Origin of the sequence: Cryobacterium sp. Hh7 (genome assembly GCF_004403155.1) — a bacterium.
GTDB classification, from domain to species: domain Bacteria; phylum Actinomycetota; class Actinomycetes; order Actinomycetales; family Microbacteriaceae; genus Cryobacterium; species Cryobacterium levicorallinum.
The window spans coordinates 57,672-173,014 of record NZ_SOHG01000016.1 but is presented as its reverse complement, the minus strand read 5'-3'; the positions used below and the strand labels follow the sequence as shown (position 1 = coordinate 173,014).

Genomic DNA, 115,343 nt, shown 5'->3' with positions numbered 1-115,343 from the left:
AGTGCATCGTCAGTCGTATTGAACATGATCACCTTTGGTCGGGGGAGCCCACGCGGGAAGACACTTGTAGGCTGGGGGAGTGTTGGACTCCGAAAAGCCTACCCTGATGATCATCGACGGCCATTCCCTGGCATTCCGGGCGTTCTTCGCCCTGCCAGTGGACAGCTTCCAGACCCACGCCGGGCAGCATACGAACGCCATCCACGGCTTTCTGTCGATGCTGCTCAGCCTGCTGCGCAATGAGAAGCCGACCCACCTCGCGGTCGCCTTCGATATCTCCCGTGCTTCCTTTCGCACCCGGGAATACCCCGAATACAAGGGCACCCGCAATGCGACGCCGCCGGAATTCCTCGGCCAGATTCCACTGCTGCAGGAAGCCCTCGCCGCGATGAACATCACCACCATCACCAAGGAAGACTTCGAGGCCGACGATATCCTCGCGACCCTTTCGGTCGAAGGCAGTGCAGCCGGCTACAACGTGCTCGTCGTTTCCGGCGACCGCGATGCCATCCAGCTGGTCAACGAGACCGTCACCCTGCTCTACCCGGCCAGCCAGGGCGTGTCGGCCCTCACCCGCTACGACCCGGCTCGGGTGCGCGAACGCTACGGCATCGAACCGGCGCAGTACCCCGACGTGGCCGCGCTCGTCGGCGAAACCAGCGACAACCTGATCGGCATCAGCAAGGTCGGCGAGAAGACCGCCGTGAAGTGGCTCGGTCTGTACGGCAGCCTCGATGGCATCCTGGAACACGCCGACGAGATCAAGGGGGTCGTTGGCAACAACCTGCGCGAGCAGAAGGAGAACGCGATTCGCAACCGCCGGCTCAACCGCCTGGTCACCAACCTGGAGCTGCCGATGGCCGTCGCCGCGCTCGAACGCGGCGCCATGGACACCGACGCGGTGCGGGACATCTTTACCCGCCTCGAATTCAAAACCCTGCTCGACCGGGTGCTCAAGCTCGCCGGCGAGGACCCGGCGGTTGAAGCATCCGTTACCGTCATTGTGGAGGTCCCCGCCGTGCAGGCGCCCGTCGCGCAGGATCTGCTCGACGAAGAGCTGCAATCCTGGCTTGACCGGGCCACCGTGACTCACCCGGCGGGCCTTGGCCTCACGGTGGAGGTGCAGGACGGCAAGGCAATCGGTTTCGGGCTGGCCAGCCCGACCGAAACCATCAACCTGCCCTGGCAGCCCGGCCGTAAGGACTACGCCCCGCTCGAAGCGTGGCTCGCGAGCGCAGCTCCGAAGATCATGAACGACGCCAAACACCAGGTGAAGGCGCTGCGTCGCAGCGGGCTGCCCTTCGCCGGCCTCGCCTTCGACACCCTGGTCGGCGCCTGGCTCTTCCGCCCCGGAGGCCCCGACAAAACCCTGGCCGACCTCGTGTCGCGCTACCTCGACGAGACCGTGCCCATCGCCGACCCCAACCAGCTCGTTCCCGACGAGACCCAGCAGGCCGGCGCTCCCGCCCAGGCCTGGTTCACCCTGCGCCTGTTTGCCGCCGTCGAGAAAGTCCTCGACCCCGGCTCGCTCAAGTTGCTGCTCGAGATCGAACTGCCGACCCTGCTGGCCCTGGCCGACATGGAACTGGCCGGCGTCAGCGTCTCGCACGAGCAGCTCGCCGAACTGTCCGCCGAGCTCGGTGCGAGTACGGCCAGCCTCGCCGCCGCCGCCTACGCGGAGATCGGCCGTGAGGTGAACCTCGGTTCACCCAAGCAACTGCAAGACGTGCTGTTCACCCAGCTCGAGATGCCCAAGACCCGCGCCAACAAGACCGGTTTTTCAACGGATGCCGGCGCTCTCGCCGACCTGCAGGCCAGCAACCCGCATCCGTTCCTCGACCTGCTGCTCAAACACCGCGACGCGACCAAGCTGCGCCAGATCGTGGAAACCCTCGACAAGGCCATCGACACGACCGGCCGCATCCACACCACCTACGTGCAGATCGGCACCACCACCGGCCGCATCTCCTCGAACGACCCGAACCTGCAGAACATCCCGGTGCGCACCGAGGAAGGACGGCGCATCCGCGCGGCCTTCCAGGCCGGCGCCGACAGCGAGAGCCTGCTCACCGCCGACTACTCCCAGATCGAAATGCGCATCATGGCGCACCTCTCCGAAGACGCCGGCCTGATCGAAGCGTTCAACGCCGGCGAAGACCTGCACCGGTTCGTCGGTTCCCGCATTTTCGGTGTCGATCCCGCCGACGTGTCCGGCGAAATGCGCAGCAAGGTCAAGGCCATGAGCTACGGGCTCGCCTACGGCCTCAGCGCCTTCGGACTGTCCAAACAGCTTCGCATCGACACCAAAGAGGCCAAGCAGCTCATGACCGACTATTTCGAGCGGTTCGGTGCGGTGCGCGACTACCTGCGCAACGTCGTCGAGCAGGCCAAGGTCGACGGTTACACCGAGACCATCTTCGGGCGGCGTCGGCCGTTCCCCGACCTGGCCAGCCCGAAACGGGTGCTGCGCGACAACGCCGAACGAGCGGCACTGAACGCGCCGATCCAGGGCTCGGCGGCCGACATTATGAAGATCGCCATGAACGGTATCGCCGCCGATCTGACGGATGCCTCGATGGAGTCCCGCATGCTGCTGCAGGTGCACGACGAATTGATTTTCGATGTGGCCCCGGGGGAGTGGGACGCCCTTCGCCAGGTCGTCACCCACAACATGGAGTCCGCTGCCGACCTGCTCGTTCCGCTGACCGTGCAGGTCGGTCGCGGCGCCAACTGGGACGCTGCCGCTCACTAGTCCAACTGAGCGCGGATGACAGGCTGAGGGGGCCCACAGCGTCCTTCCCCGCCCGGTTTCCGAGCGACTCACTCTGTCGCGTTGACCGGCCAATTTCCCCAATTGGGGGGTTCGCAACGAACCGCCGTGTTCTAGGCTCGATGCATGACAAACGACATCCAGCGCACTCCCACGGCCATCGACCAGATCGCCGAAGAGTGGGTGGACACCCTCGTCGACCTCGACCCCACCGTGGGTACCTACATCGGCCGTACCGCGGGAGACGGTCGCTACGGCGACTACTCCCCGGCCGGTCATGAACGGTTCCTCGGCGCGGCGAAGACGACGATCACGCAGTTGGATGCCGCCCGCCCGGTGGACAGCGTCGACGAAGTCACGCAGACCGACCTGCGCAGCGAACTGTCGCTCACCGTTGAAAGCTCCGACGCGCAGCTGCAGCTCCGCGACCTCAACGTCATCGCTTCGCCCGCGCAGGAGATCCGCGAAATCTTCGACCTCATGCCCACGAAAACCGTCGAGGACTGGGCCAACATCTCCAGCCGTCTCGGCAACCTGCCGGCAGCCATCGACGGCTACATCGAGACCCTGCGCTGCGGCATCGAACGCGGTGTGACACCGGCGCGCCGGCAGGTGCGGGAGGTATTCGCCCAGGCCCAGCGCCACGCTTCCAACGACGGGTTCTTCGCCGAATTCACCGCGAATGCCTCGCTCGACACCGGAACCCTACCCGCCTCCCTGGCCAAGGATCTCGGCCTCGGTGCTCGCCAATCGGCGACCGCGTACGACAAGCTCGCCACCTTCTTCCGCGACGAGCTCGAGGGTAAGGCCACCGAAAACGACGCTATCGGCCGTGACCTGTACTCCCTCGCCTCCCGCCGTTTTCTTGGCGCCACCATCGACCTGGATGAGACCTACGAGTGGGGCATCGAAGAACTCGCCCGCATGGTTGAAGAGCAAGAGAAAGTCGCCGACCAGATCAAGCCCGGCGCCAGCGTGCTCGAAGCCATCGCCTACCTCGACACCGACCCGAGCCGTAAACTGCACGGCACCCAGGCGCTGCAGGAGTGGATGCAGAAAACCAGCGACAAAGCCGTCGCCGACCTGGCTGAGACCCAGTTCGACATTCCCGACGAGATCAAAACCATCGAGTGCATGATCGCCCCCACCCAGGAGGGCGGCATCTACTACACCGGCCCGACCGACGACTTCTCCCGGCCCGGCCGCATGTGGTGGTCCGTTCCGGTCGGCGTCACCGAATTCGACACCTGGCGTGAACTGACGACCGTGTACCACGAGGGCGTGCCCGGCCATCACCTGCAGATCGGGCAGGCCGTTTATAACCGTGCCAAGCTCAACACCTGGCGCCGCCAGCTGGCCGGCACCTCGGGCCACGCCGAGGGCTGGGCGCTCTACGCCGAACGCCTGATGGAACAACTCGGCTACCTCGACGACCCGGCCGACCGTCTCGGCATGCTCGACGGGCAGCGGATGCGCGCAGCTCGCGTGGTGCTCGATATCGGGGTGCACCTCGGCAAACAACTGCCCGACGGCTCCGGCCCCTGGACCGCCGACTACGCCTTCGAATTTCTCGGCCAGAACGTCAACATGAACGAGAGCTTCGTCAAATTCGAGGTCAACCGCTACTTGGGCTGGCCGGGCCAGGCCCCCTCCTACAAGGTCGGCCAGCGCATCTGGGAGCAGCTGCGCGACGCTGCACAGCAGCGCCAGGGCGCCGCCTTCTCGATCAAGGAGTTTCACCGCGCCGCCCTCGACCTCGGCGGCGTCGGGCTGGACACGCTGCGTTCTACGCTGTTGAAGTAGGACATCCGTTTGTGTCGGCGACCGGCGGGGTGGTCGAGTTGCCCGCGGGGGAGTCAGGTAGCTAGTATGGAGTGTCACATTTGTGACGCCTATCCGCTGCCATGCGCGGAGCGTTCCACGGTCTTTCTGTACCGCGGAGCATCCAAAAACACCTGAACTATTTTTCGCGTCTGGCCCGACTATGTCCATCCTGGAGCAACTACTACATGACAATCGCAACGACCGAACGGGCACCCAAGCAGGTCGCCATCAACGACATTGGATCTGCTGAAGACTTTCTTGCCGCGGTCGAAAAGACTCTGAAATTCTTCAACGACGGAGACCTCATCGAGGGAACCGTAGTGAAGATCGACCGCGACGAGGTTCTCCTCGACGTTGGGTACAAGACTGAGGGTGTCATCCCCTCTCGCGAACTTTCCATCAAGCACGACGTTGACCCCTCTGAGGTTGTCAAGGTCGGCGACCTGGTCGAGGCCCTCGTTCTTCAGAAAGAAGACAAAGAAGGCCGCCTCATCCTCTCCAAGAAGCGCGCTCAGTACGAGCGTGCATGGGGCGACGTTGAGAAGATCAAGGAGTCCGACGGTGTTGTCACCGGTTCGGTCATCGAGGTCGTCAAGGGTGGACTCATCGTCGACATCGGCCTGCGCGGCTTCCTGCCGGCATCGCTCATCGAACTTCGTCGCGTTCGCGACCTGACCCCGTACCTGGGCCAGGAAATCGAAGCGAAGATCCTCGAACTCGACAAGAACCGCAACAACGTTGTGCTGTCGCGTCGCGCCCTGCTCGAGCAGACGCAGAGCGAAAGCCGCACCACGTTCCTCAACAACCTCCAGAAGGGACAGGTCCGCAAGGGCGTCGTCTCCTCGATCGTCAACTTCGGCGCGTTCGTCGACCTCGGCGGCGTCGATGGTCTGGTTCACGTTTCCGAGCTCAGCTGGAAGCACATTGAGCACGCCAGCGAGGTCGTTGAAGTTGGCCAGGAAGTCACCGTCGAGATCCTCGAAGTTGACCTCGAGCGCGAGCGCGTCTCGCTGTCGCTCAAGGCAACGCAGGAAGACCCGTGGCAGGTCTTCGCCCGCACCCACGCCATCGGCCAGGTTGCACCGGGTAAGGTCACCAAGCTCGTTCCGTTCGGCGCGTTCGTTCGCGTCGCAGAGGGCATCGAGGGCCTCGTGCACATCAGCGAGCTCTCCGGCAAGCACGTCGAGCTCGCCGAGCAGGTTGTCTCGGTCGGCGACGAGGTCTTCGTCAAGGTCATCGACATTGACCTCGAGCGTCGCCGCATCTCGTTGAGCCTCAAGCAGGCCAACGATGGCGTCGACCCCGACGGCACCGAGTTCGACCCGGCGCTCTACGGAATGCTCACCGAGTACGACGACAAGGGTCAGTACAAGTACCCCGAGGGCTTCGACTCCGAGACCAACGAGTGGCGCGAAGGCTTTGACGAGCAGCGCGAAAAGTGGGAGCAGGACTACGCTGCAGCCCAGGCTCGCTGGGAAGCCCACAAGAAGCAGGTTTCGACCGCGAACGACGAGATCGCTGCCCCCAGCGACGTCGCACCGGCCGGCTCTGCCTTCTCGAGCGAGTCGGCTGGCGCCGGCACGCTCGCCGACGACGAAGCACTCGCGGCTCTCCGCGAGAAGCTCTCCGGCGGCAACTAGCACCACAGCTCAACCACAGCGCTGTTTCACAGCTACGCAGTGTGACTGCGCACGTCGGGCCGCATCTTTCGGGATGCGGCCCGACGTGTTTAACCGGGGCGAGGAAAGCGGATGCCGACGGACCGCGCGCACAGTGGCATCCGCCGTCACTACGCAGCCGTTATTAGACACGTCGTGGTTCGTGGTATACCTAGTAGTGAGGAAATTTCCTCTATTTGGTTGCGTCCCGGTATTCACAAAATTGCCGAGCGGATGCGGCTATCCCCCATGTGCAATCAGCTTCTGGCTGGAATGGCACAGTGCGCAACGGTTTCACAGCCCCATCGGAGAGTTTCATGAATAGTTTTCGTCCCGTTACTTACACCGACAACCGGGTCGAGAACAATTCTGAATGGCGGAGCTCGACTGACGACGCAGGCACACCGTTCGACGGAGCTGTGTCATCGTCAGCCAACGGAAGGCCGCGCCGTGCTGGCCGAACGACCACCGACGGCGATCCGCTTGCCGATACGGCGTCAGCGCCCAATCCCAGCGCCGTGGTCAGAGCATCTTCCGGCTCCGGACCGCAGCAATCTTTGATACCCGGGGACGAGAACGATACTGCACTCGGGGAAGGCTCCCTGCCCGAAGTGATCGCCACGGCTGACCACGACTCCAAATTCTTTTTCCCGGGTCTCCGTGACGGCGTTACCGAAGTGGCTGAGTCAGGGGCAACGTCCACTGCCCTGGTGGTCGAGGACGACCACAAGTCGGCGAAGCTCGTGCGTCTTTTCCTCGAAGCCGAAGGTTTCGTGGTGGTTGTAGCATCCACCGGCGAGGAGGCGCTCGTTCTCGCCCGCAAAATTCCGCTCAACCTCATCACCCTCGACGTGAAATTGCCGGGCATAGACGGGTGGAATTTTTTGCTGCAGCTGCATGATTCGCCAAAATTTGCATCAATTCCGGTCGTGGTCATCGCCGGCGATGCGGACATGAGTGTGGCGCTGAGTCGTGGCGCAGCGGCCGTGCTGGAAAAACCGCTCCAGCGAGCGGAACTGCAGAATTCTCTTGCCCTGCTGGGGTTGCGGCCCAATCGTTCCTATCCCCGCCGCATTCTTGTCGTTGACGAAGACCGGGAAACCATCGAGCAGGTGACTTCGGATGTGGAGAAACCCACCTACTGCGTCAAATCTGCTGAGACCGGCGATGCGGCGATCACCGACGAGGAACAAGACACCGTCGACAGCGATCCAGGACAACCCGTCGTCGCCATGAACAAACCAGACCTCAACCGTGAGGCGTTCCTCGCTGAAATCGAGCGCGCCCTCGAATAAGCGGATACGGTGACGCGCATGGGGGAGGAATTGGCAGGCGAAGTGCGTGGGGGATTCCTGGGGGCCTGCAATGACCACGACCTCGACGCCATCCTGGGCTATTTCGCAAACGACTGCGTCGTCTCCAAGCCGCGGGGAACTCCGCCCCGTGGCGACCAGTACGTGGGCAAGGACGAGGTTCGGGCCAGCCTGGCAAAACGATTCGAGGGCATCCCGAACGTGCACTACGGGGACGACCAACACTGGGTCTGCGGTGATGATTTCGGGTATCCGAGTGGACCCAGACCGAAACTTCGACGCGGGGCCCCGCGAGGAGTCGGCGCATTCGCTTGGCGCTTGCGCGCGGTGCAAGCCGAGCCAGCAGATAGTCTGGCGGGATGTATCTGATTGGGCTGACCGGCGGTATCGCCTCGGGCAAGAGCACAGTGGCGAAACGGTTGGCGGAGCTCGGAGCTGTGGGCATTGACGCCGACCAGTTGGCCCGCGAGGTCGTCGCACCCGGCACTGTCGGCCTCGCCGCGATCCAAGCGGAGTTCGGCGATAGTGTGGTGCTGCCGGATGGCAGTCTCAATCGGCCGGCACTCGGTGCCATCATCTTCGCTGATCCGGAGCGACGCGAACGATTGAACGCGATCACCCACCCGGCGGTGCGCCAGCTCACCCGCGACCGGATTGCAGCCGCGGACGCCGCCGATCCGCATGCCATCGTGGTTTACGATGTTCCGCTTTTGGCCGAGGCTGTCGCCGGCGGCCTGGTGACCTTCGATCTCGTCGTGGTCGTGCACGCCGATGCCGCAACCCGAATTCAGCGCATGATCGACCTCCGCGGGTTGACCGAGGCGGAAGCTACTCAGCGGATTGGAGCCCAGGCCACTGACGAGGAGCGCCTCGCCATCGCTGACGTTGTGATCAACAACACCGGGTCCATCGCCGCGACACTAGCGCCGGTCGACGCGCTCTGGGAGCGGGTTCTCGCGGCTGAAGCCGGCAAGATCGCTGGGACCGACGTCATCCGCTCGCCGTCTTCTGCTGCGCAAGACTGACTGTCAGACCGCCTTTGTAGAATGAAGGTATGGAACCAACGCGCTCTGTGAACCCGTTTGAAGTGGTCAGTGAGTACACGCCGAGTGGCGATCAGCCGTCCGCGATCGCCGACCTGACGGCCCGCATCAACGCCGGCGAAACCGACATCGTACTGCTCGGTGCCACGGGAACCGGCAAGTCGGCGACGACCGCCTGGCTGATCGAGCAGGTGCAACGTCCAACGCTCGTTCTGGCCCACAATAAGACGCTGGCCGCCCAGCTGGTGAACGAATTCCGCGACCTCATGCCCAACAATGCGGTTGAATACTTTGTCTCCTACTACGACTACTACCAGCCGGAAGCCTACGTACCCCAGACCGACACCTTCATCGAGAAGGATTCCTCAATCAACGAAGAGGTCGAACGGCTGCGGCACTCCACCACGAACTCGCTGCTGAGCCGCCGCGACGTCATCGTGGTGTCGACGGTGTCGTGCATCTACGGTCTGGGCACGCCGGAAGGCTACATGCAGGCCATGATCGCCCTGCAGGTGGGGCAGAAGGTCAGTCGCGACTGGTTGGTGCGCAAATTCGTCGCCATGCAGTATAAGCGCAACGATGTCGACTTCTCTCGCGGCAACTTTCGGGTTCGCGGCGACACCATCGAGATCATCCCCATGTACGAAGAGCTCGCGATTCGCATCGAGATGTTCGGCGACGAGATCGAGGCGCTGCACAGCCTGCATCCGCTGACCGGTGACATCGTCAAGACACTCGACGCGGTCTCGGTCTTTCCCGGCTCGCACTATGTCGCGAGCGACGACGTCATGCGCCGGGCGATCGGCACCATTGAAATCGAACTGGCCGACCGCCTCGAGGTGCTCGAGCGCGAGGGCAAACTGCTCGAAGCCCAGCGGCTGCGCATGCGCACCACCTTCGACCTTGAGATGATGGAGCAGATCGGCTTCTGCTCGGGTATTGAGAACTACTCCCGGCACATCGACGCGCGCGAACCGGGGGAGGCCCCGCACTGCCTGCTCGACTATTTTCCCGACGATTTTCTCATGGTCATCGACGAGTCGCACGTGACCGTGCCGCAGATCGGCGCCATGTATGAGGGCGATTCCTCGCGCAAGCGCACCCTCGTCGACCACGGCTTTCGGCTGCCGAGCGCGCTCGACAACCGACCGCTCAAGTTCAACGAGTTCAAGAACCGAGTCGGCCAGACGGTGTATCTGTCGGCCACGCCGGGTAAATACGAGATGGGCATAGCGGATGGCATCGTCGAGCAGATCATCCGCCCGACCGGCCTGATCGACCCGCAAATCATCGTCAAGCCGAGCAAAGGCCAGATCGACGACCTGCTCGAAGAGATCAAGAAGCGTTCTGAACGCAACGAACGCGTGCTGGTCACGACGCTCACCAAGAAGATGGCCGAGAACCTAACCGACTTTCTCACCGAGGCGGGGGTACGGGTGCGCTACCTGCACTCGGACGTCGACACCCTGCGCCGGGTGGAGCTGCTCACCGAACTGCGCGCCGGAATCTACGACGTGCTCGTCGGCATCAACCTGCTGCGTGAGGGCCTCGACCTGCCCGAGGTATCCCTCGTCGCCATCCTCGACGCCGACAAGGAGGGCTTCCTGCGCTCGGCCACGTCGCTCATCCAGACCATCGGGCGCGCCGCCCGCAACGTGTCCGGCGAGGTACACATGTACGCCGACCGGCTCACCGCCTCGATGGAGAAAGCGATCGACGAGACCGACCGCCGCCGCGAGAAGCAGGTCGCCTACAACACGCTGCACGGCATCGATCCGACCCCGCTGCGCAAACGCATCGGCGATATCACCGAGGCCCTCGCCCGCGAAGAGGCCGACACCGCCGAACTTCTCGCCGGTCGCGATGCCCGCCGTAAGTCGTCGACGCCCAACCGCCGGATCGGCCTGGCAGCGAACGGTGCCAACGACCTCGAGTCGATCATCGCCGACCTCAATTCGCAGATGCTCGAGGCTGCTGGCGAGCTGAAGTTCGAGCTCGCCGCCCGCCTGCGTGACGAGCTCTCCGAGCTCAAGCGCGAGTTGCGCCAGATGGAGAAGGCCGGCCACCTGCAGTAACCGCGACCGCGCCAACGACCGGGCCGTCACAGCTCCCGTTTCGGATCAAGGCACGTGTTTGAGAAGCTGGCACTTGTTCAAACCAGGGCCAACTTCTCAAACCAGTGCCAGGAGAGCGGATGCCCCGTCCGACTCAGTCGAACGCGGCCCGATTGCTGAACCGGGTGCGGTTGCCGCCGGCCGTGAGTGCACCACCGACCGCGACGACCGCCGGCAGCGCCACCACGATCAGGGCGAGCTGCAGCCACGGGGGCGTGAACGGCAGCAGAGACTGCCCAGCGGTATCGCGGGTCAGCGACAGCGCGAGCGACGGCACCAGGCCGAGCAGCACCCCAATAATGCTGCCGAGGCCGACGATCACCACCGCCTGCCAGAACCCGAACGCCCGGCGCACCCGTGGAGATGCCCCGAGCGAGGTGAGCACCGCGTTGTCCCGGTGCCCGTCAGCGCGGGCGAGTCCGATGGTGATCGACGCCGTGACCAGGGCGATGATCGCGGTGAGGGCAACGAGAACCCAGCTCCACGATGCGCCGAAGGCCTGTGGCCCTGGCTCGACCTGCACGAACAGACCTGGTTCGACGGCGGTGACGGCCCCCTGCACCTGGTCTTGCTGTGCCTGAGTCGGAGCCGCATTGAGGCTGCTGACGACCATGGTTGGTCGATGGTCCAGCTCCAGGGAATCGGCCGTCTCCGTGAGCATGAAGATCGCATACGGCAGCGGATGCTCCGGCGACTGCACGCTCCCGGCCAGCGCCACGCTGCGGGCCGGTGCCACGGTTGCGTCGAGGGTGGCCATCCAGTCGAGGTGGATCGTGTCATCGACCACGTACTGCTGGTAGGTGCTTACCGCACCGCCGGCGGCGAGCGTGGCCCGGGACTGGTCTGACACCGGCACGCCGAGAATGGCAGCGAAATCTGCTAAGTCGCCCACCCAGATGTGTTCGCTGATGCTCGACATCATCGGATCGAGGTAGTACGGCGTCGGGCAGCGAATGTCGGTGCGATCTTCCTGATGACCGGCCTCCGACCGAGTCGCGTCGCTCGGGCACGCCGTGCCCGGATCGAGGCGCGGGTACGCGAAAACGGGGGCTGTGCTGCCGGTTGCGGTCTCGCCGTCGGCCGGGGTCTCGACCCATGAGGGCGGGTTCGCGACGCTGTTGAGCAGGCGCGCCCGGGAGTCGGGAAAGGCCCCGTCCAAGGCGTTACGAACCTCTGGTCCGCTCTCCAGCAGCATCGTCCCGTACGGCGGTTCGTCGACGTAGGCGTTCAGGCTCACCCAGGCCGTGTCCTCGGGAACAGAATAGTAGTAGTCCTTGATCGAGTTCACCTGGAAGGTCGAGATGAGGCTCATCGCGAAGGCGGCGACGAAAACGCAGCTCATGATGGCAGCGAGGGCCGGCACGCTGCGCCCGGGATTCCGGGCCACGTCCCGGGTCGCCAGTCTGGCGCCAGGGCCGAACCGTGAGGCGAGCCCGGCGGCCCAGCGCAGAATCAGCGGAGCGAGGAACACCGCTCCGAGCTGCATGATCACCGGCCCGGCGATGATCAGGCCGATTCCGAAATTGGCCAGCCACACCTGATAGACGGGGAGGTATGCGGCGAGCTCGACCAGTCCGCCGGTCACAGCGACGATCGCACCGAGGGCCAGCAGGATGATCCCGGCCACTGGGCGTCGCCGCGTCGGGCGCGGCGGACGTAGGGCGCCGCGGAGCGCTCCCAGAACGTCGATCCGGCCGGCTGCCCGGGCCGGCACCGCGGCAGCGCACCAGCCGGCGAGAACGGCGAAGGCCGCGATGATCAGCAGCGACAGCAGATCGAGGTGAAACCCCGGATACCGCGCCGCGCTGCCGTTCGCCGAAATCTGCATGAAGATCCATGCGCCGGCCAGGCCGAGCACCGTTCCCAGGCCCGCTCCGACGGCGCCGAGGATGACGCCGCCGAAGGACATAACGCGAAACAGCATCCGTTTGTCGCCGCCGACGCTGGCCAGGGTTGCCAGGGTGAGCTGCTGGGTTCGGGCGCCGACGGTGAACGCGGCGCCGGCGAGCAGGGCCACCTCGAACAGGGCGAAGCCGCCGAGCAGAATGAGGAATGAATCAAAAAAGCTCAAGGAGACGGTGCCGTCCAGAGGATAGCTGCCCACCGGCGGCGGGTCGAGCAGCACGGAGCGGGAGAGCACGGTGGCGCCGCGCGGGTTGAGGTCGCCGATCTGGCTCCAGGTCAGCGGTGTGTCGGGCAGATACCACTCGGTCAGCAGGTCGGAATCATCGGGCAGGACCCCGTCGAAGGCGCCGGGGAGACCGTAGAACGAGACCGCCGCGTCGTCGAGCGAGGCGCTTCGGATCGTGCCGACGATGGTGAACTCGCCGGGCTCGGGGGCGGTGATCACAGCCGTCGACCCGACCGTTGCCCCCAAGCGGTCGAGCGTGGCGGCGGTTACCATGATCTCGCCATCATTCGCGGGTGCGGAACCGTTGGTGACATCCCATTTTCCGGCGAAGGACGCATCCCACGGCTGTCCCTGCACCGCAGTGAAGGAGCCGAGTCCGTTCTTCGTCTCGGCGACGATGTTGGCCTGCCTTATGGACAACAAACGGGTTCCGGCTGGGAACAGCGCGGCGGCGGTGACGGGCTCCGGCTCGATGGACTGCGCGGCTTCGCCGTTGAATGCCTCGTCGCTCGGCCCCCAACTGCGGTCGTTGAGCGGGTCCTGGGTGAACTTCGGGTCGGGCGACGCGACGATCATCACCCGCGCCTCTGTCGAGCCGAGTTCGAGCATGACCCGTTCGGCCGGGGAGGCGGTGTTGCTCGCTTCCACCGTGGTGATTCCGACCAGTCCGGCCACGGGAATGGCCACGAGCAGCGCGATCAGCGCGCTGCGGCCGCGGGATTGCAGGGCCATTCGCCGGGCGATCCGAAACGCGATCCGGGTACTACCCGAACGCTTCCCGCCAAGCGAACTCGGCTCAACGCTCATGTCGGCAGCCCGCTCAGCAGGCTCGACACAGCGGATGCCCGCGACTCGTCCACAATGCGCCCGTCGCGCAGAAAGACGATCCGGTCGGCCCAGGCCGCGTGGCGGGCATCATGGGTGACCAGAATGCCGCCGGCGCCGGCGTCGACTCGCGAGCGGAGCATCCGCAACACAAGCTCGCCGGTCGTGCTATCGAGCGCGCCGGTGGGTTCATCGGCGAGAATCAACGACCGGCCGCCGACGACGGCGCGGGCGATCGCCACCCGCTGCTGCTGGCCGCCCGACAAATCTGAGGGGAAATGCTGGGCCCGGTCACCGAGCTCGACGATATTGAGCGCATCGAGGGCTGGACGGTGCGCTTTCTTTGACGTCCACCCGTCGAGTTCGAGTGGCAGGCTCACGTTTTCGAGCGCGGTCAGTGAGGGAATTAGGTTGAAATCCTGAAACACGAAGCCGAGGCTGCGCCGGCGCAGGGTCGCGAGTTCGCGGGCCGAGAGCTGGCTCAGCCAGTGCCCTTCGACGACGACCTCCCCGGCCGTCGGTGGGGTGAGTCCGCCGGCCACCGTTAGAAGGGTCGATTTTCCCGAACCGGATGCCCCCATCACGGCCACGAGTTCGCCGCGGCGCACCGACAGGTCGACTCCCGCAAGCGCGGTGATCGCGGTCTCGCCGCGGCCATACTGCATCGAGATTCCGTCGAGCTGCAAGAGAATGTCGGAGCCGGTCATGCGTTGGCCGCTGCAGTCTTGGCCGGGCGACCGCGCTTGGGCACCTCGGTGTTGAGCGGCAGCGGAGCGGCCAGGCCGGCCGCGCGGGCTCTGGCCAGCCGGTGCTCCGAGTGGTCGAGCCAGCGTGCTTCCGCCTCGGCGGCGAAGATGAGCGAGTCGATCACGAGCAGCCAGGCCAGCTGCTCGGATGATTCCGGGTCGGCGGTCGCGTTCTTGGTGCGGGTCAGTTCCTGCAGGGTGCGCATGGTGGCGGTGCGCTGTACCTGAATCACCTGGGCGATGTCGACGCCGGGCAGCGTTACAGCGATCGCGAGCTTGATGGCGAGCTCGTCACGGGTGGCCATTGTACGCACCACGGGGGAGCCGAGCCAGTCGGCGACCTCCGCCCGTCCGGCATCCGTTATCTCGACGTAATTCTGACCGTCGGCGTCGATATCGGCCTTCTGCACCAGACCGTCGCGCTCCAGCCGATCGAGGGTGTTGTAGATCTGGCCAACGTTGAGCGGCCAGGTCGACCCGGTGCGCCGGTCGAATTCGGCCCGCAACTGGTAGCCGTAGCACGGCCCCTGGTTCAGGATGGCGAGCAGACTCTGGCGAACAGACATACGACCTCCGGCAATTCAAACGGCTATTAGTCACCGAGTATATACATACTCTGAAACAATATCGGGATGTGCCGGTGTTCGCTCTCGGCGATGCTTGCTGTCAGGCACTGTCAGCGGCGTTGCATAGACTCAATGAGTGTCGATTACCAAGGTAGAAACAGGTCCCAAACTCAGTGTGCGCGGAGCCCGCGTACACAACCTTCACAACGTAGATCTGGAGATTCCGCGCGATGCGCTCGTGGTCTTCACGGGTCTCTCCGGTTCGGGAAAGTCGTCGCTCGCCTTCGACACCATCTTCGCCGAGGGCCAGCGCCGCTACGTGGAGTCACTCTCGGCCTACGCTCGGCAGTTCCTCGGGCAGGTTGACCGCCCCGACGTGGACTTCATCGAGGGTTTGAGCCCCGCGGTCTCGATCGACCAGAAGTCCACCAACCGCAACCCGCGGTCCACGGTCGGCACGATCACCGAGATCTACGACTACATGCGCCTGCTCTGGGCCCGTATCGGCGTGCCGCACTGCGCGATCTGTGGCGAGATCATCCAGTCGCAGACCGTGCAGCAGATCGCCGACCAGCTGATGGAACTGAAGGCGGGCATCCGCTACCAGGTGGTCAGCCCGGTCATTTCGCAGAAGAAGGGCGAATTTGTCGACCTCTTCCAAGAGCTCGCCGGTGGCGGTTACTCCCGTGCGATCGTCGACGGCACCCAGATTCAGCTGAGCGAACCGCCCACTCTCAAGAAGCAGCAGAAGCACGACATTTCCGTTGTTGTCGACCGTCTGGTCGCCGGCCCCGAACTGCTCAGTCGCCTCACCGACTCGCTCGAAACGGCGCTCAAGCTCACCGACGGCCTCGTGCAGATCAACTTTCTCGACGAGGAAGGCGACAAGGCCTGGCAAAACTACTCCGAGAAGCTCTCCTGCCCGAACAACCACCCGGTGCAGCTGACCGAAATCGAACCGCGCACCTTCTCGTTCAATGCCCCGTTCGGCGCCTGCCCGGAGTGCTCCGGCCTGGGCACCCGCATGTCGGTCGACGAAGACCTGCTGCTCGGCGACCCGGACCTGAGTATCGCCGAGGGTGTCGTGCTGCCCTGGACCACCCAGGGCAAGGGCCTGTTCCAGTACTACGAGAAGCTCCTCGACGGTCTCGCCCGCGACCTCGATTTCTCGCTCGACACCCCCTGGGGTGACCTGACCAGCGAGGTGCAGAACGCCGTCATGCGCGGCGATAACTTCGAGGTGCGGGTCAAATGGAAGAACCGCTACGGGCGTGAAATGAGCTACACCTCCGGCTTCGAGGGTGTCGTGCCCTACATCGAACGCCAGTACCTGCAGGCCGAGAGCGACACCCAGCGGCAGCGCTGGTCGGAATACCTGCGCGAGGTCGACTGCCACGTCTGCAAGGGCACGAGGCTCAAGCCCGAGGTGCTCGCCGTGCTCGTGCACGACGCGAGCATTGCGGATGTCTGCGCGCTCAGTTTGAGCGACGCCCGCGAGTTCATGGACCAGCTCACGCTCACCGACCGCGAGGCCGCCATCGCCGCCCAGGTTCTGCGCGAGATTCGCGCGCGCCTCGACTTTCTCATTCGAGTCGGGCTCAACTACCTCAACCTCGCCCGGGCTGCGGCGACCCTCTCCGGCGGTGAGGCACAACGCATCCGCTTGGCCACTCAAATTGGTTCCGGGCTCACCGGGGTGCTCTACGTGCTCGACGAACCCAGCATCGGCCTGCACCAGCGTGACAACCGTCGCCTGATCGAGACGCTGGTCACCCTGCGCGACCTCGGCAACACGCTCATCGTGGTCGAACACGACGAAGACACCATCAAAACCGCTGACTGGATCGTCGACATCGGCCCCGGTGCCGGGGTCAACGGAGGACACGTCGTGCACTCCGGCTCCTACGAGGGGCTGCTCGCCAACACCAAGTCGCTCACCGGCGACTACCTGGCCGGGCGCAAGTCCATCGCCACCCCGACGACCCGCCGCCCGATCGATCCGGAGCGTCTCATCGGCGTCACCGGTGCCGAGGCCAACAACCTGCAAAAGGTCTCGGTGACGTTCCCGCTCGGCACCTTCACCGCCGTAACCGGGGTCAGCGGATCCGGCAAGTCATCGCTGGTCAACGACATCCTCTACCGCGTGCTCGCCAATCGGCTGAACGGCGCCCGCAAGCTGCCCGGCAAGCACACCAGGGTCACCGGTCTCGAGCAGCTCGACAAGGTCATCCACGTTGACCAGGCACCCATTGGCCGAACCCCGCGCTCCAACCCGGCCACCTACACCGGCGTGTTCGACAAGATCCGCACCCTGTTCTCCGAGACCATCGAATCGAAGACCCGCGGATACCTGCCCGGTCGCTTCAGCTTCAACGTCAAGGGCGGCCGCTGTGAAGCCTGCTCGGGTGACGGCACCATCAAGATCGAGATGAACTTTCTGCCCGACGTGTACGTGGCCTGCGAGGTGTGCGGGGGAGACCGGTACAACCGCGACACCCTCACCGTGCACTACAAGGGCAAGAACATCGCCGAGGTACTCGACATGCCGATCAGCGAGGCGGCCGATTTCTTCGAGCCGATCTCGTCGATCCACCGTTTTCTCAAGACGCTGGTCGAGGTCGGACTGGGCTATGTGCGCCTCGGCCAGAGCGCCACGACCCTCTCCGGCGGCGAGGCCCAGCGGGTGAAACTCGCCACCGAGCTGCAGCGCCGTTCCAACGGTCGCAGCGTATACGTGCTCGACGAGCCGACCACGGGCCTGCACTTCGAAGACGTGCGCAAACTGCTGCTCGTGCTCAACAGCCTCGTCGACAAGGGCAACACCGTCATCGTGATCGAGCACAACCTCGACGTCATCAAGAGCGCCGACTGGGTGATCGACCTCGGCCCAGAGGGTGGTTCCGGCGGTGGCAAGGTACTCGCGACCGGCACCCCTGAGCACCTCGCCACGGTCAAGAAGAGCTTCACCGGTTCCTTCCTGAAGGAGGTCCTGGCTGCCGGCTAGGCGGCCGCGAGGCCATGTCTGATGCCCTGAGCTATCGCCCGAAAACGGGCGAGATTCCCACGACCCCCGGGGTCTACCGGTTTCGCGATGCGACCGGGCGCATCCTCTATGTCGGCAAGGCCAAGAACCTGCGGGCCCGGCTGAGCAACTACTTCGCGCCGCTGTACAGCCTGCACGAACGTACCCGCCGCATGGTCACCACCGCGACCGGGGTCGAGTGGACGGTCGTCGGCACCGAGGTTGAAGCCCTGCAGCTCGAGTGGATGTGGATCAACGAGTTCGATCCGCCGTTCAACGTGCAGTTCAAGGACGACAAGTCCTACCCCTACCTCGCCGTCACCCTGGGCGATGAGGCGCCGCGCGCTCTCGTCACCCGCACCGAGAATATCAAGGGCGCCCGCTACTTCGGGCCGTACCCCAAGGTGTGGGCCGTGCACGAAACCATCGAGCTCATGCTCAAGGCCTTCCCCATCCGTACCTGCAACAACGCCAACTACAAACGGGCCATGCAGAGCGGCAAGCCGTGTTTCGCCGGCCAGATCGGGCGCTGCTTCGGCCCCTGCTCCGGCCTGGTCTCGATGGAGGATCACCGCAAGATCGTCAATGATTTCGTCAGCTTCATGAGGAGTCACGACAAGAAACTCATCAACGAGCTCACCCAGGAGATGAAAGACGCAGCAGCGGCGCAGCAGTACGAAATCGCCGGCAAACGGCGCGACCAGGTGCGGGCGCTCAACGCCGTACTCGAGAAGAGCGCCGTCGTGCTGCGGGACAACGTCGACATCGACCTGTTCGCCATCGAGCAGGACGAGCTGGCCGCCGCCGTGCAGCTGTTCATCGTGCGGGGCGGTCGCATCCGCGGTGTGCGCGGTTGGATGGTCGACAAGGAGCTCGACGTGACCAGGAGCGAGCTCATCGACTCCATGATGCAGACGGCCTACAACAACGAGTCGAAGCCGCCGCGCGAAATCGTACTTCCCGAACTGCCCGACGACGCGGAAGCCCTCGAGACCTGGCTGGCCGACCTGGCCGGGCGCAAGGTGCGGCTGGTGGCCGCGCAGCGCGGCGAGAAGGCCGCCCTCCTCGTCACGGCCACCAACAACGCCAAACAGGCCCTCATGCTCTACAAAACCCGGCGTAGCTCCGACTTCGTGGCACGGTCGAAGGCGCTCGAAGACATTCAGGAAGCCCTGGAGATGCCGGCCGCGCCGCTGCGGATGGAATGCTACGACGTGTCCCACCTCAGCGGCACCAACATCGTCGCATCGATGGTTGTCTTCGAAGACGGGTTACCCCGCAAAGACGAATACCGCCGCTTCAACATTCCAGTGTCCACCGACGACACCGACTCGATCTACCAGATTCTCACGCGCCGGCTGGCCTACCTGAAACCCGAATCCGGGGCAGCGGATGCCGCAGATCCCGCTCCGACCGCAGTCGCCGGTCAGAGCGACATCGCCCAGGTCGAGCAGAAGCGAGCCAAATTCAAGTACCAGCCCAACCTGCTCATCGTCGACGGCGGCCAGCCGCAGGTCGCCGCAGCCAAACGGGCACTCGCTGAATCGGGCGTGACCGGAATTCAACTGTGTGGCATCGCCAAGCGGCTCGAAGAAATTTGGCTGCCCGACTCCGACTACCCGGTGATTCTGCCGCGCAACAGCGACGCGCTGTTCCTGATTCAGCGCATCCGCGACGAAGCTCACCGGTTTGCCATCACCCATCAGCGCATCCGACGTAAGAAGGACGTAGCCTCGATCTTGGGGGAGATTGCCGGGCTCGGCCCCGCCCGGGTCAAGGTGCTGCTGCAGCATTTCGGTTCGGTGGCCCGGCTCAAGGTCGCATCCGTGCAGGAAATAGCAGATGTTCGCGGCATCGGCCCGGTGCTGGCCGAGGCGATCCATGCCCATTTGCGCGCGTGAACCGCCCACCGCTGGGTAGGCTGGATAGTCCCACAACTTTTCATTAAGGCGCTTTGAACGTATGACTACGGATCCCGACAAGCAGGAAGTGCTGATCGTCACGGGAATGTCCGGGGCGGGTCGTTCGACCGTCGGCAATGCGCTGGAAGATCTCGACTGGTACGTCGTCGATAATCTGCCCCCGCAAATGCTGCGGCCCCTGGTCGATCTGGTCGAACGTGCCGGTACCAACCTGCCCAAGATCGCCGCCGTGGTCGACATTCGCGGCCGCGATCTGTTCGGTGACTTTCTCGAAACCGTGCAGCAATTGAGAAGTAACACGCAGGTTCAGGTGATCTTCCTCGAAGCGCGGGATGACGCGCTCGTGCGCCGCTTCGAATCGGTACGTCGGCCGCACCCTCTGCAGGGTGATGGCACCCTGCTCGATGGCATCGCGGCGGAGCGGTCTCGCCTGCTGACCGTGCGGGAGTCCAGCGACCTGGTCATCGACACCTCAGACCTCAATGTGCACCAGCTGGCGACGGCCATCACTGAGCGATTCGCCGCAGCCGGATCGGCCGGCGTGCAGCTCACCATTATGAGCTTTGGCTTCAAGTACGGCCTGCCGACGGATGTCGATCTGGTGGCCGATGCTCGCTTCCTGCCGAACCCGTTTTGGATCCCAGAGCTGCGGGCGCACACCGGTGTCGATCCGGAAGTGAGAGACTTTGTACTTGCCCAAAATGGTGCCCTCGAATTTATCGACCACTATGCGGCCGCCCTGGCACCGGTTTTGGCCGGGTACCAGCGGGAAAACAAACGCCATGCCACGATCGGTATCGGCTGCACCGGAGGCAAACATCGCTCCGTCGCCATGGCCCGGGAACTGGCGTCTCGACTCGAAAAACTTCCCGGAGTCGTGGTTAATATCAAGCACCGCGACCTCGGACGCGAATAAGCGAGGCCGGGCGCAGCATCCGCTGCTCCACCGCACTCTCATCCCTCAGACCTAACGCAACTGATCAACAGAATGGAAAAGCGATTGGCACTCACCGCCGACGTTAAAGACGAACTTTCGCGCGTGGAGGTCTCCAAGACCACCGTGCGCGCGGCCGAATTGGCCACTATTCTTCGGTTCTCCGGAGGTTTGCACATGATCAGCAGCCGCATCGCGATCGAATCCGAACTGGACACGGCCATTCTGGCTCGCCGGGTGCGGAAGGACCTCGCCGAGCTCTACGGAGTGCGCAGCGCCCTGCAGGTCATTGCCGCCGCCGGCCTGCGCCAGTCCAGCCACTACCTCGTGCAGGTCATCGAGGGTGGGGAGACACTGGCACGACAGACGGGCCTGTTGGATGCCCGTCGGCGCCCGATTCGAGGTCTGCCCAACCGTCTCACCACCGGCTCGAAGGAAGAAATCGCCGCCGTCTGGCGCGGAGCCTTCCTCGCCCACGGCACTCTGACGGATCCGGGCCGTTCGGCGGCCCTCGAGGTCATCTGCCCCGGCAATGAAGCCGCCATGGCATTGGTCGGCGCTGCCGGACGCCTCGGCGTCGCGGCCAAGGCGCGCGAAGTTCGCGGGGTGCACCGGGTAGTCATCCGTGACGGCGATGCCATCGGGGCGATGCTCGTGCACATGGGCGCCACCAACACCGTGCTCAACTGGGAGACACTGCGGCAGCGTCGCGAAGTGCGTGCCACCGCCAACCGGCTGGTCAACTTTGATGACGCGAACCTGCGCCGTTCGGCCGAAGCCGCGGTCGCCGCCTGTGCCCGCGTTCAGCGCGCCATGGACATCCTGGGCGAAGATATCCCCAAACACCTGCGCTATGCCGGCGATCTCCGCCTCAATTTTCGTGACTCCAGCCTTGATGAACTGGGCCACCACGCCGATCCGCCGATGACCAAGGACGCCGTCGCCGGCCGGATCCGCCGCCTGCTCGCCATGGCAGACAAGAAAGCGGTCGAGCTTGGCATCGAGGGAACCGACGTTCCCTACCCGGTTCACCCGGAAGACGCCTGACGTCATCAATTCTGTGCCGGGGAACCGCGCAGGTACACTTGAATGTGCTTACAAGGTCGCCGCATCCGATGTGGCGCCACCACTGAAGAGGAGATAAGTAATGGCTGAATATATCCTGCCCACCCTTGACTATGACTACTCGGCTCTCGAGCCCAGCATCAGCGGTGCCATCATGGAACTCCACCATGGCAAGCACCACCAGGCGTATGTCACCGGCGCGAACACCGCGCTGGCCCAGCTCGCCGAGGCCCGCGACAGCGGCAGCCTCGCCAACGTGAACAAGCTGCAGAAGGACCTCGCCTTCAACCTCGGCGGCCACGTCAACCACTCCATCTTCTGGACCAATCTCTCCCCGAACGGTGGAGACAAGCCGGTCGGCGAACTCGCCGCCGCGATCGATGACAACTTCGGTTCCTTCGATAAGTTCCAGGCGCACTTCACCGCCGCTGCCCTGGGCGTGCAGGGTTCCGGCTGGGCAGTTCTAGCCTGGGACTCCATTGGCCAGCGCCTGATCATCCAGCAGTTCTTCGACCAGCAGTCCAACTTCGCTGCTGGTACCGTTCCGGTTCTCATGCTCGATGTCTGGGAGCACGCCTACTACCTCGACTACCGCAACGTGCGCGCTGACTACGTCAAGGCGTTCTGGAACATCGCCAACTGGGCGAACGTTCAGGAGCGTTTCACCGTCGCACGCGAGAAGACCAACGGCCTGCTGCTACTCTCGTAGCCTGCCGGTGCCCCACCCCAGCATTTCGGTGCGCGGGCGGGGCACCGCTGTTTTCCTCCAGTACCCAGTAGTGCATCACTTTTCATCGCGCCAGTCGGCGCCCTTTTCTAACAGGAGTTATTTGTGTCCGTAAAGATCGGCATCAACGGATTCGGCCGTATTGGCCGTAACTACTTCCGCGCAGCCCTCGCGAAGGGCAGCGACATCGAAATCGTCGCCGTCAACGACCTCAGCGACCCCGCGTCGCTCGCACACCTGCTCAAGTACGACTCCGTCGCCGGTCGTTTGAACGCCTCGGTCGAGGTCGACGGTGACAATATCGTTGTTAACGGCAAGCCCATCAAGGTGCTCGCCGAGCGCGACCCGGCCAACCTCCCCTGGGCAGCCCTGGGCGTCGAGATCGTCATCGAGTCCACCGGTCGCTTCACCAAGGCCGTCGACGCGCAGAAGCACATCGAGGCCGGCGCCAAGAAGGTCATCGTCTCTGCCCCGGCAACCGGTGCTGACGTTGCCACGCTTGTGCTCGGTGTGAACGAAGACACCTACGACGCGGCGATTCACAACATCATCTCGAACGCGTCCTGCACCACGAACTGCCTCGCGCCGCTCGTCAAGGTGTTCCTGGACAACTTCGGCATCGAGCGTGGCCTCATGACCACGATCCACGCCTACACCGCAGACCAGAACCTGCAGGACGGCCCGCACAGCGACCTTCGTCGTGCCCGTGCCGCCGCGCTGAACATCATCCCGACCTCTACTGGTGCCGCTAAGGCACTCGGCCTGGTCATCCCGGAGAGCGTCGGCAAGCTCGACGGTTACGCGCTGCGCGTTCCGGTTCCGACCGGCTCGATCACCGACCTCACCCTGACGGCCTCGCGCCCGGTCACGGTCGAAGAAGTGAACGCCGCCTACAAGGCTGCAGCCGAGGGCCCCCTCAAGGGCATCCTCAGCTACACCGAGGACCCGATCGTCTCCAGCGACATCGTTGGCGACCCGCACTCCTCGATCTTCGACGCCGGCCTCACCAAGGTGATCGGCGACCAGGTCAAGGTTGCTTCCTGGTACGACAACGAGTGGGGTTACTCCAACCGCCTCGTTGACCTCACCGAGTTCGTCGCCGAGCGACTCTAACGGCCCCCGGTGACGTTACGCACGATTGACTCGCTTGGTTCCCTCACCGGCAAGCGGGTTATTGTCCGCTTCGACCTGAATGTTCCGTTGAAAAACGGGCAGATCACCGACGATGGACGAGTGCGGGCGTCACTGCCCACCCTCAACGCCCTCGTCGCTCAGGGCGCCCGCGTGGTGATTGTTTCTCACCTCGGGCGTCCCGACGGGGCTGTTGATCCCCAGTACAGCCTGAAGCCGGTCGCTGCTCGCCTGAGCGAACTGGTGGCCCTTCCGGTCGCCTTCGCCACCGACACCGTTGGCGCCTCGGCCACCGAGGCCGTGGCAGCGCTGCAGAACGGTGAAATCGTCGTCCTGGAAAACCTGCGCTTCAACGCCGGAGAAACCAGCAAAACGGATGCCGATCGCGTCGCGTTCGCCCAGCAGCTTGCGCTGCTCGGCGACGCGCTCGTTTCGGATGGCTTCGGCGTTGTCCACCGCAAGCAGGCCAGCGTGTTCGATCTCGCCTCGCTCCTTCCGAGCGCTGCCGGACTGCTCATCGCGGCCGAACTCGACGTGCTTGATCGCCTCACCGAAAAGCCAGAGGCGCCGTACACGGTCATCCTCGGCGGGTCCAAGGTGAGCGACAAGCTCGGCGTCATCGGTCACCTGTTGCCGCGCGTGAATTCGCTGCTGATTGGCGGCGGAATGCTATTCACGTTCCTGGCCGCGCAGGGGCACCAGGTCGGCGCGAGCCTGCTCGAAAGCGATCAGATCGACACGGTTCGCGGTTACCTGGCCGAGGCGGATCGCCTCGGGGTCAAAATCGTGCTCCCCACCGATGTCGTTGTCGCCTCGAAATTCGGTGCAGATGCCGAACACATCATCACACCGGCCGACGGTATCGAGAACACCCCGTTCGGCGCAGCCGGACTCGGCCTCGACATCGGACCAGACACCGCTCTGGCGTTTGCCGAAATAATTCGGGCATCGAACACGGTGTTCTGGAATGGCCCGATGGGCGTTTTTGAACTCGCACCGTTCGCGGAGGGCACCCGTACCGTGGCCGCCGCACTCACCGAGGTCACCGGCCTCAGCGTGGTCGGCGGTGGCGATTCCGCCGCGGCCGTGCGTATTCTCGGTTTCAACGACGACCAATTTGGTCATATTTCTACCGGCGGCGGTGCCAGCCTCGAGTTCCTCGAAGGTAAGCGCCTGCCAGGACTGGAGGTCCTCGGATGGCAGTGAACATTAACCCTCGGCGCACACCGCTGATTGCGGGCAACTGGAAGATGAACCTGGACCACCTCCAGGCCATCGCCTTCGTGCAGAAGCTCGCCTGGAATCTCAAGGACGCCAATCATGATTTCGCCGCCGTGGAGGTGGCAGTTTTTCCGCCGTTCACCGACCTGCGCAGCGTGCAGACCCTGGTTTCGGCCGACAAGCTGCCGCTCGCCTTTGGTGCGCAGGATGTCTCGGCGCAGGAATCCGGAGCCTACACCGGCGAGATCTCCGGGGCGTTCCTGGCTCAGCTGGAGTGCCAGTACGTCATCATCGGGCACTCCGAACGCCGCACCCTGCACAATGAGTCCGATGAGCAGGTCGCCGCGAAGGTGACCGCAGCCTTGAAGCACAATCTCGTGCCGCTGATCTGCGTGGGCGAAAGTGCTGAAGACCTCGCCGTTCACGGTCCAAGCGCCGTTCCCGTGGCTCAGCTGCGTGCCGCCCTCGCCGGCGTCACCAACGCCGCCGATATCGTCGTCGCGTACGAACCGGTTTGGGCCATTGGGTCCGGACAGGCGGCAACGCCTGAACAGGCCGAACAGGTCGCCGCAGCCCTACGCGGCGTTCTCACCGAACTGCTTGGGCAGGACGTCGCCGACAAGACCCGCATCCTCTATGGCGGTTCGGTCAAAAGCGGCAACATCGCCGCGTTCATGCGCGAACCCAATGTTGACGGTGCCCTGGTCGGCGGTGCGAGCCTGGATATTCCAGAGTTCTCCAGCATCATCCGCTATCAAAAGCACGTCGGTCTCTAAACCGACGCGCACCCTCCCGGTCGTGAGCGAGGGGGTTGCCCGTGTGGCAACCCCCTCGCTTGTGCACTGAAGGGTATAATTACGATGGTCTGGGCGCCAGAGTTGCGTCCACCGTGTTTTGAAAGGTTTCGTGTGGAGATTCTCCAGGTCGTCATGCAGGTGCTCGTCGGTATTACGAGCCTCCTGCTCACCATGCTCATTTTGTTGCACAAGGGGCGGGGTGGTGGGCTCTCCGACATGTTCGGCGGCGGTGTGACTTCCAACCTGGGAGCGTCGGGGGTGGCCGAGCGAAACCTCAATCGGATCACGATCATTCTGGGCCTGCTCTGGATCTCCTGCATCGTCGTTCTCGGATTGATCACGAAGTTTGACACAGGGGCTTAACTTTTCGACCAGTGCGGAGTTACCCTGAGGTTTCCGGTGCACTTTGTCGTGCACAGGCTTTCACGGCACATTGTCTACAGCAGTAGCACCAATCACAGCTCGAACCTGCAGCGCACGACTGCACGAGTCAACGGAGGAACAAGATGGCATCAGGCGGAAGCGCAATTCGTGGCTCGCGTGTAGGCGCGGGGCCCATGGGCGAGCAGGACCGCGGTTTTCACGCGGACCGCATCAAGGTCTCATACTGGGATGCTTTGGGCAATGAGACGGTACGGTACTTTGCTGCGAGCCTGCCCGATGAAGAGATTCCGGTGAACATTGATTGCCCGTCGTCGGGGCTTCCCGCTGGCCGGGACAAGGAGAATCCTCCATCGGTCGTGAAACTCGAGCCCTACAAGACCCACTTGGCGTATGTCAAGGAGCGTCGTACCGAAGAAGAGGCCGAGTCGCTCCTTGAAGAAGCACTCAACCAGTTGCGCGTTCGTCGGGGCAAGCTGTCGCCTACGAACTGATCAAACCTACGAACTGATCTGCACCACCCAAAAGGCCGGCTCTCGAGAAATCGAGAGCCGGCCTTTTGTTGTTTTCCAAGCCTGATCAGGGGATCCCATTCAGCGGATGCCCTCGGAAAGCCTAGTAGGCAGCCGCGATCAGGCTTTCCGGCACTTGGGCTGCTGCGTCGTTGTCCACGAAGAACACGGTGTGGTAGCGGCCCTTGATCCCGGCAGCAGGTACCTCGTCGCGGCTGGCTCCAGCGAGTGCCAGCCCGAGCGCCGATGCCTTGTCAGATCCGGCCAGGACCAGCCAGACGCGATCCGACGAGTTGATCACGGGCCGAGTCAGGGACAGCCGGTCGGCCGGGGGCTTGGGGGAGTCACGCACAGCGATGACGCTGGCTTCACGCTCGCGGATACCCGATCGGTGCGGGAAGAGCGACGCGATATGGCCATCGGGTCCGACTCCGAGAAACGTGACGTCAAAACGAGGGTACTGGGATCCCTCGGGGGCTCGAGCCAACAACTCCGCCGCATAGTGGGCGGACGCAGCGTCGAGGGCATCCGTCCCCGCTTCGACGTCGTCGTCGGACGCTCCGAAAGCGTGAATATTTTCCGCAGGCACCGAGATGTGGTCCAAAAGTGCTTCGCGCGCCTGCAACTCGTTACGTTCCGGATCGGCGCGGGGAAGCCAACGATCATCGCCCCACCAAAAATTCACCCGGGACCAGTCGATGGTGTCGCGGGCGGCCGACTCGTTGATGGCGGCCAGAACGGCGATGCCCACGGAACCGCCGGTGAGCACGACGTTGGCCTCGTCCTGTTCGTGTAGAACGTCAACCATGTTGGTCAGAAAGCGTGCAGCGACCGACCCGGCCAGCGCTTGCTTGTTCTGGTGCAGCAGCACGCGTCGTTCATTGGTCACGGTCACGCTCCGGTTCTTTGTGCCACCACGTCATCGAGTTGCGGCAGGCCGCGCGTGATCACCTCACCATACAGCTCATCGGGATCGAGTCGGCGCAGCTCATCGGCCAGGCAATCGCGCAGGCTGCGGCGCTTGAGCGTCAGGTCCTGCATCGGCTGGCCTGGCTGGGTGAGGGTGGCAATATCGGGAATCTCGCGTTCGAGGGAAATGGTCCCGGACGCGCGCGTCAGATGCACACCGTGCACACCATTGGCCAGGGGGCCCGTCGTCAGGACGCAGTCCACGGGCACCTGCAGCTGCATCTGCAACCAGGCAGCGAGCAGCGTGGTCGAGGGCGAGGCTGCGGCACCGGTCACCTGAATGCCGATGATCGGCTCATAGGGTGGCTGGTCCAGAACGGCCGCCAACTGGGCCCGCCAGAGCGTCAGTCGGGTCCAGGCGAAGTCGGTGTCGCCGGGACGATAAGTGCCGCACAGCTGGTGCAGTGCCGCTTGCGGGTCCGGCTGGGCAGAGGAATCCGTGATCCGGCGATAGGCGATGCGGCCGAGCGGCGAGTCGCCGGGAACGGCCGGCGCGGTGCCCGGCCACCAGGCGACGACGGGAGCATCCGACAAGAGCAGGCCGGTGACCAGGCTCTCCGGATCGTTCGCGGCATCACCGTAGACGCGCAGAACGATGACCTCGCTCGCACCGGCATCCCCGCCGACGCGAATTTCCGCATCGACGCGAGCAGTCGCATCCGTCTCATCGTTGTCCTGGGTCGACACAACGATGACTCGCATGGGGTGTTCCCGCGAGGCATCGTTGGCGGCTTCAATGGCTTCCTCTTCGTGACCGAGGGTGGAGGCGATGATCAGCGTCAGTACCCGCCCGAGGGCGACCGCGCCACCCTCCTCGCGGATGCGCACGAGCGCCTTGGAGATCTTCGCGGTGGTCGTGTTGGGCAGATCGACGATCATGGTCGCCTCCAGGTGCGGCCGTCGCGGGCCAATAGGTCGTCAGCGGATGTGGGGCCCCAGGTACCGGGGCGGTATTGTTCCGGCTGGCCCTGGGTGGCCCAGTATTCTTCCACCGGGTCCAGAATCTTCCAGGACAGCTCGACCTCTTCATGGCGGGGGAACAACGGCGGGTCGCCCAGGAGGACGTCAAGGATGAGTCGCTCGTAGGCCTCAGGGCTGGCCTCGGTGAAGGCGTGCCCGTAGCCGAAGTCCATGGTCACGTCGCGAACCTGCATGACCACTCCCGGAACCTTCGAGCCGAACCGGATGGTGACCCCTTCGTCCGGCTGCACCCGAATCACGAGGGCATTGTGTCCGAGTTCGGCCGTCTGGCCGGGCGCGAACAGGTATTGGGGGGCCCGCTTGAAGACCACGGCAATTTCGGTGACGCGACGTCCGAGGCGCTTGCCTGCACGCAGATAGAACGGAACGCCAGCCCAACGTCGGGTGTCGATCGTCAAACGCATGGCAGCATAGGTTTCGGTGACCGAGTCCGGGTTCATCCCGTCTTCTTCGAGAAAACCGACGACCTTTTCGCCGCCCTGCCAGCCGCCGGCGTACTGCCCGCGGGCGGTACCGAGGCCGAGGTCGGCGGGGAGCCGCACCGAGGCGAGAACCTTTTCTTTCTCCGCGCGCAGGTCGGCGGCGTCGAAGGAGATCGGCTCTTCCATGGCGGTGAGCGCGAGCAGCTGCAGTAGGTGGTTCTGAATCACGTCGCGAGCCGCGCCGATACCGTCGTAGTATCCGGCACGACCCCCGACACCGATGTCTTCGGCCATGGTGATCTGCACGTGCTCGACGTGGTTGGCGTTCCACAGCGGTTCGAACATCTCGTTGGCGAATCGCAGCGCCAGAATATTCTGCACCGTCTCCTTGCCGAGGTAGTGGTCGATGCGAAAGACGGAGTCGGGTGGAAAGACCGACTCGACGACATCATTGAGCTCACGGGCCGTTTTCAGGTCGCTCCCGAACGGTTTCTCGATGACGACACGTCGCCACTGGCCGTTCTTCTGCTCGGCCAGGCCGGAACGGCGCAACTGCTCGGTGACGAGGGGGAACGCCTTTGGCGGAATGGCGAGGTAGAACGCATGGTTGCCCATCGTTCCGCGTTCTCGGTCCAGCTCGTCAATGGTTTGCGTCAATCGAGCGAACGCCTCGTCATCGTCAAAGGTGCCCGAAACGAAACGGATGCCTTCGGCCAGCTGCGCCCAGACATCTTCGTGAAAGTCGGTGCGAGCGTGTTCTTTGACGGCGTCATGCACAACCTGCATGAAGTCCTCGTTGTCCCAGTCGCGGCGGGCGAAGCCCACCAGGGCAAAGCCGGGCGGCAGCAGCCCCCGGTTGGCGAGGTCATAGACCGCGGGCATGAGTTTCTTGCGCGCGAGGTCACCGGTGACGCCGAAGATCACGAGGCTGGACGGCCCGGCGATTCGATTCAGACGATAGTCGGACGGCGACCTGAGCGGATTAAACTCCGGGGTAATTTCCACCGGGGACATGCAGCTCCTTTAACGGGACAGTGCAGAAAATTGAGGACACGAAAAAAAGATCGGGTGATGCGGAAGCGGGTGGGGTTCCTCGCGGCTGCTGGCCGAGACGAACCCCGATTGGTTAGCTTAAGGCGTCGAAAAGCGTGCTGATGTTCTGCTTGGGGTCGGTCAGCGTTAGTGTCAACACGGGCCGACCGTGCTCAGCGAGTACGCTCGCGTCGCCGCTGGCCTGTGCCTGAATGAGCTCGCCAAAGGTGAACGGACGCTCTGGAATGTCGAGGTCCTCCGCCGGTGTGGTCAGAATCTGCAGGAAGACGGCGGTTGCCGTTCCACCCTTGTGGAACTGACCGGTGGAGTGCAGAAAACGCGGTCCCCAGCCGAAGGTCACCGGGCGCTTGGAGAGAGCGGCGAGCTTATTGCGAACCTCGGCCAGCTCGGGCAGTGCCAGCCGGTCGACGTAGGCCTGCACGGCCACATAGCCGTCGGGGCCGAGCTCCTCGAGCAGTGCATCAACGGCCGAGGCGAGGTCGCTCGCGGCACCGATGACGTGTGGCGTGCCGCGCACTTCGATACCGTCAGCGATGAACGCGGCGGGTTCCGGTGCGGGGCGGGCGTCCAGCAGACCGCGGGTCGCGATCTTCGCGGATTCAACGTCTGGCTGGTCGAACGGGTTGATACCGAGCAGGCGCCCGGCGACAACTGTCGCGTATTCCCAGACCAGAAACTGTGCACCGAGGGTTCCGCTAACGCGGATCTCGTCGCCGGTTTCGCTGAACAACTCGGTACCGGCGTCAGCGACGACCCGCACGAGTTGCACATCGGGAAGCGTTTCGGTCAGTTCCGGGGCATCGAGTTCGAGCACGACCGGCAGGATGCCGGTGCCGAGCTTGCCGGTCGATTCGGCGATGAGCTGTTCGACCCAGTCGGCGAAGCCCACAATGTGGGTGCCGTCCGAGACGATGGCGAGCTTGTCGCGGCGCGGGCTGGTCGCGGCGATCGCCGCTCCGAGCACGAGCCCCGGGTTCTCTGGGGAGTCAACGGCCAAAGCCAGGGAGATGGACTCTGCTTCGTCGAGAAGCGCACCGATGTCAACGCCCGCCAGGCCCGAGGGTACGAGGCCGAACGCGGTCAGTGCGGAGTAGCGACCGCCCACGTTGGGATCGGCGTTGAAGACGCGATAACCGTCCGCGAGAGCGGATGCCTCGAGTGGCGATCCTGGATCGGTCACCACGACGATACGTTCGGCTGGATCGATTCCAATGGCACGAAACGCACGCTCAAACACGCGGCGTTGGCTGTCGGTTTCGACGGTCGAGCCGCTCTTCGACGACACCACGAGAGCGGTGCCCACGAGGTTGTCGTTCAGGGCGGCGAGCACCTGCCCGGGGTCGGTCGCGTCGAGAACGGTGAGGTTCACGCCAGCCGTGCGAGTGATGACCTCGGGGGCAAGCGACGATCCGCCCATGCCGGCGAGGGCGATCTGGGTGACGCCGCGCGCCTGCAGGGTGGCCCGCAACTCCAGAATCTCGGCCACGAGCGGCCTGGACACCACGACGGATTCGGTCCAGCCGAGGCGCAGTGCGGCCTCGGCTTCCGCCTCCGGCCCCCACAGTGCCGGGTTGAGGCCGGTGACGCCGGAGGCAACGAGATCCGTCACCAGCGTCGGTACGGTGGCGCGTACAGCATCGGCAGCCAAGCCACTCACCGAGATGCGAAAGCTCATTAGACTGCCGCGGTTGTCGACGCTGCGGTGAGGGCCGTCTGCACGGTGTCGAGCAGTTCGTTCCAGGACACCTCGAACTTCGAGAGGCCTTCTTCTTCGAGCAGTCGGGTGACGTCATCGTACGAGACGCCCTGCGCTCCCAGTGCGTCGAGCACAGCATTGGCAGCGGCATAGGAGCCGGTGACCGAGTCGGCCGGGATGACGCCGTGGTCCGCTGCAGCCATCATGGTCTTCTCGGGCATCGTGTTGACGACCTCCGGGGCAACCAGTTCGGTCACATACAGGGTGTCGGGCAGGCTGGCATCCTTGACGCCGGTCGAGGCCCAGAGCGGGCGCTGCTTGGTGGCGCCGGCCTTGATCAGGCCGAGGGCACGCTCACTGCTGAAGGCCTGCTCGTAGACCTGGTAAGCAAGCTGCGCGTTGGCGACGCCGGCCTTGCTCTTCAGCGCCAGAGCCTCGGGGGTTCCGATGGCTTCGAGGCGGGTGTTGATCTCGGAGTCGACGCGCGACACGAAGAACGACGCAACCGAGTGAATGGTTGAGAGGTCGATGCCGGCAGCCTTGGCCTGCTCGAGCCCAGCCAGGTAGGCGTTGATGACCTGGCGGTGACGCTCGAGGCTGAAGATCAGAGTGACGTTGACGCTGATACCCAGGGCGATGGTCGCCGTGATGGCTTCGAGCCCTTCGACCGTCGCGGGAATCTTGATCATCGCGTTGGGGCGGTTGACCTTCTTCCAGAGCTGCTGGGCCTCGGCGACCGTGCCGGCTGCGTCGCGGGCGAGGCTCGGCTCGACCTCGATCGAGACGCGGCCGTCCTGCCCCTGGGTCGCGTCGTAGACCGGGCGGAAGATGTCGCAGGCGGCGGCAACGTCGTCCGTGGTGATGGCGAAGACGGCGTCGGTGACGTTCGTGCCGGCGGCGGCCAGGGTCGCTACCTGGTCGGTGTAGGCCTCGCCCTTGGCGAGGGCTCCGGCGAAGATGGTCGGGTTGGTGGTGACGCCAACGACGTTGCTGTTTTTGATCAGGTCCTGCAGACCGCCGGAGTTGATGCGTTCACGGGACAGGTCGTCGAGCCAGATGCTGACGCCGGCTGCGGACAGCTGGGCGAGGGGGGAGGGGGTAGTCATTTCTAAAATCTCCTATAAATGCTGCCGTCAGGCAGCGATACTGTAGCGGTTCAGTGGAGAGGCATGGTGCAACTGATGTTGGCCCGCAGTACTGATCGATACATACGGGACAACGTCACGCTGCGTTAATTGATTCCTTGGCCGCGGCGACGACTGCTTCAGTGGTGATTCCGAATTCGCGGAACAGCGTCTGGTAATCAGCGGATGCCCCGAAGTGCTCGATTGAGATGCTGCGGCCGGCATCGCCGACGTAACCACGCCAGGTCAGCGCGAGGCCGGCCTCGACGGACACGCGTGCGGTGACGGCTGCGGGCAACACCGATTCGCGGTAGTCGCTGCTCTGCTCTTCGAACCATTCGAGGCAGGGGGCGCTGACCACGCGGGCGTTGATGCCCTCGGCGGCGAGCTGGGCGCGGGCGTCCACGGCGAGCTGCACCTCGGAGCCGGTGCCGATCAGAATGACATCCGGGGTTCCGCCGGCCGCTTCGGCCAGCACGTAGGCGCCACGGGCGACGTTCTTGGCCGAGGCGAAGACCTCGTCAGATGCTGCGCCCTCACCGCGCTCGTAGACCGGAATGTTCTGGCGGGTCAGCGCGATGCCGGCCGGACCATTACGACGTTCCAGAATGGTCTTCCAGGCCCAGGCGGTTTCGTTGGCGTCGCCGGGGCGAACCACGTCGAGTCCGGGAATGGCGCGCAGGGTTGCGAGTTGTTCGATCGGCTGGTGGGTCGGGCCGTCTTCGCCGAGGGCGACGGAGTCGTGGGTCCAGACGAAGATCGACGGAGCCTTCATGAGAGCGGCCAGACGCACCGCGGGGCGCATGTAGTCGCTGAAGATGAGGAAGGTGCCGCCGAACGGGCGGGTGTTACCGTGCAGCACGATGCCGTTGAGAATGGCGGCCATGGCGTGCTCGCGAATGCCGAAGTGCAGCACCCGTCCGTACTCGTTGCCCGACCATTCACCGGTGGAGTGCTCGCTCGGAATAAACGAGGCAGCACCGCCGATAGTGGTGTTGTTGGATTCGGCAAGGTCGGCTGAGCCGCCCCACAGTTCGGGGATGACGCCGCCGAGGGCGGTGAGCACCTTGCCGGACGCCGCGCGGGTCGATACCGCGGTGCCGCCGGGGAAGACCGGGAGGGCCTCGTCGACGCCGTCAGGCAGATCGCCGGAGAGGACCCGGTCGAGCAGAATCTTGCGCTCCGGGTTGGCCGTCGCCCAGGCATCGAACTGCACGGTCCACTCGGCGTGCGCGGTGACGCCGCGATCGAGGGCCAGGCGGGTGTGGGCGATGACCTCGGGGGCGACGTCGAAGGTCTTCTCCGGGTCGAAGCCGAGAACGGTCTTGACTCCGGCGAGCTCTTCGGCGCCGAGCGCGGAGCCGTGGATCTTGCCGGTGTTTTGCTTCTTCGGGCTCGGCCAGCCGATGATCGTCTTGAGAATGATCAGGCTGGGCTTGCCGGTTTCGTTCTGGGCAGCCTCGATGGCCGCATTCAGCTCGGCGACGTCTTCGACGTAGGAGCCCGTCTTCTTCCAGTCCACGGTCTGCACGTGCCAGTCGTAGGCGGCGTAGCGCGCAGCGACGTCTTCGGTGAAGGCGATGTTGGTGTCGTCTTCGATCGAGATCTGGTTGCTGTCATAGATCGCGATCAGGTTGCCGAGCTGCTGGTGGCCGGCGAGAGAGGATGCCTCGCTCGTGATGCCTTCCTGCAGGTCGCCGTCCCCGGCGATGACGTAGACGAAGTGGTCGAACGGGCTGGCGCCGGCGGCGGCATCCGGATCAAACAGGCCACGCTCGAAGCGTGAGGCGTAGGCGAAGCCGACGGCGGAGGCCAGTCCCTGACCGAGCGGGCCGGTGGTGATCTCGACGCCGGCGGTGTGCCCATACTCCGGGTGGCCGGGGGTCTTGGATCCCCAGGTGCGCAGGGCCTTGAGGTCTTCAAGCTCGAGGCCGTAGCCGCCGAGGTACAACTGCACGTACTGGGTCAGCGAGCTGTGGCCGACCGAGAGAATGAAACGGTCGCGACCGAGCCAGTCGTTGTCGGCCGGGTCCCGGCGCATGATCTTCTGAAACAAAAGATACGCGGCGGGAGCAAGGCTCATCGCTGTACCCGGGTGCCCGTTCCCAACCTTTTCAACGGCGTCAGCCGCGAGAATGCGTGCGGTGTTAACCGCCTGATCGTCAATGGAATCCCATTGGAAAGCTGCCACGTCACGTAACCCTTCATTGAAGCGAAGGCGGGTTGAGCTCAACCCATCCTTTGATAGATGTGCAAGTGTCGGCAACCGTCTCACACTGCGGGGCCGCGCCATCCCGACGCGAGAATGCAAGTGAAATGTCACCCCCAGCGAGTTGGCCTGCTGTTGCCGCCATCTCCCACCCGGGGGCTCGCCGAACTACTGATTCACTGTGGGGAGCACTATAAGTATAGGGAATTTTGCGGCGGGACGCTCTATATGACGTGACATGTCCATTGTCGGGAAGGGGCAGTGGGTGACCTACACTAAAAAGACTTGCCTAGCGTTAGAGGAACAATGAACGTCGCCCTGAAGACCCCGGTCCTAAGCGGACCGCGCACAGTGAAGCGCACCCTCAAGGCTTATATCTCCCTGACTAAACCGCGCGTCGTCGAATTGCTCCTGGTAGTAACCGCACCCACGATGCTGCTCGCCGAACGGGGCATCCCCAGCCTCTGGCTGATCCTGGCGACCCTCGTGGGCGGGGCCCTCAGCGCTGGTTCCGCTGGAGCGTTCAACTGCTACCTCGATCGCGATATCGACCGCCTGATGAAGCGCACGAAGAACCGTCCGCTCGTCACCGGTGAACTGAGTGACCGGGAAGCCTTGATCTTTGCGTGGGCGTTAGGCGCGGCATCCATTCTCTGGCTGGGACTGCTGACCAACTGGCTCGCCGCCGCACTGTCGTTCGGTGCCATTTTGCTCTACGTCGTCTTTTACACGATCATTCTCAAGCGTCGCACCCCGCAGAACATCGTCTGGGGCGGTGTGGCCGGGTGCATGCCCGTGCTGATCGGTTGGGCCGCCGTGACTGGCGACCTGTCGTGGCCGCCGGTCATTCTGTTCATGATCATCTTTCTCTGGACGCCGCCGCACTACTGGCCTCTGTCGATGAAGTATCGCGCCGACTACCAGGCCGCCGGCGTGCCGATGCTCGCCGTAGTGCGCGGCCGTGCCCAGGTGGGACTGCAGGTCATCCTCTACGCCTGGGCCACCGTCGCCTGCTCGCTGCTGCTGGTCCCGATCGCTGACATGGGGCTGCTGTACACCTTCGTCGCGCTCGTCACCGGCGGCTGGTTCATCTACGAGACGCACCGCCTGTACAGCCTGGCCATCCGGCACGAGCATGTATCGCCGATGCGCGTCTTCCATGGCTCGATCGCTTACCTGACCCTGCTGTTCGTGGCCGTCGGAATCGACCCGCTGCTGCCGTTCTAATCGGGACCAGCCACAGCCCGCGCTAGACCCGGCGGGTGAGGCGGGCGTCGATCTTGCCGACATCGGCCGAGTGAATCACGACGGTCACCACGCGTCCGGCCACGGCCATCGCGGTACCTGTGAAATCGGACGCCGTCACGGTGATGGCCGGCAGGGCCGTGTCGTCGACGATCAGGTTCGATCGGTGCGCCAGCGCTAGCTCGATCTCCGCCTGCTGCTGTGTGTGCCGTCCGGCCCAGAGTTCAGACCCGAACTCGTAGGGATTCTTGGCATAGTTCATCACGATATATTGCAAGTGTTGGTTGAGTGCATCACGAATGGGGTCTCCGCCCCGATTTGTTGAACCCGGCACGTCGGTGAATACGAATCCGCGCAATTCGGCGATGCCGATCGGGCCGGCCGGCGAATCCTCGAACCAGAAATTGCCCGTGGGATCGGCGAGCCAGTAATGGGCCTGCGCTTCGAGTGTGCGACCGTGATTGCCGTACCAACTCCAGCCGCGTTCCTGAATGCGCCGTTGCGGCACGAAGCCGAACACCGGCGGTCCGAACAGGGCAAGGCGCGCCGCGTCGTCTGGCGGCTTCGACTTGGCTCCCGGCGCGAGGTGCATGTCTGGAGAATACACCGGAGGCCACCGCCGGGGGAGTGCCGCGCGGCAATTTCCGATCGGGGTACTTGCGCTGCGCCCTGAGGTGCCATCATCGGCTCCTTCATGCGCGTGAGATGACGTATTCGGCCCATTCAAAGCAGCTCACGGGGCCGGATGTGTCGTCTCTCCCGTACCAGGCGTGTCCGTGGGGCGAAGGTGTCGTCTCGCGACTCTCGATCGTGTTCAGTTAGCTGCGAGCGCGCTCGTGCGTCGTTTCGGGTACCCGGTCCGTGAGGGTGGTCGGAGCCTTGAGGTTCAGCACGACGGCGGTCATCGCCGCGGCGAGCACGCAGGCGAGCACCATGTGCAGCCCGACGAGCACCGGCGGCAGGCCCAGGTTTGCCTGCAGCAGGCCGACCACAATCTGGACAAGCTCGACCACGAGTAACGTGACGACGAATTTACGCACGGGCAGCTTGCCTCGAACGGATGCCGCGAGCAGCACGATCGTCAGGACCAGCGTCGCGTAGCCCGGCCAGGCATGCAGGTGCTCGAGCAATTCAGCGTTGAACCCGGTACGACCAGCCTCGGCGTCACCCGAATGCGGTCCGGAGGCGGTGGTCACGACTCCCATCACCACGGTCAGTGCCACCACGAAACTCGTGGCGTGGGCAAGCCCGGCGAAGCCGACCGGTACGACGAGGGCGCGCGGTCCCGACGGGAGGTAAACCCGGTGCACCAGCACGGTGGCGATGCACACCATGATCAGCGAGGCCATGAAATGAAATCCGACGATGAACGGGTTGAGACCGGTCAGCACGGTGACGCCGCCGACGAGGGCCTGCGCGAGAACGCCAACGCCAAGAATGACGGCGAGCGTGAACAGATCCTTGCGCTCGGTGCGCAGTCGCCACAGCAGCACGACGGCCGCTATCGCAATAATGCCGATCAGTCCGGTCATCAGGCGATTGCCGAACTCAATAACGCCGTGCAGGCCCATCTCCGGCGTCGGCACGAGCGATCCGGCAACACAGGTCGGCCAGGTCGGGCAGCCCAGTCCGGAACCGGTGAGGCGTACGGCGCCTCCGGTGCCGACGATCAGGATCTCCGTCACGAGTGACAGCCAGGCGACGACCCGGATTCGTCGGTCGACAGCGCTCGGTAACCAGTCGTGAATTTTCTGGCTGACGACCCGGTATCCTGCGCCGATCGCACTGGACAAGCCCTGATTTTTCCGATTCACCGGTTCTGCTCTCTCTGTCGTGCTTATCATCCGTGCGTTCTAATCGTGCCGTGTCCAAATGTGAATCGACCGGCAAGCACGCGAATCCCGCTGATCAACCTGTAGAATTGCAACATCCATGGAGATCCTTCCCGCGGTCATCCGATCGAGGGATTCAATCCGAGCCGCAGGGCTCGGATTCATCGCGATGCTCCATGAATATTCTAGGTACGCAACGTAGCTGTCCAGACAACCCGTTCCCCCGTCTCCGTTGGAGGCACCGTGGGAATGACCGGACTAATATCCGGGTTGTGATGGGTAGAGAAGAGGTTAATATGTCGGATGTCCTGCTAGACCGTCCCGACCTTGAGGGGATCGGCACCTACGAATTCGGGTGGTCCGACTCAGACAAGGCCGGAGCATCCGCTCGTCGTGGTATTTCTCCCGAGGTTGTCACTGACATCTCGAACCTGAAATCCGAGCCGGAGTGGATGCTGCAGCGACGACTGAAGGCACTTCAGCTGTTCGAACGCAAGCCCATGCCCACCTGGGGCGCCGACCTCTCCGAGATCGACTTCGACAACATCAAGTACTTCGTGCGGTCCACGGAGAAGCAGGCCCAGACCTGGGAAGACCTGCCCGACGACATTAAGAACACCTACGAGAAGCTCGGTATCCCCGAGGCCGAGCGTCAGCGCCTCGTCTCCGGTGTCGCCGCCCAGTACGAGTCCGAAGTCGTTTACCACCAGATCAACGAAGAGCTCGAAGCTCAGGGCGTCATCTTCATGGACACCGACACGGCGCTCAAGGAACACCCAGAGTTCTTCGAGGAGTACTTCGGCACCATCATTCCCTCCGGCGACAACAAGTTCGCCGCGCTCAACACGGCCGTCTGGTCCGGCGGATCCTTCGTCTACGTCCCCCCGGGCGTGCACGTTGAAATTCCCCTCCAAGCGTACTTCCGCATCAATACCGAGAACATGGGCCAGTTCGAGCGCACGCTGATCATCGCCGACGAGGGCAGCTACGTTCACTACATCGAGGGCTGCACGGCCCCGATCTACAAGTCCGATTCGTTGCACTCCGCCGTGGTCGAGATCGTCGTGAAGAAGAACGCCCGCGTTCGGTACACGACCATCCAGAACTGGTCGAACAACGTCTACAACCTCGTCACCAAGCGGGCCACAGCCGGCGAAGGCGCGACGATGGAGTGGATCGACGGCAACATCGGTTCCAAGGTCACCATGAAGTACCCGTCCATCTACCTGATGGGCGAGCACGCCAAGGGCGAGACGCTTTCGGTGGCCTTCGCTGGCCCCGGCCAGCACCAGGATGCCGGCGCCAAGATGATCCACATGGCTCCGTACACGCAGTCGTCGATCGTCTCCAAGTCCATCGCTCGCGGTGGTGGGCGCAGCGGATACCGCGGTGAGGTTCGAATGGATGCCTCCGCGCACCACTCCGCCAACACCGTGCGCTGCGATGCACTCCTCGTCGATACCTCGTCGCGCTCCGACACCTACCCATCCATCGACATTCGCGTCGACGACGTGCAGCTCGGTCACGAGGCCACCGTTTCCCGGGTCAGCGCCGAGCAGCTCTTCTACCTGATGAGCCGCGGCATGCCCGAAGACGAAGCCATGGCCATGATCGTTCGTGGATTCATCGAACCGATCGCCCGGGAGCTCCCGATGGAGTACGCCCTCGAACTCAACAAGCTCATTGAAATGGGCATGGAAGGATCCGTCGGCTAAATGTCCGCCGCTTCAGCGCTTTCGAAGAGCGCGTCAACAACTGTGCCCGAATCATCCACACCCGCGCCCGAGTCGGTTCTGCCGGCCGGTCAGCACGGAATCAAGAAACACTCCGACGGACGTTTCGGCTACGTGCCGGTACAAACCCGATCGGATCGTTTCAAGAGTGTCAACGTCGCCGACTTCGAGACCGTCACCGGCCGCGAAGCCGTCTGGAAGCTCTCGCCCGTCGCGAAGTTCACCGATCTCACCGCCGGTACCCTCGACGGCTCGCGCTACGAGATAACGTCCACCCCGTCGGAGGACGTCTCCGTCGAGTGGGTCCCCAGAACGGATGCCCGCATCGGCACCGCCGGTCTGCCGGAAGAACGCGCCGCCGCGAACGCCTGGGGCGTTTTCGAGGACGCCCTCGCCATAACGGTGAGCGGCGAAGAGGCCAAGGAGATCACGGTCACGCGATCGGCCCTCGGGAACTCCGCCCGCGGAGCGCACACCATCATCGAGGCCAAGCCGTTCAGCCAAGCCACGGTCATCCTGGCGAACACCGGCGACGCCCGGCTGAGCGAGAACGTCGAGATTATCCTCGGCGAGTCCGCCAACCTCACGGTCGTATCGCTGCAGGAATGGGACGACTCGGCGGTGCACCTGGCCAACCATTTTGCATCCATTGGTCGCGATGCGCGCCTCAAGCACGTCGTCGTTTCGCTCGGTGGCAGCATCGTGCGGGTGAACCCGTCTGTGCGTCTGGCCGGACCCGGCTCCGACACGCTGCTACTCGGTCTCTACTTCGCCGATGCCGGTCAGCACCTGGAACAGCAGGTGTACGTCTTCCACGACGCTCCGAAGAGCCGCAGCCGCGTCAACTACAAGGGCGCACTGCAGGGCCAGGACGCCCGCACGGTCTGGATCGGCGACGTGCTGATCGGCAACAAGGCCGCTGGTACCGACAGCTATGAGCAGAACCGCAACCTCGTGCTCAGCGAGGGCACTCGCGCCGATTCCATCCCGAACCTGGAGATCGAAACCGGCGACATCGTGGGAGCCGGTCACGCCAGTGCCACCGGTCGTTTCGACGATGAGCAGCTGTTCTACCTGCAGTCTCGCGGCATCACCGAGGACGAAGCGCGTCGGCTCGTCGTACGCGGATTCCTCACCGAGGTCGTACAGCAGATCGGTTCCCCGGAACTCGAAGCTCGGTTGCAGCTCGCAATCGAAGCCGAACTTATTGGAACGGACTAAGCATGGCCGCGACGAAGATTTGCGCTCTCGATGAGCTCGAAGTAAACCAGGCCGTCAAGGTTGAAATCGACGGGGTCGCCATCGCCCTTGTGCGTGACGCCGCCGGCGATGTGTTCGCCATCGGTGATACCTGCACGCACGGCGATATCTCCCTGTCGGAGGGATTCGTGGAAGGCCAGACTCTCGAGTGCTGGGCTCACGGTTCGATGTTCTCCCTCACGACCGGCAAGCCGCTCTCGCTGCCGGCCTACGACCCGGTCCCGGTCTACAACGTTGAACTCATCGACGGCTTTGTCTTCGTCGATCCTTCCGTCACCGTCGCGGTCTAGTCACTCCTTAAAGCAACCGCCTCACCAGCCATTTTTAGAAAGGGATAAGACATTCATGTCTGTTCTTGAAATTATCGACCTGCACGTCAGCGTCGAGACCGACCAGGGCACCAAGCAGATTCTGCGCGGCGTCAACCTCGCCATCAACGAGGGCGAAATCCACGCCATCATGGGCCCGAACGGCTCCGGCAAGTCCACCCTCGCCTACACGATCGCCGGCCACCCCAAGTATCACGTCGAGAGCGGTTCCATCCTCCTCGACGGCGCTGACGTGCTCAAGATGACAGTGGATGCCCGTGCCCGCGCCGGCTTGTTCCTCGCTATGCAGTACCCGGTCGAGATTCCCGGAGTCACCGTCACGAACTTCCTGCGCACGGCCAAAACGGCCATCGAGGGCGAAGCCCCGCCGATCCGCACCTGGATCAAGGATGTGCGCGAGTCGATGGCCAACCTGCGCATGGACAAGGCTTTCGCCGAGCGCAACGTCAACGAGGGCTTCTCCGGTGGCGAGAAGAAGCGCAACGAGATCCTGCAGCTTGAACTTCTCAAGCCCAAGTTCGCCGTACTCGACGAGACCGACTCCGGCCTCGACGTTGACGCGCTCAAGATCGTCTCCGAGGGAGTCAACCGTGCCAAGGCCAACACCGGCCTTGGACTGCTGCTCATCACGCACTACACGCGCATCCTGCGCTACATCCACCCCGATTTCGTGCACGTCTTCGTCAACGGACGCATCGCCGAACAGGGCGGCCCCGAGCTCGCCGACCGCCTCGAGGACGAAGGTTACGATCGCTTTCTTGTCCCGTCGAACGTAGGCTAGTCGTATGGTCTCAACACTCAGTCCGGCCCGCTTCGACGAAATCGAAGAAGCTCTCAAGGACGTCATGGACCCGGAGCTCGGCATCAATGTCGTCGACCTTGGACTCATCTATGACCTCGGCTGGGACGACGAGAATGACGCGCTCATCGTGCACATGACGCTCACCTCGGCCGGCTGCCCGCTGACCGACGTGATCGAGGAGCAGACGGCGGAGGCGCTCGATGGCGTCGTCGACCAGTTCCGCATCAACTGGGTCTGGATGCCGCCGTGGGGTCCGGAGAAGATCACCGACGATGGTCGCGACATGATGCGAGCCCTCGGCTTCGCTATGTAGCTATAGTTCTATCTTGAAGGCCCCGCCTGCACCGCAGGCGGGGCCTTCGGTCTGACTGGTTCGGGTCGCGCCGAAACCTCAATGTCCGAGCAATAGCAGGTGACCCGTCCCGGCGCGTCACACCACGACATCTGCTTTAGAAAAGGTTTCTACTCAGTAGATCGGTATGCTAGTTGTATGGATATAGGGGAAAACGGGGCCATGAGGCGGCGTACGGCGCAGGCGGCGAGTACGCGGGCGGAGATTGTCATGGCTGCGGGGCGCCTCATGCTCGAGCGCGGATACGTGGGCACCTCGGTTGCGGCGATCGCGGCGGAGGCTGGCGTGGTGGTGCAGACCATCTACAACTCCGTGGGGTCGAAGGCGGAATTACTCGCGGCGGTTCTTGATCGAGTGGCCGCGGAACCGGGGGCACCGGCGTTGCTATCGGGGGCCACACGCGAACGCATTGCTGAGGCGCGAACGGCGACCGAGGTCATCCGCATTCTGGCCCGGTCAAGTGCGCTCGTGAATGAGCGCACCTCGGGCATTCTGCGCATTGTCAGCGAAGCGGCCGTTGTCGATCCGGACGTGGGGGAGTTCGAGCAGAAACGGGACGCTGCCCGGCTGCACGGTTTCGGCGAAGTGGCGGCTGCGCTTCGGGAAAAGCGCGGACTGCGCGGTGGCATCAGCGACCACGAGGCGGCCGCGACGATGTGGGCGCTGGCCCACCCGCACACGTTTCGTACCCTCGTGCTGTCCCTCGGCTGGTCGACGGAGGCGTACCTGAATTGGCTGGAAAAGTCGCTTCTGGCGTCCCTACTGTAGGCGCCGTGTGCCGAGCACAGCCTGAGGGCAAATATACTAGTGAGTTGGACCGCTCTGGCCCACCCACACTTCACACCCGTACAAACACTTCGAATGGACTATTGCTGTGCTCAACGTGCAAGATCTCGAAATCCGCGTTGGAGCCCGCGTGCTCATGGAGGGCGTCAACTTCCGCGTCGCGAGCGGCGACAAGATCGGCCTCGTCGGCCGTAACGGTGCCGGCAAGACGACGCTGACGAAGACCCTCGCCGGGGAGACAAACCCAACCAAGGGTTCGATCAGCCACTCCGGCGAGATCGGCTACCTGCCGCAGGACCCGCGTGCGGGCGACCCGAGCATGCTTGCGCGTACGCGCATTCTGGACGCCCGCGGCCTCGGCACTATTGCCCTGGGCATGCAGGAGTCCAGCATGGCCATGGCCGATTCCGATCCCAAGATCGCCGCCGCCGCCATGAAGAAGTACGGGCGTCTGACCGATGAGTTCAACGGCCTTGGCGGCTACGCTGCCGAAGCCGAAGCCGCATCCATTGCCAGCAACCTGAAACTGCCGGACCACATTCTCGACCAGGCTTTGAGCACCCTCTCCGGTGGCCAGCGTCGTCGCATCGAACTCGCTCGCATCCTGTTCTCGGCCGCCGAGATGATGATCCTCGACGAGCCCACCAACCACCTCGACGCCGACTCGGTGGCGTGGCTGCGCGAGTTCGTCAAGAACTACAAGGGCGGCTGCATCATCATCAGCCACGACATCGAACTCGTCGGCGAAACGGTCAACCGGGTCTTCTACCTCGATGCGAACCGCATGATGATCGACATCTACAACATGAACTGGAAGAACTACCTCCTCCAGCGCACAGCGGATGCCGACCGTCGCAAGAAGGAACGCTCAAACGCCGAGAAGAAGGCCTCGACCCTGCAGCTGCAGGCCGCGAAGTTCGGGGCCAAGGCCAGCAAGGCCGCTGCAGCCCACCAAATGGTTGCCCGGGCCGAGAAGCTGCTCTCCGGCCTCGACGCCGTGCGTGCCGTTGAACGCGTTGCCAAACTGCGCTTCCCCGAGCCAGCACCGTGTGGTCGCACACCGCTCATGGCCAAGGACCTCTCGAAGAGCTATGGTTCCCTCGAAATCTTCACCGCGGTCGACCTCGCGATCGACCGCGGATCCAAGGTCGTCATCCTTGGCCTCAACGGTGCCGGAAAGACAACCCTGCTGCGCATGCTCGCCGGCGTCGATGAATCGGACACCGGTTCGATCGAACCCGGTCACGGTTTGCGCATCGGTTATTACGCCCAGGAACACGAAACCATCGACGTGAAGCGTTCGGTGCTCGAGAACATGGTCTCCTCCTCGCCGAGCATCACCGAGATGGAAGCACGTCGCGTGCTCGGTTCGTTCCTGTTCACCGGCGATGACTCGAACAAGCCGGCCGGCGTACTCTCCGGTGGAGAGAAGACCCGTCTGGCCCTGGCCATGATCGTGGTCTCCGGTGCCAACGTGCTGCTGCTCGATGAACCCACTAACAACCTCGACCCGGCCAGCCGCGAAGAGATCCTCGACGCCCTCGCCCACTACGCCGGCGCCGTCGTTCTGGTCAGCCACGATGAGGGCGCCGTGCAGGCCCTCAATCCCGAGCGCGTCCTAATCATGCCCGAGGGCACAGAGGACCACTGGAACAAGGACTACCTCGACCTGATCGAGCTGTCTTAACCAATTCCGTGATCCGGTCACCTGTCGGTGACCCAGGCAAAAGGACTAGAGCGTGATATCGATGAGATCGCCACTGCGCATCGCGCTGGTCTGCCTGCACACCTCACCGGGCACGGACCCTGGCTCCGGCGATGCCGGCGGTATGAACGTCGTCGTGCGGCATCAGGCCGAGCAGCTGGCCGCCCTTGGACACCGTGTGACGATTCTGACTCGGCGGTCAGCGGCGGATCAGCCCGAATCGCAACAGCTGGCCGAGGGCCTCACGCTGCGGTTTCTAGCCGCCGGGCCCGCCCGAGCGCTGTCCAAGGGCACGCACGAGAACTATATCGATGAGTTCTCCGACCGGCTCAACGCTCTCGAGCCGGTCGACATCATCCACTCGCATCACTGGTTTTCCGGCATGGCAGCGCTTCCCGTCGCCCGCAACTGGGGCGTCCCGCACGTTCAGAGTTTCCACAGCATTGCAGCGGATGATGCGTCTCCGCTTTCGGCCGGAGAACGCGCCGAATCACCGGGACGGATGCGCGGAGAAGCTCGGCTGGCGCGGGAGTCCGACGCGCTGGTGGCGATCAGTGCGGCGGAGGCCGCCACGATTTCCGGGCGGCTCGGCGGCTCGGCGAGCCGAACCAGCATCGTGCTCCCGGGGGTGGACAGCAACCTGTTCTCACCCAAACGCCAGCCCGCCGGCAGCGCGGCCGACCGCGGTTACGCCGTCGTCGCCGCGCGTCTGCAGCCGCTGAAGGGCCTTGATCTGGCGATTCAGGCCATCGCTGCACTGCCGGCGGGCCTGCGTCCCGACCTAGTTGTTGCCGGTGATGCCTCAGTCGACTACTCCGGATACGTTGAGGAGCTCCGACAGCTCGCCGAACGGGCCGGTCTGTCCGGCATCCGCTTTGTTGGGCCGCAGTCCCATGCGCACCTGGCTGAACTGTTTCGCGGTGCCCGCCTGGTGCTCGTGCCTTCCCACTCGGAAACGTACGGTCTGGTGGCACTGGAAGCGGCCGCGAGCGGTGTGCCCGTCGTCGCTTCGGCGGCCGGTGGCCTGCGTGAAGCAGTTGTCGATGGGATCACCGGACTGGTCCTGGAATCCCGCGAACCGCGGGTCTGGGCCGACGCGATGTCTCAGATCCTTTCCGATCCGACCCTGGCACGCGAACTGTCGCTGGCTGCTCGCAAGCATGCCCTCGGTCTGGATTGGAACCGTTCGGCAGCGTCGCTGGTTCGGGTGTACCGCGGTCTCCTCGACGAGGCGACCGAGGCTCGGCAGCACCACCGCGCCGTCGCCTGAGGAGGCGTCTCGTCGGGCTCGACCAGCGAAGTGGGCCAGCTCGAGCGTTGAGGTGGCTAGCCCCGTTGCCGGTCCAGCAGCTCGTCTTCAATCTCGGCATCATTGCGTGGCTTCGCCGCGCGCTTGCGGGCGCGTTCCTCGGCGCGTTCGCGCTCCTCGGGGTCCTCAGCATTGACGCTGCGGTATTCTTCGCGCAGGGCCCAGCCGAGTCCGATGAAGGCGAGTAGCCCGAATACGAACCACTGGAACGCATAAGACAGGTGTGGGCCCTCATCGCGGATCGGTTTCAGCACGGCGGCCGGGCGCTTCTCGGTCGCCGCGGGGCTCTCGGTGTCCATCAGGCCGTACGCGCCGGTATAGGTCGGGGTATTGAGTCGTTCGGCGATGGTAGTGAGGTTGATGGTCGCGACCTGATTGCCGCTGGCCGTGCGGCCGGGCAGATCAGGTTCGCTGGCCTTGAGCCGGGCGACTACGGTGACCGTTCCGGAGGGCGCCGCCGGAACGGTGTCAGGAGCATCCTGTTCCTGCCCGGTGGGCAGCCAGCCGCGGTTGACGATAAAGATCGTGCCGTCGGTAAGCAGCAACGGGGTCAGTACTTCGAAGCCCGGGTTCACGTTGAGCGGGCGGTTGCGCGCGAGCATCTCGTCAGCGGTGAGGTAGGTTCCGGTCAGTTCCACCGGCATCCACTTTTGCGATTCGTCGAAGGCGGCCAGGTCTTCAAGAGCCTCGGCGACGGGCACCGGGTTCGAGTCGAAGTTGGAATCGATCTTGAACAGCTCGGTCAGTGCCTCATCGCGGCGGGCCAGCTGCCAGAACCCCAGCCCGGCGCAGACCGCGGCGAACAGCATGGTCAGCACGAGATATCCGGCCCAGCGGCGGCTGAAGGCGAACTTCCAGCCCGTCATTGCTGGTCTCCGGAAAAGTCGGGCGTGCACGTCTCGAGTGCGCTCACCGTCAGCGGAAAGTCCCGTGCGGCCAGGAACTCGCGCAGGTAGTCCACGTGTTCGTCGCAGGCCAGCCAGGTTTTCACCCGATCAGCAGAGTGGATGCGCGGGTTGCGCCAGTCCAGCCGCCACCTTCCTGCAGCGCGGCAGTCCGCCCGCGAACAAGTCGTAGATTCCAGAGGTCGACCCAGGCCTATCATCGGACTGCCGCCAGCAACCGCGTCAGCACTCACTTGACCTCGTCGTTGCCGCGGTAGAGCTCGACGCCGCCGGGCCGGAGCACTTCTGCTGCCGGAGGAGAAATTTTCACGGTCGCGACCACGACGGCAAAGTACGGCAGCAGAATAGCGCCGAGCGCGCAGACCACGAGCCACCAACCTTGTACGAAGAGCATGAGCACAATGCAGATGACACGCACTCCCATAGCAATCGAGTATTTGATCATTCGGTTGCGGCGTTCAACCTCGGGGGAGGCGGGGAGGGAGGTGATCGACTGCTGCTTCATAGGTCCATCGGGTTCGTCTACGGTGGAAACTCCACCTCTTCAAGACTACGTCTGCCCGGCGACTTTGTGGCACGCCTTAAACTTGAATTTGCCGGGTGTTTCCTTGAACCCGATCTACGATACCCAGCGCACCAGGACAGGAACATCATGACAACGACTCGAACAGTGCTCGTCACCGGCGGCAACCGGGGAATCGGCTTCGCCATCGCTGAGGAGTTTCTGGCCCAGGGACATCGGGTTGCCGTGACGTCCCGCTCCGGTCATGGACCGTCCGGCAGCCTCACAGTGCGGGCCGACGTGACAGACGCCGCATCCATTGACGCCGCCTTCACCGAGATCGAAGCGACCTACGGCCCGGTCGAGGTTGTCGTGGCCAATGCCGGAATCACCCGCGATACCCTGCTCATGCGCATGTCAGAGGATGATTTCACCGCCGTCATCGACACCAACCTCAGTGGTGCCTTTCGCGTGGTCAAGCGCGCGAGCAAGGGTATGCTCAAGGCCCGATTCGGGCGCATCGTGCTGATCTCCAGCGTCGTCGGCCTGTACGGCTCGGCCGGGCAGGTGAATTACTCGGCGTCGAAGAGCGGCCTGATCGGCCTGGCCCGCTCGGTCACCCGCGAACTCGGAGCCCGCGGAATCACCGCGAACGTGGTCGCTCCCGGCTTCATCGAAACCGATATGACCGCTGCCCTGCCCGAAGCGCAGCAGGCCGACTACAAACGCAATATTCCGGCCGGCCGGTTCGCCACGCCGAGCGAGGTTGCGCGCGTCGTCAGCTGGCTGGCCGGCGATGATGCCGGCTACATTTCCGGTGCGGTCATTCCCGTCGACGGCGGCCTCGGCATGGGGCACTGACCGTCCTTTTGCAGCTGTCCGTTCAGCCGCGCAGGCCGAGAAGCGGCAGCACCTGGCTGAGGTTGCACAGGTCGATCACCAGGTCGGCCTCACGTTTCACCCGCGGTTTCGCGTTGAACGCGACGGCGAGTCCGGCCGCGTCCATCATGCGCAAGTCGTTGGCACCGTCCCCGACCGCAATAGTCTGCGCGAGCGCGATCTGCTCCTGTGCGGCCCATTCGCGCAGGGCGACAGCCTTGGCCTCGGCGTCGATGATCGGTCCGATAACGCGACCGGTCAAGTGGCCGGCCTGTACCTCAAGCCGATTAGCCCGCCAATGATCAAGCCCCAGCTCGGCGGCCAGCGGGTCGAGCAGCTCATGAAAGCCGCCGGACACCACCCCGACCACGCCACCGCCGGCATGAATGCCCGCGATCAGCTCGTGCACGCCGTCGGTCGGGCGGATGCGTCGCCCCACGTCGGCAAAAACGCTCTCGGGCAGCCCCGCCAGGGTCAACACCCGCTCACGCAGGCTCTCGGCAAAGTCGAGCTCACCGCGCATGGCACGGTCGGTCACCTCGGCGACGCGCTCGCGCACGCCTGCGGCATCCGCGAGCAGCTCAATCACCTCGTCTTGAATGAGGGTGGAGTCGGCGTCGAGAACGACGAGAAAACGTGCTGCGCAGCTAAGGATCACGGAGTAACGAGCACGCCCTTGCCGACGACGGTGATGCCGGATTCGGTCACGCTGAAGCCCCGCGCCAGGTCACGATCCCGGTCGACACCGACGGTGGCGCCAGCTTCGACGATGACTTCCTTGTCGAGGACGGCGCGCCGCACGATGGCGCCGGGTCGAATCTGCACCCGGTCGAAGATGATGGAGTCCACGACCTCGCAGGCGGAGCCGATCGACGTCCAGGGGCCGAGCACGCTGCGCTCGATGTGCGCGCCGGAGATGACACAGCCCAGCGACACGATCGAGTCGATCATGGTGCCGAGGGCGCCTTGGCCGTCGCGCACGAACTTGGCCGGCGGCGAATTCAACTGCATGCTGAAAATCGGCCATTCCTGGTTGTACAGGTTGAACACCGGCAGGGCCGAAATGAGGTCCTGGTGCGCCTCAAAGAACGAGTCGATCGTTCCCACGTCGCGCCAGTAGTAGCGGTCGCGATCGGTCGACCCGGGTACTTCGTTTCGCTTCAGGTCATAGACGCCGGCGTCGCCACGCGAGACGAAATCGGGAATGATGTCGCCGCCCATGTCGTGGCTGGAGTCGGTGCGCTCACCGTCACGCAGCACGGCCTCGATCAGGGCATCGGTGTTGAAGACGTAGTTGCCCATCGAGGCGAATACCTCGTGCGGGGCATCGGCGAGTCCGACGGAATCCTTGGGCTTTTCTCGAAAGTCGCTGATTCGATCCGGGGTGGCGGCATCCACTTCGATGACGCCGAACTGGTCGGCGAGACCGATCGGCTGGCGAATGGCCGCGACGGTGGCGGACAGCCCCGACGCGATGTGGGCGTCGATCATCTGACTGAAGTCCATGCGGTAGACGTGGTCGGCACCGACCACGACAACAATGTCGGGCTTTTCATCGTGAATAAGGTTGAGGCTCTGCAGAATGGCATCGGCGGAGCCGCTGAACCAGCGCTTGCCGAGGCGCTGCTGCGCCGGCACCGAGGCGATGTACGAGTTGAATAACCCACCGGAGACATGCCAGGTCTGCGACACGTGGCGGTCCAAGCTGTGTGACTTGTACTGCGTCAGCACGACGATCTGGGTCACGCCCGAGTTGATCAGATTGGAGAGGGCAAAATCCACCAGGCGGTAATGCCCGCCAAAGGGGACGGCAGGCTTCGCCCGGTCTTCGGTCAACGGCATCAGCCGTTTTCCCTCACCACCCGCGAGCACGATTCCAAAGATCTTCTTGGCCTTCATGTGTACAGAGTAGGGCCTCCCCGGCAAGCCGACTAGCAACATGGCTGTGCGCCGTGTCGCCCTGCGCTACCTTTGCTCCATGCGAGTGGATCTGATGACCAAGGAATACCCCCCGGAAATCTATGGGGGAGCCGGTGTGCACGTGACCGAACTGGTGCGAGCGCTCCGACAGGACATCGAGGTGTCCGTTCGGTGCTTCGGCGCGCCGCGTGACGACCTCGACACGTTCGCCTACGACATTCCTGTGCAATTGGCCGACGCCAATGCGACCCTGGGCACCCTCGGGGTCGACCTGCAGATGGCGCAGGACGCCGCTGGCGCCGATCTGGTGCACTCTCACACCTGGTACGCGAATGCGGCCGGGCACCTCGCCCAAATGCTGCACGGCATCCCACACGTGGTCACGGCGCACAGCCTGGAGCCATTGCGACCGTGGAAGGCCGAGCAGCTCGGCGGCGGCTATCGGGTGTCGAGCTGGATCGAGAAAACTGCCTTTGAAGCAGCGGATGCTGTGATCGCCGTCAGCGACGGCATGCGTCGCGATATCCTGCGCAGCTACCCCGCACTCGACGCCAGCCGGGTGCACACGGTCTACAACGGCATCGATCTTGAGCGGTGGAAACCGACCAGGGATGACGATTTTGTGCGCGGCCTGGGTATAGACCCCGACCGCCCCTCCGTCGTCTTCGTGGGGCGCATCACCCGACAGAAGGGCCTGCCCTACCTGTTGCGTGCGGCGCAGTTGCTGCCGCCGGAGGTGCAATTGGTGCTGTGCGCGGGCGCACCGGACACGCCCGGAATTCTCGCCGAGGTTACGGCCGGTGTCGAATCCCTGCAGCAGGAACGCTCCGGCGTGGTCTGGATCAACCGGTTGCTGGCCCAGCACGAGCTCGCCGCGGTTCTGACGCAGGGAACGGTGTTCGTCTGCCCGTCTATTTACGAGCCCCTCGGAATCGTCAATCTTGAGGCCATGGCCTGCGGCCTCGCCGTGGTCGGTACCGCAACCGGTGGAATCCCCGAGGTCGTCGCTGACGGCGAAACCGGACGTCTCGTGCCGATCGAGCAGCTCACCGACGGCACCGGAACGCCCCTGCACCCCGAACAGTTCGTCGCCGACCTGGCCCGCACCCTCACCGAGGTCGTGAGCGATCCGGCTCGCGCGGGCGAGATGGGGCGCGCCGGTCGGGTCCGTGCCGCGCAAGTATTCGGCTGGGCTCAGATCGCCACCCGCACACGGGAGATCTACGCCGCCCTGCTCTGAGCTGGCCGTATCTGATGCCTCGGCGCGTCCCACTGCGACGCGCCGAGGCATGTTCGCACGGTCTGTCGGCAAGCGCGGCGCCCGATAACATGGCTGTATGGTCAACGTTTTGCATTTCACCGACGTCTCCGTCGTCCGGGGTGGCACCGCCATCCTCGACTCAGTGAATTGGAGCGTCGACGACGACCAACGCTGGGTGATTCTCGGCCCCAACGGTGCCGGCAAGACCACCCTGTTGCAGATCGCCGCCGCCTTCATGCACCCGTCGACCGGGCAGGCTGAGGTGCTCGATGAGACCCTCGGTGGAACGGATGTCTTCGAGCTGCGGCCCCGTATCGGCTTCGCTTCGACCGCCATGGCGCGCAAGGTTCCCGGCAACGAAAAGGTCATCGACGTTGTCATGACGGCCGCGTACTCGGTGACCGGCCGCTGGAATGAAGAATATGAAACCATCGATGAACGCCGTGCCCAGCGCGTTCTGCAGGAATGGAACCTCGATCACCTCGCCGATCGCAAGTTCGGCACCCTCAGTGACGGCGAGCAGAAGCGGGTGCAAATCGCCCGCTCGGTCATGACCGATCCGGAGATGCTGCTGCTTGATGAGCCCGCCGCGAGCCTGGACCTCGGTGCCCGGGAATCCCTGCTGCAACTGCTGAGTGGTTTTGCCCGCGAGACGAACTCTCCGGCCATCATCATGGTGACCCATCACGTCGAAGAAATTCCCCTCGGATTCACGCACGTACTGCTGTTGTCGCAGGGCAAGATCGTCGCCGCCGGCCCGATCGCTGAGGCGCTCACCGCCACGGCGCTCAGCGAGACCTTCGGTCTCAAGATTGAGCTCACCGAGACAGATGGACGCTACGCGGCACGAGCGATCTAGGGCGGTCGCTTTCGCCGCGCGCCCAGCGCTCCAAAGCCACGGTGTTCTGCTAAAGTTAGTGGCTGGCCATTTGGCCAACCAGCTTGTCGCCTCCTGGGGCTGCGGGCCCAACATTCGAACAGCACTGTGACCAGTTACAAGTCTGTTCACCAGAAGTGCAAAAGGAAATTCTCATGAAGTCTGACATCCACCCCGAGTACGCTCCCGTGGTCTTTCGCGACCTCGCCTCCGGTGCGACCTTCCTGACTCGTTCGACGGTCTCCAGCAAGAAGACCATCGAGTGGGAAGACGGAACCACGTACCCGGTCATCGACGTGGAAATCTCCTCCGAGTCGCACCCGTTCTACACGGGCAAGCAGCGCATCATGGACTCCGCCGGACGCGTGGAGAAGTTCAACTCGCGCTACAAGGGTTTCGGCAAATAGCACCTGTTTTTTAGTTCCAACGAAAAAGCGACCAGCCTTGGCTGGTCGCTTTTTCGTATCTGGAGTTGGTTGCTTAGCGCTGGTCCTAGTTAGCGATGGTCCTAGTTAGCGCTGGGGCCAGACAGTATCGGCCAAAAATTCGGGATCGCGGCCGCGGCGCATGTATTCCTGAAAGCTTTCGGCCTGCTGGCGATACCAAGTGACCTGCAGGGCGTGCATCTCATCGAGGGTGGTCGGCAGGGCCACGCGGTGCGCGCGGTGAATCGCCTGGGCGACCCGGCCGGCGGCGATCGCATCCGCTCCGGCATCGTGCGCTTCATCGAGGCTGACACCGTAGAACGCGCTCGTCACCTCGAGGGTGCGCTTCCCCTTGCGGTACTTGTCGACGGCCTTGTCAATGACGAGGGGGTCGACCACCGGGCTGGGGGAGACGAGCGGGGCGATGCCATAGCGCACGGCTTCACGATTGAGCAGGGTGAGGTCGTACGGGGCGTTGTAGGCGACGATGGGCAGTCCGTCGGCCAGGTGTGCGCGAAGTGCCGCAACAATCTCGGCGACGGCTTCGGTGGCGACGCGACCGTGTTGCACGGCGTGCTGGGTCGTGATGCCGTGCACGTTGGTGGCACCGGCGGGAATCTCAACGCCCGGATCGACGAGCCAGTCGATGCGCTCAACGGCGGTGCCGCTCGCGTCGAGGACTGCGACGGTGGCCGACACGATGCGGCAGGATTCTACGTCGATGCCGGTGGTCTCAAGGTCGAATACGGCGAGGTGATCGCTCCAGGTGCTCATACTTCAACCCTAGGGCCGACCACCGACACACTTCCGCGGCGCCACTCTCCGGCGAGAGAACTGGCCGCGAGCGCTGAGATCGACCTAGGAGTTGCGGGTGGGTCACGTCCGGCGTAGGCGGTCGGCACGCGAGGCACAATGCTGGACTTCGGCGCCGCAGTGTCTGTTGCCAGCAACCAACGCGGTTGCGTCCCGGAGTGGGGTCGGCTATCGGCAGGGAATTCGTTAGAGCCTAATGCGACGGTTGATGACATTCTCGGCGCTCTCGCGCATGGTGTGGTTGCGGGCGCGGGCATCCGCTCGCAATCTCTTGAAGGCTTCGTCCATGTCGACGGTGCTGAGCTGGGCGATGACCCCCTTGGCCTGTTCAATCACGATGCGGCTGTTGAGGGCACGTTGCAGCTGTTCGTTGACCACGGCGTCTTCGCGCACGGTGCGTTCCTGCAGAATGCTGATCGTTGCAACGTCAGCCATGGCCTGGCCGATAGCAGCGTCTTCGGGTGTGACATCGCCGGTCTCGGTACGGAACAGATTGAGAGCGCCGATCGCCCGGTTACGTACCCGCATGGGAATGGCGTGCACCGAGCGGAAACCCTGGGACAGCGCGGCCGCCTTGAAAACGGGGTAGGTATCGCCGGAAGCGGCGATATCGCCCATGGTGACGACCTTGCCGGTGAGGTAACAGTCAACGCACGGCCCGGCCCCGGCCTGCTGTTGCAAAACTTCGACGAGATAACTTTCCTCGCTGGTTGAGGCGACGACCTGCAGCTCGCCGCTCGGATCGGCCAGCAGGAGGCCGGCAGCTGAGGCGTCGAGCAACTCAACGCATTCCTCGACGAGGGTGTGCAGCACGTCGAGAACGTCATATTCGCCCACCAGAGTGTCCGTCAACTTCACGAAGGCGGCGCTCACCATCGAGGCGCGAGTCTGAGTGACCATGGGTTAATTCTATGACCTTTCCTGTTTTTTTACTCGGTTTCCGGCGTGAACTGCAATCGCCGCGCAACCACGTCACCGGCGATCGTGCGCACGGTCTTGCCGTGCGCAAACGCGTGCCCGCGCAGGAGCAGCAGCGCATCCGTCGGCGTGACATTCATCTGCACAAGCACCATGCCGGTGGCCTGATGAATTTCCCGCCTCGACAGGGGAGAAGCCTCCGTAATCGTCGCTGACGCGGTGGATTCCTTGACCCGAAGCAGCCGATCCAACAGGTTCCAGGCGGTTTGGTTGGCCAGGACCAGTGCTTTCGCCCGGTCGGTGCGATCCAGCGCTCCGGAGGTGGTGCTGTAGAGCTCGACGATGCCCACATCGAGCGCGCCGAGGGTGAGTGGAAAAACGTAGAGCGCCTCCACCTCGGTGTCCAAAAGTGCCGAGAAAAAGACCGGCCAGAGCGGATGCTCACCCTCGCGCACGCGAGGTTCGAGCACGGGAATACGCGTGCGCGCCGCCTCCCACCGGGGGCCTTCGCCCAAATCGAACTGAAGCTCATCAAGGCGAGCGGCAAGCCCATCGGTGGCGCAGACGACCGTTTCGGGAACGGCCCCGACAAACACCGAAACCGCAGCACCGGTGACCGGCAACGCGTCGAGAAATTTGGCGCACAGCGCCACGTCTTCGACGCCACAATTTGAGCTGGACCATTCAGGCACGATCGACCGGCCTCCAGACCTAGGACGACAGCTTGCTGGTCTTAAGGATACGTGCCATCGGTTGCGGCAACAAGGACAGCGGAAGAGCTTTTGCCGAGCTCGCAGCATCGGTTTATCTGCCGCAGCATTCGTTTAATTGCGTGTCAACCGCAGTGCAGCCAGTAGAAGCTCTGCGCACCCAGTGTGAGCGTGAGCGATCCCTCGTCGTTGAAGCTCGGAAAGACTGCTCCACCGAACAGGTCGTACAACCGCGTTCCGGCCATGTCGACGTCGTCGATCGTGAACGCGACCGGGTTGTGCGAGAAACTGAACACGCACAGCACGGTTTCGGGCTGGTCGCCGAACATCGAGCCGGAGCCGGCGTAGCTGCGGGTGAACACCAACACGGATTCGTGGTTGGTATTGAGCACGCGGATCGTGCCGAGTCCGAAGGTCTGGTGTGCCTTGCGCACGTGGATCACATTGCGAATCCAGTGCAGGAGCGACCCGGACTGGGCCAGCTGCGACTCCACGTTGGTCTGGGTGAAGTTGTAGACGAGGGACTGCACAACGGGCAGAAACAGCTTGCCGGGATCGGCATCCGAAAAACCGGCATTGCGGTCGGGGGTCCACTGCATCGGCGTACGCGAACTGTCCCGGTCGGGCAGCCAGATGTTGTCGCCCATGCCGATCTCATCGCCGTAGTACAGAAACGGGCTGCCAGGCAGGGCGAACAGCAGGGCGTGGGCCAGTTCCAGCTCGGCCCGCGAATTGTCGAGCAGCGGAGCGAGCCGTCTGCGGATGCCGATATTGGCGCGCATCCGCGGGTCGTAGGCGTACCAGCCATACATGGCCTGCCGATATTCCTCGCTGACCATCTCGAGAGTGAGTTCGTCGTGGTTGCGTAGGAATACGCCCCAGCCGGCGCCCTCGGGGATGTCGGTCGTTTCGGAGAGCACCCGCACCAGCTCGTTGGCCTGCTGGGAACGTAGCGAGTAGAAGATGCGCGGCATCACCGGAAAGTCGAAGGCCATATGGCACTCCGGTTCGTCCTCGCTGCCGAAGAAGGCGGCGACCTCGCGGGGCCATTGGTTGGCCTCGGCGATCATGACCCGGCCCGGATAGTCGCGGTCGACCATGGCCCGCAGACGCTTGACGAACTCGTGAGTCGGCGGCTCGCCCTCACCGTTGCCCTCTTCGGACTCGAACAGGTAGGGGATCGCGTCGAGTCGAAAGCCATCGACGCCGAGGTCGAGCCAGAAGCGGATGACGTCGAAGATCGCCTCCTGAACGGCCGGGAGCTCGAAGTTCAGGTCGGGCTGGTGCGAGAAGAACCGGTGAAAGAAGAACTGGCGGCGTACCGGGTCGAAGGCCCAGTTCGATTCCTCGGTGTCGGTGAAGATGATGCGAATGTTGGGGTACCGCTCGTCGGTGTCACTCCAGACATAGAAGTCGCCGTAGGGCCCGTCCGGGTCTTCACGGGACTGCTGAAACCATTCGTGCTGGTCCGAGGTGTGGTTGAGCGGAAAATCGATCACGATGCGCATGTTACGTTCGTGCGCCTTGGTGACGAGATCCTTGAATTCCTCGAGGGTACCGAACTCCGGCAAAATCGTGCGGTAGTCGGCCACGTCGTAACCGCCGTCTTTCAGCGGAGAGTTGAAGAACGGCGGAATCCACAGGGCGTCGATTCCGAGCCACTGCAGGTAGTCGAGCTTCGATACCAGCCCGGAGAGATCGCCGGATCCATCGGCGTTGCTGTCCACGAAGGAACGAACCATCACCTCGTAGAAGACGGCGCGGCGATACCACAGCGGGTCGAGGGCCAATCCGGGTAACTGAATGGGGGCGGTGAAACTCACGGCTGTCCTTCCGTCCCCGCAAAGGGCTCTCTCTCGTTGCGCGTCGTGGCTTGAGTCTAGATCGAGCGATCCGGTTCAGGTCCAGCTTTGCGGAAGTCTCCCGCCTAAACTAGGGCCGGTGATCGTTTCTTCTCCCTACGACAAAGTCCTGGCTGGCCTGACGGTGCGCGAACTCACGGCATCCGTTCTCGGTGCCAACGGGCGAAGCAGCGCCACCCAATACTGGGAATACGGCGACCCCGCCGCCACGACCACTCTGGTTCTCGTGCACGGGTTTCGCGGCGATCACCACGGACTGCAACTGGTCGTGGCCGAGATGCTCGGTGCCGGTGAATTGTCCAGGGCCGTCGAAACGGATGCCGCAGCTCCCGCCCTGCGCATCATCGCACCGGACCTGCCCGGATTTGGCCGGTCGGAGCCGCTCCCCGACGGGGACCATTCCCTGGCCGGATACGCCCGCTGGCTGCGCGAATTTCTCAAGGTACTGGCCCCCACGGGGCGTCTGGTCGTGCTCGGGCATTCCTTCGGATCAATCGTGGTCGCCGCGGCCGTCGCCGAGGGGCTGGCCGCCGACGACGTCGTTCTGGTCAACCCGATCGCCGCCCCGGCGTTGTCCGGACCGCGCGGAATTCTGACCCGACTGGCCGTCTTCTACTACTGGGCCGCAGCATCCCTTCCGGAGCGGTGGGGCTACGCCCTGCTGCAGAATCGAGCTATCGTGCGCGTCATGAGCGTGAGCATGGCGAAAACGCGGGACCCGGCGTTGCGGCGCTGGATCCACAACCAGCACGATCGATACTTCAGTGCCTTCGCAAACCGTCAGGTGGTCATGGCGGCGTTCACCGCTTCGGTCAGCCACGACGTGAGCGAATTTGCGGCACGCATTCGGCAACCGACGCTGTTGATCGCGGCCGACCGCGACGACATCACACCGCTCGACGCGCAATATCGGTTGCAGAGCTTGTTCCCGAACGCGACCTTGCGCGTCGTCGACAACGTGGGTCACCTCATCCACTATGAAACGCCGAAACCGGCGGCCACCTACATTCGTGAATTTCTTGCCGAGGAGCGACCGGAGTGAGAATCGTGGTCGACTGCCGGTACGTCCGCTTGGATCAGCACGACGGCATCAGCCGGTACACCGCTGGTTTGGTGACCGAACTCGGCCGGCTGCATCCGCTCACCATGCTGATCAGCGACCATCGGCAACTGGCGATGTTGCCGGCCTTGCCGTGGCAGCTTGTGCGGGCACCGACCAGTCTGCTCGAACCGCTGATCGCGCTGTCGGTCAACCGGTTGAAGCCCGACGTGGTGTTCAGTCCGATGCAGACCATGGGCTCGTGGGGCCGCAAGTATCGGCTGTTTCTCACCGTGCACGACCTCATTTATTACCGCAACCGCACACCACCGCGTGACCTGCCCGCGTTTATCCGTCTGCTCTGGCGGGCCTACCACCTCTCCTGGTGGCCACAGCGGATGCTGCTCAACGGCGCCGACGGCGTCGTGACCGTGTCCGAGACCACCCGGACGCTGATCACAGAGCACCGGCTCACCCGGCGACCGGTCACGGTGGTGGCTAACGCAGCCGATCCCGTTCTGGGGGCGGTGCGTCATCGCAGCATTCCGGAGACCACCCGGCTCGTCTACATGGGCTCGTTCATGCCGTACAAGAACCTCGACACCCTGGTTCTGGCCATCGCCGACCTGCCGGAATACGAGCTGCATCTGCTCAGCCGGGTGTCCGCAGCCGAACGTTCCCGGCTGAGCCGCCGCGCCCCGCAGGCGCGCCTGGTCTTTCACGATGGGGTCAGCGATGCCGATTATCACCGGCTGTTGCGCTCGGCCACCGCACTGGTGACCGCCTCGTTCGATGAGGGCTTTGGAATTCCGCTGGTCGAGGCGATGAGCCTCGGCATCCCCGTTGTGGTCAGCGACATTCCCATTTTTCGGGAGATCGGCGGGGTCGCCGCCCTGTATTTCGACCCTCGCAGCGCGAATTCCATTGCTACGGCTGTTCGGCGCCTCGCCGAGCCGGGGGAGTGGGCGGCCAGATCGGCCCAGTCAGTCGATCAGGCGGCGCGGTTCACCTGGGCCGCTTCGGCCCGAACCCTGCTCGAGGTATTGGAAGGTACCGAGCCCCCGGCATAGCCGTTCGCGGTCCGTGACCTAATGCCGTGAATCGACCGAGAGTTGCCTGAGAATTCGCTATTCATCAAACGATGACACGATTCGGCCGGCGCCGCCCCAGCACGGAAAGCGGGTCGGGTCGCTCCCTGCTGTGGCCCCGCGGCATCCACCCGGCCTGGATCATCGCCGCCGTGGCCTTTCTTGCGCTCGTCGGTGCGGCCGGATTCCGTGCGGCCCCCGGAGTGCTCATGGTGCCGATCGAGGAGGAATTCTCCTGGTCGCGGGGGAACTCGCGGCGGCCGTTGGAGTGAACCTGCTGTTGTTCGGTCTGACCGCGCCGTTCGCCGCTGCCCTGATGCAGCGATTCGGCATTCGCGGAGTGACGACGGGTGCGCTCTTCATCGTCGCAGCGGGAAGTGCGCTCAGTACCTTCGCCACGTCACCGTGGCACCTCATGCTCACCTGGGGGGTGCTGATCGGCACCGGAACGCCGCCGCCGGCTTCTGCATCATCTCCGCGGTGGTCAGCGTGAGTATTCGCCGCGGATCCCCGGCCGGCGATGCCGTTCCAGCGGCCAGGGTCAACGCCGACAAATTTGAGTAGCGGCGCAGGTCACGCGTGCAGGGCGTGTGGCCACGCGTGAGGTGCCAACTTTGGCCTCATGGTGCTCGCCGCTGGCGAAAACGAAGGGGCGAAAAGTGGCACCTCGCTCCGCTGAGGCTTTCCGCTGAACACGAGGTGCCAATTCCAGCGCCCTAAAGGCGCCCGCAGATCAGCTGGAGGCGTCACAGCACCGGCGAGGAGCCGCGGTCGCCCGGCTCGCGCATCGCCGCATCGAAGTGGGTCAGCAGCAGCTGATCGTCCGCCCAGGCGAAATCGTGCACGGACCCATTGGCGATGTACTCGCCGTGCCGAGGGCGGTCGCCGTCCGTGAGGTGACGCAGCAGCGTTCCGATGATGCCGCCGTGACTCAACACGAGAATGGATTGGCCAGTATGCCCGGCGGCAAGTGCTGATAGCGCAGGGAGCACCCGGTCAATGACGTCGCGGCGGGTCTCGAGTCCGGGAACGGCCACACCGTCAGGAAAACGGTGCTGACGCTCGGCGAAGGTGAGGCCCTCGATGGCGCCGTGGTGACGTTCGGTCAGGGCGGGAACCACCTCGGGTTCCTCCAACCCGAGCTCCGCGGCAATAATTCTGGCCGATTCCGCAGCGCGCATCAGAGGGCTGGTCACGATGGCATCCCACTGCCTGCTCTGCAGACGCTCAGCGGCGGCGACGGCTTCGGCGCGCCCGGTGGCGTTGAGGGGAATGTCGGTGCGGCCCTGGATCCGCTGGTTCAAATTCCAGTCGGTCTGGCCATGACGCACAATGGCGAACCTGGTCACGAGTGATTGCCCCGATTCACCGTTGACTCCCAGGGCCGCGCACAAGCGCGGTCAGCCCAGCAGCCGGTCGGCCAGTGCGGCGAGGGTTTCACTGGTTCCGGCCTCGAGCTTGTGCAGGGCTCGCCCGTCGCCCTTGGTCGCCCCACGGTTGATCACGATGATCGGCAGTTTGCGGCGCCTGGCCTGTTCGACCAGACGGATGCCCGAATTCACCGCGAGCGACGACCCGGCAACGATCAGGGCATCCGCAGCCTGAATCAAAGCGGCTGCCTCCAGAAACGTTTCCGTCGGCACGAGTTCACCGAAAAAGACCACCCGGGGCTTGAGCATGCCGCCACAGACCGTGCAGGCCGGCACCACGAAGTCGTCGATGTTGCCGACGTCGGCATCGCCGTCCGGAGCGATTCGGATGCTGTCCGAATCACGCAGAACCGGGTTGTCGGCCTCCAGCCGGGCAGCGATGCTATCCCGGCCGAATGCCTGCCCGCAGTCCAGGCAGATGACCCGGTCGAGGGACCCGTGCAGTTCGACGACATGGCGCGATCCGGCCCGGGTATGCAGTCCGTCGACGTTTTGGGTGATGACCCCGGCAATGGCGCCGGCGCTTTCCAGCTGCACGAGAGAACGGTGTCCGAGGTTGGGTTCGGCCCGTCGAAACACGCTCCAGCCCAGGTGGCTGCCGGCCCAATAGCGTTTGCGGGATCGTTCGTCGGCGACAAAGGTCTGAAAGGTCATCGGCGTGCGCTTCGGCGCGCCTTCCCCGCGATAATCGGGAATTCCCGAATCGGTGCTGAGGCCGGCGCCGGTGAGCACGGCGGCGCGCTTGCCGCGCAGGAGCGTGGCGACGGCATCCACTGCCCGCTCGGAATCGAGGGCAACCGCCGAGGCGAGTGCGGCGTCGGCGTCGGGGGCGTCGGTGGGCTCGAGCGCGTCCACCAGGACCGTGTCGCGGGGCACAACCGAGTCGGCAGTCATCGGCGTTCCTTTCGGGCAGAGACGGGCAGCAAAAGAGGCTGGTCCCTTGATTCTAAACTCGTCTGTTTTCCCGTTTGACTACCCACCTGTCAGGCTTGAGCTCAATACCTCTTCTGAAAGGCACTTTTCCGTGCAGATCACCCGCATTACCGACCTGTCCAGCCCGGGTCTAGCCGACTATTCGCGTTTGACCGACGTCGCGCTGCGACGAGTGCTGGAGCCGGCCGGCGGCCTCTATATCGCCGAGTCACCCAAGGTCATTGCTCGTGCTCTTCGGGCCGGTCATCGTCCGCGCTCGCTACTCATTCAGGAACAGTGGATGCCCGACGCCCAGCGTTTGCTCGCCGACTGGCCCGACGTTCCGGTTTATGTCGGCGAGGCGAGCGTGTTGGAACAGCTGACCGGCTACAACCTGCATCGCGGTGCCCTCGCCGCGATGCACCGGCCGGTGCTCGAGCCGGTCGAGGCGCTTCTCATCCAGGCCCGCCGCATCGTGATCCTCGAAGACATCGTCGACCACACCAACGTCGGGGCCATCTTTCGCTCCGTGGCCGGGCTCGGCGCCGATGCCGTGCTGATCACCCCGCGCTGCGCCGACCCGCTCTACCGGCGCAGCGTGCGCGTGAGCATGGGCACGGTGTTGCAGGTGCCGTGGACCCGCCTCCCGGAATGGAGCGTGGCCACCCCGCTGCTGCACGCCGCCGGTTTTCACCTCGCCGCGCTGGCGCTGGCCGACAATGCGGTTTCCCTCGACGTGTTTGCCGAGGCGCCGCCCGAGCGGCTCGCGATCATCCTCGGTGCCGAAGGCGACGGGCTCAGCCAGCACGCGCTCGAAGCCGCCGACACTGTCGTGACCATTCCGATGCTGCACGGCGTCGACTCGCTCAACGTCGCCTCCGCGAGCGCGGTCGCGCTGTACGCGCTGCGCACGCGGGCGTGAGCGCGCCGACCCGCTGAGCGCGACGAAGAAGTTAGGCTGAGCGGATGTCTCCCTCCCGGCGTGTCACCCTCCGACGGCGTCGACTCGCCGTCGCCAGCGTTCTGCTCGTGGTGCTGGGCGGCGTCGGCTATGTCGGCGCCACCACCCTGGCTCCCGTTCCGGAGAGCGCTGCCACGATCGTGCAGCCGGCGGCGCTGACCCAACCAGCCGCCGCTTTGGTCTGGCCGACTTTCGGTGAAAGCGCGATCGGCGCGGTCGGTTTTCCCGGCGTGCTGGCCTCGAGCGGCGAACAGGGCACGGTGCCGATTGCGAGCATCACCAAGATGGTCACCGCCCTCGTCATCCTCGATGCCAAACCGCTGGGCGCGGGGGAGGACGGCCCCGCGATCACTTTCACCGACGCCGACGTCGATATCTACTACGAGGTGATCGCCGAAAATGGGTCGGTTGCGCCCGTGGTCGCCGGAATGGAACTGACCCAGCGGCAGGCTTTCGAAGCGATGCTGCTGCCCTCGGCCAACAACTATGCGGCGTCTCTCGCGGTGTGGGCGTTCGGCTCGACCGACGGCTACCTGGCGGCGGCGAAAACCTGGCTGGCCGACAACTCACTCAGCCAGACCAGCGTCGCCGACACGAGCGGCATCTCGTCGTTGAGCGTGAGCACTCCGGCCGACCTCGTTGAGATCGGCAAGCTCGTCGTCGGTCACCCGGCGCTGGCCGAAATCGTCGCCCTGCCCTCGGCGGTGCTGCCGGTCATCGGCACGGTCACCAACACCAACAAGCTGCTCGGTCGCGACGGCGTCGACGGTATCAAGACCGGTACAACGGATGTCGCCGGTGCCTGCCTGCTCTTTTCCACCGATTTCACCGTCGGCGACAACACAGTCACTCTCGTAGGCGTGATGCTGGGTGGCGACACCCACTCCGAACTCAATTCGGCGATCGCGGCGCTGATCCAGAGTGTGCAGCCCGGGTTCCACGACGTCGTCCTGGCCGAGGCCGGCACCGTGTACGGCAGCTATAGGACCCAGTGGGGTGACGTGAGCGATATCGTCGCCGCGCGGGCGGCATCCGCTTTGGTCTGGTCAGACTCACCTATTTCGGGTTCCGCGACGGCGACCGATTTGCAGCTGGGCCGGGCCGGCGACGACGTCGGCGAGTTGTCGTTCACGACCGGCACGGGATCTCCGGTGATGGTGCCGCTTGAACTGCAGGACAGCGTCACCGATCCCGGCCCGGCCTGGCGTATGGGCCACCCGGGCGAACTCGCCGCCGGCTGACCCGCCCGGCCACGACCTGCCCCGTCTAGTGGACCGAAATGCGGGTTAGACGCGGGGGAGCGTGGAGGGGCCGGCTTTGGGACGTTTAGGCAGTATGTGATCGCCGGAGGACTGGTGGCGCACCCGGCGCAGCACCCACGGCACGAGGTACTCCCGCGCCCAGACAAAATCTTCGGTGCGGGCCTGCCGCCAGGTGGTTCCGGGCATGGGCTCCGGCTCGCTCGGCTCGAGTGAGTTCTTCACATTGAGGGTGTGCAACACCATGCGCGCCACGGTGTGGTGCCCGAGGGCGTTGAGGTGCAGCCGGTCGGGCGCCCACATGCGCGGATCCTGAATTTCGGTGAGCTGCCACATGTCGGCCACGATGCAGTCGTACTTCGTGGCAATGGCCCGGATATTCTCGTTGTAGATCGCGACCTTGCCGCGAATGCTGCGAAACACGGGAGAGAATCCCACGTCGGCTCCGGTGAACAGCACGACCGTCGCGCCGTCCCGGGAGAGCCCGGAAATCACCTCATCGCAGCGGGCCGCGATGAAATCCGGGTCAGTTCCGGGACGAATGACGTCGTTGCCGCCGGCTGAAATCGTGATCAGGTCCGGGCGCAGGGCCAGCGCTGGCTCGATCTGTTCGTCGGCGATCTGCCGGATGAGTTTGCCGCGCACGGCCAGGTTGGCATAGGCGAAATCATCGGTCCCTTCGCTCAGTACCTCGGCGACCCGGTCTGCCCAGCCCCGGTGCCCACCAGGGCTCTGCTCTTCCGGGTCACCGATGCCCTCGGTGAACGAATCGCCGAGCGCGACGTAGCGCGACCATGGATGCTGTTGCTTCGTCATCAAACCATTGTGTCTGAACCCTGAGCCATTGGTGCAAACGGTGCCGTCGGCGACGAACGTCGGTGGTCTTTGGTAGATTTGTGAGAAGTGAATACTCCATCGGTTTTCGGTCCCGCGCAGGGAACGAGTGCAGCCGAACACCTGTCGCCGTCCTTCCCCGAACGCGCGGCCTGGGGTACCGCCGGCAAGCTGCGCGCCTGGCAGGCCGAGGCGCTCGAGGCCTACTTCGTGCACGAGCCACGCGACTTTCTCGCCGCGGCAACGCCGGGAGCGGGAAAGACCACGTTTGCCCTGCGCCTGGCCGCTGAACTCCGCTCCCGGCGCACAATCGACCGCATCACCGTTGTCGCGCCGACCGAGCATCTCAAAAACCAGTGGGCGGATGCTGCGGCACGCGCCGGCATCCGTCTCGATCCAATGTTCAAGAACGCCGACCGCAGTTACGGCAGCCACTATCACGGCGTCGTCGTCACCTATGCCCAGGTGGCTGCCCGCGCCGCCCTGCACAAGCAGCTCACCGAGTCCAGCCGCACCCTGGTCATCCTCGACGAGATTCACCACGGGGGAGATGCCCTCAGCTGGGGCGACGCGATTCGTGAGGCCTTCGGCCCGGCCACCCGGCGCCTCTCACTCACCGGCACCCCGTTTCGCTCGGACACCTCGCCGATCCCGTTCGTCAGTTACCTGCCCGACAAACACGGCATCCGTATGTCGCAGAGCGACTATGCCTATGGCTACGGTCGGGCCCTCGCCGACGGTGTTGTGCGCCCGGTGATGTTCATGGTCTACGCCGGGCACATGAAGTGGCGTACCCGGGCCGGCGACGAGATGGAAGCCAAGCTCGGCGAGGGCAACGCCAAGGACATCACCAGCCAGGCCTGGCGCACCGCGCTCGAGCCCAGCGGGCAGTGGATTCCCTCGGTGCTGCGCGCCGCGAACTCCCGACTGACCGAGGTGAGGCGCGGCATTCCGGATGCCGGTGGCCTCGTCATTGCCACGGACCAGACCACCGCACGCGCCTACGCCGTCATCCTCGAGGACATCTGCGGTGAACCGGTCACCATTGTGCTCTCCGACGAGAAGGAAGCCAGCGACCGGATCGACGAGTTCTCCAAGAACACCCGTCGGTGGATGGTGGCCGTGCGCATGGTGTCGGAGGGCGTCGACGTGCCGCGGCTCGCCGTCGGTGTCTACGCGACCAGCGCGGCCACACCGCTGTACTTCGCCCAGGCGATCGGCCGGTTCGTGCGCGCGCGCCGACGCGGCGAAACGGCATCCATTTTTCTGCCCAACGTGCCCGGGCTGCTCAGCCTCGCCAACGCGCTAGAGCTGGAACGCGATCACGCCCTCGATCGCAGCAATCGTGACGACGGCGACGACGGCATGTACAACCCCGAAGATGCCATGGTCGCCGCGGCGAACAAGGACGACAAGGCGTCAGACGACCTCGGCCTGGACGACTTCACTTGGCAGGCCCTCGACTCGCAGGCGACCTTCGACATGGTCATGTTCGACGGCGACGAATTCGGTGAGCTCGCCGAACCGGGCACCGACGAGGAATTCGACTTCATCGGCATCCCCGGCCTGCTCGAACCGGAACAGGTGTCGGAGCTGCTGCGTCAACGCCAGTCACGGCAGTCCAAACGTTCAACCGACAAGCGCAAGGATCCGGTGACAGGGGAGATCGCCCCGCTCGAGCCGCCGCCCCTGTACCGAACCCTGAAGGAACAGCGCACCCTGCTGTCGAGCCTCGTGGGCATGTGGTCCAAGCTCGCCAACGAACCGCACGGCATGATCCACGCGGAGATGCGTCGGATCTGCGGCGGGCCCGCCGTCGCCCAGGCCAGCGTGACCCAGCTGCAGATGCGGATCGATCTGCTGCGCCGCCGCCTCGGCCGCAGCTAGGCCGTCGCGACTGCTCCCACCGGCACGCGGGCGACCAGCAGGGCGGTGAGGATGTCGTCCATCAGATCGTCGACGTGCTCGAGCCCGATCGACAGCCGCACGATGCCGGCCCCCGGTCGTGCATCAGCCGCCACCGGTCGGTGGGTGAGCGAGGCCGGATGCTGCACGAGCGAATCGACCCCGCCGAGTGACACCGCGTGGGTGATCAGTCGCAGCGCCTCGGTGAAGCGCACGGCGGCGGCAAAGGAGCCGAGATCGAGCGCGATCAGGGACCCGGCCCCGGTGCTCTGCCTGCCGATCAGCCCGTGCGGGTCCTGGCCGGGCAGCCCCGGGTAGAGCACCCGGGTCAGCGCCGGATGGGCGCTGAGCCGGTCAGCAATCTCGCCAGCACTCGTCTGTTGGGCGCGCACCCGAATCGGCAGGGTGCGCAGCCCGCGATGCAGCAGGTATGCGTTGAACGGCTGCAGCAGGCCGCCGGTCAGCGCGCGTACCTGTCGCAGCCGCACCATCCACTCGGCCGGCCCGGACACCGTGCCGCCCATAGCATCGCCGTGACCGCCGAGAAACTTGGTCGCACTGTGCAGCACGAGCGTGGCGCCCGACTCGACCGGGCGCTGCAACACGGGCGTCGCAAAGGTGTTGTCCACCAGCACGGGAACCGAACCGGCAGCATTCGCCACCGCCCGGATGTCGGTCAACTCAAGCGTCGGGTTGGCCGGTGACTCCAGAATGACCAGACCGGTATTTGAGCGGATGGCCGCACCAACGCCGGCCAGGTCGGTCCAGGTGACCGTCGTGCCGAGCAGCCCGTTCGCGAGAACATGATCGGTACCGCCATACAGGGGACGCAGCGCCACAATGTGCGGTTTGTCGGCCGTCACGGTGGCAATAAGGGTCGCGGTCAGGGCCGCCATTCCGGTGGCGAAGGCAACGGTGCCGGCGGTCCGTTCCAGGGCCGACAGTGCGTTCTCGAACCGGGCGACGCCTGGCTGCCACAGTCGCTGGTAGACGGCGGAATCGCCTTGTTCCGGCGTGCCGCCGGTGGCGAGGTTTTCGTAGGAATCCCCGCCAGACTTCACTCCGCGCAGCGGATTGGTGGTGGACAGATCGATGCCCGGAACGTGCGTTCCGGCCTCGGTGAGACCGTCCATTCCGGCGTGCACGGCAACGGTTTCGATATGTGACAGCGGTGGCAACATGAGCCAACAGAAACAGGTTCTGCCCTTGAACGCAAGTGACCATGCAGACCCTTGCAAATAATAAAGCCGAATCGCATAAGCTTGCTAGAAATAAGGGAGTCTGCTGATGGAATCAAAGAAGCCGGAACTTGACCGGGTCGACCGTGCACTGCTGCGCGCCCTGTCGGTCAATGCTCGGGCCTCCGGTGCGGCCCTGGCCAGCGAGATCGGAGTGGCCGAGTCCACAGTATCGCTGCGACTGCGTCGGTTGCAGCAGCTCGGCCATATCCGTGGCTACCGGGCCAATATCGACCTGGCTGCGCTCGGGGCCAGCCTGCAGGCGCTTATTTCGGTGCGGCTGGCCAAACATGCCCGGGTGCAGATCGATGACTTTCGGAATGCCGCCCCGCACTGGCCCGGTGTGATCGGGCTCTTCCACACGGCCGGTGCCGACGACTACCTGCTGCACGTGGCTGCAGCGGATGCCTCGCACCTGCGCGACTTTGTGCTGGAACATCTCGCGGAGCATCCGGCCGTCGCCCACACCGAGACCAACCTGATCTTCGAGTATGTCGACGGTGATGGGTGGCAGGACCTGGTGAAGTAGGCCGGTCAGCCACGAGGATTAAAACAAGAACGCCTCCCGCGTGAGCGGGAGGCGTTCTTCGCAAGCTCTATTTAGAGGGCGCGGATGTTCTCGGCCTGAGGACCCTTGGGGCCCTGGGTTACCTCGAACTCGACCTTCTGGTTCTCATCGAGGGACTTGTAGCCATTCGACGCGATCGCGGAGTAGTGCGCGAAAACATCGGCGCTTCCGTCGTCGGGTGCGATAAAGCCGAAGCCCTTTTCAGCGTTGAACCATTTCACGGTACCTGTTGCCATTTGTAAAACTCCTCCAGGAGTGTTAGACCGGCCCCGACTGTCGGGACCGTTCGTCGCGGTATTCGTCGTCCGCTTCCGAAAGGAATGTGGCGCACTAACTGCGATCCAGATGAATCACGATCAGTGCGTTTAAGACGTGCAAGCACTACAACTTCGAGTCCAACACTAGCCCACAAGTCTGGATGGTTTCGGAATTCAGCGCCTTTTTTACCGGAAAGCGTGTCGTTTACTGCGGAAAAGGGGTGAACTCCGGTTCCACCACTGGGAATGACCGCGAATGCGAGATTGCCGAAAGCGACGACAAAACCGTCATTCCGCTGTCACAAAGTCGATCAGGTGTTCCACCCGGCCGAGAAGTTGCGGCTCCAGATCGGCAAATGTGCGCACCTGACCGAGGATACGCTGCCAGGCCCTGGCAATATCAGCCTGCTCCTCGTGCGGCCAGCCGAGTGCCGCGCAGATTCCGTGCTTCCACTCGATGTTCCGCGGTATCTCGGGCCAGGCGGCGAGGCCGACGCGAGCCGGTTTCACCGACTGCCACACGTCGACAAACGGATGCCCTACCACCAGCACGTTCGCCGCAAACGGCCCGCGCGCCACAGCCTCCGCAATGCGACTCTCCTTCGACCCCGGCACGAGGTGGTCGACGAGCACGCCGACGCGGCGCCCGGCACCCGGTCGGAACGCGCGCAGAATCTCGTCCAGGTTGTCCACGCCCTCGATGTACTCGACGACGACGCCCTCGATGCGCAGGTCGGCACCCCAGACCTTCTCCACGAGTTCGGCGTCGTGCCGGCCCTCAACGAAGATCCGGCTGGCGCGCGCGACGCGCGCCGGGGCATCCGGAACCGCCGTTGAGCCCGAGGCGGTGCGCACCCGGCCGAGGGCTGCCGCCATGGTCGGAGCTATCAGGGTGACCGGTTTACCGTCGATGAGAAACCCCGAGCCGAGCGGAAACAGGCGCAGCTTGCCGTGGCGGTCTTCCAGAGTGACGATCTTCTTCTCGACCCGAATGACGGCCCCGCAGAACCCGGTCGCGACCTCTTCCACCACGAGGTCCCTGGTCGCTTCCTGGGTCGGAATAATGATGCGACCGGCCTCGCGCCAGCCGGGGGAGAGCACGTCTGCGCTGTATCGATCGTCCATTGCATCGACGCTAGCTGATGCTCGCTAATACGTTAGGCAAGCCACGGTATTCTGGAGACATGTGTGGTCGATTCATCATTACCGATACGGCGCCCGATCTGGCTGCCATGTTCGACGTCGAGCATGAGGGAGAGAACCTGCCGGAACCCTCGTGGAATATTCGGCCAACGGAGCAGATCCCCATCGTGCTCGAGTCGGCGCGCACCGATCCGGCCGTGCGCCGGCTGGAATCGGCGCGCTGGTCCCTGATTCCGTCCTTCGCCACCGAGCCCACCTCGAAGTTCCCGACCTTCAATGCGCGAGCCGAGACCGCCGCCGAGAAACCCACCTTCAAAACGTCGGTGCGTTCCCGGCGTGCGCTCGTGCCGGCCACCGGCTATTACGAGTGGCACACCGACGGAACTACGAAGAAGCCGTACTTCATCCACTCGGACGACGGCCTTCCGCTCGCCTTCGCCGGCCTGTACGCCTGGTGGAAGAATCCGGCGGCCGCCGACGATGACCCAGCGCGGTGGGTGCTGTCCGCCACAATCCTGACAACGGATGCTCTGGGCCCGCTCACGCAGATTCACGACCGCACCCCCGTTCCCCTGCCCGAGGAGTGGTGGGACCAGTGGCTGGATCCGGCGACGGACGGCGACCAGACGCTCGTCGATGCTGCTGTCGCCGCATCCCATGAGGTTGTGGAAACACTGAACTTCTACGCGGTCGCCCCGGTCGTCGGCAATGGACCCGAACTGATCGAGCCGCTCGACGCGATCGTCGGCGATTCCCTGTAATTCCGATCGGCCCCAGCCGGTACGCTCGAATAAGTACGTTCAAACCAGTTGCTGGGCGAAAACACCGGGCACTGCCGTGAAAGGGTTTCCCATGCACATTGTCGCCTTCATCGCCGCGTTCGCGATCTTCGTCCTCGGCCTCTGGCTGTTCGGTCTGGCGTTCTCCGTCACGTCGCTCATGGGCCTGACCTTCGTAGCCGGAATTCTCTGCGTGTCCCTCTCCATGGCGATCCCGTTCCACCTGCTGCGCGACTAGCAGCCACGCTGAACCCTCGCTGCTGTGAGACCGTCCCCCTCGGCGGGATGTCAGATTCCCGCGATACGGTGGATCCTCTGATCGTCTCGGAGACGATCTGCTCGCACCCGCAGAAAGGTACCGTTCAGGATGCATGACAGCCCGGCCGCATCCACCCCCTACGAGGTGCTCGGTGTGAGCCCAACGGCGACCAACGACGAGTTGCGCCGCGCTTACCGGCTCCTCCTGCGCAAAACTCACCCCGACGTCGGAGGCAGCGCGACCCGGTTTCATGCCGTTCAGCTGGCGTGGGAACGCATCGGTACTCCCGATCACCGGGCGGCCTACGATCGCCGTCGCTTCGGTGACACGGATCCAGAAGCGGATGCCTACGCCGCCCCCGCCGCCCGTGGCCCGGCCACAAAATCCAGCCTGAAAACCCGCATGCACGGTCACCCCGGCGGCCAGGCACGCCTGAGATACCTGGATCTCGTGCGCGAATGGGCCGGCCGCGGTACCGTCATCGACGATCCGTACGCGCCAGCCCTGATCCGCAGCGCCCCCCGTCTCGTGCGGCACTGCCTCGCCAAGGCCCTCGCCGAGGAGGCCACCGCCCAACTCGTGGCCAACCTCGGCATCGGATTCACCGCCTGGCACGACATCGACACCGGCCCGCAGACCGACAAACTCGACCACATCATCCTCGGCCCGGCCGGCCTGTTCGGCATCCTCTCCGAAGACTGGGGCGGCCCGGTGCAGCTGCGCCGCGGCGAACTGGTCGGTGACGATCTCGACCCCGACGACCGCCCGATCCATCAGTTCGAAGACGCCGCCAAATCGATCACGCGTGCCCTCAAGGTGCGTTTCACCGCCCTCATTATCGTGCTGCCCGACGGCACACTCGACGAAGCGGTATCGCTGCCGAAGCGCGGCCGCCGCCCGATGATCATCGGCATTCCGCGGTCACGACTGGTCGGCGTGCTGCGCGAGGGACTGATCGGCATGGAACGGGGCAGCTTCGAGAAGGTCTTCGAGCTGCGCAGCACGCTGCAGAACGGCATCCGCTTCGTCAATACGTGACGATCAGGCGGGCAGCGCCAACTTGTCGACCCAGTAACGCAGAAAAGTCGCCCCGGCTTCATCGTGAATCTGATCACCGATGACGATGACCGGATACGGCCGGTCGAGAATTCCATCGGCCGGGCGCACGTCGACGTGCGACACGTCATAGCCGGCCTCGTGCAGGTGGTCGGCCATACGGTAGTCGCTGCATGAATCACCCACCGACCGCCACAACCGGGGAAGCGGACCGCTCTCGGCAAAGAAATCGAGCGCCCGCTTGGCCGCATGGTCCTTGTCCAAGGTGACCGATTCGATATCGGTCGAAATGATGGTGGCGTCCAGCCGAAACGGAATCTGCCCCGACGCATCGGAGCTTTCGCGATCCTCGAATCGAACGCCGAGCCCGTGCCTGACCATAATGGCGAAAGCGGCGTCATTGAACTCGGATTGGCGGGCCTGAAAGGCCTCCCGGCTGACATCGGTGCGCTGCTCAACCGAGATCATCGCCTGCTTGGTCTCGTCGAAGAACATCTCGGCGGCGAATGAGTCGGCGACCAGTTGGCGCACTTCGTCGGTGACGGCCAGCGGTAGGGCGACGGCCCGATCAACCACGACTGTGCCCATGCCGTCTGACCCGATCGGAAACCAAACAGCACCCTTTTCACACACCCCGTACATGCGAAAATTCTCGGGCAGACCCGCGGCCACGAGCGGCGCGACGACCTGCTCGCGAATGAAATCGGCAGACCGCCCCGTAATGAAGGCGATCGGCACGTGCGCACCGGCCAGGGTGATCAGGTCGGTCACAATGCTCGGCGTACTGATCGTGCGGGTGATCGGGCTCGCAATCGGCCCGTCCACGTCCAGGAGCAGCCCCAGCGGGGACGGAGTGTTTGGCATTGGGTCATTCTCCCACAGTGACGGGCGCCTGCTGCGAACGGATGCTCCGCGCGGCCCCCAAAAAGCGCCTATCGTAGTTCGAGATGATTACGCGACGAGAAGTAGCACTGCGCCTGGATATCCCCCTGGAAATGGCCACCCGCCACGGTATTCCGTCGCGCCTGAGCGAAGCTCAGCTGGCCAGGCTGGAGGCCGAACCGCCGGCCTGGTTGCTGCAGTCGCGCGCGAATCGCACCGGAAAGAAGCCGGTCTGGGCGTCGCTCACCTGCACCATCTGTGGCTACACCGAGGCCGTGCGGCCCAAGAAATGGTGGCCGCCCTTCACCTACATCACCTGCTCGAACCACCGGGCGGATGAACTGCCCGATCCGGCCGACGGCCTCGGACGCACCGAGTGCGACGGCATCGGCAGTCAGTTCATCGGCATCACCGATGAGGCACCGAGCCGGAGCGAACCGACCCGCGATAGCCGCGAGTCCGGGGACCTGTAAATACGCTGACCCCACCGGTTGAGTGCGGCGTACGGGGCGTACGATCGCGGTATGAAGCTCGTGTCTCGAAATTCTCTCCGCTGGCTCCCGGCGTTCGTCGTTCCGGCAGTCGTCGTCGCTGCCGTCATTGCTGTGCCGCTTCAGGCCGGTGCCACCGTCGATCTGCCGGACAAGACACCGGAGCAGGTTCTCCTTCTGGTGAACGACAGCACGGTGTCCGCTTTCTCGGGAACCGTTGAACAATCAGCGGACCTGGGCCTTCCGTCATTAGGCCTCAGCGCGGGCATGAGCGAATCCATGAAGGGAGCCCTGCCCGAAGGCAACGACAGCGTTATTCCTTTGGGAGTGACCACGGCCCTCGAATTGCTGAGCGGCTCGCACGAATTTCGAGTGTATGTCGGCGGCGAAAGCCAGTCCCGGGTGCAAATCAAAGACCGCATGGCCGAACGTGATGTTGTGCACAACGGCAGCGACATCTGGCTGTATGACTCCAGCACGAACGCGGCCACCCACCTAAGCCTTCCCGCTGACCTTGAAGCTACCGCCCAGGCGAAGTCCGCCGAACTGCAGTCACAGCTGCCCACCGACCTCGCGACGCCGGCACAGCTCGCCGAGCGCTTCCTCGGCGAGCTCGACCCGAGCACGACGGTCTCGGTCGGCACCGATGCCCGAGTCGCGGGGCGCAGCGTGTACGAGTTGGTCCTCACGCCAAAAACGACTGAAACGCTCGTCGCATCCGTTTCTATCGCCGTTGACTCCGAAACCGGGCTGCCGCTTCAGGTGACCGTGCTGGCCCTGGGGCAGAGCGCGCCGGCATTCCAGGTCGGCTTCACCGCCATCGACTTCGCGGCCCCGAACGCCGACCTGTTCGCCTTCACGCCTCCGGCCACGGCCACCGTGACGGAACAGGCCGTGCCGGCTCCGATGGAAGGCGCTACCGGCGACCAGCCGGGCGATCACAGCCCGGCAGCGGGCCAGGTTCCCGTCGTGACGGGTACCGGCTGGTCCACCATCGTCGAGGTGCCGGCAGCGGCCGTGCCGGCCGAGTTGAGCGCCAACCCCATGCTTGACCAGCTGACCACGGCCGTCGACGGTGGCCGTGCCGTGACCACCTCCCTCGTCACGGTGTTCCTGAGCAACGACGGGCGGGTGTTCGCCGGCGCGGTTCCGCTCGCCGCGCTGCAGGCCGCCGCGGAGTGACGACGGTGTCCGGGACCGGCATCCTGCGCACGGCACGATGACCGGCACCGTGACAGCCGCAAGCCCGGGTCACGGTCTGGCGATCGAGACCCGGGGGCTCACCAAAAAATTCGGCTCGCAAACGGCGGTGAAAGGCATCGACCTCATGGTGCCGCGCGGCTCGGTCTTCGGCTTTCTCGGGCCCAATGGATCGGGCAAAACGACGAGCATCCGCATGCTCCTCGGACTCACCCAGGCGACGAGCGGCACCATTAGCGTGCTCGGTCAGTCCATGCCCGCCCGACTGCGCGAGGTGCTGCCCCGCGTCGGCGCCCTCGTTGAAGGTCCGGCCTTTTACCCGTTTCTGTCCGGTGCGGCAAACCTGCGGCGCCTCGATACCGCTGATCGGTTCGCTCCACGCGGTACCCGTCGGGCCCGAGTTCAGGGTGCTCTCGAACGGGTCGGTCTCTCCCACGCTGCCGATAAGAAGGTGCACGCCTATTCACTGGGCATGAAACAAAGGCTCGGCATCGCCAACGCGCTCATCCTCCCACGCGAGCTGCTGGTGCTCGATGAGCCCACCAACGGCCTCGACCCGCAGGGCATGCGTGAAGTGCGCAGCCTCGTGCGCTCGCTGGCCGCCGAGGGCACGACCGTGTTCGTGTCCAGCCATCTGCTCGCCGAAGTCGAGCAGATGTGCACGCACGCCGCCGTGATGAGTGCGGGCAGCCTCGTTGCGCAGGGCACCCTGGCCCAGCTGCGGCAGGTGGGTGAATCACGGGTCCACCTGCGCACACCGGACGCCGCCGGCGCCCTCCGGGTGCTCACCCACCTCGGGCTCGGGCCAGCACACGCCACGAGCGATGCCGCCGACGCGGTCGTCGTTGCGCCGCTCGGGGACACCAACTGGCAGCCGGAGGCCATCGTGACGGCTCTCGTGGCCGGTGGCGTTCGCATCCGTGGTTTCGCCATCGTGGAACCCAGCCTGGAAGAACGTTTCGTCGCACTGACCGGGGAGGGTTTTGATGTCGTCCAGTGAAGTCCTGCCGCAGACGCCGGAGCGCGTTCTGTCAGCCCGCGCGGGAGGCTGGGATCTGCTCGGCTCGGAGATCTCCGTACTGTTTCGTCGTCGTCGTACCTGGGCCATGCTCATCGCGGTGGCGCTCATCCCGATTTTGCTCGCCGTGGCCGTGCGTCTGTCCTCGTCGACGCTGGACCCGGGGGAGGGGCCGCCGTTCCTCGACCGGGTCACCCAGAACGGCCTGTTCGTCGGCTTCACCGCCATGGTGGTCGCCATTCCCCTGTTTCTGCCACTAACCATCGGAGTCGTCGCCGGAGACACCATCGCGGGGGAGGCGGGCCTTGGCACCCTGCGCTACCTCCTGGTGGCCCCAGCCGGCCGCGTACGGCTGCTGTTGGTCAAATACGCCGGCGCTGCCCTGTTCTGCCTCGTCGCGACGCTGACGCTGACCGTGTCCGGCGCACTCATCGGTGCGGCACTGTTCCCGGTCGGGCCAGTGACGCTGCTCTCCGGCGACACCATCAGCGTGCCTGAATCGCTGTTGCGGTCGCTGCTGGTGGCCGCGTACGTCACGGTGTCGCTGCTCGGACTGTCCATGATCGGACTGTTCATCTCTACCCTCACCGATGTGCCCGTCGGAGCCATGGCGGCAACAATCGTGGTCTCGGTGATCGCGCAGATACTCGACGTCATCCCGCAGCTCGACTGGCTGCACCCGTGGCTGTTCAGTCACTACTGGCTCGGCTTCGCCGATCTGCTCCGGCAACCGCTCGACCTGGGTTCGTTTGGCCAGAACGCGATCGTGCAGTTTTGCTACGTGGCCGTTTTCGGGGCTTTGGCCTATAGCCGATTCGTGACCAGGGACATCCTGTCCTGACCGACTCCCGTCACTGCTATGAATCTTAACGAGACAAGGCCGGATCCAGGGGATCCGGCCTTGTGAACTGTCTCAACCAGTCCTCGTTGATTTCTTGAAAGAAATCTCCGTGTCCGAGATGGGAATTGAACCCACACGCCCTTAACGGGCACTGGCACCTCAAGCCAGCGCGTCTACCAATTCCGCCACCCGGACTGGGTGAAACGGCCTCCGGATGAACCGGCTGCCGAGGTAATAACTTAGCACGGTTTAGAACGCCCGTTGTGTCACTGCGCCCGTTGGCGACGGGTAGCGTGTGGTTATGGCTTCCTCCCCGAACACGATTCCGGCCGCAAGTTCCGCTGATTCAGCGGGTGCGTCACCCGGAACGGCCGCTGCGAAACTCGATCTGACCGCCGAAATCGCGCGCGATCTCATCCGTTTCGACACCACAAATTATGGTGAGGGTCGTTCAAACGGTGAAACGGATGCGGCCGAGTACGTTGCTGAGAAGCTGCGAGCCCTCGGCCTCGTGCCGGAACTGTTCGATTCCGAACCTGGCCGCACCAGCGTGGTGGCGCGGGTGCAGGGTCGCGATACCTCCCGACCGGCCCTGGTCGTGCATGGGCACCTCGACGTGGTGCCGGCCGACCCGGCAAACTGGAGTGTCGACCCCTTCGCCGGCGTCATCAAGGACGGCTTGCTCTGGGGGCGCGGCGCGGTCGACATGAAGAATATGGACGCCATGATTCTGGCCTCACTGCAGGACGTGATCGGCTCCGGCGGTGCGCCGGAGCGTGACCTCGTCATCGCCTTCTTCGCCGATGAAGAGGCCGGCGGTGTGCTCGGTTCCCATTTTCTGGTGAACGAACACCCGCACCTGTTCGACGGTGCGACCGAGGCGATCAGCGAGGTCGGCGGGTACTCCATCACCCTCGGCGGCAAACGCGCCTACTTGCTGCAAACCGGAGAGAAAGCCCTTATCTGGATCAAGTTGGTGGCCCGTGGCGAGGCCGGGCATGGCTCCCGCATGCATCCGAACAACGCGATCACCCGGCTCGCCGAGGCCGTGGCAAAACTGGGGCGTCACGAGTGGCCGATTCGGCTCACCGACACGACCGAACAGCTGCTCGGCGAGATCGCACGCATTCTCGACGTGGATCCGCAGCAGGTCGGCCCCGACGAGCTCGCCCTGGCGACCGGCACCGCCTCCGGCTTCATCCAGGCCAGCCTGCGCACTACCGCCAACCCGACCGGCCTCACCGCCGGATATAAGCACAATGTGATCCCGGACGCGGCCGAGGCGCTGATCGACATCCGCTCGCTGCCGGGGGAGGAAGACCTCGTGCTCGCTCAGATTCAGGACATCGTCGGTGCGGACATCGAAATCGTGACGATGCACCGCGATATCGGCCTCGAGACCGAGTTCAGCGGTCCGCTGATCGACGCCGTCGTGAGCACCCTGGAGCGCCACGATCCCCGAGCGCCGGTGCTGCCGTACCTGCTGTCCGCCGGAACGGACAACAAGGCACTGAGCACGCTCGGCATTAAGGGCTACGGGTTTGCCCCGCTGCGACTGCCGCCCGACCTCGATTTTCCGGCCATGTTCCACGGCGTGGATGAACGAGTGCCCCTCGACGCATTAGTGTTTGGCAGGCGGGTTTTGACCGACCTGCTCTCCAGCTACTAGCAAGCCCTGGATCCGACGCGGAGCGGGCATCCCTTGAATAATCTGAGAAAGCGAAGCGTGTGGACTTTCTGAATGCGATCATCCTGGGTCTGGTCCAGGGCCTGACTGAGTTCCTCCCGGTATCCTCGAGCGCGCACATCGCCATCGTCGGCCAGTTTCTGGGCACCGGCGAAGATCCCGGGGCACGCTTCACCGCCATCACCCAGATCGGCACCGAGGCGGCCGTGGTGATCTTTTTCTGGCGCGACATCGTGCGCATTATCGGCCAATGGGCCAGATCGCTCGGGGGCAGCGTTCCCCGCACAGATCCGGATGCCCGCATGGGCTGGCTCATCATTCTCGGGTCGCTGCCGATCATCATCCTCGGACTGCTGTTCCAGGACCAGATCGAGACCGTGCTGCGGTCGCTGTGGATCACCGCGACCATGCTCATCGTCTTCGGCATTCTGCTCGGAATCGCCGATCATGTCGGAGCCAAACGGCGCAGGCTGCAGGACATCACGGTCGGTCACGGCGTCATCTTCGGATTCGCCCAGGCCCTCGCCCTCATCCCTGGGGTGTCGCGCTCCGGCGGAACAATCACGGCCGGACTGTTTCTCGGCTATGAGCGCGCTGCCGCCGCCCGTTATGCATTCCTACTGGCCATTCCGGCGGTGCTCGGCAGCGGCTTCTTCCAGATCTACAAGTCCATTGCCGAGCCGTGTCTGGCCGGCGCAGCCAACTGCACGACCGAAATCTTCGGCCCGCTGGAAACCCTCGTGGCCACCGTCATCGCCTTCTTCGTGGCCCTCGCCGTGATCGCGTTCTTCATGAACTACATCTCCAAGCGCAGCTTCCTGCCGTTCGTGATCTACCGCATCGTGCTCGGCATCGTGCTGTTCGTGCTCCTCGGCACGAACGTCATCTCCGCCTAGCCCGCTCGCAAGGCGACCGCCCTTTGAAAGCTAGGCTGGTTGTATGCGTGCATGGGAACGACCCGAAATTGTCTCTGTCCCCGGGGAATCCAGTGCTCCCTGGCTCCACGACACCAAAACGGACAGCCTGGTGCTGGCACAGCCACGCGATGCGGCCCGTCTGTACGTCTGCGGCATCACGCCCTACGACGCGACGCACATTGGTCACGCCAACACCTACCTGGCCTTCGATACCCTGCAGCGGGTTTGGATCGACGCCGGTTTCCGGGTGCACTATGCCCAGAATGTGACGGATGTCGATGACCCGCTCCTGGAGCGGGCGACAGCCACCGGCGTGGACTGGCGCGACCTCGCCGCATCTCAGGTGGAGCTGTTCCGCACCGATATGCAAGCGCTCAGCATCATTCCACCGAACGATTTCGTCGCCGTGACCGAGGTCATCGACGAGATCGCTGAGGCGGTCGCCGCGCTTCGCGATGCCGGGCTGGCCTACCCCGTGCCGACCGACGATGCTGTGGCCGGTGCTGACGGGCAGATCGCCGCCGATCTTTACTTCGATATCGCAGCAGCGCAAGCGAACACGGGCTGGACGCTCGGCGAGGAGAGCAACCTCGACCTCGTGAGCATGCTCCGACTGTTCGCTGAGCGCGGGGGAGACCCTGACCGATTGGGCAAGCGCGACCGACTCGATCCGCTGCTCTGGCGGGCCTCCCGGGCCGGAGAACCGGCCTGGGAATCCCTCGTCGGTGCGGGGCGACCCGGCTGGCACATCGAGTGCTCGGTCATCGCCCTGAAAGAGCTCGGCACCGACTTCACCGTGCAGGGCGGCGGATCCGACCTCATCTTCCCGCACCACGACATGAGCGCCGGACACGCGGAAGGGCTGTCCGGGCATCCGCTCGCCGGCGTCTACAGCCATACCGGCATGGTCGCCTACCGGGGGGAGAAGATGAGCAAGTCGCTCGGAAACCTCGTGCTGGTGTCGCGCCTGCGGGCCAGGGGCATCGATCCCCGGGCCATTCGTCTTGCCCTGCTCAACCGCCACTATCGCACCGACTGGGAGTGGACGTCCTCCCTGCTCGACGAAGGGGTGGAGCGTTTGGCCCGCTGGTCGACGGCCTTCGGTGCCGGTGCCACGTTCGGCGCCGGTGCCTCCGGTTCAGCGACAGCAATCGTGCAGTCGCTTCGTCTGGCTCTCCGACACGATCTGGACACGCCGGAGGCGCTGCGCATTCTCGACCACGCTGCAGCCGACACCGTTGACGCCCCTGAACTCGTCCATCGCGCCGTCCATGCCCTGCTCGGCGTGGAGCTCTAGAACCTACTGCCGCGGGCCCTCTGGCCGGCTGCCCGGCCCGTCGGGTCGACCGTCAGCTCGTCCATCGCGTCCGTCAGTGCCGCGTTTACGCAGGTATTTCTCGAACTCCTGCGCGATGGCTTCGCCGCTCGCTTCGGGGGAGTCGACGGTATCGCGGGCCTGCTCAAGCTGGGCGATGTAGGCGGCCATCTCTTCATCCTCACCGGCCAGCACATCGATCCCGGTTTCCCATTCGGCCGCCTCGGTGACGAGCGCACCACGGGGGATCACGACGTCGATCACTTCTTCCAGCTTGTCGATCAAGGCCAGCATCGCCTTGGGGGACGGCGCATTGTGCACGTAGTGGGGAACGGATGCCCAAATCGACAGCGTCGGAATGCCCGCCGTCTCGGCGGCGTCCGACAGCACGCTGAGAATGCCGACGGGCCCCTCGTAGTTGCTTCGTTCGATCTGCAATTCGCCGCGTACCTTCGAGTTGTCGCTCGACACGAAGATGGAAATGGGTCGGGTATGCGGAACGTCGGCGAGCATCGCTCCCAGAAACACCACACCGCTGACATCGGCGGCGAGGGCAGCGTCGAGAATCTCCGCCGCAAAACTCTTCCAACTTCGTGACGGTTCGGTACCGATGAGCAGGTAGATGTTGCCGGCATTCGTACCACTGACCCGCAACTCGGCGTCCTCGGCCAGCGGAACGCTGACCGGGCCGGCGGCCGTCGGTCCGTACATGATCGCGCTCGGCCACCCGATGGCACGCACGCCGTCTTCATTGGTCGACACGGTCGGTCGGTTGAACTGGTAGTCAAAGTACAGTTCCGGATCGACCTCGGTAATGACCTCGACGTCGAGGAGGTCCTTGAGTGCACGTACTGCCCCGGTCGCAGCTTCGCCGGCATCATTCCAGCCCTCGAAAGCAACGACGAGAAGCCGCCCGCCCAGAAACCCAATACCGTCAGTCACCGTGTATGTCCTCAATTCTTTCGGCCTCCCGGTGGAGCGCCTCAGTCAAGGATAGGCGGTGGCCCTAGACTTGAACCCCGTGAATGTTTCTCCTGTGCCGCCCTCCGCGCCCGTTTCCCTTCCCGCCGCCGTCCTCTGGGACATGGACGGGACCATCGTCGACACCGAACCGTACTGGATGCGTGCGGAAACGGAGCTGGTCGCTGAATTCGGCGGCGTCTGGACGCATGATGATGGCATGCTGCTGGTCGGCTCCGGACTGTGGAACTCTGCGGCGATTCTGCAGTCCCGCGGGGTGGATCTCACGCCAGACGCCATTGTCGCTCGCCTCACCGACCGGGTGCAGCAGCAGCTGGCCGAGCATGGTATTCCTTGGCGCCCCGGTTCTCGTGAACTCCTGCAGGAGTTGAAGGCGGCGGGAGTGCCCACTGCGCTCGTCACTATGTCGGTCGAGCGCATGGCTCGGCAGATCATCGACCTGATCGATTTTCCCGCGTTCGACCTGGTTATCGCCGGCGATATGGTCGCCAACAGCAAGCCGCACCCTGACCCCTACCTCGTGGCCGCCGAACGGCTCGGCGTCGATCCGCGCCGGTGCATCGCCATTGAGGATTCCGTTCCCGGCGTCGCCTCGGCTGTGGCCGCCGGTACCATCACCATCGCTGTGCCCCACCAGATCGACCTGCCGGAAAGCGACGACTACACCCGCTGGTCGACGCTGGTCGGTCGCACGATTGATGATCTGGCAGCGCTCTATCGTTTCTCCACCGCTGAACTTTCCGAACCCGTTCATCTTCTCGCCCCCACCCGGGCTGCCCAACACGAAAGCGCACCACTCGCATGAGCAACAACCAGGTAATCCAAAACAGTGGACTCTTTCGCGTCGGCGACCGCGTGCAACTCACCGGACCGAAGGGACGAATGAACACCATTTCGCTCCAGGCTGGCCTGACCTTTCACACGCATCGCGGAATTCTCGCGCACGACGACATCATCGGGCAGCCCGACGGATCGGTCGTCACCAACAACGTCGGGGTCGAGCATCTTGCGCTGCGCCCCCTGCTGGTGGACTTCGTGATGAGCATGCCGCGCGGCGCGGCCATCATCTATCCCAAGGATGCTGCCCAGATTTTGGCCCAGGCCGATATCTTTCCCGGTGCCACTGTCGTCGAAGCCGGGGTCGGTTCGGGAGCGCTCTCGCTCTGGCTGCTGCGGGCGATCGGTCCGGCCGGTCGGCTCACTTCCTTCGAACGGCGGGAAGAATTCGCCGACGTCGCCCGGGACAATATCGCCACGTTCCTCGGCAACGATCCGGAGAACTGGACCATCACGCTCGGTGACCTCGCCGAAACCCTGCCGGAGACCCTGCCGGCGCAGAGCGTTGACCGGGTCGTCCTGGACATGCTGGCACCGTGGGAGTGCCTTGGCTCGGTTTCCGACGCCCTCAAGCCCGGCGGGGTCCTGCTCTGCTATGTTGCCACGGTGACGCAGCTGTCTCGCGTGGCCGAGGCCATTCGTGGTACCGGGTTGTACACCAACCCGGACTCCAGCGAGACCATGATTCGTGGCTGGCACGTCGAGGGACTCGCCGTTCGCCCAGACCATCGCATGATCGGGCACACCGGCTTTCTCATCACCGCCAGACGGCTCGCTCCCGACACGATTCTGCCCGAACTGAAACGGCGACCGTCGAAGACCGACTTCAGTGACGCCGACGTCGAGGCGTGGACGCCCGGGGCGCTTGGTGAGCGCAATGTCAGTGCCAAGGTCATGCGCAAACGCGTGCGGATCGCCGGGACCAGCGCAGACCTCTCCAAAGCTCGAGACCTCGACGCCGGTTAGGATAGGGCCCGGCCCGTTTCGGTTGTACTACGTGCGAGGCCTCGGCCGCGCCACCCGGTCACAGATCGACCCCACAGCATCCAGCGCAGCGCCCAGTGCTGCAGCAACCCCGTATCGAAAGAAGGACTTGTGCGCAAAGCATCCGCGCTGATCGCCACCGCCGGACTCGTGATGGCGGCATTGACCGCCTGTGCCAGCCCCGGCACGGTCCAGGCCTCCTGTGACGCACCGGTCTCCGCGGGTGCCGCCTCCGAGCTGGTGAAAGTTTCCGGCGACTTTGGTTCGGCACCGGAGGTCACTTTTCCGACGCCCCTCAAGTCCGCGTCCACCCAGCGCACCGAGGTGATTGCGGGTTCGGGGGACAACATCGTTCCCGGACAGAAGATCACCGCAGAGTTCAACCTCTACAACGGTACGACCGGTGCTGCGATCCAGCAGAGTGCTTTCGACGGCTCAACGGCCGTCCCGATCATCCTCAACGAGAGCACCCTTCCTGGATTCGTCGACGGTCTGCTCTGCGCCCAGGTCGGGGCCCGTGTCGCGATCGTCATCGCACCCGAGGACGCCTTCGGACCAGCCGGCGGCAACGAACAGTTCCAGGTCGCGGCGACGGACTCCCTCGTGCTCGTGGTCGACATCGTGAAGGCCTTCCTGCCTCGCGCCGACGGTGCAGACCAGGTGGTCGCCAACGGTCTTCCCGCGGTCGTCCTGGACGCCGACGGCACGCCCGGCATCGTGGTGCCGTCCGGCGATGCGCCTACTGAACTTGAAATCGGGGTCCTCAAGAAGGGCACCGGGGCCAAGGTCCTGGAAGATTCGACGGTCACCTTGAACTACACCGGAGTGCTCTGGAAAGAGAAGACGGTCTTTGATTCCAGCTGGGCGAACGGCAGCCCGGTCGAGTTCGTTCCCACTGAGCTCATCCCCGGCATGGCAGCGGCTCTCACCGGGCAAACCGTCGGGTCGCAGATCGTCGCCGTCATTCCGCCCACACAGGCCTACGGTAAGACCGCGTCGGGCGCAGTTCCGGCCGATTCCACGCTCATCTTCGTCTTCGACATCCTCGGCATCAACTAAACGGCGGGAGTGACCTCGTGCCTTCCCCGGTCGACACAGACGAACGCGGCGACGCGCCCAAACCGCGCCCGGTCACCGCTCCGGAACGTCTGTTCAGCCTGGTCCTGGCGCTCGTAGCGACGGACACCGGGCTGACCAAGGCGGATATCCTCGCCAACGTTCAGGGCTATCGGCAGCGATTCCTGATCGCTGGACCCAATGGTAGTTTGGAGCGCCAATTTGAGCGCGACAAGGACGACATTCGGGAACTGGGCATTCCCCTCGAGACGATCGAGACGCCGGACGATCCGGGCAGCAACCATCACTTGCGCTATCGCATACCGAAAGGGCTGTACGACCTCCCGGCCGATGTGACCTTCACTCCCGACGAAGTGTCGCTGCTCAAACTGGCCGGCACGGTCTGGCGTGAAGGATCGCTGTCCGGTGAATCCCGTCGCGCCCTGATCAAGTTGAATTCGCTCGGCGTCGACTCGAGCGAACCTGTGCTCGGCTACGCACCGTTGCTGCGCACGCGGGACCATAGCTTTGACCCGCTCAGCAAAGCGCTGGATCGCACCGAGGTAGTGGCCTTTCTCTACCTCAAACCGGGCAAGAGGAAACCGCTTCGTCGCGTGGTCGTCCCCCGGGCGCTCGTGCAGCATGAGGGGCGCTGGCACCTCTACGCGACCGATGAAGTCGCTCATGCTCCGCGCACCTTCCTCCTTTCGCGCATCGTGGGACCGGTCAAGGTCGTACCGGCGGCGTTCCCGTCCCCGGTCACCGATGCTGCCAACGACGCGTCCGCCGGCACTGCCGCCGACAGTGCCCGCGCCCTGGCTGAATTGGAAGAACTGTGGGCGAGCAACGTCGCGCACGTCCTGGTGCAGCCGGGCACCGACGCGGCAGTGCGCCTCGGCGCGCGTCAGTCGGGAATCCCGGCAACTGACCCGGCGTCCAGCCCGGAGCGCGTCGTGCATTTCACCGATTTGCACGTTCTAGCCGACGAATTGGCCGCCTTCGGGCCGGAAGTATTCGTCGTTGGTCCTCCCGCACTCCGCACGGCCGTGACCAGCCGATTGCTCGCTGTTCGCGATGCTCATTCGCCCGACCTGCCGGTCGGGGCAGCCGGAGCGGCGCCGCGCCGCCGCCTGACGCAACCCAAAACGCAACCGGCCACGACGGCCGCGCAGTCGCGAATCGCCAGCGACCAGCTCACTCTCCTGCTCTCGCTGGTTCCGTACCTGATCGAGCAGGGTCGGGTGACCGTCACGGAGGTCGCCGAGCATTTCGACCTGCCCCCTGAGCGTGTGCGCTCCCTGGTCAGTCTCATCGCCTTATCCGGAATTCCCGGAGAAACCCGTCAGTATTTGCACGGCGATCTCTTCGACATCCTTTGGGATGAATTCGAGCTGAACGACCGCATCGTCCTCACCCATCAGGTCGCCATCGACGATTCGCCCAGGTTCTCGGCCCGGGAGGCTGCAGCGCTCATCGCCGGCCTGCAATATCTCTCGGCCCTACCCGACAACGCTGATACGGATGCGATTGCATCGCTGATGGCCAAATTGACCCGCGGGGCGTCTGCTCCGCCGACCCAACTCGCCGTCGCGCGGCGCGGTGGCGGGGCGACACGTGCGCTCCTCCAGGCAGCTCTCACGTCGGGGATGCAGGTAGAGTTCGACTACCTAAACGCCCGCGGTGCTCAGGAACACCGTCTCGTCGATCCGCTGCGCATCGAATCTGTTGACAACGACTGGTACCTGCGCGGCTGGTGCCATCTCCGCGAAGCGGTACGCACCTTCCGTCTCGATCGCATCAGCGACCCGCGCACGACCAGCAGAGCACGCAGCACGCACGCCGCGGATATTCTGTTGCCCGATACCCTGTTCCAGGCCTCAAGCGGCGACCTGGACGTGCGACTCGAACTCGAAACCGCGGCATTGCCGTTGCTCGCCGACTATCGCCCCGAACGGTCGGTTCCGGTCGGTACGGGGGGTCGTACGCGCACCACCCTGCGGGTCGCCCACTCCCACGCCCTCAAACGACTGGTCGCGGGATTGGCCGGGATCGTCACTGTTCTCGAACCGGCCGAATCACGCAGTGTCGTCGCCGAGTGGGCGGCGGCCGGCGTTGCGCAGTACACCGATGCCCCGGCCAGCGAGGACTAGCGGATGCCCTGGTGGTCCTGGCTGCTCATCTGGAGCGCGCTGACGCTGGGTTTCCTCGCCCTTCTGTTGTGGTCCGGTGTGCGGCTCTACCGAAAAACCCTCGGTGCGCTCCGTGGCTTCGAAGCCCTGGGCGATCAGATCGCCGCACTGAACGTGGACGTCAGCCCGAGGCCGGAGCAGTTCAGACCGGCCGTCTTCACGGATCTCGCGGCGCTGCGCCACGAGGTCGAGCAGCGCGAAGCGGAACGCGTCCATCGGCGGCAGGTGCGTCGCGACGTACGGATCGTGCGGGGTAAACTGATGCGGAACGCCCGCCACGTTACCCGCTAACACAAGAGGACACGCCCTCATGCTGCAAAACCTGACCGGATGGCATTTCCTGATCATCCTCGTTGTCGTACTGCTTCTCTTCGGTGCGCCCAAACTGCCCGGACTCGCCCGGAGCCTCGGCCAGTCGATGAAGATCTTCAAGAGTGAAATCAAGAGCGACAGCGTCGACCCCGATCCCAACGCACCGACCCAGTCGAGCGGCTCCACGGGCGATGACGCCGCGAAGTCCGCGGGTCCGACCGACCCGGCCGCGAAGCCCTAGCCACCGTGGCGGTACGCACGCGTCGGCGTACGCCCGTTGAAGGCAAAATGTCGCTCGGCCAGCATCTGGTCGAGTTGCGTAAGCGCCTCTACCTAGCCGCCGCTGGCCTACTGATCGGTGCGATTGCCGGTTGGTTCCTCTCGGATTTCGTCTGGGACCAGCTGCGCGAACCGATCTACGCCATCATCAACGCCCAACATCGCAACGCGCAGATCAACTACCCCGACATCACGAGCGCCTTCGACCTCAAGCTCAAGATCTCTCTGTATGTCGGCTTGATCGTGTCCAGCCCGGTCTGGCTGTACCAGGTGTTCGCGTTCCTGGTTCCCGGCCTGACGCGCACGGAGAAGAAGTACACCTTCGGTTTTCTGTTCACCGCCATCCCGTTGTTCCTGGCGGGATGCGCGGCCGGCTGGGTCGTGCTGCCGCACGTGGTCGAACTTATGACCAGTTTCGCCCCGACCGAGGACTCCGCATTCATCAACGCCCAGGGGTACTTCGACTTTGTGCTCAAGCTCGTCGTTGCCATCGGGATCGCGTTCGTCCTTCCGGTGTTCATCGTGCTTTTGAATTTCGCCGGCGTCATCAGCGCAGCATCCATCATCAAATCCTGGCGGATCGCCATTCTGGTCATCGTGCTCTTCACCGCCATCGCCACCCCGGCGGCCGACGTCGTGTCGATGTTCCTGCTGGCAATCCCCATGGTCATGTTGTATTTTGCCGCCTATGGAATCGCCTGGCTGCACGACCGCCGCGCGGCCAGAAAAGTGCTCGCGTTCGAGAAGGAACTTGGACTCCGGGCACCCTAGGAGCCCGCTGTCGTAACTGTTAAGGATCACGTGACGCACACGCAATCGCCGGCCGAACGCTACTCGGCCGCTCGCACCCGGGCCAGCCAGCCAAAACTTCAGGCCTTCGAAAGCGGTCTCAAATTCGACCTCGACCCGTTTCAACGCGAGGCCTGCGCTTGTCTGGAGGCGGGCAATAGCGTGCTCGTCGCGGCACCGACCGGTGCCGGCAAGACGATCGTGGCCGAATTCGCGATCTACCTCGCGATGCAGCAGTCTCGAGCAAAGGTGTTCTATACCGCGCCCATGAAGGCGCTGAGCAATCAGAAATTCCAGGAGTTTGTCGCCGAGTACGGTGCGGATCAGGTCGGATTACTCACAGGCGACAGTAATGTGAACCCGGGGGCGCGCATCGTGGTCATGACGACCGAGGTACTGCGCAATATGCTTTATGCCAGTTCTGACCTGCTGACCAACCTGGCCTTTGTAGTGATGGACGAGGTGCACTACCTCGCCGACCGCTTTCGCGGCGCTATCTGGGAAGAAGTGATCATCCACCTTCCGCAACCGGTGCGGATGGTCTCGCTGAGCGCCACCGTGTCAAACGCGGAAGAATTCGGCGACTGGTTGCAGGCGGTCCGCGGCGAAACCGACGTGATTGTCTCCGAGGAGCGCCCAGTACCCCTGGAACAACACGTTCTGGTCAAGAACAACATGCTCGATCTCTTCGATTCCACCGGTTTGATCGGCACTCATCGGGTGAATCCCGAACTCGTTCGGCTGGCCCACGCCGGCGGGCGTTCGGCCGGCGGGCGCGGCCGTGGCTCCGGCCGGGAGGGCGGTTCCTCCGGAGGGTATCGGGGTCATGACAAGCACCGCCCGCAGTTCGATGCCGGCCGCATGGACCGCGGCGACATCGTGCGCATGCTCGACGGTAAACATCTACTGCCCGCGATCTTCTTCATCTTCAGCCGGGTCGGCTGCGACCAGGCCGTGCGTCAGGTGCTCCGCTCCGGTGTGCGCCTGACCCAGGAACACGAACGCGACGAAATCCGCCAGATTGTCGACGACCGCTGTCGCACCCTGCTCGACGAAGACCTCGGTGTGCTCGGCTACTTCGAGTGGCTCGACGGCCTCGAACGCGGCGTGGCAGCTCACCATGCAGGGCTACTGCCCGCGTTCAAGGAAGTCGTCGAGGAGCTTTTTCAAAAAAAGTTGGTCAAGGCCGTCTTCGCGACCGAAACCCTTGCCCTCGGCATCAATATGCCGGCGCGCACCGTGGTCCTGGACAAGCTTGAGAAGTTCAACGGTGAAGCCCGGGTGCCGATCACGCCGGGGGAGTACACCCAGCTGACCGGGCGGGCCGGCCGTCGCGGCATCGACACGCTCGGTCACTCCGTCATCCAGTGGGCCCAGGGTCTGGACCCGCAGGCTGTCGCGTCGCTGGCCTCCCGTCGAACCTATCCGCTGAATTCGAGTTTCAAGCCGACCTTCAACATGGCCGTCAACCTGATCGATCAGTTCGGCGTCGCCCGTACCCGAGGTGTCCTCGAATCCTCCTTCGCCCAGTTCCAAGCCGATCGGGCTGTCGTCGACCTCGCGCGCTCCGTGCGTCAGCAGGAAGAGTCCCTGGCCGGGTTCAAGACCAGCATGACCTGCCACCTCGGCAATTTCGAGGAGTACTCATCCATTCGACGACGGCTGACCGAGGTTGAGCGTGAAGGTACCAAGGCCGACAACTCACTCCGCGGGGAGCGCGACAAGCGGCAGCGTGAGGTGACCAGCCTGCGCAAGCAGATGCGCGCCCACGGCTGTCACCACTGCCCCGACCGCGAGGCGCACTCCCGCTGGGCTGAGCGCTGGTTCAAGCTCAAGCGGCAGACGGATGCCCTCAACCAGCAGATCTCCCAGCGCACCGGCGCCATCGCGCGGGTTTTCGACCGGGTGACCGACGTTCTGCTCGGTTACGGCTACCTCGAATCCGACGCGCGCGGAACGATCGCGTTGAGCGAAAGCGGACGCATCCTGCGCCGCATTTACGCCGAGCGGGACCTGCTCGTCGCCGAATCCCTGCGCCGCGGCCTGTGGAAGGACCTCGATGCCGCCAGTTTGGCAGCCATGGCCTGCGCTCTGGTGTTCGAGCCGCGCCGCGAGGAGGGGCTGATCGATGCCCGCTACCTGCCCAAGGGGCCGTTCCGACCGGCGCTGGACGAGACGCAAGACCTGTGGAGCCGCATCGACGACCTCGAACGCGACCACAAACTGCCCGGCAGCAATCCGCTGGCGGTTGGCCTTAGCCTGGCCATGTGGAAATGGGCCCGCGGCGCGTCGCTCGCCGATGTGCTCTACGAAGCCGAAATGGCCGCGGGAGATTTCGTGCGCTGGACCAAACAGACCATCGACCTCCTCGACCAGCTCGTGCAGGTTGACCAGCGCAGTAGCGCTGGTAACGGTCGCGTTGGGCCGACCGCGCGCGAGGCCATGGACTCGATCCGTCGCGGCATCGTCGCGTACTCCTCGGTGGCCTGAACCAGCCATGGGGGGGAGCGAGAGTGCGTTCAGCCTGCCACTGTGGGCATCCGTTCTGGTGGCGGCCGGTGCCGGCGCCATCCTCGACGCCGGATTTCCGGACCGGGACTGGTGGTTTCTCGCCCCGGTCGGCGTGGCGCTCATGTTCGTGGCGCTGCTCGGTCGAAGCCTCGGTACCGGGTTGCTGGTCGGGCTGGTCGCCGGGCTGTCCTTCTGGCTGATCCACATCTACTGGATCACTCTGTATCTCGGACTCGTGCCGTGGTTCGCGCTCGGTGGCTTGCAAAGCCTGTTCTTCGGCCTCGGCCTCGGCCTCACCGCGCTCGTTCTGCGCCACGGGCCGCGCCTCTGGCCGAGCGTCTGGGGCCGCGTCGGACTGGTTCCGGTCATCGTGGCCGGGCTCTGGACGGCCAGGGAAGCGATCAGCGCGGTCTGGCCCTACGGCGGATTCGCCTGGGGCCGAGTCGCGCTCTCCCAGTCGGAAAGTCCGTTCGGCGCGCTCGTCGCCTGGGTGGGACTGTCCGGCCTAAGTTTCATCCTGGTCTGGCTGAGCGCCCTCGCCGTGCAACTATTGCGGGAGCCCGACCTGGCCCACACCCTGCGGGTAGCCGTAGCGGTCGGCGCGGTCGCCCTCGTGCTCGCCATCCCCGCATGGCCGACGCTGCCCAGCGGCACGACCCGGCTTGCCGCGGTGCAGGGCAACGCCGACGCCGGTCTGTTTGCGGAGTATTCACCCGGTCAGATTCTGCAGGACCACACTTCGGCCACCCTGCCGTTAATCGGCGAGAGCGTGGACTTTGTGGTCTGGCCGGAGAACGCGAGCGACATCGACCCGACCCGCTCGGCGGCGGCGGCGCAGGTACTCGACTACATCAGCACCGAAATGGATGCTCCGCTCATCACGGGCACGATCACCCAGCCTGAAGACACCTATTTCAACAGTTCTCTGCTCTGGGAGGCCGGACGCGGGGCCGTCGACGTCTACGACAAGGTGCATCCGGTGCCGTTTGCCGAATATATGCCGGATCGAGCATTCTGGCGCCCGTTCGCGCCGGAGCTGATTGATCTGATCGGACGCGACTACGGTATCGGTACCCGCGACAATGTCTTCGACATCGACGGTGTGCTGGCCGGCATCGCAATCTGCTTCGACATCGCCGATGACCAGCTCGTGCAGGAGATGATCGACAGCGGGGCGCAGCTGATTCTGGCCCAGACCAACAATGCCGACTTCGGACACACCGATGAAAGCGTGCAGCAGCTCGCCATCGCCCGGCTGCGTGCGATCCAAACCGGTCGCACCGTTGTGAACATCTCCACGGTCGGGTCGAGCGCCATCATCACACCCAACGGTGACACCCTCGACAGCCTGCCCACCTTCACTGCGGGCGCCATGGTGCAGACGGTGCCGCTCAGCGACACCATCACGCCGGCGATGGTGGCCGGTCGGGGAACTGAGTGGTTGCTGTCGGGTCTGGGCCTGGCTGGTCTGGCGCTCTGCCTGGGCGCGGCTCGGCGACACCGCCGGTAAAATCCGGGTTAACCAACGACGACCCCGCCACCACGGGTGCAAGTACGGGGGTACAAGCACGTTGGTGCGGGGTCGTGCGGGGGTTTTGAGCGGTTAGGCACCGATCTTCTGCTGGCCACCACGGCGCAGACGTAACACCGAAAGGCGCTCTTCGAGCAGCTCTTCGAGTTCGTCTCTGGTGCGACGTTCCAGCAACATGTCCCAGTGGGTCCGAGGAATTTTCTCGTCGGAGTGGTCAACGACTACGGGCATGGAGTCGACGAGCCGAGTCGCCGTCCGTGCGCAGTACTTGCATTCCCATTCGTCCGGAGCCTCGGCTTCGGCCGAAAAAATCATTACCGTCTCGCGTCCGCATGTTTCACACCGGTAAGTGTGGCCCACTCGGGGGGAGAAGGTGACGCCTTCTTCGCTCTGCAGGCTTTGTGCGCCCAATCTCATGCCACGCAAACTGCGGTCAGCCATAGTGTGGTCTCCTCTCGCTCGCAATCACAGATCGATCACGATGCCTTCATAGTTCTAAACCATCAAGCTGGGCGTTAACCTTCCCAGTCCCCCCGTTCTGGGAGGTAACTCTCAGGTTCGGCGAGTAATAGCGGCCACGGCCAGATCTGCACGGTCCGTGACGAGGCCGTCAACTCCGCTGTCGAGGAGTCGAATCATGTCGATCGGATCGTTCACGGTCCACACATGCACCTCGACATCGACCCGATGCATCATCGCGATAAATCGGGGAGTGACTATGCGCACCGGTCCGAGGCGTTCGGGCACCTGCACAGCGACGCACCCCTGCAGGGTGCGTCGAACCAGGGCGGTCAGCCCCAGATTCGTCGCGGCGACGGCCTGGGCCACGAGTGACGATGACGCCGACGACACCACGCCGGGGAGAAGGCTGAGAGCGTGCCGCCGCCGTGGTTCGTTGAACGAGGTCACGAGCACTCGCTCAGAGGCCCGCTGATCGAGAATCGCCCGCGCGGTCGGCTCCGCCGCAGCATCACTTTTCATATCAATGTTGAACAGGGCGTCCGGAAAAGCTTCCAGAGCATCGCTGAGCGACGTGAACCCCTGGCCCTCGCCCAGACTGATGCGTTTGAGCTCGACCATGGTCAGCTGATCAATGCGCACATCCCGACCCAGCCGCGTGAGGTCGGGGTCGTGGCTGAGCACCGCGACACCGTCGAGTGATACCTGCACGTCGGTCTCGAGGTGCGTGGCTCCGGTCGCGAGCGCCTTCACGAAGGCTAGCAGCGTGTTTTCCGGGGCGGCCTGGGTCAGGCCCCGATGCGCGAACACCCGGGGCGGCGTCCCGCTGAGAAACACCGACTGGGCATTTTCGGCCACCGGCTAGCCCTGCGGCGAAACCGGGGGAGCGGATGCTGCCGGTGCGGCCGCGCCGGCAGCATCCGCCGGGTTCGCACCAGCAGTCTGGGCACCGTTTTGTTGGGGACCGCTGTGTTGGGGACCGCTGTGTTGAGCACCGCTTTGTTGAGCACCGCTTTGTTGAGCACCGAACGCGCTGCCGATTCCCTTCATCGCCTCGGTGAGTTCACTCGGAACGATCCAAAGCTTGTTGGCGCTTCCTTCGGCGAGCTTAGGCAGGGTCAACAGGTATTGGTACGCCAGCAGCTTGGGGTCGGGGTCGCCATCGTGGATGGCCTTGAATACGGTCGTGATCGCTTCGGCCTCACCCTGGGCGCGCAGGACGGCAGCCTTGGCGTCGCCCTCGGCCTCGAGAATGGCCGCCTGGCGGGCGCCCTCGGCGGTGAGGATCGCGGACTGTTTGGTTCCCTCAGCGGTGAGGATGAGCGCACGGCGGTCACGTTCGGCGCGCATCTGCTTTTCCATCGAGTCCTGAATGGAGTGCGGCGGTTCAATGGCCTTGAGCTCAACTCGGCCGACACGAATGCCCCACTTACCGGTGGCTTCGTCGAGCACGATGCGGAGCTGGCTGTTGATATTGTCCCGGCTGGTGAGGGCCTCTTCGAGGTTCAGGCCACCGACGACGTTACGCAGGGTGGTCGTGGTGAGCTGCTCGACCGCGCCGAGGTAGTTGTTGATCTCATAGGTGGCCGCCCGGGCATCCGTCACCTGAAAATAGACGACGGTATCGATCGAGACGACGAGGTTGTCCTCGGTGATGACCGGCTGCGGAGGAAAGGACACGACCTGCTCGCGAATGTCGAGGAGGGGACGCACCCGGTCGACGAACGGCACGAGCAGGTTCAGACCGGGCAGCAGGGTCTTGTGGTACTTGCCGAGGCGCTCGACCACGCCGGCGTTGCCCTGCGGAATGATGCGAATGGCGCGCAACAAAATGACGATGACGAACACCGCCAAAACGGCGAGCAGGGCGAACACGAAGATCTGTCCGATGAAGGCTGCGGGGTCAAGCATGATTCTGGGTCCTTTCGGCGGAGATGACGACGGCGGTGGAGCCTTCGATGAGGTGCACGGTGATCGCCTGTCCGGGATCAACGGATCCGTTGTCGGTGGTGCCGGCCGGTCCGACCAGGCGCGCGGTCCAGGTTTCACCGTTGGCCAGTTTGACGAGCCCGCCGGTCTGGGTTACCGTCGCGACGACGCGACCGGTCATGCCGATCAGGGCGTCGATATTGCTCAAGGCCGGATCGCCGCCCCTGCGCAGGGCACGCAGCAGGAACGGCCGGATGGTGAGTAGGAGCAGCACCGAAAGGCCGGCGGCGACGACGATTTGCAGCCACCACTCCAGACCGAGCAGATTGGCGCCCAGGCCGCCCAGGCTGCCGATGGAAATCATCAGGAAGGTGAATTCCAGGCTCAGGAGCTCGATCGTTACGGCGACGAGAATGAAGACGAGCCACAGAATCCAGAGATAATCAGTCAGGTCGACCATGGGTGCCACTTTCCCCAATCCATTTCCTCTGAAACTAGCAGGTGCCACCGACAACACGCCGGGGGAGCGACCGGTGCTTGTTGATATGGTCGACAGGCGAGTGTGTGGCAGTCGATGCCCGCCTCATCTAAATTCGACGTGAATGACTAACGTGCATGACTACCGGCGTGCATGAAACTAAAAGGAGCCCCCGTGACCAATCCACTTGCAGCAGGATCACTCGAGGGCAAGCGTGTACTCGTCACCGGCTCGTCCCGCGGTATCGGTGCCGATACTGTCGGGTACTTCGCCGAAGCCGGCGCCAGGGTCGTCATTAATTACCGCAATAAGGAGGCCCGCGCGAACAAACTCGCCGACGCCATTCGCGCTGCCGGCGGTACGGCCATCACGGTCGGTGCCGACCTGACCGACCCGGCCTCGGTCGCCGCGATGTTCGAGACCATTCGCACCGAATTCGGCGGCCTCGATATTCTGGTGATGAACGCCTCGGGCGGCATGGAGAGTGGCATGGCCGCCGACTACGCCATGACGTTGAACCACGATGCCCAGGTGAACCTGCTCAACGAAGCGGTCCCGCTGCTCGGTGATGACTCCCGCGTCGTGTACGTCACCAGCCACCAGGCGCACTTCATCAAGACCACGCCGACCATGCCGGAGTATGAGCGGGTGGCTCGCAGCAAGCGTGCCGGTGAGGATGCCCTGCGCGCGGTGATCCCGCAGCTTGAGGAATCCGGAATCGGCTTTGTCGTGGTCTCCGGCGACATGATCGAGGGCACCATCACGGCGACACTGCTCGAGCGGTCCAACCCCGGTGCTCTCAGCGCCCGTAAGGAAGCGGCCGGTCGCTTGTACAACGTCAGCGAGTTCGCGGCCGAGGTCGTAGCCGCTGCGGTTGAGCCGGTTCCGGTCGGCAACACCCGCTACGTGGGCGACACGATCGGGTTTACGGGCGAATAGCATGACCACGAACACGGCGAACCCGGAATCGGAGATGCAGGTTGCAGACAGCCACGACCTGATCCGTGTGCAGGGCGCTCGGGAAAACAATCTCAAGAACGTCAGCGTCGAGATTCCCAAGCGCCGGCTGACCGTGTTCACGGGCGTGTCCGGCTCGGGCAAGAGCTCACTAGTGTTCGGCACCATTGCTGCCGAGTCGCAACGCATGATCAACGAAACGTACAGCACCTTCGTGCAGGGCTTCATGCCGACCCTGGCCAGGCCCGACGTCGATGTGCTCGACGGGCTGACGACGGCCATTATCGTCGACCAGGAGCGGATGGGGGCCAACGCACGCTCCACCGTCGGCACCGCCACCGACGCCAACGCCCTGCTGCGCATCCTGTTCAGCCGACTGGGCGACCCGTACCTCGGCTCACCCCAGGCGTATTCGTTCAACGTCGCCTCGATCACTGGAGCGGGCGCCGTTTCGATCGAACGCGGGGGACAGACCGTCAAGGAACGCCGCAGCTTCAGTATCATCGGGGGCATGTGTTCCCGCTGCGAGGGTCGGGGATCGGTCACCGATATGGACCTCCGCGCGCTCTACGACGACACCAAATCCCTGAACGAGGGCGCACTGACCATCCCTGGCTACAGCATGGACGGCTGGTTTGGACGTATCTTCAATGGCTGCGGCTTCTTCGACCCCAACAAAGCGATCAAGGACTTCACCACGAAGGAACTCGCCGACCTCCTCCACAAGGAGCCGACCAAGATCAAGATCGAGGGCATCAACCTCACCTACGAAGGCCTGATTCCCAAGATCCAAAAGTCGATGCTCACCAAGGATGTTGACTCGCTGCAGCCGCACATTCGAGCGTTCGTGGAGCGTGCGGTGACCTTCACCGTTTGCTCCGACTGCAACGGCACCCGACTGAACGAGGGCGCGCGATCGTCGACGATCAACGAAATCAGCATCGCGGATGCCTGTGCGATGCAGATCAGCGACCTCGCCGAGTGGGTTCGTGGCCTGAACGACTCGTCCGTCGCGCCGCTGCTTACCGCGTTGGAGCTCCTGCTGAACTCCTTCGTGCAGATCGGGCTTGGTTACCTGTCCCTGGACCGGGCGTCTGGCACGCTCTCCGGCGGCGAGTCGCAGCGTACCAAGATGATCCGTCATCTCGGATCTTCACTCACCGACGTGACCTATGTCTTCGACGAACCGACCATCGGACTGCACCCGCACGACATCCAGCGCATGAACACCCTTCTCGTCCAGCTGCGCGACAAGGGCAACACGGTGTTGGTGGTGGAGCACAAGCCGGAGATGATCGCGATCGCCGACCACGTCATCGACCTCGGGCCGGGTGCTGGTTCGGACGGCGGCGAGGTGGTCTTCGAGGGCTCTCTCGCCGGGCTTCGCAGCAGCGGCACGTTGACCGGTCGGCATCTGGATGACCGGGCCGCCGTCAAGTCGACCGTGCGTGCACCGTCGGGTGTCCTGCCGGTTCGCGGCGCCAGCGCCCATAACCTGCAGAACGTCAATGTCGACATTCCGCTCGGTGTGTTGACCGTGCTCACCGGTGTGGCCGGGTCCGGTAAGAGTTCGCTGATCACCGGATCGGTCTCGGGTCGGGACGGTGTGGTGACCGTCGACCAGGGCACGATCAAGGGGTCGCGGCGCAGCAACCCGGCGACGTACACCGGCATGCTCGAGCCGATCCGCAAGGCATTCGCGAAGGCCAACGGCGTGAAGCCGTCGTTGTTCAGCTCCAATTCCGAGGGCGCCTGCCCCAACTGCAACGGCGCCGGCGTCATCTACACCGACCTGGGAATCATGGCGGGTGTCGCCATTCCCTGTGAGGTCTGCGAGGGCAAGCGGTTTCAGGCATCCGTCCTCGACTACCACCTCAATGGGCGCGACATCAGTGAGGTGCTGGCGATGTCGGTGACCGAGGCCGAGCAGTTCTTCGGTGCGGGGGAGTCACGCATTCCGGCGGCGCACGCAATTCTCTGCCGGCTCGTCGACGTTGGCCTCGGATACCTCAGCCTCGGCCAGCCGCTGCCGACGCTCTCCGGCGGTGAGCGGCAGCGGCTCAAGCTCGCCACGCAAATGGCCGACAAGGGCGATGTCTACGTTCTGGACGAGCCGACCGCTGGCCTGCACCTTGCCGACGTTGAGAATCTGCTCGGACTGCTGGATCGGCTGGTTGACTCCGGTAAGTCCGTCATCGTGATTGAGCACCACCAGGCGGTCATGGCGCACGCCGACTGGATCATCGACCTGGGCCCCGGCGCCGGGCGCGACGGCGGCCGAATCGTCTTTGAGGGAACGCCCGCCGATCTCGTGGCCGGGCGTTCGACGCTGACCGGCGAGCACCTGGCAGCCTACGTCGGCGCCTGATCCGGCGTTACCGCAGTGATGTTCGGCCCGCAGTTCGGCGGGCCGGACAACCCTCTCGACCACTCTCGGGCATGTGACTGATAATGCACATTATGTCAAGTACTACTTGATAGGAGTCATTGTTTCAAGCAACCACCATCGCCGCATACCGTCCGCGATTACGGAGAGGAGTCCTCAGCACGATCCACGTTCGCATCAGCTGGAGGTCAACTGTTTTAGTCTGGCCCCCGTTTGTGGACACGGGTTCAGTGGCGAGTTGAACTTCCGCGGTCCGTGCGGTTTCCTACTATGTAGGATATCCTTACCTAACCAACCCCTGCGTACCGTTCGAAAGTATTCTCGTGCTCCTCACCATGCCCGCACCACGACTGACCCTCCTTAATGGCTCAGACGACGACGTCGCATTCGTCACCGGTAGTGGAGACCTCAGCTACGCCCAGCTAGCCAGGATGGTCGCCATACGCCGTCTCGAGCTTGGTAGTGTCCGCCGACTCGTGATGCTGGAGGCAGCAAATGCCGTCGAGCCGATCGTTACCTACCTTGCAGCTCTGGAAGGTGGCCACCCGGTGCTTCTGGTCGCACCGGGTGACGATGAAGCATCACGGACTCATCGCGCGTCACTGGTTGAACGGTTCGACCCTGACGTCATTGCTGTCCGCGACGGGGACGGCCCGTCCCTGCGGGAGATGCGGCCTGGATCCACGCACAGCTTCTCCGACGACCTAGCCATGCTGGTGAGCACCTCCGGGTCCACCGGGTCGCCGAAGCTCGTTCGGTTGTCCCGGCAAAACCTGCTGAGCAACGCACAAGCCATTGCGGCGTACCTGCGTCTCACGCCTGCAGACCGGGCAGCAACCACGCTGCCGATGCATTACTGCTACGGCCTCTCGGTCCTGAACAGCCACCTCGTGTCGGGAGCGAGCGTCGTCCTCACCGAGCGATCGGTGGCCGACGCAGCGTTCTGGGACGAGGCCGGGATGCATCGGATCACTTCTTTCGCGGGCGTGCCCTACACCTTCGAGCTTCTCGAGGCGGGCAATTTCACGGATCGGTTGCCAGCGAGCATCCGCTACCTCACCCAGGCCGGCGGCCGCCTCGCCCCAGAATCGGTGCGCCGCTTCGCACGCCTCGGTGAGCGTCGCGGGTTCGAATTCTTCGTGATGTACGGGCAGACAGAGGCCACTGCGCGGATGGCATACGTCCCCGCGGAGCTCGCCGACCATGCCGCCGGCAGCATCGGCCGCCCCATTCCTGGAGGTCACCTGCGCATCGATGCCGAGGCGGGAGCGGACGTCGGCGAACTCGTCTACGAAGGCCCCAACGTCATGCTCGGCTACGCCGAGACACCGGCCGACTTCGCATTGGGGCGCACGGTCCACGAGCTTCGCACCGGCGATCTCGCCCGGCACCGCGAGGACGGCATGTTCGAGGTCGTCGGACGGCTAAACCGATTCGTGAAAGTGTATGGACTCCGGGTCGACCTCGATTCCGTCCAACGCCTCCTCGCCGAGGAAGGAATCGAAGCCCGAACGGCAAGCACCGGAGAACGCTTGCTCGTATTCATCCGTGCGGCCCGGTACGTCGACAGGGCACGAACCCGCACCGCTGTGCTACTCGGAATCCCCACGCACGCTATACACGTCTACACGGTTAGCGAGTTTCCTCGCACAGCCAGCGGCAAGCCCGACCTTGCCTCGCTCGTCCGTTATGCCCAGATGATCGACGCCCAGAAGACGTCGACAGCAGCGAACCCCGGGCAGGTCGCAACCTCCGACATGATCCGTAACCTGTTCATCGTGCTCCTCGGGCGCCCAGACGCGACCATCGACGACACTTTCGCCGGGCTCGGCGGGGATTCGTTGAGCTACGTCGAGGTGGCCCTACGGCTGGAGGATCTCCTCGGCGCGTTGCCGCGGGATTGGCCAGCACAATCGGCCCGGAACCTCGCGTCCTCGGCCGACGGCCCTCCCCCGCAGGCTGACAGCACGGCCGTGGGCGAAACGGCGAAGCGTGGAGCGGCGACAGTCGGAGCGTGGAAGGCCCGCTTTCCCCGGGTCGAGACTCCAGCCGTTCTCCGCGCACTCGCAATCGTGCTGATCGTCGGCACCCATGCCGACCTGATCACTGTGCAGGGCGGCGCGCACCTGCTGCTCGCCGTCGCCGGATACAACCTGGCCAGGTTTCAGCTCGCCGACGTTGCGGGGGCCACGCGCGTTCGCCGCCTGCTCAGAAGCGCAGCCCAGATCGCGATTCCGGCCACGCTGTGGATAGGGGCCGTCGCCGTGCTCACCGGCAAGTACACCTGGACCACAGCGCTGCTGGTCAACCACCTCGTCCCCGGCGACGGCAAGTGGAACGAGCAATGGCATTTCTGGTTTCTCGAGGCCGCCGTCTGGACCATGCTCGGTTTTGCGGCAATGTTCCTAATTCGCCCGATCGACCGCCTCGAACGACGGCACCCGTGGACGTTCCCGATCGCCCTGTTCGCGGCAGCCGTGACGACCCGATTCGCACTCGTCGGCATCGAGGCAGAAGGAATTGAACGATACACCCCGTTCACCGTGCTCTGGTCTCTCGTGCTCGGCTGGGTCATCGCCCGGGCCGACAATAACTGGAAGCGTGTGGTGGCATCGTCAGCGGCGATCGTCGCCACGATCGGATTTTTCGGGGATCCAGCACGCGAAGCAGTTGTGGTGGCCGGAATACTGTTGCTGATCTGGATGGAACGGCTGCGGATGCCGCGCGCCCTCGTTCCGGCCGTTCGACTGCTGGCCAGCGCATCCCTGTTCATCTACCTCACCCACTGGGTCGTCTACCCGACTTGGGAGGCCAGTGCCCCCTGGTTCGGAATGGTCTCGTCACTAGCCATCGGCGTCGCGGCGTGGTATCTGTATCGACTGGTCGGCCGAGCATTCAATCACGTTGCCACCACAGGCTTGAGGAGCCGAAACCACTTTGCAATCCGAAGTTGAACCGCTTGACATCAAGGGATCGAGCCAACCGAGCATGAATCGATGGGCAGCGGAGGGGAGCGGGAGATTTCGCTCCCAAGACATGAGTTGCCGCGAGCCAGAGGCGGTACTCGAGCGGAATCCTTTCCTGCACCGGACTCCAGGTGTTCCCGCAGCGCCACGACCACGAGACCGAGTGCTTCACTCGTGCCAGCCGTAGCGACGATGTCCTCGGCCTCGGCCTCGGCCTCGCACCGCACTCCTCTGGCATGCTTCAGGTGGTCGGCGATTTCCACGCGCAGGGCCACGGTGCCCTGCAGGGGTGGTTCGGTCTATGGAATGGGTCTCGCGGCGGCCAGGCACCACGCGGCCGTCCAGGCCCGCCCCGACAATCTTCGGGTCGACGGGTATCCTGGTGTCAAATCCAGCACATCAAGCGGATGCTGCTGACCCGCGTTCACCATCGGTCGCGCTGGCGCCGCAAGGGTTTCCCCGTGTAGCAGAACGGCCACGCGCGTCGGCGCTCCCTGAGTGCTGACCAAATATCCCTCGCCGTTGAGCTGCGCGTTCTTTCCGAACGGCTCATGCCCGGCCGAAGTGAAGAGGTGCGCCCGATGACGCGCCGCGAACTGGCAGCGGCCGTCGTGCTGTGCAGGCCCCTCACCGAGGTGAGCATGAAGATGCGCAGTGGTGCACCGAGCGAGGTCGTCGACGATGGCGAAAGCCACGCGGTCTGGGCCGGAGTGGTCCCGGTGGTGACCGGATGGCGCGCACCATCTGCCTCACCGTTGACGGCGGATGGAACGGAAGTTCCCGCATCCGTTCGCCGGCGCTGAGGCAGTGACAGCGAGCTGGCCGCGCAATCAGAATTGCGGATCAGGCGCGCGCATGGTGCATGACCATGCCGAATTCATTGACCGGTTCGAACGCGTCACGGTCCCAGGCCCCGGGGTGGGGCACCGGACAATTGACCACCGTGTTTCGCGACGAGTGGTCGATGGTGTGTTCACGCATCGCATGACCGCAGATCGGGCACGAACGGAAATCGGTTGCACCCCACTGTTCCGGACCGCGTGGGGTTTTCCTGTCCTGAATCATGCCATTACGATACGCCCGATTGGACAAAAAGGTACGCAACTGATAAGAGAAACGTGCAGGCCGAGCTAGGCCTCGCCGAATCCGGATTCCAGCAGGGCCGCGAGGGCGCTGATAGCGGGCCCGGCCGCGGGGTCGGTCGAGGCCAGGTGCACGCTACTCCCCCGGGCCAGTCCGAGCGACATAATGCTGAGCAGGCTCGTCGCGTCCGTGCCGTTCACCGTGAGGGGCACCGCGAAGGTGCTCGCGAGGCTCACGAATTCCGCCGCCGGACGAGCGTGCAGACCGTCCCTGTTCACTAGGATCACGGTGCGGGAGATCTCCCCAGCCTCGGCTGGATCTGCGGTCCCGGCATCGGCATCGGCACTACGCTCGCCGGCGTGGGCCGGCTGAAGTGCCGTGCGCGCGGCTGCCTCGACGGCGTCGAGGTCTCCCCCGATTTCCGCGGTGACCGCCGCCGCAACCCCACCTTCGACCAGCGGAGCATCCACAATCCGTACCTGATCCTGCTTCGCCTGGTCGAGAAAATCGCGGGCCGTTTCCGCGGTCAGAATGGCCGAGCCAAGATCGCACAAAATCACCACACCGGCGCCACCATCCGCCTCGGCGAGTGCCGTCGTGATCAAATCGAAGCTCGTTCCGATTGTGCCCTCGTCGGTGCCACCGGCAGCGACGAGGCGCACGGTCGGTGCCATCTGACGGGCTAGTTCAACCAGCCCCGCCGCGATCTTCGCGCTGTGCGAGACGAAAACCAGGCCAACCCGGTCAGCGGATGCCGGCACGCTCACTCCGTAACCCGGGTCGCGTCGACCGCGGCGCGTAGCAGGAGCGCCGTCGACTGTGCGCCCGGATCCCGGTGACCGATCGCCCGCTCACCGAGGTAGCTCGCTCGGCCCTTCCGCGCCACGAGCGGTTCGGTGTCCTGGGCGCCCCGCGCTGCGGCATCCGCTGCCGCTGTCAGCACGGCCGGTGCGCTCCCGCCCGCCGACTGCGCGGCCTGGGCCGCATCGACGGCCGGGCTCCAGGCGTCGATCATGGTTTTGTCCCCCGCCCCGGCCTTGCCGCGCAGGACGATGCCGTCCCTGGCCGCCGTCAGGAGGGCGACGAGTGCCATACCGTCGAGAGTGCCCACGGCAGCAGTTGCGCCGGCGGCCTTCAGAAACGCGGTGCCGTACAGTGGCCCGGCGGCTCCGCCGACGGTGGAGATGAGAGTGGTGGCAAGTAACTTGAGTACGGTACTCGGGTTCGCATCGTCAGCCAGACCGTCGAGTTTGGGCAGGACCGCCTGAAAACCGCGATCCATGTTTTCGCCGTGATCGCCGTCGCCGATGTCACGATCGAGCGTGTTCAACGCGGCGCGCTCGGCGGCCAACACCTCTGCGCTGCGCCGAATCCACCGCACGGTCCAGGCGGTATCCAGGTCCGAGTTTGTTCTTGCGTCCGGGCTCATCGGCGCCTCCTTCTATCGTCCCCACCGTAGCGCGGCCGTCTGCACCGGTGCATCCCAGAGGGCGGTCAGCTCTGCATCCAGCTGCAGCACGGAAATCGACGCCCCCGCCATTTCGAGGCTCGTCGTGTAGTTGCCCACGAGGCTACGCGACACCGCGATGCCCCGCTCGCGCAGTACTTCGACCGCGCGCCGGAACACGATGTACAGCTCCACCAGCGGCGTGCCGCCCATGCCGTTGACCAACAGCAGCACCTGGTCGCCGCTGGCCAACGGCAGGTCCTCCAAAATGGGCATGAGCAGGCGGTCGACGATGGCATCGGCCGGCTCGAGCTTGATGCGTTCCCGGCCGGGCTCACCGTGGATTCCGATGCCGATCTCGACCTCGTCGTCAGCGAGCACGAAGCTCGGCTCGCCGGCGTGCGGCACCACGCACGGCGTCAACGCCACCCCCATCGTGCGTACCCGAGAATTGACCTTTTCGGCCACGGCAACGACAGCAGCCAGGTCATCGCCGCGTTCAGCAGCGGCCCCGGTGATCTTCTCGACCAGCACCGTTCCGGCCACACCGCGGCGTCCCGCGGTATAGAGCGAGTCCTTCACCGCGACGTCATCATTGATGATGACCGTGCGAACCTCAATTCCTTCAGCGGATGCGAGATCGGCTGCGGTCTCGAAATTGAGCACGTCCCCGGTGTAGTTCTTCACGATGTGCAGCACCCCCACTCCGCCATCCACGGCTTGGGTCGCGGCGAGGATGGGATCCGGCGTCGGGGAAGTAAAGACCGGCCCGGGAACGGCGGCATCGAGCATCCCGACACCCACGAATCCGCCGTGCAGAGGTTCGTGTCCACTGCCGCCGCCGCTGACGAGTCCCACCTTGCCGCGCACGGGGGCATCCGCTCTCACAATGAAGAGCGGATCGGGTGAGACGCGCACAATATCGGCGTGCGCGGCCTCGAATCCGGCGACGGCCTCGTTGACGACGTTCTTCGGATCGTTGATGAGCTTCTTCATGACCAGCCATTCACTCGGTGGTGCCACGGATTGATCGGACGCTTCGCCCCAAGCGCAATTTCCCACGATCAACTTACAAGCATCGACCACGCACGGAAAGGGTCGAGGCCAACTCGAACAGCCTATTCCCCTCGATGACACCGCGCGCTATGTTGATGCCATCCGCTCACCGTAGAGGGGCAGCTTCGGCATCCCCGGCCTGATCAGGAAGGTTCTCGTGGAAAATATCGGAGCTGTTTTCGTCTCGGAAGTTGTGGGCACAGCGATGCTGGTTCTGCTCGGAACAGGCGTCGTCGCCAACGTGGCTTTGGCCAAGAACAAGGGGCTCGGCGGTGGGTTCCTCATGGTGACGATCGGCTGGGGCTTTGCGGTGTTCGCCGGCGTCATCGTGGCCTACCGCTCGGGGGCGCACCTCAATCCTGCCGTTACCCTGGGTCTCGTCGCGAACGGTGCCCAGGAATTCGGCATGGGCGTTCCCGTCAATGCCCTGTCCGTGCTGGCCTACATTGGGGCCCAAATGATCGGCGCAATTCTCGGCGCCATCGCCTGCTGGCTCGCGTATAAGCAGCACTTCGACGCCGAACCCGACCCGGCCAACAAACTCGGGGTTTTCTCAACCGGGCCGGCCATCCGCTCGTACGGTTGGAACCTGGTAACCGAAATTATCGGCACCTTCGTGCTGGTCTTCGTTGTCATCGCCTTTGGCGGTGATCGCCAGGGAGCCAGCGGCGGCCTGGCGGCTCTCGGCGCGCTTCCCGTCGCCATCCTCGTTATCGCCATTGGCGCCTCCCTCGGTGGGCCAACCGGGTATGCCATCAACCCCGCCCGTGACCTCGGCCCGCGCATCGCCCACTTCATTCTGCCGATTCGGGGCAAGGGCAGCTCGGACTGGGCCTATTCCTGGGTACCCGTCGTTGGCCCGATCATCGGCGGGCTGCTAGCCGGCTGGGTTGCACTGGCTCTGCTCCCCCTCGTCAGCTAACGCACTCGAGCGTGTCGGTCCTCCGGGAGTCGACGCGTTCGGGAGCACCTATCGGTACCTCGCGCACCACCCACAAGGAGGACACATCCCAATGACTGACTACATTCTCGCAATCGACCAGGGAACGACCAGTTCCCGCGCCATCATCTTCGACAAGGCCGGATCGATTGTCTCGACCGGGCAGCTGGAGCACGAGCAGATTTTTCCGCAGGCCGGGTGGGTCGAGCACGACCCGAAGGAAATCTGGGACAACACCCGCGAGGTTATTGGCCAGGCGCTGTCCAAGGCCAATCTGACCCGCCACGATATCAAGGCCATCGGCATAACCAACCAGCGCGAAACAGCCGTCGTCTGGGACAAGACCACCGGTATTCCGGTGTACAACGCCATCGTCTGGCAGGACACCCGCACCCAGCCCATTGTCGACCGCCTCGCCGCGGACGGCGGTGTCGAGCGCTTCAAGCAGAAGGTCGGCCTGCCGCTGGCCACCTATTTTTCCGGCACCAAGATCGTCTGGATCCTCGAAAACGTCGAGGGCGCGCGCGCGAAAGCGGATGCCGGCGACCTCCTGTTCGGCACCACCGACTCTTGGGTACTGTGGAATCTCACCGGCGGTGTCGACGGCGGAGTGCACGCGACCGACGTCACCAACGCGAGTCGCACCCTGTTCATGGACCTCGAAACGCTGCAGTGGGACGACGAGATCCTCGCCATCTTCGATGTGCCCCGGTCGATGCTCCCGTCGATTCGTTCCTCATCGGAGGTTTACGGAACAGCCCACACCTCGAGCCTGCTGCGGGAAGTTCCCGTTGCCGGCATCCTCGGCGACCAGCAAGCCGCAACCTTTGGTCAGGCGGCCTTCGACCAGGGCGAGGCGAAGAACACCTACGGCACCGGCAACTTTCTGATCTTCAATACCGGTACCGAGATCGTGCACTCGAAGAACGGGCTGCTCACGACGCTCGGCTACAAGCTCGGCGATGCAGCACCGCACTATGCCCTGGAAGGCTCAATCGCGGTCACGGGTTCCTTGGTGCAGTGGATGCGGGACAACCTCGGCATGATCAGTTCCGCCGCCGAGATCGAGGATCTCGCCAAAACGGTCGAGGACAACGGCGGTGCGTACTTCGTGCCGGCGTTCTCCGGCCTGTTCGCGCCTTACTGGCGAGCCGATGCCCGCGGCGCGCTGGTCGGCCTGACCCGGTTCGTCAATAAAGGGCACATCGCCCGGGCAGCGCTTGAGGCGACTGCGTTCCAGACCCGGGAAGTCATCGACGCGGTCAATGCCGACTCCGGCGTTCCCCTGACCGAGATCAAGGTCGACGGCGGCATGATCGCCAACAACACGCTCATGCAGTTCCAGGCCGATATTCTCGGTGTTCCCGTGGTGCGTCCCGTCGTCGCCGAGACGACCGCCCTGGGCGCTGCGTACGCGGCCGGTCTCGCCGTCGGGTTCTGGAGCGGGCTCGACGAGCTGCGCACCAACTGGCAGGAGGACAGTCGCTGGACGCCCCAGATGAACGACGAGGAACGCAACCGTCAGCTGCGCAACTGGAAGAAGGCCGTCACCAAGACGTTCGGTTGGGTCGACGAGGACGTGTTGTAGCGGGCGACCGAGTGTACGGCGGCCGGGGTCAGATCCGGGTCGCCGCCACCCAGGCCGACAATTTGGCCGTGGCCGCACCGGAGTCAATCGCTTCGGCGGCCACGACCAGCTTGCTGCGAAAACGATCCAAAATCGCAACCTGCACCTGAGCGGGATCTTTGGCGAGATCGAAGGCGACGAGTCCGGCTGCGGCGTTGAGCAGCACGATGTCCCGAATCGGTCCCTGATTGCCGGCCAGCACGGAATGCACGACATCGGCGTTGTGCCGTGGGGAGCCACCAACCAGGTCGCCGATCTGCGCCCGCTTAATGCCGAGGTCACGCGGGTCAATGTCATGTTCGGTCACGAGGCCGCGGGAGACCTCCCAAATGTGGCTGTGCCCGGTCGTGGTCAGCTCGTCGAGCCCGTCGTCACCGCGAAAGACAAGAGCGGTGGCACCGCGGGTCTGAAACACGCCGACGAAGAGGGGAACCCGATCCAGGTTCGCCACTCCGACAGCGGATGCTTCCGGCCTGGCCGGATTGCACAGGGGGCCGAGGTAGTTGAACACGGTGGGGATGCCCAATTCGCTCCGGGTGAGGGCTGCGTGCCTAAAGCCCGGGTGAAAGGCCGCCGCAAAGGCGAAGGTAATTCCGGTCTCCTCAAAGACCTGCGCTACCCGAGCGGCGTCTCGCGACAGGTCAATGCCGAGTTCACCGAGTACGTCTGACGACCCCGAAGCTGAGCTGGCTGCCCGGTTTCCGTGTTTGACGACCGGCACGCCCGCCGCCGCACAGACGATCGATGCCATGGTCGAAATGTTGACCGTGCCGAACTGGTCGCCGCCGGTTCCGACGATGTCGAGCGCCATCGGATTGACGGGGAGTTCAATGGCATGCTCCAGCACGGCATCCCGAAAACCGACGATCTCATCGACGGTCTCTCCCTTGGCTCGCAAAGCGACCAGGAAGGCTCCGAGTTGGGAGGGGCTGGCCTCGCCGAGCATGATCCGTTCCATGCTCCATGCGGCGTCTGCCACGCTCAGGTCCCGACCGGACAGGAGGGAATCTAAAATCTTTGGCCAAGTCTGGGATTCGAGCATGTTTTCGATCTTAGGAGAACGGGCCCGACTCGCCCGAATTCACAACGAAACCAGCCGGGAAAAGAACCACTCGATCGGGCATAAAAGGTCACTTGCATGGCAGATTGAGAAAAACTTGGGGGAATATCAGCCATAATAGAGGGGTGACCAGCACCTCAATTACTCAGACGGCGAGTGCGCCCGTTGTGAACCGGCCTAACAGCGTGGCTGTGGGCACCATTGTGTGGTTGGGCAGCGAAGTGATGTTCTTCGCGGGGCTCTTCGCCATCTACTTCACACTTCGTTCGACCTCTTCCGAGCTCTGGCTCTTCGAGGCGGACAAGCACAATTTCACCTTTGCGTTGATCAACACGCTCGTGTTGGTGTCTTCGTCGGTGACCTGCCAGTTCGGGGTGTTTGCCGCCGAGCGGCTGCAGGCCCGGTCGACCGGCTGGAAGCCGAGCGAGTGGGGCATGGTCGAGTGGTTCTTCCTCACTTATGCCCTCGGCGCGATCTTCGTCACCGGCCAGGTGTTCGAATACGCCACGCTGGTGTCCGAGGGAATCTCACTCTCCTCCAACGCGTACGGGTCAGCCTTCTACATCACGACCGGCTTCCACGGAATTCACGTGACGGCAGGCCTGATCGCCTTCCTTCTGATTATTGGGCGCGGTTTCGCGGTCAAGAACTTCGGACACAAGGAAGCCACCAGCGCCATCGTGGTTTCGTACTACTGGCACTTCGTCGACGTCGTCTGGATCGGGCTCTTCCTGGTCATCTACGTTCTTAAATAGAAGTTCTTACTGAGAAACGGGAGCGGACTACTTCAGCATGACCACGATCAAAAAGACTCGAGCACGCCGACCAAGTAAAACCGGACGTCGCCACCCGCTCGCCAGCGTTGCCCTCATCGCCATCGGACTGCTGTTCACCGGAGGTGCCTATGCGGCCTTCAGTACCAGCACCGCCGTTGCGACAACGGATGCTTCCTCCCAGCAGACCATCGCTGAGGGCGAAAAGCTCTTCGCCGCAAACTGTGCCACCTGCCATGGACTGAGCGCCCAGGGCTCCACAGAAGGCCCCAGCCTGATTGGAGTCGGCGCAGCGTCGGTCGACTTCCAGGTCGGCACCGGACGGATGCCCATGCAGATGCAGGGCCCGCAGGCACAGAAGAAGCCGGTGCAGTTCACGTCTGAGCAAATCGCAGCTCTCGCGGCCTACGTTGCTTCGCTGGCTCCCGGCCCCGCAATTCCAGCGGCTGAATTGCTCGACGCTGCTGCTGGCGATGCGGCAAACGGCGCAGAGCTGTTCCGCATCAACTGCGCGATGTGCCACAACGTGGCCGGCGCCGGCGGCGCCCTGACCGAGGGTAAGTTCGCCCCCGCGATCGAGAACGTGTCGGCGCAGCACATCTACGAGGCCATGATCACCGGCCCGCAGAACATGCCTGTCTTCAACGACATGAACATCACGCCGGAAGATAAGCGCGACATCATCACCTACCTCAAGTACGTCGAGGACAACCCGTCTCCGGGCGGCTTAGCACTCGGTTCCCTGGGGCCGGTGGCTGAGGGCCTCTTCATCTGGATCTTCGGGCTGGGCGCAATCGTGGCCCTGACCGTGTGGATCACCGCAAAATCCAACTGATGACCGGGAATCGGTCTTGACCAGTTCCCCCGTTTCACCCGAACGCCGCGCAGCACGAGCGCGCAGAGTATTTTCACAGCCCACAAAGGAGAACAATGGTCAAGGACGATAACGGCGCGGAGGACGTAACCGCCGCCGACTCGCCTGGCGACTCGCTTGCTCCAATCGCCGCAAGCACCGCCGTCGTCACAAGGGATTCCCTGGTCAACCCGGGGTTCCCACCGCATCGTCCGCGCATCACCGACCTTGACCACAAGGAAGAGCGCAAAGCGGAGCGCGCTGTCTACACGTTGTTCTACGTTTCCATCGTGGGTAGTGTTTTCGCGATCGCCGCCTACATGGCCTTTCCCATCGTCCCGGAAGATCCGGGATCCGTACGCCTGAACAACCTGTTCATCGGTCTTGGGCTCAGCCTCGCGTTACTCGCCATCGGTATCGGCGCTGTGCACTGGGGCAAGGCCCTCATGAGTGATCATGAAGGCGTTGACGAACGCCACCCGGTTCGCGGAACCGAACCCGTTCGGGCACGCGCCGTGGAGATATTTCAGCAGGCAAATGAAGAATCCGGCTTCGGTCGTCGCACGCTCATTCGTAACAGCCTGATCGGCGCGCTCGTCGTCTTCCCGCTGCCTGCCGTTGTCTTGTTCCGCGGGCTCGGTCCGATGGACCAGAACCCCGTCGACCTTCTAAACGAAACGATGTGGAAAAAGGGCGTCCGCCTGACCATGGACCCGAGCGGCACACCGATCAAGGCCTCGGATGTCACGTTGGGATCGTCCTTCCACGTCATACCGGAAGGGCTGTCCGAGATGGAGCATGGACGCCTGGAAGAAAAGGCCAAGGCAGCCGTCCTCCTAATTCGTATGGACCCAGCGGACCTGGTAGAATCAGAGGAACGCAAGACTTGGTCCTACCAAGGCATCGTGGCGTACTCAAAGATTTGCACCCACGTAGGATGCCCGGTGGCACTGTATGAACAGCACACCCACCACCTGCTCTGCCCGTGTCACCAGTCGCAGTTCGACGTTGAAAACCACTGCAAGGTTATCTTCGGACCGGCGAAGCGGGCACTACCCCAGCTTCCGATTGCCGTGGACGCTGAGGGCTACTTGATCGCGCAGAGCGATTTCACTGAACCAGTCGGCCCGAGTTTCTGGGAGCGAGCATGACAACCGTAAACACCCGCGAATCCGCTGGGGATCAAAACGTCGGGGCGAAGAAAGCCGGTGGCTTCACCGCAACGGCCGCCAACTACATCGACGAGCGTACAAGCATCTCTGGCGCGGTCAAAGAACTTGGTCGCAAGATCTTCCCTGACCACTGGTCCTTCCTCCTCGGCGAAGTTGCGCTCTACAGCTTTGTTATCATCCTGCTGTCCGGGTCTTTCCTGACCTTCTTCTTCCAGGCTTCCATGGCGGAGGTCGTCTATGACGGTTCCTACGCGCCGCTCAAGGGCATCCCGATGTCGGTAGCGATGTCGTCGACCATGGACATTTCGTTTGACATTCGCGGCGGCCTGCTCATGCGCCAGGTACACCACTGGGCAGCTCTTCTGTTTGTCGCCGCCATCGGGCTGCACATGCTGCGGATCTACTTCACCGGTGCGTTCCGCAAGCCGCGCGAGCTCAACTGGGTCATCGGGTTCATCCTGTTCATCCTCGCAATGGCCGAAGGATTCACCGGCTACTCCCTCCCTGACGACCTGCTCTCCGGTAACGGCCTGCGCATCATCGACGGTCTGGTCAAGGGCATCCCGGTTATCGGAACCTGGACCTCCTTCTTGCTCTTCGGCGGCGAATTCCCCGGCACCGACATAGTCGGACGGCTGTACTCGCTGCACATCCTGTTGCTGCCGGCGATCATCGTCGCGTTGATCGCGATGCACCTCCTCTTCGTCGTCGTGCACAAGCACACCCAGTACCCGGCTGCCGGACACACCAACGAGAATGTGGTCGGATATCCGGTGCTCCCGGTGTACGCGGCCAAGGCCGGTGGGTTCTTCTTCATCGTCTTCGGCGTCGTCATGTTGATCGCGTCCCTATTCACGATCAACCCGATCTGGAATTATGGTCCGTATGACCCGTCACCGGTGTCTGCCGGTACTCAGCCCGACTGGTATATCGGTTTCGCTGACGGCGCCATGCGCCTGATCCCGCCGGGGTGGGAGGTCGTGTGGCTGAACCACACCTACTCGCTCAACATTGTGGTCGTACTGGCCGTGGTCGGACTGTTCATCGTCACCGTTATGGTCTACCCCTTCATCGAAGCCTGGATCACCGGGGACAAGCGCGAGCACCACGTGCTGGATCGTCCGCGCAACGCCCCGACCCGCACCGCTATCGGTGCTGCCGGCGTCACGTTCTATGCCTCACTCTGGGCTGCAGCCTCGTCGGACATCATGGCCACGCATTTCCACCTCACCATGGAAGGTGTTATCCACACCCTCCAGGCGACAACGTTGCTGGGGCCGATTCTGGCTTTCTTCATCGCCAAGCGCGTCTGCCTCGCGTTGCAGAAGAAAGACCGCGAGATCGTGCTGCACGGCTACGAGTCAGGCCGCATCGTTCGACTGCCCGGCGGCGAGTTCGTCGAAGTGCACCAGCCTGTCGATGAGTACGAGCGCTGGAAACTGGTGAGTTACAGCGACTTCAAGCCGCTCATGCTTCGGCCCAACGCCCAGGGCAAGATCGGCCCCGCCGAGAAGGTTCGCGCCGGACTGTCCCGCTGGTTCTTCGAAGACCGGATCACTCCAGTCACGCAGACCGAGCTGAATCGCGCTCATGGCGACCACCCCGCAGCGATCACCGACCAGGGACACCAGGCGGCGATCACCGACAAGTAGCGCTCTTCAGGCACCACCACAGATCGGGCATCGATGTCACTCCAGACGTTATCGGAGTGGCTTCGGTGCCCGAACTGCTTTGTGCCCCTCGCTCCGACGGGCGCACTCCGATTGGGATGCAGCACGGGGCATTCCTTTGACGTCAACAAGCGCGGTTTCATCAACCTCCTCACCGGCCCGCCCAAGTTCATCGGCGACAGCGCAGCCATGCTCGATGCCCGCGACAGTTTTCTCGCAGCCGGCTGGTACGAGCCGCTCCAGGCCGCCATTCGCGCCGTCATTTCCCCCGAGCATCCCCGACGTATTCTGGACGTAGGCTGCGGTACCGGCTACTATCTGCGCGAGGCATTGCCCCTAGGCGAGGACGTCCGGGCGCTCGGCATGGACCTCTCCCCCACTGCGGTGAGCCGAACCATCCGCTCGCATGACCGCATTGACGGGCTGGTAGCAGATGTCTGGTCCCCGCTGCCCGTGCAGGGCGCGTCGGTCGATGTCATCCTCAACGTCTTCGCGCCCCGCAATGCTGCGGAATTCCATCGTGTTCTCCGACCCGGCGGGCTGCTGCTCGTGGTGATCCCTCGACCGACGCATTTGCGAGAGCTCCGGCGGGCCGGCCTGGCCGTGGAGATGCAGGCCGACAAGGCCACGCACCTCGAAGCGAGCCTCGCGGCCTGGTTCGCCCTGGAGAGCGCCCAGCACCTCGAGCAAACCGTAGCGCTCTCAGTGGCCGAGGTGGCCTCGCTCATCGGCATGGGCCCGTCGTCGCACCACGCTGCACCGACGGGCCATGAGCCGGCCCCAGGTTCGGTGCAGGACGTGACGATCGCCTTCGACATCTTCGGGTTTCGGCGCCGCGCCACGGACCTGCGCTGACACAGCCCGACCGGGACACAGACCCGCGCTGGCACACCCCGGCCCGGACACTGCCCCGCGCTGTCACAGCCTTACTCCAACACGCACCTGCCCTGTGACACAGCCTGGCCGAACGTTAAACGACGATACCGACCTGCCAGCAGCGGCAGATCGGTATCGGTTGATGTTGTGTGCTTAGCGGGCGAACAGGCCGCGGTAGTACTCGTACACCCATCCGGTTAGGGAGATCAGACCCAGGCCGAGTCCAATGAAGGAGACCCAGAAACCCACGGCGAGACCGAGGAAGACGAGCGCCGTGGCGGCGGCCAGGAAGATCGGCCACCAGCTCCACGGGCTGAAGAAGCCCATCTCAGGATCCCCGTCGTCGACGTTGCCATCGAGACGGTCCTCGGGAAGCTCCCCACCCTGAGCGGCGTGCACCTTGTCCAGGTAGAACGCGACGAAGGCCACGAGCAGCGTGGACAGGGCGAGCATGAACGTGCCCGCCCACTCAATCTGGCCGTGGAAGGGATCGAGCAGGCTCCAGCCGACGTACACAACCGTGACGATTCCGAAGAAGACGGTGAGCACCCAGAGCAGGTTGACGTTGGTCTTCACTTATTTCACCTGATTCGAGTCGATGTCGTAGACGGGCGCATCGGGCGCATCCTTGCCGGGTCCGATTCCGACGGGGATGCCAGCTTCGGGGTGGTTGAGGTCGAAGGCCGGGCGTTCGGACCGAATGCGGGGAATGGAAGTGAAGTTGTGTCGCGGCGGCGGGCAAGACGTGGCCCACTCGAGCGAGGAGCCGTAGCCCCACGGGTCGTTGACCGTGACCAGGGGCGCCTTGCGGGCCGTGATGTACACGTTCAGGAAGAACGGGATCATGGATACGGCGAGGATCATGGCGCCAACGGTTGATACCTGGTTCATCCAGGTGAAACCATCCTCCGGCGAGTAGGTGGCGTACCGACGCGGCATTCCCATGACTCCGAGCCAGTGCTGGATTAGGAATGTGGTGTGGAAGCCGATGAACAACAACCAGAAGTGCCACTTGCCGAGACTCTCGTTGAGCATCTTGCCGGTCCACTTGGGCCACCAGAAGTAGAACCCGCTGAACATGGCGAACACGACGGTACCGAAGACCACGTAGTGGAAGTGGGCGACGACGAAGTAGGTGTCGGACACGTGGAAGTCGAGCGGCGGAGAGGCCAGGATCACGCCGGTGAGACCACCGAAAGTGAACGTGACGAGAAAGCCGATGGCCCAGATCATGGGCGTCTCGAAGGTCAGCGACCCTCGCCACATGGTGCCGATCCAGTTGAAGATCTTCACCCCGGTGGGGACCGCGATGAGCATGGTCATGAGCGAGAAGAACGGCAGCAACACCGAGCCGGTGACGTACATGTGGTGCGCCCAGACCGAGATGGACAGCGCGGCGATGGAGATGGTCGCGTAGATCAGCGTCTTGTACCCGAACATCGGCTTGCGACTGAACACCGGGAAGACTTCGGACACGATGCC

At 64.1% G+C, this 115,343-nt stretch carries 106 protein-coding genes, 1 tRNA gene and 1 pseudogene (2 of these 108 cut by a window edge); 67 read left to right on the top strand and 41 right to left on the bottom strand.

Annotated elements, in window-relative coordinates; translation table 11 throughout:
• On the bottom strand, positions 1-26 hold the beginning of the coding sequence (locus tag E3T43_RS05820) for a hotdog fold thioesterase (RefSeq protein WP_134471677.1). The gene continues 400 nt to the left of window position 1, outside the view; the window shows 26 of its 426 coding nt (coding positions 1-26); it begins with the start codon at positions 24-26; its stop codon lies off the left edge, out of view.
• Positions 27-79: 53 nt separating this feature from the next.
• Between E3T43_RS05820 and polA the strand changes: the two genes are divergently transcribed.
• The 7 genes from polA (at position 80) to uvrB (ending at position 10,683) form a co-directional block, all read left to right on the top strand.
• On the top strand, positions 80-2,752 hold the full coding sequence (gene polA, locus E3T43_RS05815; protein ID WP_134471676.1) for a DNA polymerase I: 2,673 nt from the start codon (positions 80-82) through the stop codon (positions 2,750-2,752).
• Positions 2,753-2,896: 144 nt separating this feature from the next.
• Positions 2,897-4,573, top strand: a complete 1,677-nt coding sequence (locus tag E3T43_RS05810; RefSeq protein WP_134471675.1) for a DUF885 domain-containing protein — start codon at positions 2,897-2,899, stop codon at positions 4,571-4,573.
• Positions 4,574-4,779: 206 nt separating this feature from the next.
• Positions 4,780-6,234: a 30S ribosomal protein S1 gene (gene rpsA, locus E3T43_RS05805; RefSeq protein WP_092448535.1), complete on the top strand. Its 1,455-nt coding sequence runs from the start codon at positions 4,780-4,782 to the stop codon at positions 6,232-6,234.
• 299 nt (positions 6,235-6,533) lie between these two features.
• On the top strand, positions 6,534-7,547 hold the full coding sequence (locus E3T43_RS05800; RefSeq protein WP_134471674.1) for a response regulator: 1,014 nt from the start codon (positions 6,534-6,536) through the stop codon (positions 7,545-7,547).
• A gap of 18 nt (positions 7,548-7,565) precedes the next feature.
• Entirely contained in the window at positions 7,566-7,934 is a 369-nt protein-coding gene (locus tag E3T43_RS19675; protein WP_134471673.1) for a nuclear transport factor 2 family protein, read from the top strand.
• On the top strand, positions 7,925-8,590 hold the full coding sequence (gene coaE / locus E3T43_RS05790) for a dephospho-CoA kinase (RefSeq protein WP_134471672.1): 666 nt from the start codon (positions 7,925-7,927) through the stop codon (positions 8,588-8,590). Before E3T43_RS19675 ends, coaE begins: the two co-directional genes overlap by 10 nt.
• A gap of 29 nt (positions 8,591-8,619) precedes the next feature.
• On the top strand, positions 8,620-10,683 hold the full coding sequence (gene uvrB / locus E3T43_RS05785) for an excinuclease ABC subunit UvrB (RefSeq protein WP_134471671.1): 2,064 nt from the start codon (positions 8,620-8,622) through the stop codon (positions 10,681-10,683).
• A gap of 133 nt (positions 10,684-10,816) precedes the next feature.
• Here uvrB and E3T43_RS05780 read toward each other — a convergent pair whose 3' ends face one another.
• The 3 genes from E3T43_RS05780 to E3T43_RS05770 all read right to left on the bottom strand — a co-directional run bounded on the left by E3T43_RS05780 (position 10,817) and on the right by E3T43_RS05770 (position 14,990).
• A complete protein-coding gene (locus tag E3T43_RS05780) occupies positions 10,817-13,585 on the bottom strand; it encodes an FtsX-like permease family protein (protein ID WP_166791244.1) in 2,769 nt (922 codons plus the stop codon).
• A 71-nt stretch (positions 13,586-13,656) separates the two neighbouring features.
• The gene (locus E3T43_RS05775; protein WP_134471669.1) at positions 13,657-14,385 is read right to left on the bottom strand and encodes an ABC transporter ATP-binding protein; all 729 of its coding nucleotides are present in this window, start codon (positions 14,383-14,385) and stop codon (positions 13,657-13,659) included.
• Positions 14,382-14,990, bottom strand: a complete 609-nt coding sequence (locus E3T43_RS05770; protein ID WP_092448542.1) for a PadR family transcriptional regulator — start codon at positions 14,988-14,990, stop codon at positions 14,382-14,384. The genes E3T43_RS05775 and E3T43_RS05770 overlap by 4 nt, the downstream gene beginning before the upstream one ends.
• Before the next feature lie 136 nt (positions 14,991-15,126).
• Here E3T43_RS05770 and uvrA point away from each other — a divergent pair, with 136 nt between their 5' ends.
• From uvrA to E3T43_RS05720, 10 genes are all read left to right on the top strand, one after another.
• Positions 15,127-17,994, top strand: coding sequence for an excinuclease ABC subunit UvrA (gene uvrA, locus E3T43_RS05765; RefSeq protein ID WP_104132814.1), 2,868 nt, complete (start codon positions 15,127-15,129; stop codon positions 17,992-17,994).
• 14 nt (positions 17,995-18,008) lie between these two features.
• Positions 18,009-19,913, top strand: coding sequence for an excinuclease ABC subunit UvrC (gene uvrC / locus E3T43_RS05760; protein WP_134471668.1), 1,905 nt, complete (start codon positions 18,009-18,011; stop codon positions 19,911-19,913).
• A 61-nt stretch (positions 19,914-19,974) separates the two neighbouring features.
• Complete coding sequence (gene rapZ / locus E3T43_RS05755) at positions 19,975-20,850, top strand: RNase adapter RapZ (protein WP_092448545.1); 876 nt, start codon at positions 19,975-19,977, stop codon at positions 20,848-20,850.
• Positions 20,851-20,934: 84 nt separating this feature from the next.
• Complete coding sequence (whiA, locus tag E3T43_RS05750; RefSeq protein WP_092448546.1) at positions 20,935-21,915, top strand: DNA-binding protein WhiA; 981 nt, start codon at positions 20,935-20,937, stop codon at positions 21,913-21,915.
• A 100-nt stretch (positions 21,916-22,015) separates the two neighbouring features.
• A complete protein-coding gene (locus E3T43_RS05745; RefSeq protein WP_092448547.1) occupies positions 22,016-22,642 on the top strand; it encodes a superoxide dismutase in 627 nt (208 codons plus the stop codon).
• Between the two features lie 123 nt (positions 22,643-22,765).
• Entirely contained in the window at positions 22,766-23,773 is a 1,008-nt protein-coding gene (gap, locus tag E3T43_RS05740) for a type I glyceraldehyde-3-phosphate dehydrogenase (RefSeq protein ID WP_134471667.1), read from the top strand.
• Positions 23,774-23,782: 9 nt separating this feature from the next.
• A complete protein-coding gene (pgk, locus tag E3T43_RS05735) occupies positions 23,783-24,997 on the top strand; it encodes a phosphoglycerate kinase (RefSeq protein WP_134471666.1) in 1,215 nt (404 codons plus the stop codon).
• Positions 24,988-25,788, top strand: a complete 801-nt coding sequence (tpiA, locus tag E3T43_RS05730) for a triose-phosphate isomerase (protein WP_170851537.1) — start codon at positions 24,988-24,990, stop codon at positions 25,786-25,788. The genes pgk and tpiA overlap by 10 nt, the downstream gene beginning before the upstream one ends.
• 132 nt (positions 25,789-25,920) lie before the next feature.
• Complete coding sequence (secG, locus tag E3T43_RS05725) at positions 25,921-26,172, top strand: preprotein translocase subunit SecG (protein WP_092107845.1); 252 nt, start codon at positions 25,921-25,923, stop codon at positions 26,170-26,172.
• 143 nt (positions 26,173-26,315) lie between these two features.
• Positions 26,316-26,684: an RNA polymerase-binding protein RbpA gene (locus tag E3T43_RS05720; protein WP_134471665.1), complete on the top strand. Its 369-nt coding sequence runs from the start codon at positions 26,316-26,318 to the stop codon at positions 26,682-26,684.
• A gap of 121 nt (positions 26,685-26,805) precedes the next feature.
• Here E3T43_RS05720 and pgl read toward each other — a convergent pair whose 3' ends face one another.
• From pgl to tkt, 6 genes are all read right to left on the bottom strand, one after another.
• Positions 26,806-27,591: a 6-phosphogluconolactonase gene (pgl, locus tag E3T43_RS05715; protein ID WP_092448722.1), complete on the bottom strand. Its 786-nt coding sequence runs from the start codon at positions 27,589-27,591 to the stop codon at positions 26,806-26,808.
• Positions 27,592-27,593: 2 nt separating this feature from the next.
• Positions 27,594-28,550, bottom strand: coding sequence for a glucose-6-phosphate dehydrogenase assembly protein OpcA (locus tag E3T43_RS05710; RefSeq protein ID WP_134442124.1), 957 nt, complete (start codon positions 28,548-28,550; stop codon positions 27,594-27,596).
• On the bottom strand, positions 28,547-30,088 hold the full coding sequence (gene zwf / locus E3T43_RS05705) for a glucose-6-phosphate dehydrogenase (RefSeq protein ID WP_134442123.1): 1,542 nt from the start codon (positions 30,086-30,088) through the stop codon (positions 28,547-28,549). The genes E3T43_RS05710 and zwf overlap by 4 nt, the downstream gene beginning before the upstream one ends.
• A 112-nt stretch (positions 30,089-30,200) precedes the next feature.
• Positions 30,201-31,802 (bottom strand): glucose-6-phosphate isomerase, encoded by a 1,602-nt coding sequence (locus E3T43_RS05700; RefSeq protein ID WP_134471664.1) that lies wholly within the window; start codon positions 31,800-31,802, stop codon positions 30,201-30,203.
• On the bottom strand, positions 31,802-32,929 hold the full coding sequence (gene tal, locus E3T43_RS05695) for a transaldolase (RefSeq protein WP_134442119.1): 1,128 nt from the start codon (positions 32,927-32,929) through the stop codon (positions 31,802-31,804). The genes E3T43_RS05700 and tal overlap by 1 nt, the downstream gene beginning before the upstream one ends.
• 115 nt (positions 32,930-33,044) lie before the next feature.
• Positions 33,045-35,138, bottom strand: coding sequence for a transketolase (gene tkt, locus E3T43_RS05690; protein ID WP_134471663.1), 2,094 nt, complete (start codon positions 35,136-35,138; stop codon positions 33,045-33,047).
• A gap of 324 nt (positions 35,139-35,462) precedes the next feature.
• On the opposite strand from tkt, the gene E3T43_RS05685 reads away from it, so the two are divergent.
• Positions 35,463-36,383, top strand: coding sequence for a heme o synthase (locus E3T43_RS05685; RefSeq protein ID WP_134442116.1), 921 nt, complete (start codon positions 35,463-35,465; stop codon positions 36,381-36,383).
• Positions 36,384-36,405: 22 nt separating this feature from the next.
• Here E3T43_RS05685 and E3T43_RS05680 read toward each other — a convergent pair whose 3' ends face one another.
• Entirely contained in the window at positions 36,406-36,993 is a 588-nt protein-coding gene (locus tag E3T43_RS05680) for a hypothetical protein (protein WP_134442114.1), read from the bottom strand.
• 226 nt (positions 36,994-37,219) lie between these two features.
• Positions 37,220-38,194, bottom strand: a complete 975-nt coding sequence (locus tag E3T43_RS05675) for a heme A synthase (RefSeq protein ID WP_241978837.1) — start codon at positions 38,192-38,194, stop codon at positions 37,220-37,222.
• Positions 38,195-38,529: 335 nt separating this feature from the next.
• Between E3T43_RS05675 and sufB the strand changes: the two genes are divergently transcribed.
• From sufB to E3T43_RS05635, 8 genes are all read left to right on the top strand, one after another.
• On the top strand, positions 38,530-39,948 hold the full coding sequence (sufB, locus tag E3T43_RS05670; protein WP_134471661.1) for a Fe-S cluster assembly protein SufB: 1,419 nt from the start codon (positions 38,530-38,532) through the stop codon (positions 39,946-39,948).
• On the top strand, positions 39,949-41,187 hold the full coding sequence (gene sufD, locus E3T43_RS05665) for a Fe-S cluster assembly protein SufD (protein ID WP_134442109.1): 1,239 nt from the start codon (positions 39,949-39,951) through the stop codon (positions 41,185-41,187).
• A gap of 2 nt (positions 41,188-41,189) precedes the next feature.
• Positions 41,190-41,516, top strand: a complete 327-nt coding sequence (locus tag E3T43_RS05660) for a non-heme iron oxygenase ferredoxin subunit (RefSeq protein WP_092340113.1) — start codon at positions 41,190-41,192, stop codon at positions 41,514-41,516.
• Positions 41,517-41,571: 55 nt separating this feature from the next.
• Positions 41,572-42,336 (top strand): Fe-S cluster assembly ATPase SufC, encoded by a 765-nt coding sequence (gene sufC / locus E3T43_RS05655; RefSeq protein ID WP_134471660.1) that lies wholly within the window; start codon positions 41,572-41,574, stop codon positions 42,334-42,336.
• Positions 42,337-42,340: 4 nt separating this feature from the next.
• A complete protein-coding gene (locus tag E3T43_RS05650; RefSeq protein ID WP_092448561.1) occupies positions 42,341-42,670 on the top strand; it encodes a metal-sulfur cluster assembly factor in 330 nt (109 codons plus the stop codon).
• Between the two features lie 201 nt (positions 42,671-42,871).
• Positions 42,872-43,477, top strand: a complete 606-nt coding sequence (locus E3T43_RS05645) for a TetR/AcrR family transcriptional regulator (protein ID WP_206751393.1) — start codon at positions 42,872-42,874, stop codon at positions 43,475-43,477.
• Positions 43,478-43,583: 106 nt separating this feature from the next.
• On the top strand, positions 43,584-45,182 hold the full coding sequence (locus E3T43_RS05640; RefSeq protein WP_092448563.1) for an ABC-F family ATP-binding cassette domain-containing protein: 1,599 nt from the start codon (positions 43,584-43,586) through the stop codon (positions 45,180-45,182).
• 61 nt (positions 45,183-45,243) lie between these two features.
• Positions 45,244-46,470, top strand: coding sequence for a glycosyltransferase (locus tag E3T43_RS05635; RefSeq protein ID WP_134471659.1), 1,227 nt, complete (start codon positions 45,244-45,246; stop codon positions 46,468-46,470).
• 56 nt (positions 46,471-46,526) lie between these two features.
• Here the strand turns inward: E3T43_RS05635 and E3T43_RS05630 are convergent, their stop codons facing one another.
• From E3T43_RS05630 to E3T43_RS05620, 3 genes are all read right to left on the bottom strand, one after another.
• Positions 46,527-47,375, bottom strand: coding sequence for an SURF1 family protein (locus tag E3T43_RS05630; protein ID WP_134471658.1), 849 nt, complete (start codon positions 47,373-47,375; stop codon positions 46,527-46,529).
• A complete protein-coding gene (locus tag E3T43_RS19670; protein WP_370449881.1) occupies positions 47,372-47,500 on the bottom strand; it encodes a hypothetical protein in 129 nt (42 codons plus the stop codon). The genes E3T43_RS05630 and E3T43_RS19670 overlap by 4 nt, the downstream gene beginning before the upstream one ends.
• Before the next feature lie 143 nt (positions 47,501-47,643).
• Positions 47,644-47,919 carry a DUF3099 domain-containing protein gene (locus tag E3T43_RS05620; RefSeq protein WP_092448567.1) on the bottom strand — a complete coding sequence of 92 codons (276 nt, stop codon included), beginning with the start codon at positions 47,917-47,919 and terminating at the stop codon, positions 47,644-47,646.
• 147 nt (positions 47,920-48,066) lie between these two features.
• Here E3T43_RS05620 and E3T43_RS05615 point away from each other — a divergent pair, with 147 nt between their 5' ends.
• Positions 48,067-48,777, top strand: coding sequence for a beta-ketoacyl-ACP reductase (locus E3T43_RS05615; protein WP_134471657.1), 711 nt, complete (start codon positions 48,067-48,069; stop codon positions 48,775-48,777).
• Positions 48,778-48,799: 22 nt separating this feature from the next.
• Here E3T43_RS05615 and serB read toward each other — a convergent pair whose 3' ends face one another.
• Positions 48,800-49,453 carry a phosphoserine phosphatase SerB gene (gene serB / locus E3T43_RS05610; protein WP_134471656.1) on the bottom strand — a complete coding sequence of 218 codons (654 nt, stop codon included), beginning with the start codon at positions 49,451-49,453 and terminating at the stop codon, positions 48,800-48,802.
• The gene (locus E3T43_RS05605; RefSeq protein ID WP_134471655.1) at positions 49,450-50,694 is read right to left on the bottom strand and encodes a glucose-1-phosphate adenylyltransferase; all 1,245 of its coding nucleotides are present in this window, start codon (positions 50,692-50,694) and stop codon (positions 49,450-49,452) included. The genes serB and E3T43_RS05605 overlap by 4 nt, the downstream gene beginning before the upstream one ends.
• 79 nt (positions 50,695-50,773) lie before the next feature.
• Between E3T43_RS05605 and glgA the strand changes: the two genes are divergently transcribed.
• The 3 genes from glgA to E3T43_RS05590 all read left to right on the top strand — a co-directional run bounded on the left by glgA (position 50,774) and on the right by E3T43_RS05590 (position 53,260).
• A complete protein-coding gene (gene glgA, locus E3T43_RS05600; RefSeq protein ID WP_134471792.1) occupies positions 50,774-51,955 on the top strand; it encodes a glycogen synthase in 1,182 nt (393 codons plus the stop codon).
• Positions 51,956-52,052: 97 nt separating this feature from the next.
• The gene (locus tag E3T43_RS05595; protein WP_134442090.1) at positions 52,053-52,835 is read left to right on the top strand and encodes an ABC transporter ATP-binding protein; all 783 of its coding nucleotides are present in this window, start codon (positions 52,053-52,055) and stop codon (positions 52,833-52,835) included.
• Between the two features lie 173 nt (positions 52,836-53,008).
• Positions 53,009-53,260 carry a type B 50S ribosomal protein L31 gene (locus E3T43_RS05590; protein ID WP_092448573.1) on the top strand — a complete coding sequence of 84 codons (252 nt, stop codon included), beginning with the start codon at positions 53,009-53,011 and terminating at the stop codon, positions 53,258-53,260.
• A gap of 105 nt (positions 53,261-53,365) precedes the next feature.
• Here the strand turns inward: E3T43_RS05590 and E3T43_RS05585 are convergent, their stop codons facing one another.
• From E3T43_RS05585 to treS, 4 genes are all read right to left on the bottom strand, one after another.
• On the bottom strand, positions 53,366-54,052 hold the full coding sequence (locus E3T43_RS05585) for an exonuclease domain-containing protein (RefSeq protein ID WP_134471654.1): 687 nt from the start codon (positions 54,050-54,052) through the stop codon (positions 53,366-53,368).
• A 225-nt stretch (positions 54,053-54,277) separates the two neighbouring features.
• Positions 54,278-54,991, bottom strand: a complete 714-nt coding sequence (locus E3T43_RS05580) for a GAF and ANTAR domain-containing protein (protein ID WP_104132461.1) — start codon at positions 54,989-54,991, stop codon at positions 54,278-54,280.
• Positions 54,992-55,020: 29 nt separating this feature from the next.
• Positions 55,021-55,701, bottom strand: a complete 681-nt coding sequence (locus E3T43_RS05575) for a GAF and ANTAR domain-containing protein (RefSeq protein ID WP_174844329.1) — start codon at positions 55,699-55,701, stop codon at positions 55,021-55,023.
• A gap of 143 nt (positions 55,702-55,844) precedes the next feature.
• Positions 55,845-57,542: a maltose alpha-D-glucosyltransferase gene (gene treS, locus E3T43_RS05570; protein ID WP_134471653.1), complete on the bottom strand. Its 1,698-nt coding sequence runs from the start codon at positions 57,540-57,542 to the stop codon at positions 55,845-55,847.
• 118 nt (positions 57,543-57,660) lie between these two features.
• Here treS and E3T43_RS05565 point away from each other — a divergent pair, with 118 nt between their 5' ends.
• The 3 genes and pseudogenes from E3T43_RS05565 to E3T43_RS19170 form a co-directional block, all read left to right on the top strand.
• Positions 57,661-58,623, top strand: coding sequence for an alpha/beta fold hydrolase (locus tag E3T43_RS05565; protein ID WP_241978836.1), 963 nt, complete (start codon positions 57,661-57,663; stop codon positions 58,621-58,623).
• Positions 58,620-59,690, top strand: a complete 1,071-nt coding sequence (locus tag E3T43_RS05560) for a glycosyltransferase family 1 protein (protein ID WP_134471651.1) — start codon at positions 58,620-58,622, stop codon at positions 59,688-59,690. Before E3T43_RS05565 ends, E3T43_RS05560 begins: the two co-directional genes overlap by 4 nt.
• A 71-nt stretch (positions 59,691-59,761) precedes the next feature.
• A pseudogene (locus E3T43_RS19170) lies at positions 59,762-60,159 on the top strand (MFS transporter); the annotation flags it as partial.
• 295 nt (positions 60,160-60,454) lie between these two features.
• Here E3T43_RS19170 and E3T43_RS05550 read toward each other — a convergent pair.
• Positions 60,455-61,057, bottom strand: a complete 603-nt coding sequence (locus E3T43_RS05550; RefSeq protein ID WP_166791243.1) for a histidine phosphatase family protein — start codon at positions 61,055-61,057, stop codon at positions 60,455-60,457.
• Between the two features lie 51 nt (positions 61,058-61,108).
• Positions 61,109-62,032, bottom strand: a complete 924-nt coding sequence (locus E3T43_RS05545) for an NAD-dependent protein deacetylase (protein WP_134471649.1) — start codon at positions 62,030-62,032, stop codon at positions 61,109-61,111.
• 130 nt (positions 62,033-62,162) lie between these two features.
• Here E3T43_RS05545 and E3T43_RS05540 point away from each other — a divergent pair, with 130 nt between their 5' ends.
• Positions 62,163-62,972, top strand: a complete 810-nt coding sequence (locus tag E3T43_RS05540) for an RNA methyltransferase (RefSeq protein WP_134471648.1) — start codon at positions 62,163-62,165, stop codon at positions 62,970-62,972.
• 44 nt (positions 62,973-63,016) lie between these two features.
• A complete protein-coding gene (locus E3T43_RS05535) occupies positions 63,017-64,252 on the top strand; it encodes a D-alanyl-D-alanine carboxypeptidase family protein (RefSeq protein ID WP_134471647.1) in 1,236 nt (411 codons plus the stop codon).
• 45 nt (positions 64,253-64,297) lie between these two features.
• Here the strand turns inward: E3T43_RS05535 and E3T43_RS05530 are convergent, their stop codons facing one another.
• Complete coding sequence (locus E3T43_RS05530) at positions 64,298-65,086, bottom strand: SGNH/GDSL hydrolase family protein (RefSeq protein WP_134471646.1); 789 nt, start codon at positions 65,084-65,086, stop codon at positions 64,298-64,300.
• An 87-nt stretch (positions 65,087-65,173) separates the two neighbouring features.
• On the opposite strand from E3T43_RS05530, the gene E3T43_RS05525 reads away from it, so the two are divergent.
• Entirely contained in the window at positions 65,174-66,991 is a 1,818-nt protein-coding gene (locus tag E3T43_RS05525; protein WP_134442072.1) for a DEAD/DEAH box helicase, read from the top strand.
• On the opposite strand, the gene E3T43_RS05520 is transcribed toward E3T43_RS05525, so the two are convergent.
• Positions 66,988-68,190, bottom strand: coding sequence for a PLP-dependent aspartate aminotransferase family protein (locus E3T43_RS05520; RefSeq protein WP_134471645.1), 1,203 nt, complete (start codon positions 68,188-68,190; stop codon positions 66,988-66,990). The two genes, E3T43_RS05525 and E3T43_RS05520, sit on opposite strands and share 4 nt — an antisense overlap.
• Positions 68,191-68,296: 106 nt before the next feature.
• Here E3T43_RS05520 and E3T43_RS05515 point away from each other — a divergent pair, with 106 nt between their 5' ends.
• Positions 68,297-68,776 carry an Lrp/AsnC family transcriptional regulator gene (locus E3T43_RS05515; protein ID WP_092107921.1) on the top strand — a complete coding sequence of 160 codons (480 nt, stop codon included), beginning with the start codon at positions 68,297-68,299 and terminating at the stop codon, positions 68,774-68,776.
• A 71-nt stretch (positions 68,777-68,847) separates the two neighbouring features.
• On the opposite strand, the gene E3T43_RS05510 is transcribed toward E3T43_RS05515, so the two are convergent.
• Both E3T43_RS05510 and E3T43_RS05505 read right to left on the bottom strand, forming a co-directional pair.
• Positions 68,848-69,051 (bottom strand): cold-shock protein, encoded by a 204-nt coding sequence (locus E3T43_RS05510; protein WP_035840308.1) that lies wholly within the window; start codon positions 69,049-69,051, stop codon positions 68,848-68,850.
• A gap of 309 nt (positions 69,052-69,360) precedes the next feature.
• Positions 69,361-70,197: a DUF3097 domain-containing protein gene (locus E3T43_RS05505; protein ID WP_134442068.1), complete on the bottom strand. Its 837-nt coding sequence runs from the start codon at positions 70,195-70,197 to the stop codon at positions 69,361-69,363.
• Positions 70,198-70,256: 59 nt separating this feature from the next.
• Between E3T43_RS05505 and E3T43_RS05500 the strand changes: the two genes are divergently transcribed.
• From E3T43_RS05500 to E3T43_RS05495, 3 genes are all read left to right on the top strand, one after another.
• Positions 70,257-70,976 carry an SOS response-associated peptidase gene (locus tag E3T43_RS05500; protein WP_134442066.1) on the top strand — a complete coding sequence of 240 codons (720 nt, stop codon included), beginning with the start codon at positions 70,257-70,259 and terminating at the stop codon, positions 70,974-70,976.
• 91 nt (positions 70,977-71,067) lie between these two features.
• Positions 71,068-71,232, top strand: coding sequence for a hypothetical protein (locus E3T43_RS18680; protein WP_166787591.1), 165 nt, complete (start codon positions 71,068-71,070; stop codon positions 71,230-71,232).
• Positions 71,233-71,361: 129 nt separating this feature from the next.
• Positions 71,362-72,291 (top strand): nuclease-related domain-containing protein, encoded by a 930-nt coding sequence (locus E3T43_RS05495; protein ID WP_134471644.1) that lies wholly within the window; start codon positions 71,362-71,364, stop codon positions 72,289-72,291.
• A 3-nt stretch (positions 72,292-72,294) separates the two neighbouring features.
• Here E3T43_RS05495 and E3T43_RS05490 read toward each other — a convergent pair whose 3' ends face one another.
• Complete coding sequence (locus E3T43_RS05490; protein ID WP_134471643.1) at positions 72,295-73,173, bottom strand: hypothetical protein; 879 nt, start codon at positions 73,171-73,173, stop codon at positions 72,295-72,297.
• A gap of 83 nt (positions 73,174-73,256) precedes the next feature.
• Between E3T43_RS05490 and E3T43_RS05485 the strand changes: the two genes are divergently transcribed.
• From E3T43_RS05485 to E3T43_RS05470, 4 genes are read left to right on the top strand one after another with little or no spacing between them, the layout of a single operon-like run.
• Positions 73,257-73,664: a hypothetical protein gene (locus E3T43_RS05485; RefSeq protein ID WP_134471642.1), complete on the top strand. Its 408-nt coding sequence runs from the start codon at positions 73,257-73,259 to the stop codon at positions 73,662-73,664.
• Positions 73,665-73,715: 51 nt separating this feature from the next.
• Positions 73,716-74,864 carry a DUF2092 domain-containing protein gene (locus E3T43_RS05480; RefSeq protein WP_134471641.1) on the top strand — a complete coding sequence of 383 codons (1,149 nt, stop codon included), beginning with the start codon at positions 73,716-73,718 and terminating at the stop codon, positions 74,862-74,864.
• A gap of 37 nt (positions 74,865-74,901) precedes the next feature.
• Positions 74,902-75,882 carry an ATP-binding cassette domain-containing protein gene (locus E3T43_RS05475; RefSeq protein WP_134471640.1) on the top strand — a complete coding sequence of 327 codons (981 nt, stop codon included), beginning with the start codon at positions 74,902-74,904 and terminating at the stop codon, positions 75,880-75,882.
• Positions 75,869-76,741, top strand: coding sequence for an ABC transporter permease (locus E3T43_RS05470; RefSeq protein ID WP_134471639.1), 873 nt, complete (start codon positions 75,869-75,871; stop codon positions 76,739-76,741). Before E3T43_RS05475 ends, E3T43_RS05470 begins: the two co-directional genes overlap by 14 nt.
• Positions 76,742-76,851: 110 nt before the next feature.
• On the opposite strand, the gene E3T43_RS05465 is transcribed toward E3T43_RS05470, so the two are convergent.
• A tRNA-Leu gene (locus E3T43_RS05465) sits at positions 76,852-76,936 on the bottom strand.
• Between the two features lie 106 nt (positions 76,937-77,042).
• Between E3T43_RS05465 and E3T43_RS05460 the strand changes: the two genes are divergently transcribed.
• Genes E3T43_RS05460 through mshC form a run of 3 tightly spaced genes read left to right on the top strand, consistent with a single transcriptional unit; the run spans position 77,043 to position 80,642 of the window.
• On the top strand, positions 77,043-78,410 hold the full coding sequence (locus E3T43_RS05460; protein WP_134471638.1) for a M20/M25/M40 family metallo-hydrolase: 1,368 nt from the start codon (positions 77,043-77,045) through the stop codon (positions 78,408-78,410).
• 59 nt (positions 78,411-78,469) lie between these two features.
• On the top strand, positions 78,470-79,324 hold the full coding sequence (locus E3T43_RS05455; protein ID WP_134471637.1) for an undecaprenyl-diphosphate phosphatase: 855 nt from the start codon (positions 78,470-78,472) through the stop codon (positions 79,322-79,324).
• Between the two features lie 43 nt (positions 79,325-79,367).
• Positions 79,368-80,642, top strand: a complete 1,275-nt coding sequence (mshC, locus tag E3T43_RS05450; RefSeq protein ID WP_134471636.1) for a cysteine--1-D-myo-inosityl 2-amino-2-deoxy-alpha-D-glucopyranoside ligase — start codon at positions 79,368-79,370, stop codon at positions 80,640-80,642.
• Positions 80,643-80,645: 3 nt separating this feature from the next.
• On the opposite strand, the gene E3T43_RS05445 is transcribed toward mshC, so the two are convergent.
• The gene (locus E3T43_RS05445; protein ID WP_092448597.1) at positions 80,646-81,602 is read right to left on the bottom strand and encodes a proteasome assembly chaperone family protein; all 957 of its coding nucleotides are present in this window, start codon (positions 81,600-81,602) and stop codon (positions 80,646-80,648) included.
• Positions 81,603-81,681: 79 nt separating this feature from the next.
• Here E3T43_RS05445 and E3T43_RS05440 point away from each other — a divergent pair, with 79 nt between their 5' ends.
• The 9 genes from E3T43_RS05440 (at position 81,682) to lnt (ending at position 92,108) form a co-directional block, all read left to right on the top strand.
• Positions 81,682-82,446, top strand: coding sequence for an HAD family phosphatase (locus E3T43_RS05440; RefSeq protein WP_255454173.1), 765 nt, complete (start codon positions 81,682-81,684; stop codon positions 82,444-82,446).
• Positions 82,443-83,444, top strand: a complete 1,002-nt coding sequence (locus E3T43_RS05435) for a tRNA (adenine-N1)-methyltransferase (RefSeq protein WP_134471635.1) — start codon at positions 82,443-82,445, stop codon at positions 83,442-83,444. Before E3T43_RS05440 ends, E3T43_RS05435 begins: the two co-directional genes overlap by 4 nt.
• A 129-nt stretch (positions 83,445-83,573) precedes the next feature.
• Positions 83,574-84,521, top strand: a complete 948-nt coding sequence (locus tag E3T43_RS05430) for an FKBP-type peptidyl-prolyl cis-trans isomerase (RefSeq protein ID WP_134471634.1) — start codon at positions 83,574-83,576, stop codon at positions 84,519-84,521.
• Positions 84,522-84,538: 17 nt separating this feature from the next.
• Complete coding sequence (locus tag E3T43_RS19165) at positions 84,539-86,668, top strand: YafY family protein (RefSeq protein ID WP_241978835.1); 2,130 nt, start codon at positions 84,539-84,541, stop codon at positions 86,666-86,668.
• 3 nt (positions 86,669-86,671) lie between these two features.
• Complete coding sequence (locus E3T43_RS05415; RefSeq protein WP_134471633.1) at positions 86,672-86,998, top strand: hypothetical protein; 327 nt, start codon at positions 86,672-86,674, stop codon at positions 86,996-86,998.
• 19 nt (positions 86,999-87,017) lie between these two features.
• The gene (gene tatA, locus E3T43_RS19555; protein WP_134471632.1) at positions 87,018-87,260 is read left to right on the top strand and encodes a twin-arginine translocase TatA/TatE family subunit; all 243 of its coding nucleotides are present in this window, start codon (positions 87,018-87,020) and stop codon (positions 87,258-87,260) included.
• A gap of 47 nt (positions 87,261-87,307) precedes the next feature.
• Positions 87,308-88,069, top strand: a complete 762-nt coding sequence (tatC, locus tag E3T43_RS05405; RefSeq protein WP_092448602.1) for a twin-arginine translocase subunit TatC — start codon at positions 87,308-87,310, stop codon at positions 88,067-88,069.
• Between the two features lie 30 nt (positions 88,070-88,099).
• Positions 88,100-90,577 carry an RNA helicase gene (locus E3T43_RS05400; protein ID WP_134471631.1) on the top strand — a complete coding sequence of 826 codons (2,478 nt, stop codon included), beginning with the start codon at positions 88,100-88,102 and terminating at the stop codon, positions 90,575-90,577.
• Positions 90,578-90,584: 7 nt separating this feature from the next.
• Positions 90,585-92,108 (top strand): apolipoprotein N-acyltransferase, encoded by a 1,524-nt coding sequence (lnt, locus tag E3T43_RS05395; protein WP_134471630.1) that lies wholly within the window; start codon positions 90,585-90,587, stop codon positions 92,106-92,108.
• 93 nt (positions 92,109-92,201) lie between these two features.
• On the opposite strand, the gene E3T43_RS05390 is transcribed toward lnt, so the two are convergent.
• The 4 genes from E3T43_RS05390 to E3T43_RS05375 all read right to left on the bottom strand — a co-directional run bounded on the left by E3T43_RS05390 (position 92,202) and on the right by E3T43_RS05375 (position 94,977).
• Positions 92,202-92,570, bottom strand: a complete 369-nt coding sequence (locus E3T43_RS05390; RefSeq protein WP_134471629.1) for an RNA polymerase-binding protein RbpA — start codon at positions 92,568-92,570, stop codon at positions 92,202-92,204.
• A gap of 111 nt (positions 92,571-92,681) precedes the next feature.
• Complete coding sequence (locus E3T43_RS05385) at positions 92,682-93,446, bottom strand: glycerophosphodiester phosphodiesterase family protein (RefSeq protein ID WP_241978834.1); 765 nt, start codon at positions 93,444-93,446, stop codon at positions 92,682-92,684.
• Positions 93,447-93,449: 3 nt separating this feature from the next.
• Positions 93,450-94,499 carry an SPFH domain-containing protein gene (locus E3T43_RS05380; RefSeq protein WP_134471628.1) on the bottom strand — a complete coding sequence of 350 codons (1,050 nt, stop codon included), beginning with the start codon at positions 94,497-94,499 and terminating at the stop codon, positions 93,450-93,452.
• Positions 94,492-94,977 (bottom strand): NfeD family protein, encoded by a 486-nt coding sequence (locus tag E3T43_RS05375; RefSeq protein WP_134442035.1) that lies wholly within the window; start codon positions 94,975-94,977, stop codon positions 94,492-94,494. Before E3T43_RS05375 ends, E3T43_RS05380 begins: the two co-directional genes overlap by 8 nt.
• A gap of 192 nt (positions 94,978-95,169) precedes the next feature.
• Here E3T43_RS05375 and E3T43_RS05370 point away from each other — a divergent pair, with 192 nt between their 5' ends.
• From E3T43_RS05370 to E3T43_RS05355, 4 genes are all read left to right on the top strand, one after another.
• Positions 95,170-95,934 carry an SDR family oxidoreductase gene (locus E3T43_RS05370; RefSeq protein ID WP_134443964.1) on the top strand — a complete coding sequence of 255 codons (765 nt, stop codon included), beginning with the start codon at positions 95,170-95,172 and terminating at the stop codon, positions 95,932-95,934.
• A 1-nt stretch (position 95,935) separates the two neighbouring features.
• Complete coding sequence (locus tag E3T43_RS05365; RefSeq protein WP_134471627.1) at positions 95,936-98,320, top strand: excinuclease ABC subunit UvrA; 2,385 nt, start codon at positions 95,936-95,938, stop codon at positions 98,318-98,320.
• 341 nt (positions 98,321-98,661) lie between these two features.
• Positions 98,662-101,292 carry an AMP-binding protein gene (locus tag E3T43_RS05360; protein ID WP_134471626.1) on the top strand — a complete coding sequence of 877 codons (2,631 nt, stop codon included), beginning with the start codon at positions 98,662-98,664 and terminating at the stop codon, positions 101,290-101,292.
• A gap of 593 nt (positions 101,293-101,885) precedes the next feature.
• Positions 101,886-102,107, top strand: a complete 222-nt coding sequence (locus E3T43_RS05355) for a hypothetical protein (RefSeq protein WP_134471625.1) — start codon at positions 101,886-101,888, stop codon at positions 102,105-102,107.
• A gap of 40 nt (positions 102,108-102,147) precedes the next feature.
• On the opposite strand, the gene E3T43_RS05350 is transcribed toward E3T43_RS05355, so the two are convergent.
• The 4 genes from E3T43_RS05350 to dhaK form a co-directional block, all read right to left on the bottom strand.
• Positions 102,148-102,369, bottom strand: coding sequence for a hypothetical protein (locus tag E3T43_RS05350; RefSeq protein WP_134471624.1), 222 nt, complete (start codon positions 102,367-102,369; stop codon positions 102,148-102,150).
• A 65-nt stretch (positions 102,370-102,434) separates the two neighbouring features.
• Positions 102,435-103,148: a dihydroxyacetone kinase phosphoryl donor subunit DhaM gene (dhaM, locus tag E3T43_RS05345; RefSeq protein ID WP_241978833.1), complete on the bottom strand. Its 714-nt coding sequence runs from the start codon at positions 103,146-103,148 to the stop codon at positions 102,435-102,437.
• A 2-nt stretch (positions 103,149-103,150) separates the two neighbouring features.
• Positions 103,151-103,816: a dihydroxyacetone kinase subunit DhaL gene (gene dhaL, locus E3T43_RS05340; protein WP_134471622.1), complete on the bottom strand. Its 666-nt coding sequence runs from the start codon at positions 103,814-103,816 to the stop codon at positions 103,151-103,153.
• 12 nt (positions 103,817-103,828) lie between these two features.
• Positions 103,829-104,830, bottom strand: coding sequence for a dihydroxyacetone kinase subunit DhaK (dhaK, locus tag E3T43_RS05335; RefSeq protein WP_134471787.1), 1,002 nt, complete (start codon positions 104,828-104,830; stop codon positions 103,829-103,831).
• A 217-nt stretch (positions 104,831-105,047) separates the two neighbouring features.
• Here dhaK and E3T43_RS05330 point away from each other — a divergent pair, with 217 nt between their 5' ends.
• Complete coding sequence (locus E3T43_RS05330; RefSeq protein WP_134471621.1) at positions 105,048-105,812, top strand: MIP/aquaporin family protein; 765 nt, start codon at positions 105,048-105,050, stop codon at positions 105,810-105,812.
• Positions 105,813-105,903: 91 nt separating this feature from the next.
• On the top strand, positions 105,904-107,418 hold the full coding sequence (gene glpK, locus E3T43_RS05325) for a glycerol kinase GlpK (protein WP_134443958.1): 1,515 nt from the start codon (positions 105,904-105,906) through the stop codon (positions 107,416-107,418).
• A 28-nt stretch (positions 107,419-107,446) separates the two neighbouring features.
• Here glpK and trpD read toward each other — a convergent pair whose 3' ends face one another.
• Positions 107,447-108,499: an anthranilate phosphoribosyltransferase gene (gene trpD, locus E3T43_RS05320; protein WP_134471620.1), complete on the bottom strand. Its 1,053-nt coding sequence runs from the start codon at positions 108,497-108,499 to the stop codon at positions 107,447-107,449.
• Positions 108,500-108,642: 143 nt separating this feature from the next.
• On the opposite strand from trpD, the gene E3T43_RS05315 reads away from it, so the two are divergent.
• The 5 genes from E3T43_RS05315 to E3T43_RS05295 all read left to right on the top strand — a co-directional run bounded on the left by E3T43_RS05315 (position 108,643) and on the right by E3T43_RS05295 (position 113,840).
• Positions 108,643-109,272, top strand: coding sequence for a heme-copper oxidase subunit III (locus tag E3T43_RS05315; RefSeq protein WP_241978832.1), 630 nt, complete (start codon positions 108,643-108,645; stop codon positions 109,270-109,272).
• Positions 109,273-109,309: 37 nt separating this feature from the next.
• On the top strand, positions 109,310-110,125 hold the full coding sequence (locus E3T43_RS05310; RefSeq protein ID WP_134471619.1) for a cytochrome c: 816 nt from the start codon (positions 109,310-109,312) through the stop codon (positions 110,123-110,125).
• Between the two features lie 95 nt (positions 110,126-110,220).
• On the top strand, positions 110,221-111,294 hold the full coding sequence (locus E3T43_RS05305) for a ubiquinol-cytochrome c reductase iron-sulfur subunit (protein WP_092448620.1): 1,074 nt from the start codon (positions 110,221-110,223) through the stop codon (positions 111,292-111,294).
• The gene (locus E3T43_RS05300) at positions 111,291-112,967 is read left to right on the top strand and encodes a ubiquinol-cytochrome c reductase cytochrome b subunit (protein ID WP_134471618.1); all 1,677 of its coding nucleotides are present in this window, start codon (positions 111,291-111,293) and stop codon (positions 112,965-112,967) included. Before E3T43_RS05305 ends, E3T43_RS05300 begins: the two co-directional genes overlap by 4 nt.
• A gap of 33 nt (positions 112,968-113,000) precedes the next feature.
• Positions 113,001-113,840 (top strand): methyltransferase domain-containing protein, encoded by an 840-nt coding sequence (locus E3T43_RS05295; protein ID WP_134471617.1) that lies wholly within the window; start codon positions 113,001-113,003, stop codon positions 113,838-113,840.
• A 174-nt stretch (positions 113,841-114,014) separates the two neighbouring features.
• Here E3T43_RS05295 and E3T43_RS05290 read toward each other — a convergent pair whose 3' ends face one another.
• Positions 114,015-114,437, bottom strand: coding sequence for a cytochrome c oxidase subunit 4 (locus E3T43_RS05290; RefSeq protein ID WP_134443952.1), 423 nt, complete (start codon positions 114,435-114,437; stop codon positions 114,015-114,017).
• Positions 114,438-115,343, bottom strand: partial view of a cytochrome c oxidase subunit I gene (gene ctaD, locus E3T43_RS05285; RefSeq protein WP_134471616.1) — the 3' portion only. Its footprint extends 825 nt past the window's final position; the window shows 906 of its 1,731 coding nt (coding positions 826-1,731); its start codon lies beyond the right edge, outside the window; the stop codon is at positions 114,438-114,440. It lies immediately after the preceding gene.

Bases quoted from the DNA above. Each gene is read 5' to 3' on its own strand.
- E3T43_RS05810 (WP_134471675.1), top strand. From the start codon at position 2,897: ATGACAAACGACATCCAGCGCACTCCCACGGCCATCGACCAGATCGCC.
- rpsA (WP_092448535.1), top strand. From the start codon at position 4,780: ATGACAATCGCAACGACCGAACGGGCACCCAAGCAGGTCGCCATCAAC.
- E3T43_RS19675 (WP_134471673.1), top strand. From the start codon at position 7,566: ATGGGGGAGGAATTGGCAGGCGAAGTGCGTGGGGGATTCCTGGGGGCC.
- coaE (WP_134471672.1), top strand. From the start codon at position 7,925: ATGTATCTGATTGGGCTGACCGGCGGTATCGCCTCGGGCAAGAGCACA.
- uvrB (WP_134471671.1), top strand. From the start codon at position 8,620: ATGGAACCAACGCGCTCTGTGAACCCGTTTGAAGTGGTCAGTGAGTAC.
- E3T43_RS05780 (WP_166791244.1), bottom strand. From the start codon at position 13,585: ATGGCCCTGCAATCCCGCGGCCGCAGCGCGCTGATCGCGCTGCTCGTG.
- E3T43_RS05775 (WP_134471669.1), bottom strand. From the start codon at position 14,385: ATGACCGGCTCCGACATTCTCTTGCAGCTCGACGGAATCTCGATGCAG.
- E3T43_RS05770 (WP_092448542.1), bottom strand. From the start codon at position 14,990: ATGTCTGTTCGCCAGAGTCTGCTCGCCATCCTGAACCAGGGGCCGTGC.
- uvrC (WP_134471668.1), top strand. From the start codon at position 18,009: ATGTCTGATGCCCTGAGCTATCGCCCGAAAACGGGCGAGATTCCCACG.
- rapZ (WP_092448545.1), top strand. From the start codon at position 19,975: ATGACTACGGATCCCGACAAGCAGGAAGTGCTGATCGTCACGGGAATG.
- E3T43_RS05745 (WP_092448547.1), top strand. From the start codon at position 22,016: ATGGCTGAATATATCCTGCCCACCCTTGACTATGACTACTCGGCTCTC.
- tpiA (WP_170851537.1), top strand. From the start codon at position 24,988: ATGGCAGTGAACATTAACCCTCGGCGCACACCGCTGATTGCGGGCAAC.
- E3T43_RS05720 (WP_134471665.1), top strand. From the start codon at position 26,316: ATGGCATCAGGCGGAAGCGCAATTCGTGGCTCGCGTGTAGGCGCGGGG.
- E3T43_RS05710 (WP_134442124.1), bottom strand. From the start codon at position 28,550: ATGATCGTCGATCTGCCCAACACGACCACCGCGAAGATCTCCAAGGCG.
- zwf (WP_134442123.1), bottom strand. From the start codon at position 30,088: ATGTCCCCGGTGGAAATTACCCCGGAGTTTAATCCGCTCAGGTCGCCG.
- E3T43_RS05700 (WP_134471664.1), bottom strand. From the start codon at position 31,802: ATGAGCTTTCGCATCTCGGTGAGTGGCTTGGCTGCCGATGCTGTACGC.
- tal (WP_134442119.1), bottom strand. From the start codon at position 32,929: ATGACTACCCCCTCCCCCCTCGCCCAGCTGTCCGCAGCCGGCGTCAGC.
- E3T43_RS05685 (WP_134442116.1), top strand. From the start codon at position 35,463: ATGAACGTCGCCCTGAAGACCCCGGTCCTAAGCGGACCGCGCACAGTG.
- E3T43_RS05680 (WP_134442114.1), bottom strand. From the start codon at position 36,993: ATGCACCTCGCGCCGGGAGCCAAGTCGAAGCCGCCAGACGACGCGGCG.
- sufB (WP_134471661.1), top strand. From the start codon at position 38,530: ATGTCGGATGTCCTGCTAGACCGTCCCGACCTTGAGGGGATCGGCACC.
- sufD (WP_134442109.1), top strand. From the start codon at position 39,949: ATGTCCGCCGCTTCAGCGCTTTCGAAGAGCGCGTCAACAACTGTGCCC.
- E3T43_RS05660 (WP_092340113.1), top strand. From the start codon at position 41,190: ATGGCCGCGACGAAGATTTGCGCTCTCGATGAGCTCGAAGTAAACCAG.
- sufC (WP_134471660.1), top strand. From the start codon at position 41,572: ATGTCTGTTCTTGAAATTATCGACCTGCACGTCAGCGTCGAGACCGAC.
- E3T43_RS05650 (WP_092448561.1), top strand. From the start codon at position 42,341: ATGGTCTCAACACTCAGTCCGGCCCGCTTCGACGAAATCGAAGAAGCT.
- E3T43_RS05645 (WP_206751393.1), top strand. From the start codon at position 42,872: ATGAGGCGGCGTACGGCGCAGGCGGCGAGTACGCGGGCGGAGATTGTC.
- E3T43_RS05635 (WP_134471659.1), top strand. From the start codon at position 45,244: ATGAGATCGCCACTGCGCATCGCGCTGGTCTGCCTGCACACCTCACCG.
- E3T43_RS05630 (WP_134471658.1), bottom strand. From the start codon at position 47,375: ATGACGGGCTGGAAGTTCGCCTTCAGCCGCCGCTGGGCCGGATATCTC.
- E3T43_RS05620 (WP_092448567.1), bottom strand. From the start codon at position 47,919: ATGAAGCAGCAGTCGATCACCTCCCTCCCCGCCTCCCCCGAGGTTGAA.
- E3T43_RS05615 (WP_134471657.1), top strand. From the start codon at position 48,067: ATGACAACGACTCGAACAGTGCTCGTCACCGGCGGCAACCGGGGAATC.
- E3T43_RS05605 (WP_134471655.1), bottom strand. From the start codon at position 50,694: ATGAAGGCCAAGAAGATCTTTGGAATCGTGCTCGCGGGTGGTGAGGGA.
- glgA (WP_134471792.1), top strand. From the start codon at position 50,774: ATGCGAGTGGATCTGATGACCAAGGAATACCCCCCGGAAATCTATGGG.
- E3T43_RS05595 (WP_134442090.1), top strand. From the start codon at position 52,053: ATGGTCAACGTTTTGCATTTCACCGACGTCTCCGTCGTCCGGGGTGGC.
- E3T43_RS05590 (WP_092448573.1), top strand. From the start codon at position 53,009: ATGAAGTCTGACATCCACCCCGAGTACGCTCCCGTGGTCTTTCGCGAC.
- E3T43_RS05585 (WP_134471654.1), bottom strand. From the start codon at position 54,052: ATGAGCACCTGGAGCGATCACCTCGCCGTATTCGACCTTGAGACCACC.
- E3T43_RS05580 (WP_104132461.1), bottom strand. From the start codon at position 54,991: ATGGTCACTCAGACTCGCGCCTCGATGGTGAGCGCCGCCTTCGTGAAG.
- E3T43_RS05545 (WP_134471649.1), bottom strand. From the start codon at position 62,032: ATGACTGCCGACTCGGTTGTGCCCCGCGACACGGTCCTGGTGGACGCG.
- E3T43_RS05535 (WP_134471647.1), top strand. From the start codon at position 63,017: ATGTCTCCCTCCCGGCGTGTCACCCTCCGACGGCGTCGACTCGCCGTC.
- E3T43_RS05530 (WP_134471646.1), bottom strand. From the start codon at position 65,086: ATGACGAAGCAACAGCATCCATGGTCGCGCTACGTCGCGCTCGGCGAT.
- E3T43_RS05520 (WP_134471645.1), bottom strand. From the start codon at position 68,190: ATGTTGCCACCGCTGTCACATATCGAAACCGTTGCCGTGCACGCCGGA.
- E3T43_RS05515 (WP_092107921.1), top strand. From the start codon at position 68,297: ATGGAATCAAAGAAGCCGGAACTTGACCGGGTCGACCGTGCACTGCTG.
- E3T43_RS05510 (WP_035840308.1), bottom strand. From the start codon at position 69,051: ATGGCAACAGGTACCGTGAAATGGTTCAACGCTGAAAAGGGCTTCGGC.
- E3T43_RS05505 (WP_134442068.1), bottom strand. From the start codon at position 70,197: ATGGACGATCGATACAGCGCAGACGTGCTCTCCCCCGGCTGGCGCGAG.
- E3T43_RS05500 (WP_134442066.1), top strand. From the start codon at position 70,257: ATGTGTGGTCGATTCATCATTACCGATACGGCGCCCGATCTGGCTGCC.
- E3T43_RS18680 (WP_166787591.1), top strand. From the start codon at position 71,068: ATGCACATTGTCGCCTTCATCGCCGCGTTCGCGATCTTCGTCCTCGGC.
- E3T43_RS05495 (WP_134471644.1), top strand. From the start codon at position 71,362: ATGCATGACAGCCCGGCCGCATCCACCCCCTACGAGGTGCTCGGTGTG.
- E3T43_RS05490 (WP_134471643.1), bottom strand. From the start codon at position 73,173: ATGCCAAACACTCCGTCCCCGCTGGGGCTGCTCCTGGACGTGGACGGG.
- E3T43_RS05485 (WP_134471642.1), top strand. From the start codon at position 73,257: ATGATTACGCGACGAGAAGTAGCACTGCGCCTGGATATCCCCCTGGAA.
- E3T43_RS05480 (WP_134471641.1), top strand. From the start codon at position 73,716: ATGAAGCTCGTGTCTCGAAATTCTCTCCGCTGGCTCCCGGCGTTCGTC.
- E3T43_RS05475 (WP_134471640.1), top strand. From the start codon at position 74,902: ATGACCGGCACCGTGACAGCCGCAAGCCCGGGTCACGGTCTGGCGATC.
- E3T43_RS05470 (WP_134471639.1), top strand. From the start codon at position 75,869: ATGTCGTCCAGTGAAGTCCTGCCGCAGACGCCGGAGCGCGTTCTGTCA.
- E3T43_RS05460 (WP_134471638.1), top strand. From the start codon at position 77,043: ATGGCTTCCTCCCCGAACACGATTCCGGCCGCAAGTTCCGCTGATTCA.
- mshC (WP_134471636.1), top strand. From the start codon at position 79,368: ATGCGTGCATGGGAACGACCCGAAATTGTCTCTGTCCCCGGGGAATCC.
- E3T43_RS05435 (WP_134471635.1), top strand. From the start codon at position 82,443: ATGAGCAACAACCAGGTAATCCAAAACAGTGGACTCTTTCGCGTCGGC.
- E3T43_RS05415 (WP_134471633.1), top strand. From the start codon at position 86,672: ATGCCCTGGTGGTCCTGGCTGCTCATCTGGAGCGCGCTGACGCTGGGT.
- tatA (WP_134471632.1), top strand. From the start codon at position 87,018: ATGCTGCAAAACCTGACCGGATGGCATTTCCTGATCATCCTCGTTGTC.
- tatC (WP_092448602.1), top strand. From the start codon at position 87,308: ATGTCGCTCGGCCAGCATCTGGTCGAGTTGCGTAAGCGCCTCTACCTA.
- lnt (WP_134471630.1), top strand. From the start codon at position 90,585: ATGGGGGGGAGCGAGAGTGCGTTCAGCCTGCCACTGTGGGCATCCGTT.
- E3T43_RS05390 (WP_134471629.1), bottom strand. From the start codon at position 92,570: ATGGCTGACCGCAGTTTGCGTGGCATGAGATTGGGCGCACAAAGCCTG.
- E3T43_RS05380 (WP_134471628.1), bottom strand. From the start codon at position 94,499: ATGCTTGACCCCGCAGCCTTCATCGGACAGATCTTCGTGTTCGCCCTG.
- E3T43_RS05375 (WP_134442035.1), bottom strand. From the start codon at position 94,977: ATGGTCGACCTGACTGATTATCTCTGGATTCTGTGGCTCGTCTTCATT.
- E3T43_RS05365 (WP_134471627.1), top strand. From the start codon at position 95,936: ATGACCACGAACACGGCGAACCCGGAATCGGAGATGCAGGTTGCAGAC.
- E3T43_RS05355 (WP_134471625.1), top strand. From the start codon at position 101,886: ATGACGCGCCGCGAACTGGCAGCGGCCGTCGTGCTGTGCAGGCCCCTC.
- E3T43_RS05350 (WP_134471624.1), bottom strand. From the start codon at position 102,369: ATGATTCAGGACAGGAAAACCCCACGCGGTCCGGAACAGTGGGGTGCA.
- dhaL (WP_134471622.1), bottom strand. From the start codon at position 103,816: ATGAGCCCGGACGCAAGAACAAACTCGGACCTGGATACCGCCTGGACC.
- dhaK (WP_134471787.1), bottom strand. From the start codon at position 104,830: ATGAAGAAGCTCATCAACGATCCGAAGAACGTCGTCAACGAGGCCGTC.
- glpK (WP_134443958.1), top strand. From the start codon at position 105,904: ATGACTGACTACATTCTCGCAATCGACCAGGGAACGACCAGTTCCCGC.
- trpD (WP_134471620.1), bottom strand. From the start codon at position 108,499: ATGCTCGAATCCCAGACTTGGCCAAAGATTTTAGATTCCCTCCTGTCC.
- E3T43_RS05310 (WP_134471619.1), top strand. From the start codon at position 109,310: ATGACCACGATCAAAAAGACTCGAGCACGCCGACCAAGTAAAACCGGA.
- E3T43_RS05305 (WP_092448620.1), top strand. From the start codon at position 110,221: ATGGTCAAGGACGATAACGGCGCGGAGGACGTAACCGCCGCCGACTCG.
- E3T43_RS05300 (WP_134471618.1), top strand. From the start codon at position 111,291: ATGACAACCGTAAACACCCGCGAATCCGCTGGGGATCAAAACGTCGGG.
- E3T43_RS05295 (WP_134471617.1), top strand. From the start codon at position 113,001: ATGTCACTCCAGACGTTATCGGAGTGGCTTCGGTGCCCGAACTGCTTT.